We start from the raw sequence: 85,417 nt of genomic DNA on the forward strand, positions 1-85,417 counted from the left end.
CGGCCGGGTCGCCGCCGTCGGCGGCGGGTGGGCTGCCCACCAGCACGCGGACCGCCGCGGCCGGGTCCCAGCCGAGCGCGGCCGCCCGCGAGACCAGGGCGTCGTCGGCGTCGCCGCGGACCACGCCGTCGACGACGAGCGCCTCCTGCCGCGCGTCCCACGCCCCACGGGTCTCCGCGGCGTTGGCGTAGACGGTGGCGGCGGCGAAGGCGATCTCGCGGCCGAAACGGAGCACGGCCTCGACGAGGATCCGGTACTCGGTCTCGTCGGCGGCCAGCGGCGGCAGCCGCTCCTCGAACACGTCGGTGGCGATCCGCACCAGATCGACGGTCTGGCGCAGCGAGAGCCGCCGGGCGAGGTCGCGCGGGGCGATCCGGAAGGCCTCGGCGGTGAGCCGGATCGTCTCGTCCGGCTCGCCGAGCCAGGCGACGAAGTTGCTGACCCCGGTCTGCGTGACGAGCAGGACGCCGGCGCGCTGGTCGGCCGGCAGGCGGGCGAACCACGGCTGGCCGTCCTCCATCGCGGACAGACAGGCCGCGGCGAGGTCGCCCGTGGCGAGCTCGAGGCGGCGCAGGGTGGCCGCGGAGACCGCCCGCACGTCGGACAGGGTCACATGGGGAAGCATGGCACGCCGGCGCGGGTCGGACGCGCCGGGAGGAGGACCCCGTGAGCAGCGGCGTGACCGGTGGGGACGGGCGGGTGGAGCTGCGCCGCGGCGCGGACCGGGCGCGGACGGTGCACGCGGGCTGCGAGGCCCGGCACGGCTTCTCCTTCGGCGCCCACTACGACCCCGCGAACACGTTCTTCGGGGCCCTGCTGGCCCACAACGACGAGCGGGTCGCGCCGGGCGCCGGCTACGACACCCACGCGCACGACGAGGTCGACCTGGTGACCTGGGTGGTGGCCGGCGAGCTCGCGCACACGGACTCGCTGGGGAACGAGGTCCGGGTACGCCCGGGGACGGTGCAGGTGCTCTCCACGGGCACCGGCGTGGAGCACGCCGAGCGGTGCGGCGGCCCCGGCCCGGTGCGGTTCGTGCAGGCCTGGCTCGTCCCGGACGGGCCGCTGCGCGCGCCGGCGCTCACCCGCCGGGACGTGGGGGACGAGCTGGCGGCGGGCCGACCGTTCCTCGTGGCGTCCGGCCGGCCCGGCGACGGCCCGCTGCCGCTCCCGTTGCGCCGCGCCGACGGCGAGCTGTACGCCGCCCGGCTCCCCGCCGGCGCGGCCTGGTCGCTCCCCGAGGCTCCCTACCTGCACGTCTTCCTGGTGGCGGGCAGCACGGACACCCCCGCCGGAGAGCTGGGCGAGGGTGACGAGCTGCGGGTGACCGCGCCGCCGGCCGGCTCCGCGAGCGCGGCGTCCGCGGGCAGCACGACGCTCACCGCGGGCCCGGAGGGCGCCGAGGTGCTGGTCTGGTCGATGGGGAGCGACCTGCGACCGGGATGAGCTCAGGACCGACCGGCCCCGGACGTCGACGACCGGGGTGACCGTAGGAGGTCACCCCGGCCTCGACGACGTACGGATCGTTCGCTGACACGTGCCGTGCGGGGCTCGCGCCGAGACGGGCGAGGAAAGCGGAACGGATTGTGCGCCGGTTGGTGGGTGGCGCCCCGACCGGACGGACGGGACGGGTGGATCAGCCGATCGGCGTCACCTGCGTGGCCTGCGGCCCCTTCTGGCCCTGCTCGATGTCGAAGGACACGCGCTGTCCCTCGTCGAGGCTCTTGTAGCCGTTGACCTGGATCGCGGAGTAGTGCACGAACACGTCCGCGCCACCACCGTCGGGAGCGAGGAAGCCGTAGCCCTTCTCGCTGTTGAACCACTTGACGGTGCCCTCTGCCATTCTTGCTCTCCTCGTACGTGCTCGAGGCTCTCGCCCCGGGAAACGCCGGCCGGCCGCTACTGTCCGCGCCCTGGTCGGGACCCCGATCCACCATCGGAGGGTCGGCGTCGGGCGGAGCCTAGCGTGATTCTCGTCGCTTGCCGAGGGGTCGTGAGCTGTGTATTCGTCCCGGAACGGGACCGAAACACGGCAACGGGCACCTGATCGTCCGGAGGGGGCCGTCCGGGCGAGGTGCCCGCGGCCCCCTCCACCGATCAGGCGACGCCGGAGTCCGACGTCTGCGGGCCGGCGGCCTGCGGGTCGTCGATCCGGTACTTCGCGGCGGCCTCGCCGGGTGCACCCTTCTCGACCTCGCCCCGCGCGGCCAGTGACTGCAGCGCCCCGACCACGATGGACTCGGCGTCGACCGCGAAGTGCCGGCGCGCCGCGGGCCGGGTGTCGGAGAGACCGAAGCCGTCCGTGCCGAGGACGACGAACGGCGCCGGCACCCACTGCCGGATCTGGTCCGGGACCGCCCGCATCCAGTCCGAGGACGCGATCACCGGCGTGTCCGTGCCGCCCAGTGCCCGGGTCACGTACGGGACCCGCGGCTCGGCGTCGGGGTGGAGGAGGTTGTGGTGCTCGGCCTCGACGCCGTCGCGGCGCAGCTCGCCCCACGACGTCACCGACCACACCTCGGCGCCGACACCCCACTGCTCGGCCAGCAGCTCGCGCGCCCGGATCGCCCACGGCAGTGCGACGCCCGAGGAGATCAGCCGGACCTGCGGCCCGTCCTCGGAGTTCGTGCCCAGGTAGCGGTAGATGCCCTTGAGCACGCCCTCGGTGTCGAGGCCCTCCGGCTCGGCCGGCTGCGGGTACGGCTCGTTGTAGACCGTCAGGTAGTAGATGACGTTCTCCGGGTCGTCGCCGACCATGCGGCGCAGCCCGTCCTTGACGATGTGGGCGATCTCGAAGCCGAACGCCGGGTCGTACGACACGATCGCCGGGTTCGTCGCCGCCAGCAGCAGCGAGTGCCCGTCGTTGTGCTGCAGGCCCTCGCCGGTCAGCGTGGTGCGGCCCGCCGTGGCGCCGACGAGGAAGCCGCGCGCCATCTGGTCCGACGCCGCCCAGATCGAGTCGCCGGTCCGCTGGAACCCGAACATCGAGTAGAAGACGTAGACCGGGATCATCGGCTCGTCGTGGGTGGCGTACGAGGTGCCCGCCGCGGTGAACGACCCGACCGACCCGGCCTCGTTGATGCCCTCGTGCAGCAGCTGGCCCTGCTCGGACTCCTTGTAGGCCAGCATCAGCGACGCGTCGACGGACGTGTAGTGCTGCCCGTGCGGGTTGTAGATCTTCTGCGTCGGGAACATGGAGTCCATGCCGAACGTGCGGGCCTCGTCCGGGATGATCGGCACGAAGCGGCCGCCGATCTCCTTGTCCTTCACCAGCTCGCGCAGCAGTCGGACGAACGCCATCGTGGTGGCGACCTCCTGCTTGCCGGAGCCCTTCCGGACCGCCTCGTAGACCTTGTCGCCCGGCAGCACGAGCGGCTTCGAGGTGGTGCGCCGCGAGGGCAGCGCCCCGCCGAGCAGGCGGCGACGCTCCTTCATGTACTGGATCTCCGGCGAGTCGTCGCCCGGGTGGTAGTACGGCGGCAGGTACGGGTCCTGCTCGAGCTGGGCGTCGGAGATCGGGATGCGCTGCTCGTCCCGGAACTGCTTGAGGTCGTCCAGGGAGAGCTTCTTCATCTGGTGGGTCGCGTTGCGGCCGGCGAAGTGCGAGCCCAGGCCGTAGCCCTTGATCGTCTTCGCCAGGATCACGGTCGGCTGGCCGTGGTGCTCGGTCGCGGCCTTGTACGCCGCGTGGACCTTGCGGTAGTCGTGGCCGCCGCGCTTGAGGCCCCAGATCTGGTCGTCCGTGAGCGGCTCGACCATGGCCTTGGTGCGCGGGTCCCGGCCGAAGAAGTGGTCGCGGACGTACGCCCCGTCGTTGGCCTTGTAGGTCTGGTAGTCGCCGTCGGGGGTGACGTTCATCAGGTTGATCAGGGCGCCGTCGCGGTCCTGGTGGAGCAGGGCGTCCCACTCGCGGCCCCAGATGACCTTGATGACGTTCCAGCCGGCGCCGCGGAAGAAGGACTCCAGCTCCTGGATGATCTTTCCGTTGCCGCGCACCGGGCCGTCGAGCCGCTGCAGGTTGCAGTTGATGACGAAGGTCAGGTTGTCGAGCTGGTCGGTCGCGGCCACCTGGAGCAGGCCGCGCGACTCGGGCTCGTCCATCTCGCCGTCGCCGAGGAAGGCCCAGACGTGCTGCTGGGTGGTGTCCTTGATGCCGCGGTCGTTGAGGTAGCGGTTGAACCGCGCCTGCATGATCGCGTTCATCGGGCCGATGCCCATGGAGACCGTGGGGAACTCCCAGAAGTCCGGCATCAGCCGCGGGTGCGGGTAGCTCGGCAGCCCGTGGCCGGGCCCGCCGTGGCTGACCTCCTGGCGGAAGCCGTCGAGGCGGTCCTCGGTCAGCCGGCCCTCGAGGTACGCGCGGGCGTAGATGCCGGGGGAGGCGTGGCCCTGGATGTAGACCTGGTCGCCGCCACCGGGGTGGTCCTTGCCACGGAAGAAGTGGTTGAAGCCGACCTCGTAGAGCGTGGCCGACGACGCATAGGACGAGATGTGCCCCCCGACGCCGATCCCCGGCCGCTGCGCGCGGTGCACCGTCATCGCCGCGTTCCACCGGATCCAGCGGCGGTAGGCGCGCTCGGCGTCCTCGTCGCCCGGGAACCACGGCTCGCGATCGGTGGGGATGGTGTTGACGTAGTCCGTGCTGGTCAGCGCCGGGACGCCGACGTGGCGCTCACGGGCGCGCTGGAGCAGCCTGAGCATCAGGTAGCGGGCGCGCTGCTGGCCCGCGTTGTCCAGCGCGGCGTCGAACGAGTCCAGCCACTCGGCGGTCTCCTCGGGATCGATGTCCGGGAGGTGGGCCGCGAGGCCGTCACGGATGACGTGGACGCGCCGCGGGCCGTCGCTGCCGTCGCGGGCCGGGTTGTCGCCGCCGGTGGTGCTCTGGCCGGTCAAGGGGTCTCCCTGGGTGGCTCGTACAGGTGTTCGTGCAGTGTGTCGCGTTCCCCGGGGTCGTGCCGTGCGGTGCCCCCGAGCGGTGCCCCCTATCGTGCCCCTCGCCGCATGATCACGGAACGGCGGTTGCGCGGGGCCGCATGGTCGTGTTCGGATTCCGCATCCGAACCGACTCTCGGTGGCCGCATCGGCGTGCCGCCGTACTCGAGGAAAGAGGTGTACGCGTGGTCGCCGCGGAAGATGCCGGACGATCGTCCGACATCGCGGGCAAGCTCGGCATCGAGCCGGGCATGGTCGTCCAGGAACTGGGTTATGACTCCGACGTCGACGAGGCGGTCCGCGAGGCCGTCGAGGACGTCACCGGCGAGGAGCTCCTGGACGAGGACGCCCAGGAGGTCATCGACGTCGTGCTCCTGTGGTTCCGGGAGGGCGACGGCGATCTCGTCGACACCCTCGTGGACGCCAGGGGCATGATCGCCGAGAACGGCATGATCTGGGTGCTCACCCCGAAGACGGGGCGGAGCGGTCATCTCGAGCCCAGCGAGATCGCGGAGGCCGCGCCCACCGCGGGCCTGGCGCAGACGTCGAACATCAGTGTCGGCGAGGACTGGGCCGGGGCCCGGCTGATGTCCCCGAAGGCGGGCAAGAAGCGCACCTAGGACGTCGTCGGGTCGAGGCGGGCCTCGGCCTGCCTCGGCGCGAACAGGTCGACCGGGTTGCCCGACGGGTCCTCGACGAGCACCTGGTCGCCGCCGACCCCCTCCACCAGGCCGCTGCGGAAGGTCACCCCGGCCGCGCGCAGCTGTTCGGCGACGGTCGGCAGGTCGGTGACCTCGAGCGCGAAGCGGTTCCAGCCGCCCGGCTCGGGGACCCGGCCGTCGGCGGTCGTACTGCCTCCGCCCCCGGGTGCGCTGAGGGCCAGTCGCAGGTCCCGCGGCCCGGCATGGCGAAGGTCGGGGCCGGGTGCATGATCTCGGCGAACCCGAGGTGATGGGTGGAGAAGTCGATCGCGGCCTCGACGTCGTGGACGATGTCCCGGACGCCGACGGTGGCCATGGCGCACCCCCGGTTGCTCCGCGGCCAGGGACCCGGCGTCCCGCCCGCGCCCGCCACCGTAGGCCCCCTAGTAGGCTCGCCTCGACGTCTGCCCGCGCCGCGGGCATCCGCATGCCTTCGAGGAGAACGACGCATGGCACCCGAGGTGGGCAGCAAGGCCCCGGACTTCACGCTCAAGGACCAGGACAAGCAGGAGGTCTCGCTGTCGTCCTTCCAGGGCGACAAGGCCGTCCTGGTGGTCTTCTACCCGTTCGCGTTCTCGGGGATCTGCACCGGCGAGCTCTGCACGGTGCGCGACGACCTCTCGTCCTTCCAGAACGACGACGTGCAGATCCTCGCGATCTCCACCGACCCCACCTTCTCGCTCAAGGCGTGGGCCACCGCGGAGAACTACACGTTCCCGCTGCTGTCGGACTTCTGGCCGCACGGCGAGGTCGCCAAGGCCTACGGGGTCTTCAACGACGGCGCGGGCATGGCCGTCCGCGGCACCTTCCTCGTCGACAAGGAGGGTGTCGTCCGCTTCGCCGAGGTCAACCAGCCCGGCGAGGCCCGCGACCAGGAGGGCTGGAAGAAGGCCCTCGCGGCGCTGTAGTCACTTCCCGGGCCGCCCGCCGGCCCGGGACCGGGGCGCGTAGCTCAGCGGGAGAGCACTCGGTTTACACCCGAGCGGTCGCAGGTTCGATCCCTGCCGCGCCCACCCTCCCTGACCAGGTCAGGAGCCTCTGCGACACGCTCAGCGGTCGCGTGTCGCGACATCAAACGTGACATCAACGCTCCTAGCGTCGGTCCCATGGCGAGCAGGAAGGCCGGTCGGACACGGCCCCGCGGGAGTTCGACGAGCTGCCCAGCGGCGGCCTCCGCGTGCGCGTGTACGCGGGCTGGGACACCGTCACCGGCCGTCGCCACTACCTGACGGAGATCACCAAGCCCGGTCCTCGAGCCCGCGCTCAGGCTGAGGCGGCGCGCACCCGGATGCTCAACGAAGTCGACGAGCGGCGGAGCCCGCGGACGTCGGCCACGGTCAACCAGCTGCTCGACCGGTACCTTGAGATGATCGACGTCAGCTCCAGCACGCCTGTCATGTACACGCGGTACCTCGAGAACCACGTCCGCCCGTTCATCGGCGAGCTGAAGGCCGGCGCCGTCGACCCCGACGCACTCGACTCGCTCTACGCGGAGCTACGTCGCTGCCGCATCCACTGCCGGCCGCGAAGCCGGCAGATCGACCACCGCACGCCGCGGCCGCACGAGTGCGACGAGCGCTGCGGGCCGCACGTCTGCAAGCCGCTGTCGAACACCACGATCCGCCACATCCACCACCTGCTGAGCGGCGCCTACAAGCGCGCTGTGCGCTGGCGGTGGGTGGCGACGAGTCCAGTCGCGCAAGCGGAGGCGCCGGCCCCCAAGCCGCCGGACCCGCGGCCTCCGACTCCCGCGGAGGCGGCGAAGCTGATCGAGGAGGCCTCGCTGGACCCCGACTGGGGCGCCTTGGTGTGGTTCACCATGACGACCGGCGCTCGTCGCGGCGAGGTTTGCGCACTACGCTGGCGGAACGTCGATCTTGAGCAGGGCCTGGTGGAGATCCGCCGCGCCCTCGCCACCGACGGCCATCGCAACCTGGTGGAGAAGGACACGAAGACCCACCAGCAGCGCCGCGTGACGATCGACGACGAGACGCGGGCGGTCCTGACCGAGCATCGGGCCCGCGCAGAGGAGGCCGCGGCGCAGGTCGGCAAGCTGCTGACCGGGCAGGCGTACGTCTTCTCGCAGGCACCGGATAGCAGCGAGTCACTGGTGCCGTCGTCGGTAGGGCAGCGCTACACGCGCATGGCGAAGCGCCTCGGGATCGAGACGCACTTTCACGCGCTTCGGCACTACTCGGCGACGGAGTTGATCGCCGCCGGCATGGACGTCCGGACTGTCGCCCGGGCGGCTGGGACACAGCGGCGGCCGCATCACCACGTTGTGGGTCTACAGCGCATGGCTGGCAGAGGCCGACCAGCGCGCCGCCGCCGGGATCGCGGCGCGACTGCCGGAGCGACCGAAGATGGCGGCATCCGCGAGCGAGCGCGCGAAGACGGCGCCACGCCTCCCGTTCGAGAAGGTCGCGTCACCGTCTACAAAGCGCTGCACCTTCTCGAGGAGTGGGGCCTGGTTCTACTGAAGAGCGGAGGCCGCCCGATCGTCCTCGAGACCGCGGAGATCGACGACTCGGAGACGCCGACCCCTCATCGGCCATCCCAGTTGCGCAGGAGCCCGAGCCGGAGATCGCCGAGTTCGAGCCGGCGCAGCCTGCCCCACCCGCTCCTGCTTCGGCGAGGCTCCTCGACTTCGTGGTCCGCCGCCGCGGTTATGTCATCGCCGACTTCTCGGCCGAGGCCGACCCGAACAATGCCGCCCAGCTGCGTCAGCTGCTCGTCGACGCCGTCCGCCGTGACGGCCGCGACCCGAGCGACCTTGGTGACTTCACCATGGAGGTCGCCGATCCCGAGCTGAAGGAGCGCATCCGCACTTTCGTCGCGCCGAGCAGTCCTTCCTGACGCTGCCCGATCTTGCGCGTTGTGGAGTGGCGTGCCGCGGCTGGAGACGACAGCGGTGGCGCGGAGCCGTACGATTCGAACATGCGTTCGAGTAGGAGGCGGTGCCCATGCGCAGGATGGCCAAGCCCGTCTACGTCGACCTGCGGTGCATCTACGGCCCGCAGGAACGACGAAACATCGACATCAGCAAGCCCGGAGTGCTCGACGTCGCCGGCGTCGCGAACGGCGAGCTCCACTCGTGGTTCCGCGGGCTCGACGCGCGCTGGTACGGGCTTGTCACATTCCCCATCATGTGGGCGACGCGGAACCCCTCGTCGGGCCTGACTCTCGCTGACCAGCTCGTACCGGCCGAGGCGTTGAAGCTCCGCCGCTACAACGGCCAGACCTACCGGAGCTGACCGATAAGCCCCGAAGAGGTGAGCCAGCCGACGGCATCCGCCGACGTACCGAAGAAGTTGATCCTGACGTGAGCGACGCAGAGCAGGCTGAGGAGATCCCGACGGTCCGGACCCGCCTCGAGGCGATGCTGTCGGAAGACCGGATCGCCGCCCATCTCGAGCGGAAGGTGATCAAGCTCGACGGGATGGTCGTCGACGACCTGGACACTCCGGCCCCGACGGGAACAAGGATCGTCTTCGGCGGGTCCTGACCGCAACTGAACCGAGCTCTGCGCGGCAGCTGCGGAGTGCCCCTCCGCGCGGCGACACGGTCGGCAAACTCCGGCGCTGGTCCGACGTGCGCGGACCAGCGCTCGGGAGTGGCTGAGACCTTCAGACAATTGCGCTGCTTGATCAGCCGAGCAAGCCGTTGAAGAAGACGGGCTCGTTCAGTTCGGCGGCCACGGCGATCTGCAGTGAGCCCTTGGTGCCCTTGGGCGTCTTGAACTGGAACGGCACGGCGAGGGACTGGCCGGGCGCGATCTGCTGGGTCGGCAGCCCGTTGCCGTCGCCCCAGTACTGCTGGGTGGGTGCGCCGTTGGCGGTAGCGCTCATCGTCACGAGCGACGCGCCGATGGGCTTGGTGCTGCCGTTGGTGATGGTGACTGTGGACTCCCAGCCCTGCTCGTTCTTGGCCACGATGAACTGGTTCTTCGGGTTGTGCGGCTTGGGGGCGCTGGCCGACAGGGCGATGCCGGAGGCGTAGGTGTAGGTCTCGCCCAGGTTCACGGTGCCGCCCTGGCGAGCGTCGTCGACAGCCTTGACCGCGCCACCGACGAGAGCGGTGCAGCCGGCGAAGCCGAGGATCGGAATCAGAATGAGGGCGCCGATGATCCACGGCCATTTCTTCCGCTTCTTCGGCGGCGTCGGCTCGGCGCGGCGCTGCGTGGGGATCTGCGGCGGCTGCTGGTGGCTGCCGGTGAAGCCGAACTGTTGCGGTCGTGGTTGCTGCGGCGGCGCCCACTGCTGGCCGTACGGCTGCGGCATCGGCTGCGGCTGCCGAGGTGGGGGCGGGTAGGGACCGGGCCGACCGTTCTGGGGGCCGTAGTACGGCTGACCAGGACGTGGCGGATGAGGCTGAGACATGGGGGAGCGTCTCCGTTCGTGCATTTCGTCCCCCGACGTCACTTCACGGATCGCAGTGCGTGGGCGGCTCGTTACCGCTGGCGGATCGCGAGTTGGTAACAGCCGAATTGAGGCGGCAGTTCACGTTTGGCCAGACCTCAAGCACGCCGCCGCGACGAGTACCACGGCCGTGGGCGCGGCCGAAAGTCCGACGGCGACGACACGCGTGCCGTGCAGTTTCGAGCCAAGTGCAGACGACCGGCCTCTCGGCCCGGGCTGCGTCTTCGGTGGTGGGCCGCTTACTCCGCCCGGTCTCACGGGCAAGGGTGCTGCGCATCGGCTTCGCCGACGACCTGACGGTCGCCCCTGCCCGCGAGCCTCGCCAGGCGGAGTCGGGCGCGGACGGCAAGGGCGGGCGCTTCGCACCGCGCCCCGCAGCCAGCCCCACCACAACTAGAAGAACTGACCTGCTGCTCGGGCTGGTTGCCGAATCTCCAGGAGGCCGCCATGTCCCAGACCCTCGACCACAAGGAGACGCCCCACGACGACACCCTTCGCCGGGTGCTCGGGCTCCGCCCGGTCCGCACGGTGGTGTTCGACGGTGAGGGCTTCCTCGACCCGTGCCCCACCTGTGGGCACCGCGCCCCGGCCGACCCCCTGCCCGAGCTTCCGCCGGGCGACCCGGTCACCGACGTCCCGCTCGACCGCGCCGCGATCTTGCAAGCGCACCGGACGGTAGCGATGCTGGTGGAGGTGCTCGACCAGCGCCGTCCGGCCAAGCAGCTAACCGACCTGGTCGCCCCGCGGGTGCTGCGCTACCTGCGCGCAATGCCGGTCGAGACCAGCGGGCTGCGCGGCGGAGCCCGGCTGCTGAGTTTCCCACCCGTCCCAGCCGCACGAGGGCGCGGTGGAGGTCTCCGGGGCGATCCGGCTCCGGGGACGGCGCCGGGCGCTGGCCGCGTCGTTCACGCTGGTCGGCGTGGACCGGTGGGTGTGCTCCACGGTTCGGATCCTATGAGGCCCGCGGGGCCGGGCGAGATCTTCTCGCCCGGCCCCGCCAGCCGTCGCGACGTGCTGGCGCGCTGTGCTGGTCGGCCGCGGCGCGCAGTCGAGGCCTTCGGAGATCGCGGCGGGTCAAGCCCGCTGGCGTGGTGTGTGAGACGACTACCGCGTGATCTTCTGTTCTGTGAGAGGTGTCGCCGGATCCTGAAATCTGACCCCCTGGCGTTCCGGGAATCTTGACCCCTCCCAACGCTAGGGAGGTGCTGAACGTGGAGGACTGGGCGGAGATCCGTCGCCTGCATCGGGCTGAGGGTGTGCCGATCAAGGAGATCGCCCGGCGGCTCGGGGTCGCCCGCAACACGGTGCGGGCGGCGTTGCGCTCGGATGGCCCGCCGAAGTATGAGCGGGTGTCGCGGGGTTCGGTCGCCGACGCCTACGAGCCGCAGGTGCGGGCGCTGCTAATGGAGTGGCCGCGGATGCCCGGGCCGGTGATCGCGCAGCGGATCGGCTGGCCCTACTCCGAAGGCCCGCTCAAGAAGCTGCTGGCGCGGATCCGACCTGAGTACGTGGGGATCGACCCGGCCGACAGGGTCGTCTATGAGCCCGGCGAGATCGCCCAGTGCGACCTGTGGTTCCCCGAGACTCCGGTGCCGGTCGCGGAGCGGCAGGCCCGGATCGTGCCAGTGCTGGTGGTGACGTTGGCGTTCTCCCGGTTCCTGTCCGCGACGATGATCCCGTCACGGCAGGCCGGGGACATCCTGGCCGGGATGTGGCTGCTGATTTCCCAGCTCGGGCGGGTGCCCAAGACGCTGGTGTGGGACCGAGAGTCCGCGATCGGCGGCACCGGGCGGGTGTCGGTCCCGGCCGCCGCGTTCGCCGGCACGTTGGCCACCAGGATCCGACTCGCGCCGCCGCGGGACCCGGAGTTCAAGGGCATGGTCGAGCGCAACAACGGGTTCTTCGAGACCTCGTTCCTGCCCGGCCGCGCGTTCGCCGATCCGCAGGACTTCAACGACCAGCTCGGGGCCTGGCTGCCCCGGGCGAACTCCCGCATCATCCGGGCGTTGCAGGCACGGCCGGTGGACCTGCTCGAGACCGACCGCCAAGCGATGACCCCGCTGCCACCAGAGCCTCCCGCGGTCGGGCTGACCCACCGGATCCGGCTCGCCCGCGACTACTACGTCCGCGTCGACACCTGCGACTACTCCGTCGACCCGCGAGCGATCGGGCGGTTCGTCGACATCGTCGCCTCCCCGACGCGGGTGCTGGTGTTCTGCGACGGCGCACCGGTCGCCGAGCACGAGCGCAACTGGGCCAAACACGCCGTGATCACCGACCCCGGCCACGTCGCCACCGCCCACCAGATGCGCCTGGCGTTGGCCGAGCAGCGCCGCGCCCAGCAGCAGGCTCAACAGAGCGGGACACGCCGCCACAGCGACGGCCACGCGGTCGCGATCCGCGCCCTGCCCGACTACGACGCCCTGTTCGGCGTCGACTTCAACCCCACCAGCCCCACCAGCCCCACCGCCCCAACGGACCCGACAGCCGCCCCGGCGGCGGAAGCGAGCAACCCATGACCGCGACGACCACCAACTCGACGGCACCGGCGGACGGGCTCCCGTCGATGCTGGCCTACCTGGCTCGAGTGTTGAAGACCCCGACGATCGGGCGCTGCTGGGAAGAGCTCGCCGCCCAGGCCCGCGACGAGAACTGGTCGCACGAGGAGTATCTGGCCGCGGTCCTGCAGCGCCAGGTCGCCGAACGCGAGTCCGCCGGCACGATGATGCGCATCCGCACCGCGCACTTCCCGGCGGTCAAGACCATCGAGGACTTCAACCTCGACCACCTGCCCTCGCTGCGCCGGGATGTGTTGGCGCACTTGGCCACCGGACTGTTCGTCGCGAAGGCGGAGAACGTGATCCTGCTCGGCCCACCCGGGCTCGGGAAGACCCACCTGGCGATCGGGCTCGGGGTCAAAGCCGCCCACGCCGGCTACTCGGTCTTGTTCGACACCGCGAACAACTGGATCACCCGCCTCGCCGACGCCCACCAGGCCGGACGCCTCGAGGCCGAGCTGAAGAAGATCCGCCGCTACAAACTGATCATCATCGATGAGGTCGGCTACATCCCCTTCGACCAGGACGCGGCGAACCTGTTCTTCCAGCTCATCGCCTCCCGCTACGAGGTCGGCTCGGTCATGGTCACCTCGAACCTGCCCTTCGGGCGCTGGGGCGAGACCTTCTCCGACGACGTCGTCGCCGCGGCCATGATCGACCGCCTCGTCCACCACGCCGAGGTCCTCACCCTCACCGGCGACTCCTACCGCACCCGCCAACGCCGCGAACTCCTCGCCAAACAGAACCGCGCTGACCGAGACTGACAACCACCGAGGGGTCAAGATTCAGAGTCCCCAGAGGGGTCAGTTTTCAAGATCCGTTGACAAGAGGCGGCTGAGCGCCTGGAGGATGTCGGTGGAGGTCACCTCCTCGCTGTGTGCGGTGCTGTCCGGGACGGCGCTGACGCGGGCTCGGGCGAGGGCGTCGAGGCCGGGGTGCGGCGTCCTTCGGACCATAGGTCGTGCGGGCCTTAGCGTGTGCCACCGAGGGCCTCCGGTGTTTCGAGGTGCGTGCGTCAGACACACCCACTTCGCCCGGAGGTCCTTTCTTCGATCAACCCGACACGCCTGCAGCCCTGTCAACAACATCCCTGGTCGCCACAGCTCGCTGGGACGTAGTTGAGAAGTCGTGGCGACGACGAGCGGTGACCATGCCTATTATTATTATGTCTCCTTGGTACGCGGCGTATGACGGACGGAGCCTGTGGTGTCAGGTGTTGTTGTTGTGATCGGCCTGGGCGGAATCGGAATCGCAACCGCGCGTCGGCTCGGCGCGGGGCGCCATCTGGTCCTCGCCGACAACTCTTCGGCACGACACGACCAGGTCGCGCAGATGCTCGCTGACGAGGGCCACGATGTAGATGTCGCGACGCTGGACATCACCGACCGTTCGGCAGTCGGATCGCTGGCTCACCATGCGAGCGGTGTCGGGCCGATCGCGGCCGTCGTACACACGGCGGGCATCTCGGCGACGATGGCCAACAGCCGCGACATCTATCGGGTCGATCTCGTCGGTGCGGCGCACGTCATCGAGGAGTTCTGCGCTGTCGCCGTTGCCGGGACGAGCATGACCTGCATCGCCAGCCGGTTTGGCTATCGCCACCCCGTCGACACGGCCCTAGAGGACCTGCTCGCGATGACGCCAGCAGATCGACTGCTGCTTCTTCCCGAGCTCGACGTCGACGGCAACGACCTTCGGAAGGCCTATCACCTCGCCAAGCGGGGCGTTCAGCTCCGGGTGCGCGCAGCTGCGTCCGCTTGGGGCAAGGTCGGAGCCAGGATCAACTCGGTGAGCCCCGGCATCACCTTGACTCCGATGAGCAGGCAGGAGCTCGAGGGGCCGAGCGGCGCTCGCATGCGAGCGAGCCTTGAGTCCGCACCGGTGCCGCGAGCCGGCACGCCGGATGAGATCGCTGCGGCTGTCGCCTTCTTGAGTGGTCCTGAGGCGGCATTCATCACCGGCACAGACCTCCTCGTCGACGGCGGCGGCTCGGTGCTGGACCGCTGGGCGCTCTAGATGTCGACCCGGCCGCTGTCTACGCGGATCGTGGCGCCCGTGACGTCGGCGGAGGCATCGCTCGCGAGGTACAGCGCGGCAGGCAGGAGTTCGGCCCCGCGGTTGAGGCGGCCCAGCGGGGTTCGGTCGGATGCTGCTCTGCTTGCGGCGTTGCCTGGCGGCCTCCCATGCCCTCTTCCATCGAGCGCTGCAAGGGTGTTGGCGCACACCTTCCTGGCCCAGCCCTTCGCCAGCGCCATCGTGGCGGCATACAGTGCTATCCCGGTGAAGTGATACAGAGTCGACCCCCCACCGCCTGTCCGTAGGCCGCTTGTCGTTGGTCGTTGGTCGGATGGACGATCTTCTCGCCGTGCCCACCACGAACGCCGGCATGCCAACGTCGACCGAGGCCACGTCGACGGCGGCGAACACGCCCTCGTCCTGGAGGTCTGCGACCAGGTCGATCATCGGCAATACCGTCCCGACCCCCGGCGCGAGGCGGAAGAATGTGTCCCACGTGCGTCTGCCAGCCGATGATGATCGCTCCGAAGGACGTCGGCGCCGGAACTGCCGTGCTGCTCGGCCACCGCGTAGGCAGCGGGTACGACGCTCGAGCCGGCATGCCACGCGTCAGGTGGCAGTCGCCGAACTCCATGCTGTGGCCCGTACGAGCTGTTCACATGCGCCGCCTTGGGTGGCCGAGGTGCGAAGCGCGCTGTCAGCGACCGTCGCGGGACCGGTTGCGCCAAGGTCCTCGGCGAGGAGGCGGGTCGGTCGCGTCTGAACCACGGGTCGATCCCCGCAGCGCGAGGCTCAGCTGATCGACCAGAAGCAATTTGGCGAGTGCGACCACGTCCTCCGGAACCTCGTGCATGGTCACGTTGAGAGCCCAGGCGGCGAGCTCCTGGACCGCGGTCTTACGCGTCTCGACGGAGGAAATACGCAGGAACCCGTGTTCAGTCGCCAAAAATAGTAACTACTATAGTAATGTTCACCTGTTGTGCACGAGGCGAGCGCGCTATTGAGCCCCGCGCCAGGCCACTGCCGTGACATCCTTGAAGGAGAGCGCATGTCCAGTTCAGTCTTCGGCATCACCATCGATGCCCACGACGCCAAGGCGATCGCGACCTTCTGGTCTGCGGCGCTGGGCCGTCCGCTCGCGGAAGGAGCCGATGAGAACGGTGCCGAGATCGAGGCCGATCCGGCCGTTCCCGGGTCGCGGATCGGCTTCAGGAGGGTGCCAGAGGTCAAGACGGTCAAGAACCGCATGCACCTCGATCTCGTCGCTCACGGCGATCTGGACAGCGAGGTCGAGCGGCTGATCGGGCTGGGCGCGACCAAGCTCAACGAGATCAACAACCGCATCCGTTTCGTAACGATGGCCGACATCGAAGGGAACGAGTTCGACGTCGCGGCCGTCTGACCGACGGCGGCTCACTGCTGGTTCTGAATGCCGGCGTGCGGTCCTGCACCTCAGCAGGCCGCACGCGCCGGGCGCCGGACGGGCTTGCGGTAGCGACCGCGAAGCCGGCGACCCACCAAGGGGACGGCCGCGTAGAAGCGCGAGGTCACCTCGTGGCCACCGCCGGAGGCGAAGGCGGAGAACGCCGCGATCCACGTTCGCCCCTCGTGCGAGGAATGTCCACTCTCGGCCTACATCCACTCGTCGGCTCCCGGTTCTTCCCGATCGCGGGAGTGTGGAAAGAAGGCCTCGTGGGTGCGCTCGAGGAACAGCGGTCCGGCTTCCGAGGATCTCGCCCGCCCTTGCATCGATCGCACACCTGGCGCGCGTCAGCCCTGGTCGATCCCGAGGAACTCCCAGGCGTTGGTGGTCTCGACAGCGGCGGCCTCCTGCGAGCTCAGTGCGCCAACGGCCACCGCCTCTTTCGTGATGCCGAGGAGCTCGACGAGCGGGCTGGGGTAGAACGGGTCGTCCGTGCCGAGCAGCAGGTGGTCGGCGCCGAAGGACCGGGCGAGAACGGCGAGGTGGGTCGGCTCGAACACCAGGGTGTCGCACCAGATCCTGCGCAGCAGCGCATCGGCCTGGGCGGTGGCGGCGTCGTCGAGCAGGTAAGTCATCCGCGGGAAGGTCCAGGGCAGGGACCCGCAGCCGTGCGAAAGGGCGACCCGCAGCCTCGGAAACTTCTCCAGCACGCCCCCGAACACCAATGCCGCGCCCACCAGGGCGGTGTCGGTGTGCATTCCGATCCCGAAGGTGTAGGGGGCCCCCCGGCGCCGGATCGCCCCGTCCTGCCCAGTCGGGTGCACGAACAGCGGCAGGTCGTGCTCCTGGGCCGCCGCGAGAACGGGCTCGAGCTCGGGGGCGTCGAACTCCAGCCCGTCGGTGGTCGTTCCGGTCTCGATCCCGACGAGGCCGGGGGTCGCCGCGAGCACCTCGATCTCGGCGACCGCGGCGTCTGTGTCCCACAGCGGAACCGCCCCGAACGCCAGCAACCGCCCGTCGCTGCGGGCGACCTCATCGGCAAGAAGGATGTTCTGTTCGTGCAGGTACCCGGCGTCCTGCACGGTCAGGGTGATCGGCACCGGCGACACCACCTGTACGTCGAGGCCTGCCTCGTCGAGCCGGGCCACGCGGGCCTCGACGTCCCACAACGGGCGGTGCACTCGCCGGAACGTCGAGTCCCCCATCATGATCCGCCCGGTGTCCTCGGTGTCCAGCTCGAGGCGCGGCAACGGGCTCTCGGCGGACGGCTGCAACCCGCGTGGCAGGAAGTGAGCGTGGACGTCGACCCTCTTCTGGTCAGTCGTACTGGACACAGCGCTCCTCGGGATGCTCGATCTGCTGGACGGGTGACGCAGCGGTCCACGGTGGTGCTCGACCCGCGCCCCACCGCTGTCCAGGGGGCGCGGCAAAGTAGGGCACCGCCTGTCGGATGCTGTTCACCCCGGCGACCCTGCAGGCCGGCCAGCAGGTACTCGTTCAGGATGCCAGTGGTGGCGTCGCCTCAGCCGCGATCAGGCTCGCCGTCGCTGCTGACGCAGGGTGTCTGTGACCTCCCGCTCGGAGAGCAGGCGCTCGTCGTCGCCGGCACCACCAGCGGCTACGGTCCTCGGGCCGACGTCGGTCGGGTCCTCTGCCAGCAGCAGCGCCTCCTCCGCTCGACCGGCTGCACGCCGACCGAGTTCCAGACGGCTGACCCGGATGAGGGAGGCGACCGGAGTTCGTCCCGTGGTGGATCGTGCATTACCGCGGCACGGACGCGATGCACCGACCCCGTGACGCTCGCGGGTCCAGCTCGCGTCTGCCGGGGCGCTCAGCTCCGGAGCGCGCAAGGGTCGCCGCCGATGACCAGTTCCCACAGGAGGCGGGCACGCCCGGGCTGGAACCTCACGACCTCAGTGGAGCACCGCCGTCAGCCGCCGCCACGGGTGGTTGAGGAGGAACGAGGTCTCGTCGAGCTCGGACTCCTCGGCCACCACCTCGACTCCTCCGAACCGCGCCGCGAACTCCTCGACGACCACGCGCACGACGGTGCGGGTGAGCACTGCGCCGATGCAGGCGTGCTGGCCGTAGCCGAAGGACATGGCGGGCTTGGCGAACTCACGGTCGACGTCGAACGCGTCGGGGTTCGGGAAGACTTCGGGATCCCGGTTGGCTGCCATGTAGAGGTTGAGCACGCTCTGCCCGCTCCTCATCGGCACCCCGAACATGTCGGTGTCTGCGACGATCGTGCGGCCGAAGGCGCGGATGGGGCTCAGCCAGCGCAGCAGCTCCTCCGCGGCGTTGCGGGCGCGGCCGGGGTCCTCACGCACCCGGGCCAGTTGCTCCGGGTTCTCTGCGAACGCCACCATGGCGCCGTTGATGGTGCTGACCGTGTTGCCGTTGCCCGCGGTCATCACGCCGGTGACGAACATGTGCGCCGTCTCGATCGAGATCCGCCCGTCCTGGACGGCGGCGGCGACCGCACCGATCACGTCGTCCGACGGGTTCGCGAACCGCTCCTCGAGCTTGGCCTGGAAGTAGGCGCCCATGGGGCCGAGATCACCCGCGGCAGCCAGAAGCTCGTCGGCGGAGATCGCTTCCGACATCCGGTTGACCAGCTTGGCCCACTCCGCGACCTTCGCCCGGTCCTCGAACGGCACCCCCAGCAGCGCACAGAACAACTGCACGGTCAGGAACTCGGCGACCCGGCCGGACCAGTCGACCGCGGTCCCGTGCTCGAGCCCGTCCAACACGGCGGCGCAACGGGCCCGGATTTCGTCCTCGATCGTCTTCACCCGGCGGGCGGAGAAGGACGGGACGAGGATCCGCCGCAGGTCGTCGTGCCGCGGCGGGTCGGCGAGGGCGAAGTTCTCGGCGCCCTTGGGGAAGAACTGGGCGGTGATGTTGCCGAAGCGGAAGTCGTTCAGCACCAGACCGTGGGCGTTGGAGAAGATCGCAGGGTTCTTCCCGACCCGCTGAATATGTTCATATTTCGTGAGGATCCACATCGACAGCGGTTCGTAGAAGTACACCGGCAGCTCGGCGTGCAGCCGGGCGATCGTGGCGTACGCGTCGTGGTTGTACCAGGTCGGGTCCTCGATCCGGACCTCGGCGGTGAGGCTGGACGTCATCGCGTCTCCTGTGGTGAGAGGGGACGGAAACCATAACTATGGTTTCGATCATGCGTCAATGCACCCGTTCAGGGACGCAGCAGGAAGCCTCCGTCGACCACGACTTCCTGACCGGTGATGTACGCGGCTTCGTCCGACAGTAGGAACGCCGCGGCCTGGGCCATCTCGATCGGCTCGGCCACCCGCTTCATCGGCACCTCGCCCGCGATCATGTCGGCGGTGGCCCCACCCGCCCGCAGCATAGGAGTGTCGGTGATTCCGGGGGAGACGGCGTTGACCCGGATGTCTCGATCCGCATAGTCCTTCGCCACCGTCTTCGTCAGGCCGATCACGCCGAACTTCGACGACGTGTACGCCGCCCGCCGACCGAGCGGGTTCGTGGCCTGCACCGAGGCGATGTTGACGATCCGACCGGAGCGACCGCCGGCGATCATGGCGCTGATCTCCGCCCGCACCGAGTGGAAGACGCCAAAGAGGTTAACCCGCAGCACCCTGTCCCAGTCCTCGACGGACTGCTCGTGCAGCAGCGACTCGACGCCGGCGATGCCCGCCGCGTTGACGGCGAGGTCGAGGCCGCCGAACTCCGCGACGGTCCGGTCGACGGCCTCCTGCACCTGGGCTGCGTCGGCCACGTCGGCCGTCGCCGCGAGCGCGGTCCCACCGTCCTTGCGGATCCGGTCCACGGTGTCCTGCAGCGGGTCCGTCGGCAGCCCGACGACGGCGACGCGGGCACCCCGCGCCGCCATCAGCTCGGCCACCGCCGCCCCGATCCCGGTGCCTGCACCGGTCACCAGGCACACCTGTCCGTCGAACGGAGGAGTCATCGTCGATTCCCTTCGGGTGGGGCCGTGGCCCCGGATCAGTCGGAGAGGCCGCCGCCGACGCTGACAGCCGTGCCGTTCACGTACTCGCCCGCCTCGCTCGCGAGGAAGGCGACCATGTTGGCGACCTCCTCGGGCAGCGAGAATCGGCCCGCGGTGAGCTTGTCGTAGGAGCTGCCGAGGACCGCGATGGAGGCCTCCGAGCCCTCACCCGAGAAGCGGGCGAGGGCGTGGGGGCCGACCATGACACCCGGGCAGACCGCGACCGCGCCGATGCGGGTCTCCTTGAGCTCGCGCGCCAGGTTGCGGGTGAAGCCGATGGCCGCCGACTTGCAGGAGTTGTAGACGGCGAGGCCGTCGAGGCTGATCTTGCCGCCCTCTGAGGCGATGTTGATGATCCGGCCCCGGTCCTGCGGCAGCATGTGGTCGAGCGCCGCGCGGGTGGAGAACAGCACGCCGAACAGGTTGAGGTCGACGATCCTTCGCATGTCCTCGGGGCGGATGTCTACGAACGGCCCGTGCAGCTTGAGGCCGCCGCCTGCATTATTTACCAGGATGTCGATCCCGCCCATCGACTCGGCGGCCTGGTTGACCGCGGAGTGGACGTCGTTCCAGTCGGTGACGTCGGCCTTGACGGCGAAGACCTGGGCGTCCCAACTCTTGCTCGCCTCGTCCGCGACGCGCTGCGCGGACTCGAGGTCCAGGTCCAGCGCCGCGACATGGGCGCCCAGCGCGGCGAAGCGGTGCACGATGGCCTGGCCGAGATCGGCGCCGCCGCCGCCGGTCACCACGACCCGGGCCCCGCGAAGGCGCATGAGCTCGTCCGGGGCGGTCGCGGCCTGGTGGAAGGGCAGCCGGTCGAGGTGGTAGCGCTCTACCACCTCGGGTGCGATGCCGTCGAGCTTCGACACATCCGTCTCCTCATCGTGACTGGTGCCGCCGGGGGTGCCGAGCACCGAACATGCACATCGTTATCAGGCCCACAGCCGCTGTCAACCTCGCCGGTGACCGGTGAACTCGCCGTGGGCTCTGCGGAGTAATCGCGCAACAAGGCTTGTCAGGGTAATCAGGCTCTCTACACTGTTACGGGTTGTCCACCCGAAGCGCCGACGCACTGGGGGAGGTCCTTCACTATGTCCCAGGTCGACCACCCCCTGGCCTTCGATGGCAGCGCGGCGCCGATCTCGGCCGGGTGGACGGCGCAGAGGAGGTCTGGCCCACCGCGGCGACACGGCGACCCGCGGTGTCGGGGTGCGAGCCACCCCCCGAGAACGCGGCGGCCGCGTCGCTCGGGCAGCTGGTGTCGGCGTGGCCGGCTACCGGGAGATGACCGGGTGAAGAGCATCCAGGCCAGGCTGCGCCCGCAGCGCTGACCTCCGACCCCGCGTGGCGGCCGCGAGGACCGGCCGCCGCCTGGTCGCAGTACCCCCTGCCCGTGACCCGCCAACGAAGAGGAGGTCATCATGGCGACGAGCGCACCGCTGCACTCCCTCCAGGTCGGCGAGACGAAGCTGACCTGGATCCCCGATGGGATCCACCACGTCCGCGCCCTGGAGCACTATCCGAAGAGCACCCCCGAGTTCTGGGAGGTGCACTCGCAGTACATCGACGAGAACGACTGGCTCGTCATGAGCATCGGTGGCCTGCTGGTCCAGACGGGCGGCAGGAACGTCGTCATCGACACCGGTTTCGGGCCGCGTTCGGTCGCCGACATCAGCGTGATGTCTGGCGGCTCGCACCACGGGGACATGTTCGGCGGCGAGCTGCTGCAGGGCCTTGCGTCCGCCGGGGTGCCGGCGAACAACGTAGACATGGTCGTCCTGTCGCACCTCCACCCGGACCACATCGGCTGGACGTCCACCGTGGACGCCGACGGCAACCACACGCCGACGTTCGTCAACGCGGACTATCTCGTCGGCGACGTCGAGTGGGACTACTGGTCCAGTGGGCCGGTCGCGGGCAGGCCCGGGGCGCCCACGAAGCTCGAGCTGGACTCGATCTCCTCGCGGCTGACCCTGCTCGACGGAGCGTCGACGCCCGCGCCGGGCCTGACCGTCATGCCGACCCCGGGCCACACCCCGGGTCACCTGAGCTTCGTCGTCTCCTCAGGCGAGGAGCGCGTGATCGTCCTCGGCGACGCCGTGCACTGCCCCGCTGAGATCAGCGACACCGAGATGGACTTCGTCTTCGACATCGACTACGACTTGGCCCGGCGCAGCAAGGAGGCGCTGATCCGGGAGCTCGAGCAGCCTGGCACGCACATGGCCGGCGGCCACTTCCCGGACGCGGTCTTCGGCCGTCTCCTCGAGGGCACGGTCACCCGCAAGCTGTTCACCTGATCCGCTGCCCGTCCGGCGTCGGGGCCGGGACGAGCAGCGCTCTCAGGCGCTCGACCAGCCGCCGTCGGCAGACACAATCGCGCCGTTGACGTGCGAGGCCTCGTCGCTGCCGAGCCACGAGACGACGGCGGCGATCTCGTCCGCGTGCGCCTTCGGCGCCATCGTGGCCTTGGCCAGGCCGGCGCGCTCGAACGCCCAGCCGCTGCGGTTCGACTTGGTGTGCATCTCGGAGTGCACGCCGCCGGGCAGCACCGCGTTGGAGCGGACCTGCTGGGGGCCGTAGTAGTACGCGATGCTCTTGACCAGGCCGAGGAGGCCGTGCTTGGTGGTGGCGTAGGCCAAACCCGCGGGTCCGGCACCGAGTGAGGCGCGCGAGCCGACGGTGACCATTGCCCCGCCGCCGTTCTGCAGCATCGACGGGAGCACCGCGCGACAGACCCGCATGAGGCCGGTCAGGTTGACGTCGACGACACGGTGCCAGGTGTCGTCGTCGAGATCGCCGAGAGGCAGGTAGTTGTCCATCGCTCCGGCCACGTTGGCCAGCAGGTCGATCCGTGGGCCGGCCTCGGCGACGAGCGTGTCCACCTCCTCCTGGACGGTGATGTCGCAGCGGACGAGCCGCACGTCGAGTTGCTCGGCCGCGAAGAACTCCTCGGCCTTGGCGCGCGAGCCCTCGCTGACGTTGCAGCCGATCACCTTCGCGCCCTCCCGCGCGAGCCGGGCGGCGAGCGCGCGGCCGATCCCGTTGGCCGCTCCCGTGACGACGGCGACCTTGCCGGCGTGCCGTTGGCTGTCCATCAGCGTGGCTCCTGTCCTCTTGGCCTGCGAGCCGCGCACCGCAGGTGGGGGTTCGCGGACGCCCACGTCCCCGGGGCCGGATTCGGGCCGGCGGCGACGGAGACTCTGAGGCTTTCACTGGTTATCGTAGGCAGAGTAACGTCTGCGGCGCCGTAGTCCAGAGTGTCGAGGGCGGCAGTGTGCATCGACGAGGTCTCGAAGAGGAGCGCAACGATGGGCCAGGAGATCGCCAGGGTCGCCGTCGGGACCGGAGGCGGTGGGCTCGACATCGTCGAGCTGCCCCTCCCGGAGATCGGCAAGGACGACGGGCTACTGCTCGTCGAGACCAATGGCGTCTGCGGCTCGGATTGGGAGCTCCTGCACGGCGAGGTCGAGGGATACGAGATGCCCATGGTCCTCGGTCACGAGCCTACCGGGCGAATCTTGAAGGTGGGGCCGGTCGCGGCGCAGCGGTGGGGCATCACGGAAGGCGACCGGGTCGCGGTCAGCTCCCAGCTGCGCTGTGGGACCTGTGAGGGCTGCCGCGGCGGCGGCCGATGCGTCACGTACCCGGGCACCTACGGCACCATGCCCGCCCGGGTCCTCCCCGGACTGTGGGGTGGCTTCGCCACCCACATGTACCTGGCGCCGGCGACGTCGCTCGTGCGGGTCGAGGAGTCGGTGAGCACCGAGGCCCTCGCCTTCCACAACCCGCTGGCCAACGGCTTCCAGTGGGCCGTCGAGGCCGGCGGCGCCTCCCCGGACACCGACGTGCTGATCCTCGGCTCCGGGCCGCGGGGCATCGCCTGCGCCATGGCCGCGCTCTACGTCGGCGCCCGCAGCGTCACCATCACCGGGCTGGCGCACGACCAGTCGCGGCTCGATCTCGCCCAGGCGCTCGGCGTGCACCGGACCGTCGTGGTGAAGACCGCGGAGCCGGACGAGCTGCGGGACGCGGTCGGCTCGCACCAGGTCGTCATCGACACGACCCCGGTGTCCGGGATCGCGACCCGGCAGGGGATCGCCGCGGCCACCACCGGCGCGCGCATCGTGCTGTGCGGCCTCAAGGGCAAGGGCGTGAAGCTCGACGTCGACATCGACGACCTCGTCTACCGTCGTCTGACGATCACGGCGCCCCCGAGCAAGACGCCGGCCTCTTTCCGACGGGCCGTCGAGGCGCTCAACAGCGGCCGGATCTCATTGGGCCCGATGGTCACCGCGAGCTATCCGCTGGCCCGGGCGCTCGACGCGATCGGTACCCTGACCTCGAAGGACCCAGATCGCGCCTTCCACGTCCGAGTGGACCCCCAGACCTGAGGGTGCTCCACTCTGCGGGCGTGGCCGCCGATCCGCCCGCGCACCCGGCCCCTGCCCGCGCGAGATGGTGGACGAGGCTCGCGGGGGTGCCGATGTGGGTGCGGGCGACACTGTTCCCCCCACTGACGCCGGCCTTGCTCCCCGTCGAGCCGACGACGCCACCCGAGTCGGGCGAGCACGCTGCCCTTCGAGCGCGGTCGGGTCCGACCGCACCGCCTGCACCGGTCGACCCGACCGCGCGGTCGGTGCAGTCCGACTCGCCGGCGACGCCCGCGGCTGTCTTCGCCGCCTCGGCCCGTCTCGTCACCCGCCGCCTGCCGGCCGGATCGCTCCGGTGGTGGGGACGGGGGTCGACGTCGCAGCGGCATTCGCGGCGGAGGGCGCGTGCGTGCTGTTCGGAGGTGACGTCGCGGAGCCCCCCCGGGCCGTCATCGACCGCGGCTGTGTCCCTCGACCCCGCCGATCCTGAGACTTGGCGGACGGCGGTGCGTACTTGCGCCGACCGGTTCGGCGCCCCGCCGGACCTCCTCGTCACGGGCACGCCGCCCACGTCCGTGCACGCCTTGACCGCCGAGCAGCTGTGGGCCGCCTACGCCGGGGGAGCCGTCGGTCTCCTGCACGGCATCCAGGCGGTCGCCCCCGGCATGCGCGCCGCGGAGCGCGGCGCCGTCGTCGCGATTACGGCTCCCGCGGGCGGCCCCTGTTCCGCTCGCGTCGCCACCGCCGCGACCGTCGCCCTCGTCAGGTGCGCCGCCCTGGACCTGGGGCGACACCGCATCAGGGTGAACGCCGTCGAGCCGGGCTCGGCGCCGCTCGAGTCCGTCGCGTGTACCGCCTTGTTTCTCGCTTCGGATGAAAGTTCGTGGATCACCGGGACCGCGGTGTCGGCGGGCCGTGCCTTCGCCTGAATCGGACGTCCGATCCGAGGTTCGAAAAGTGTTGTCATGATTGTCAGGGCAACGTAAGTTGTCGGGTGCCGCCGATCACAGCGTCGTCCGTTCGCGGAGGGGCGCGGGGCCGTCGGCCACATCCCGCACCGTCACTCGGGAGTCGACGATGATGAAGAGCCCTTCCGTCGCGCTCGGCGCGATCGGTGCGGTCGTGTCGGACGGGTTCCGCCTCGCGTCGCCGGCTCTCCTCGACCACTCGCTGGCACCTCACCCGCAGGCGCCCACCAACCGCTGAGTTCCGTGCGTCGCGACGTCGTCGTCAGGCGCGGCCGATCTTCCGGAGGCATCGTGACCAGTGTCACCACCCCGTTCGTAGCGATCGAGAACCCGCAGTTCTACCTCGACGACCCCTGGCCCACCTTCGCCTGGATGCGGGAGAACGAGCCGTTCTACTACTACGAGCCGCTCGACACCTTCGTGATCACCCGGCACGCGCACATCAAGGAGATCGCCGCCCGGCCGAGGGAGTTCGTCAGCTCCCGCGGGATCTTTCTGAACGACTGGAAGTACGCCGCCATGCAGGCCGCGAGCGGCGCCGCGGACGACGGCGAGAACCTCACCGACATGTTCTTCCCGAAGGGCGGCGAGCAGGTCGGCACCACCGATCCGCCGCGGCACACCGAGCTGCGCCGGGTCATCGCCCCCGCGTTCGCACCACGGGCACTGCGCCGCATCTCCGACGAGCTCACGTCGTCGATCGACGATCTCCTGGGGCGGATCACCCCCGGCAAGGTCGTCGACTGGATGGAGATCGCCGGCCTGGTGCCGATCAAGGCGGCGACGACCCTGCTCGGGCTGCCGGACACCGACATCAAGAAGGTCGAGTTCTGGAGCGACGAGCTCGAGAAGCTCGGTGGCGACCTCACGATGGAGCAGCTCGAGGCCGCCGCGCGCGAATTCCAGAGCCTGCAGAAGTTCATCATCGAGAAGGCGGCGGAGAAGCGGAAGAACCCGGGCGGGGTGGACCTGTTGTCGGTGTTGCTCGACTCGGAGCTGGACAACGACAGGCTCTCCGAGGCCAATGTCATCATGTTCGCGATGACCGTCATGGCTGCGGGAAGCGACACGACCCGGGCCCTGCTCGCCGGGTTCGCCCACCTCTTCGCCATGCACCCCGATCAGTGGGATCTCCTGCGCGCGGACCGGTCGCTGGTGCCCCTGGCGGTCGAGGAGGTCATGCGCTGGGTCACCCCGGCCCGGGCGTTCGGGCGCACGGCCGTCGTCGACACTGTCGTCGACGGACACGAGATCAAGGCGGGTCAGCGCGCCTACCTGATGTACATGGCCGCGAACCGGGACGAGGCCGTCTTCCCGAACGCCGATCGGTTCGACGTCACCCGCAAGGAGAGCGCGCAGCAGCTGGCGATGGCGACCGGCGCGCACGTCTGTGCGGGCGCCGCGCTCGTCCGCCTCGAGGCCCCAATGCTGCTCAACGCCATGCTGGATCGGTTCTCCGTGATCGAGGCCGCTGGCGAGGCGAAGCCCGTGATCCACGTGATCCGCAACAGCTGGTCGACGATGCCGATGCGGTTCCACGCCTGAGAGGTGCAGCCTTGAGGCGACGCCTGACTGCGAGGTGGCACTCCGACCGGAGTGCCGCCTCGTCGTCGTTCAAGCCTCGCGGGAGGCGGGTAGCCGTCAGTTGAGGCGCGAAGCGTAGCCGGCGGGGAGCTCGGAGGGGGGGACGCTGATCACCGTCTCATCGTCGATGTCCAGCCACTCCATGAAGGTGATTCGCGCGAACTCGGAGACGACGAAAACCGGGTATGTCGGACCGGCGTCGCGCAACGTGCGCATCTCGTCGAGGTGTGCATTCTGGTAGGTGACGGTCTTGTGCGGCGACTCCTGAACCCAACGGGGAAAGAAGATGACGCCGTGGAGCGAGCGTTTGCCTGGTACGACCGTGACGACGACGGATGTGCCCGTGGGCTCGGCCCACGACAGCTTGAAGGTGTCGTCGTCGATGCGGACGATGTCTACGGCCTGGTCTTTGACCCAGCGCCCGCCGACCATCCCTGAGTGGATGCGATAGTCGATGGTTTCGGAGTTCTTGACGTATAAATCGTATTGCCACCCATTGGCGTAGATGTAGATGAGATGGGCGCCGAGTAGGCCGACCAAGTCTTGGTTCGGTGTCGGGTTTTCTGTCGTCAGACTGTCGAGAATGGTCACGTTGGTGTTGCCTCTCAGAGATGTGAGTCGCGGCTACTTCGCCTGAGTCGTCGGCAGTGCGAGGCGAGTGGTCGCGTGATTGATGCGATGGGTGGTGGAGACGAGGGTCGTGCCGGTCGCCGACGGCTCGCCCGAGCCGAGGTTGCGGTCGTACTCGGGGAAAGAGCCTCCGGAGATCTGGAGGCGGATTCGTTCCCCGTGATTGATCTTGCGGGCGACGAAGTCGAGCGTGAGGTCGATGGATCGTTCCGCTCCGGGCTCGTCGACCACCGGCAGTCGGAGCATGGCGTCGGAGAAGTTGGTCGAACGGCCGTTCTGGTCGACGACGCACAGTCGAGCGTGCAGGTCGGCGTGCGCGTTGTTCGAGCTCAGTCCAACGGTCAGCTTCGGGTTGCCATGGATCTCGACCGCTTCCGGCAGGGGGTCAGTGGTGAACACCAGGACGTCGTCGCGCTCCTCGCGGGGGGCGTTGTCCCGGGCGCCGCCGTCCGGCGCGACCCGCCGTCCTCCCACGGTCGGCGTCGGGTCGGCCGGGTCATAGGTGAAGACGCTGGTGCTCTCGTCTCCGGCCTCGCTCAGGGTGCCCGACGCAGTCAGCCGCAGGTCCCACTCATCGTCGGCCTTGGGAAGCTCCGAGAGCTCGCGCCACTCCTCGGCACCGTGGACGTACAGTCGCACCGTTGGGCGTGGCTCTGGTGCGGCGTCGGCACGCAGGTGGCCGTTGAGCCAAGCCTCGGTCTCCTCCACCATGGCCGCGGCGCCGGGTCCGACTACGTCGGTATGCACCCACGGCCCCAGAGTGAGCGCGGATTCGACGCCGCGGGTCTGCAGCGCTTGGAATGCGCCCACCGTCTGCGGAAGGAACGCGTCGTACGTCCCCCCGATGAGCAAGGTCGGCACCGTCAATCGGGCCAGTACCGCGTGGTGGTCGTAGTCGTGCCAGTACGGATCGGTGGGCTCGGGGTGGCTGATCCACTCCGCGTACCACGGTGCCGTGGGGCCGAGGAGCTCGGCGCCCGCGGTCAACGGCAGTCGCTGGGCGGCGTCCGGGGGCAGCGGGTCTTCGTGCCCTGGGGAGCGGCGCCGCACCAGGTCGCTCCAGCTGAGCGTCTCCTCGAGCGTGAAGGCGCCGTTGCGCATGAAGTTGAACTCGTAGGGCGGGACGACCAGAACCGCGGCCTTGACTTCCGCTGGCGGCTCCTCGAGCAACGCGTACACAGAGTGCGCGAGGTAGGACATGCCGACCAGGCCGAGTCGCCCGTCGAACCAGGTCTGGCTTCGCAGCCACTCGACGGTGTCCTGGCCATCATTGGCCTCCTGGACCATCGGCCGCAGCTCGCCCTGAGAGTCGGCGGTGCCGCGGCAGCTCTGCAGCAGAACGTGGTAGCCGGCGCCGGCGAGGACGCGTGCGACGATGAGGTCGTAGGGAAAGCCGCGCCCGTACGGCGAGCGGACGAGGATGGTGGGGGCGGAATCGCCCGTGACTGGCGCATAGTGGTCCGCGGCCAGCCTGATGCCGTCCCGCATGGGTACCTGCACAGGCGTGACGTGTGCTTCGGTGCTGCGCGGAGCGACGCCGAGGGCCGCAAGGACCTGGTCGGGCTTGGAGAAGTCCAGCGACGCGAAGGTCGCGAAGTCGAAGTGTGCCTCGCTCATGAGCTCAATGCCTCCGTGACAGCGCCCCAGATCGGGGCGAGGTTCTCTGCTCTCATCTCGTCACTCCTTTCGTCGTGACGTCAGGTTCGTCGGATCTCGACACGCCGCTGTCGCATCGCTGCCTTGCCGGTCTCAGCTGCGGCCGCGGGTGACGTCGCGGACCGCCTCGAGATCGGTCGTGGGTGATGCCTCGGGTGCGCTGAGGCTGACCTCGCGCGAGGCGGCGTCGAATTCTGCGAGTTCGCGTGCATGCTGCCGGCAGGTGCACCGCGTCGGCGTCGAGCAACAGCTCGAGCGGAAGGTCATCGCGCCCGACGAGACCGCGGACGATCTCCGCCACCCCAGCCGGCTTGTCGACGCGTCGCCAGCGCTCCACGCAGCAAACGAACTGAACGCGCCGGTCATCCCCTGATAGGACTCGCCTGGGCTCCGGATCGCCATCGACGACCCGGCTCAGTCGGTCACCATTCCACCCGGCTCGAGAACTGTCACCTTCGTGCCGAACGAGGCCACCTCTTGCGCGAGGACCGTGCTGAATCACCGCCCACTTCGTCGACTGGTAAGCGCCACGAGATCCGGGTATATCTGCGCCAGATCGTCGACATGCTCAGGCTTGCGGGCCGTAACGATGACACGGTCCCCGGCGGCAAGCGTGCCTTCCGCGAAAGCGCGCCCTAGGCCGCGTGAGCTGCCGGTGATGAACCAGACACGAGTCATGTTTCCTTCGCTAGCAAGGTGGGCCGTTACCACGACTATAACGTACCGTCGGTATCTTAACAAGGCATCGATCGTGTAGAAGCGGCCGACGGGCCGTGTGATGGGGTGGCGCGCTGGGACTCGCCGTCGCTGAGCGAGCCGGTTCCGGCTGGCTAGGGCGTAGAGGTGGACGTCCCCGTCAGCTTTTCGGCGAGGGCCCAAAGTCGGGCGGCGTCGACCTTGGTGGCCCTGCGTGGGAGTCGGGCGTGATGGGTGTCGCCGACGAGGAACCATCGGGGGCCGAAGTAGTGGACGGATCCGCTCGCGGGTTCTGCAGCCGCGTGAAGCAGCGGCTCGGTGCCCTGGGTGACGTCCATCGAGGGGAAGAACCGGTACATGAACGGACGTTCGGTCTTGCTCGAGCCCATGTTGGGGCCCGCGAGCAGCAGGTTCGTGCGCGTGTAGCCGGGGTGGGCCAGGTTGCTGACGAGCCCCCAGCCGTTGGCCTTGGACAAGTCGGCGAGATGGATTCCCATCACCGCGTCGGCGAGCTTTGACTGTCCGTAGGCGCGCAGCGCGTTGTAACCGTGCTCCCAGTTGGGGTCCTCCCAATTGATGCGCCCACCGTTCGCCGCACTGCTTGACATCGTGACGATGCGGGGCGTCCGGCTTTTCAGGATGGTCGGCAGGAGCTGGTTGGTGAGCGCGAACGGGCCGAGGAAGTTGCTGCCGAACTGGAGCTCGAAGCCGTCGGCGGTTACTTCGCGCCGTGGTGGCGCCATGACTCCTGCGTTGTTCACGAGGGTGTCGACCGGTCGACCACCGGAGGTGACTCGAGACACGAAGTCGGAGACACTGGTGAGGTCGGCCAGGTCGAGACGCTCGAGCTCGAGCTCGGCGTTCGGTACCTCGCGCAGGATCTCATCGCGTGCGGCCTCGCCCTTGCTGAGCGTTCGTACGGCCATGACGACTGTCGCGCCGGCGGCGGCGAGGCGCCTGGTGGCCTCCTTCCCGGTGCCGCTGTTTGCTCCCGTGACGATGATGCGTCGGCCGTGTTGATCCGGAACGCTGTACATGAATTTTCCCTTTGGTCAGTTGCGGCGGCGCTGTTGGCCAGGCGAGGAATCCGCCGTCCACGCCAGGTGGGCGCCGATGATGTAGGAGGCGTCGTCGGAGAGCAGGAATGCGGTGGCGGTGGCGATCGCGCGAGGCTGTGCGTACCGGCGGGTGGGGATGAGGAGCTTCGTCTGTTCCATCTCCTGCTCGGAGGTGTCGCCCGGCATGGGCGTGTCGAGGACGCCGGGTTGAAGTTCGTTGATGCGGATTCCGCGAGCCGCCTAGTCGTACGCAGTCGAGCGCACGAGCCCGCGCAGGCCGTGCTTGCTGGCCGTACAGGCGGCGCGCGTGGAGAGGCGGTCGGCGTAGACACCGGAGACCGCGACGGCTGCACAGCCGCCGGCGGCTTGCTTTGCCGGCAGTTGCGCCTTCATGGCGTAGTGGTGCGCATTCAGGTTCACGTCGATCGTCTGTTGCCACACCTCGGCCGGCAGGTCGACGATGTCGTGGCTCTCGCTCGGAACCTCGGCATCGTTGACGGCGTAGTGCAGCGCCCCGAACCGAGCCACCGTGCTGACGACCCGTCGAACTCGTTGTGCCGAGTCATTGCGATCTCCCCTTCGTGTATGCATTCGCCCATCGCGTGGATGACGCGTGTGGCGAGCCCCCGAATGACGTCCCGCGCCGAGTAGCCAGCTGGGGGCACCCTCGCGACGAGCCGTCGCCTGTCGGACATGCACCAGGATAACAGACCAGTGGTCCTTAATCAAGAGACCGGGCGTAGTATTATCGGAGGATGACGGACTTCCAGCGCGCCCGAACGCCTGAGCAGCGGCAAGTGAGGCGCTCGACGATCCTGGCAACCGCTCGCGAGATGTTGAGCGAGATGGGCGTATCGGAGCTCTCGTTCAACAGGCTGAGCGAGCGGGCCGGCCTGGCGAAGTCGAACATCCTTCGCTACTTCGACTCACGCGAAGCGATCCTCCTCGAACTGCTCGACGATGAGCAAAAGGCCTGGCTCGCAGACCTTGGTCCTGTCTTGGCTCAGCGGACAGAACCAAACGCGCCCGTACGAGAACGCGTCGCAGCGCTAGCCGAATCTGTCGCCGAGTCCTTGACCGCCAGGCCCCTGCTGAACGAGCTTGTCAGCGCCCAAGCCAGTGTGCTCGAGCACAACGTGTCGCCGGACGGGGCCGCGCGCTACAAACGAGCGGCGCTCGACAACGTCCGGACCTTCGCGACCCTCATCGGTCGCTCGCTACCGGAACTCCCCGAGTCGGGAGCTGTCGAAGTGGCCGGCGCCCTCGTCATGCTGGCCTCCTCGGCATGGACATATTCGCAACCGTCGGCGGCCATGCGTGCCGCATACGAGGCAGATCCGGACCTCGCCGCACACTGCATCGTGTTCCGCGACGCGATTGAGCACCTCGCAACGCTACTCATCTCCGGCGCGCTGGCGTCCAGAACGCGGTAGGACACCGCAGTGGGCGTCCCTGACTGTGAGCTCGTTTCAGAATGATCTCTGTCTGCCGCAGACCGCTGACGGACTCGGCCAGGCTGCAGTCGTGGTCGAGGATCTTGTTCCGGACTCGTTGTGAGGCCGGGGTCGCGCCGCTGCTGCCCGCGCGGGCGTCGGGGCGGCGCCGGTTTCCCGGGCGGCTGCCGGTGGGCGGCAGGGTCGCGCTGGCCGGGATCGTCTACGTGCTGCGGACCGGGAGCACCTGGAGCCACTTGCCGGCTGCGATGCTCGGCTGTTCCGGGGTCACCTGCTGGCGTCGGGTACGGGACTGGACCGAGGCCGGGGTGCGGACGGCTCTGCACGAGCTGCTGCTCGCCGGGCTGCTCGACCTGGACCGGATGGCGATCGATGCCTCGCACGTGCACGCGGTCAAAGGGGGAACCACGTCGGGCCGTCCCCGGACAATCGCGGCCACCCCGGTTCCAAGCGCCACTGATCGTCGACGGGTACGGCCTCCCCCTCGCCGTCACGCTGACCGGCGGCAACCGCCAGGACGTCACTCAACTGCTGCCCCTGCTCGACGCAATCCCTCCGATCCGGGGCGCACGCAGGGCGCCCCCGGCGCAAGCCTCGAGTGCTCGGCGCCAACCGCGGCTACGACTTCGACAAGTACCGCGGGTTGCTGCGCGAGCGAGATCATCCCGCGGATGGCGCGGCGTGGGGCCGCGCACGGCTCCGGACCAGGCAAGGTCCGCCGGGGCCGTCGAGTGGAGCGTCCCGGCTTCTGTGGAGGCGGGTTCTCCCGAGAATGGTCTTCTTGGGCTGGGTGGCGAGCGTGCTAGTTCTGCTCGTACTCGATGGCGAAGGGCTCTGCGCTCGCACCGCGCACCAGCACCGGCCCGGTCACGCCGGCGCGGCGGGCTGTGGCGAGGGTGTCGGCGAGCAGCTTCACCGCGCTACGCACCGAGTTCATCGCGCCCTTGCACAGTCGGGTCCCGGCGATCAGCGGTGCCGAGCGCGGCGTGGACATGGTCGCCAGGAGCGCGTTGAGCCCGTTCACGTCGGTATAGCCGCGCCCGACGCCTTGCTCGGTGTAGCCCGAGGTTTGGCGCACGGTGTCGTCGAGATCGACGAACGCCACCTGGGGCGCCGCCCAGGACGAGCGTGGTCGTGGCGAGGCGGCAGGACCCTCAGCAAATCCTGTCGCCTCAGATCAGAAGGGCATTCGTGACGCTACGGCCCACCCTCTCCAGCAGCTTCTAGCGATGGATTCAGGCTTAGACCTCGTCCCAGAGCGCGGTCGGCAGGTTCAGGCCCTGCAGGTCGGTTTTGCTCAGCTTCGCGGCGGGCTCGTAGCCCAGGAACGTGACGACGGCCTGGAGCTGGCGGGTGTGCTGGACGATCGAGTAGGCGTTGCTCTCGATGATCTGCGACAGCGGCACGGTGCCGTAGTAGATCTCGACCGGTCGGCTCGCATCCTCGCCGCTTGCGAGCCAGGCGTTGGCGCGGGCTCTGAGATCGCGGCAGCGCTCGGCCACGTCCTCCGGGGTGCGGTTCGGCTCGGGGATGTCCTCGGTCCCGGACTGGTAGCCGGCCTGCGCGTAGTCCTCGACGACCGCCCAGCTCTCACCCGGGTTCTCGCAGACCAGCACGAGCCGGCGCAGGTGGCCGATGACGTGGTTGGCGAGGCCGCCGTAGGTGCGCAGCGGGCGACCGGGCAGGCCGTCCTCGGCGCGCTCCTTCGGGACCTGGAAGCCCAGCTCGACCGCTTTAGTGGCAACCGAGGTGGCCCGCTCCACGAGCTGGGCGACCGTGAGGGCCTGCCGGTGGGTCTTGATGCCGAGGATCTCGTCGACCATGGCGAGGTCCATGCCGAAGACGTACCGGTCACCCCGGGTGAGCACCGGTAGCCCCTTTGCCCCGAGCTTCTCCAGCACCTCGAAGCCCGCAGGGTCTGCCGCGACGTTCACCGGGGTGAATGCAAAGCCATGCTTGCTCACGTACTCCTTGAGCCGGACGCAGTTGGAGCATCCGGGCTTCCAGTAGACGCGGATCTCCTCGTCCTGCACCGCGGTGCTGATCATCCGGCGACTCCCTCTGTCGATCAGGCGGATCAGTCGGGTCGGCGGCGCCCGGGCGGCCGCGCAAACTATAGTTATGATTATAAGGCAGCGATACCTTCGGTCAAGGGTCGAACGCCCCGCCAGAGACTGCTATCCTTCGGAGCTTCGCTGCTGATCCGCCTGCTCCTTTCACGAATATGATCAGATTATCGTGTGGCTCGGTAGGGGTGCTCTACCGACGACGAGGCGCGGAATGACGGTCACCGGCCCACCGAGCCCATCATGGGGCCGGAGCGGATGCGAGGGCGGGCCGAGCGGTTCGGGGGCGGCCCTGCGAGGCGAGGGTGTCACCGCTGACGGGGCGGTCAAGAGGTCTTGGCCGGCTGTACCGACAAGGCAGGTGCCGTCATCCTGGCGATGGGGTCCACGGCGCGCGATCTCGCCGTGCCGGGGGAGCGGAGCTTCTGGGTCGCGGGGTCTCCGCCTGCACGCCACCTGCGACGGGTCCTTCTTCTAGGACCAGGACATAGCGATGGTCGACGGCGGGGGACATCGCGATTGAGGAGACGCTGTTCCTGACCCGGTTCGGGCGAACGGTGACGATCGTGCGCGGCCCGAGGAGTTCCGGCCTCGCGGATCATCCTGAGGAGGGCGAAGGCCGAGTCGAGGATCGTATGTTGCTGAAGTCGACGTCTTCGAGGTACTCGGGGACGACTCCGCGGACGGGCTGCGGGTGTGGGACGTGTGGTCCGGCGAGGAGCGGCCCTCGACGTCAGCAGCGTGTCCGTGGCTTCTCCTTGTTCTGCGGGTCTCACTTGATGTCGTCGTCCTGGCCGCCGCCGATCTCGCTCCACGCTGCGGGAACAGAATTTTCGTCAAAACCCTGGTTTCGATAGTCAGCTTTCTTTAGGGTGACCGCGGGCGTGTGGAGGGCCGACGGGGGCGTTCCGAGATCCGCATGGCCCCCAGGACGGTATCTCGATGAGGAGAACACCAGTGAGACTCAAGCCGATGCGGTGGAGCGGACGGCTGGCCGTCGGTCTCGCCGCGAGCTCAGCGCTGCTGTTGTCGGCGTGCGGCGGTTCGGGCGACTCGTTGGCCCCCGCGATGTCGCCCGAACAGACCCAGGCCTGCATGGCCAAGGCCGCCGCCGGCCTGGCGGACTACGAGAAGTTCCCGACTACGCTGCCCGCCTCGCCACCCGCCCGGTACACCACGCTCAACCAGCGCCCACCAGCGGGCAAGCGCATCATCATGGTCCGGCAGAACTTCCCGGCGACCGCCAACGCCTTCGCTGGGGTCCAGGAGGCCGCGGCCTCGCTCGGGTGGACCGCCGAGGCCATCGTCTACGACACCACGGTTCCCGACTTCGTCGCCAAGATGGACCAGGCGATCGCGAGCAAGCCGGACTTCATCATGGAGACCGGCCTGCCCGTGGGTTCGTTCCAGAAGCAGGTCGACGCGGCCAAGGCCGCTGGCATCACGGTGCTGACGGCGTCGACGTCCGACGCCCCGGTGTCGGTCCCGGGTTACGGCGGTTCCGCCGACGGTGCCGACACAGCCAAGTTGATCGGGCGTGTCCAGGCGTTCAAGGCGATGCAGGACTCCCACTGCACCGGGAACACAGCCGTGTTCAGCATGGACTACCCGGTGCTGAAGCTCTGCGAGGACGCCTACGTCTCGACTGTGGCCGACCTGTGCCCCACCTGCCGGGTGGACGTGCAGAAGTTGCAGGCCAAGGACCTGGGGACGCCCGCGGCGACCGCGCAGATGGTGTCGAAGCTGCAGAGCGACCCGTCGGTCGGCTACGCCTACACGATCATCGGCTCAGGCCTGGCCCAGGCACTCAAGCCCGCCGGCCTCGAGAACGTGAAGATCTTCGGCCAGGTGCCGAACGAGACCTCGATCGCCGACCTGCGCAAGGGGACCAACGCCTGGTGGATCAACCAGTCCTCGACGATCGAGGGCTACGACCTCGTCGACATGGCGGCGCGGATCACCGTGACCGGTCAGCTGCAGAGCGACCCGGGTGGATTCCCGCTCGCGCTGCTCACCCCGCAAAACGTACCGGCGGGCCAAGGTTCCCCGGTCGTCTCGGCCAACATCCTGGACCTGTACAAGGCGACCTGGAAGGTTGGCTCGTCGAGCTGACTCATGCCCGGAACCGGTCCTTCCGCGCACGCCGGGTTCTGGGCCGGAGTCACGTGCCCTCTCGTCGACCAGCGGGGCCCCCCATACCCTCCTCCGATCCCGAGGTGTCTCATGACCTCTGACCCCTATGTCCACGTCTAACCGCATGCTGACCGAGGGCGTCCTTGCTGGTCCCCGCCACGCTGCCGACGAGCCCGCTGTGCCCGCGGGCGCTCCGGTGCTCGAGATCCGGAACCTGTCGAAGACCTTCCCCGGTGTTCGGGCCCTGCTCGACGCGAGCGTGACGATCGCGGCGGGGGAGATCCACTCCCTCGTCGGGCAGAACGGATCGGGCAAGTCGACGCTGATCAAGGTCCTCGCGGGGGTGTACGAGCCGGACGCCGGCGCGACCGCATCGGTGCGCGGCGAGGCGCTGGCCCTCGGAGACGGAAAGGCTGCCCACGACCTGGGCATTCGTTTCGTGCACCAGGACCTCGGCCTGATCGACAATCTGACCGCAGTGGACAACATCGCGCTCGGCTTCGGCTACGACACCGCTGCGGGCGGCCGGATACGGTGGCGGGCCCAGCGTGAGCGAGCAGCCCTGGCACTGAGCCTCGTGGTGGACGACTTCCCGCTGGACCGCCCGGCGGGCACGCTGACGGTCTTCCAGCGGACCGCGCTGGCGATCGCCCGGGCCCTGCAGGACTTCGGCGAGAATGGCTCGCTCCTGGTGCTGGACGAGCCGACGGCGACGATGCCGCGGGACCAGGTGGAGCACCTGTTCACACTCCTGCGGCGGATTCGCGAGCGGGGGACCCCAGTACTGCTGGTGACCCACCACATGGAGGAGGTCTTCGCGGTCTCGGACCGGGTGACCGTGCTGCGGGACGGATCGATCGTCTCCGTCGAGCAGACCGCTGATCTGGACACGCCGCGGCTGGTCTCGCTGATGACCGGCGGCGTGCACCGCAAGCTCGAGCGCGGGGCGGGTCCCGACCTCGAGCAGGTCGCGCTGTCCGTGCGCGGGCTGACCGGTGACACGCTCAAGGGCCTCGACCTGGACGTACACCGCGGCGAGATCGTCGGGGTCGCCGGCCTGGGTGGCTCAGGCCGCGAGGAGATCTGTGCGCTGCTCTTCGGAGCGGAGAAGCGCACCGGCGGCGAGATCGCGGTCGACGGCAAGACCCTGCCTCCGAACGACCCTGGGGAGGCCGTGACACGGCGGATCGGCATGGTCCCCGCCCACCGCCACACCCAGGGGCTGATCCTGAGCGAGTCGGTCCGGCGGAACATGACGCTGGCGACGCTCACGGACTTCGTGAAGGGCGGCCGGGTCCAGCGCAAGCGCGAGGCGGCTGCCGTCGCCGAGCACATCACGGCCTTCGGTGTGAAGACTGCGTCGGCCGAGGTGCCGGTGAACACGCTCTCCGGCGGCAACCAGCAGAAGGTCGTGCTGGCCAAGTGGCTGCGGCTGAAGCCCACGGTCCTGCTGCTCGACGAGCCCACCCAGGGGGTCGACATCGCCGCCCAGGCGGACCTGCACCAACTGATCTTCGAGGCGGCCGCCGCCGGCACCGCGGTGCTGGTCTGCAGCTCCGACGAGATGGAGCTGGCCCGGATCTCCGACCGGGTCCTCGTGGTGCGGGACGGCACCGTGCACGCGGAGCTCGACTCGGGGCGGGCGACTCCGCACAACATCTTCGCCGCCACGCTGGGCACCGCCCCGGACGACGGTGCGGCGGGCCACCTTGACGAGGACCTCGGCTCGGACGACCGGACCGCGGCGTCGCCCACCCTGTCCTCTTCCCCTGTTTCCTCCTCTGATCCTGTGGATGGTGAGTGATGACGGCTCCGGCTACCACGGCTGCCCGGTCGAAGGGATCCGGACCGGCCTCGGGGGTCGCGGGCAAGGCTTCGGCCGGCTCGCGCATCCTCCAGAAGCTGGCGATCGACCGGTTCTCCGGCGTGTACATCATCGTGGTGCTGGTGGTGACGTTCTGTCTGTGGATCCCGCAGACCTTCGCCACGCAGGCCAACCTGCGGGTGCTGCTGGCCAGCCAGGCAATCACCGGAATCATCGCGCTCGCCGCGACGGTGTGTCTGATCTCCGGAGTGTTCGACCTGTCCATCGGCGCGACGATGTCGTTGTCGATCTCTATGGTCGGTGTCCTGCAGGCGACCGGCGGGGTGAACCCGATCGTCGCAGTGTTGATCTCGCTGGCGGCGGGGGCGGCGGTCGGCTGCATCAACGCCCTGGTCGTGACGAGATTCAACATCGATCCCGTCATCGGCACACTCGCCATGTCGGCGGTGTTGGCGGCGGTCTCCTGGTGGGTGGCCAACGGCGAGACCGTCCTCTATGGCCTGTCGCCCACCTTCGTGTCGTTCGGTGACATCGTCCTCGGCGTCCCGGCGCCGATCATCTACCTGGCCGTCATCGCCGTGATCGCCTGGTACGTCCTCGAGCACACCCCGGCGGGCCGGTACCTCTACGCGGCGGGGGCCAACCCGGTCGCGGCGCGGCTGAGCGGCGTCAACGTCACCAAGCTGACCTGGGGTGCGCTCATCTCCTCTGGCGTGCTCGCCTCGGCGGCCGGCGTCGCACTGACCCTGCAGCTGGGCACCGCCCCGTTCGCCGGCGGCGTGTCCTACCTGCTGCCGGCCTATGCCGCGGCGTTCCTGGGCTCGACCCAGATCGAGCCGGGTCGGTTCAACGTGGCGGGCACCGTCGTGTCGATGTTCATCGTTGCCGTCGCCGTGCGCGGCCTGCAGTTGCGGCTGCCGGACGCGCCGTGGATCGCCGACCTGGTCCAGGGCGTCATCCTGCTGCTGGCCGTCGGCTTCGCCGTCTGGGCTCGACGCCGGCGCATCGCCCGAGGTTGACCCCGCTCCCCGGCCACCACCGCCCGGCCCTGTACGACGGGGCCGGGCGGTGGCGTGTCCGCAGTCAGCTTTGCTCGGCGAGGGCCAGCAGTACCGCGACGAGGATTTCGAGCCTTCTGGGGATGCTCGTGCCGCGGAGGATGGGCGTCGCCGCCTTCCGGGGTGCAGCCAGGTCGTGGCGACAGCCTCCCCGTGTAGCGGGGCGGATCGCCTTCAGGTAGCCCTAAACGATGGTTAGTATGTGCATTGGTGATTCGATGAGGAGAAGGGTCGTCACGCCATGACCGCAGGGGACACCGCGCCACGCATCATTTGGCACGCCGGCTTCATCGTCGACGACCTCGGCGCCGCCATGGACGAGCTGACCGCGGGCCTCGGTGTCGGCTGGGCGAACCCGCACAGCATCGCGGGCCAGAAGCTCCAGGGGCCGAAGGACCAGTCCTGGACCCTCGGCGGTCGGGTCGTGTTCTCCACCGACCTCCCGCTGGCCCTGGAGCTCATCGAGCCCACCCCGGGCACCCCGAACACCAGGATCGGGGAGTCGGCCTTCCACCACCTCGGTTACTGGGACACCGACCTGATCGCCGAGGAGGAGCGGCTCGCCGACCTCGGCTACGGCTGCGTGATGGTCCGGGAGGACCCGGAGACCGCGCTGCGCCGCGTCATGGTCAACGAGGGTCCGTTCGGCATCCTGCTGGAGGCCACCAACGCGTTGACCTCCCGTCCGGGCCTGGAGGGCTTCTACCCCGAAGGACTCCGCTAGAACGACGGACGCCGCGTCGCACGGAAGGTGCGACGCGGCGTCCGGGCTCGTGCGGGGCCGATCAGCCAGACTGGCGCGGGATGTTGAGCTCCTTATAGGCGGCCTCGACGAACGAGTTGTCGAACAGCGAGATGACCTGGGGCGACCGCTGCTGCTCGGGGGACAGGTCGGTGTTCTTGAGTGTGTCCGCGATCGCCTTCGCGCTGTAGGTGCCGTCGGTGTTCGCGAAGGCCGGCTGGCACAGCGCCCACTCGTCGGCGAACTGGACGTCGTTCGGGTGGGCCTTCTGGTACTCCGGCGACATCAGGGCGTAGGCGGCGTTCGGGTCGGTCACGTTCTTGACCTTGTTGAGGCCCGCGATAAACGCGGTGATGACGGCCTGGGTGAACTCCGGGTACTGCGCGCGGAACTCGTCGGTCACCACGATCGAGTTGCCCAGGATGGTGCCGCTGACCGGCTCGAAGAGCGCCGCGTCGTTCGTGTTCATCACGACGTAGCCGTTGCCGTTCGCGACGGTCTTGGCCGCCGACGTCGGGTCCATGGCGGCGATGTCGACGCGGCCGGTCTGCAGGGCGGGTTCGGAGGCGGCGATCGAGCCGAGCGCGATGCCCTTCTGGTCGGTCCACTTCAGTCCGGCGTGCTCGGCGATGGCGACGGTGCCGACCATGCTGGATGATCCCTCGGCGGTGTAGCCCCACGTTCCGCCGCCGTACTTGGCGACGTCAGCGCCGCGCTCGGCCTCGTACTTCTTGGCCCCGACGAGGACGAACCCGCCGCCGGTGAACATGTTGGCCGCGGCGACCAGCGGCTGCGCCTTGGCGGCGGCTTCAGCGGTGTCCGACGAGCTGGTGCCCGCGTTGACCTGGGCCGATCCGCCGAGCAGGGCGGTCTGCGCGTCCCCGCCCTTGCCGAAGGGAGTGAAGCTGATCGTGGTGCCGTACTCCTGGGCCACCTTGTCCAGCTCGGGCTGCGCGGCCCAAAGCGGCGCGAAGATCGTGATGAACGTGCCGGAGGTCGCGATGGCAACCGACGGCGGCGCCTTGGGCCGGGAGGTGGAGTCCCCGGCTCCGGACGACCCGCCGCCGCACCCGGCGAGCGCGACGGCACCGACGGCGATCGAGGCGAGGATCTTGATGATGGACGACTTGCGGTACACGGCGGCTCCTGAGGCCTTCGACGGTGAAGGGATGGACGGTCGGTCCGTGACGTAACCCCGACGGCGAGCTGTGTCGTAGCTGAAGGGCTGACAGCCCCGATGATCAGGTGGAACCCCGGTGTCCTTCGATGCAGTGCGCAGGAAGGCACGCGCAGGGATGACCCAGCGCAGCATCTCCTCCACTGTGTTGGGGACCAGCGAGCGGTCGTGACGCGGGAGGTCCTACTGGTCGGGGTTGCGGGCGAGCTCGATGACCATCCCGGCGAGCAGCGAGCGGGTGGTGCCCCGCCCGCGGCGAGCATCGTCATCGCAACATGATGATGTCGGCCTCGGAGACGGGGTTGCCGTCCAGCTCCTCCTGCAGCAGGGAGGTGGTCAGGTCGGTGTCGCCCGGGACGCCGCGCTTCTCGGCGATGATCTCCCGCATGTAGGCCTGCAGGGACGAGAACTCCTTCGCCGCGGCCCGCAGCTCCCCGAAGGTGAGGTCGCCGCCCAGCTTCTCCAGTTCGTCGCTCCAGGAGTGGACGTGGTCCTCGTCCACCGAGCGCAGGCCGATCAGGCCGCTCGTGGCCTTGATCGGAACGAGGGTGGCGTACCGGATCCAGTCGACGGTCTCGCCGGGGACGATCTCGTCGAGCAGGGTCGCGGTGTCCTCGGCGAGCGGGCCCTCGAGCTTGCGGATGGTCGCGGTGTTGGAGGCGGGCGCGAGCACCCGGCGCAGCTCGGGGTGGCGCAGCTCGGGGTGGCGCGGCGCGTCCGTGGTGCCGACCTGTTCCCCGCCGGGCGGAAAGAAGCTGTCGGTCATCGAGGTGTCGCCCCGCAAGGTCGGCGTAGTTGACGTCGTTGAGGAACAGCCCGCGCGAGCTGACGAAGTCCGCACGCCTGCTGGTGATCTCGCTGATGTGGGAGTAGCGCGTGACCAGGGACGTGTCCAGCGGAGCGTAGTGGTGGAAGGGGTCCGGCCGACGCAGTCGGGCAAAGGTCGGCCAGGGGGCGTCGAGGTAGAACCGGGGGTCCTCGATCGGAACGAGCTCCGCGGCGGTGGTCAAGCAGCCCCTCCTCATTAAGGTGCATACGCTGATCACCTTTAGGGCTGAACGGTAATCACGGTCACAGCCCACGTCAACGGCCGTACGGGCGCCGCGCGAGGGATCGCGATAAGAGCTCCTCGTGCGCCAGAATCCACCACGCACGGCCTCGATGCGTACCCGGCCCGTCCCTTGTACTCTGATCATGGTTTGGGTCGTCGTCGACCGTCGAAGGAGATCGAGGTAATGCGTTTCGAGGGAAGGACAGTGCTGGTGACCGGGGGTGCCCGGGGGATCGGGCTCGCCGTCGTGGAGCGGCTGCGGGCGGAGGGCGCCGAGGTTCACGTCGCGGACCTACTGTCGTGTTCACCCCTCGACGTGACCGACGCCGCGGCGGTCGCCGAGTTCGTCGATTCGCTGCCGACCTGCCCCTACCTGGCGGTCAATGCGGTCGGCAACGCCAACCTGCAGCTGATCCTGGAGCAGGATGTCGAGCAGTTCCGGCGCATCCTCGACATCGAGCTGGCCGGGGCCTACAACGTGCTGCAGGCCGCCGCGCGCCGGATGGTGAGTGAGTCGGTGGCCGGGTGCATCGTGAACATCTCCTCGGAGAACGAGGAGTACCCGAGCCGCGGGCTGTCGGGGCACTGCGCCGCCAAGGCCGGCCTGGCGATGTTGACCAAGGTCGCGGCCGTCGAGCTCGGGGTGCACGGGATCCGGGTCAACGCTGTTGCGCCCGGCTGCACGGCCACGCCGCTGACCGCGGCGTTCACGGAGGTGCCCAGTTACGTCGAGGGCGTCCGGGTGACCACCCCGCTCGGCGGCCGGATGGGCGAGCCGGCGGAGATCGCGGCGGCCGTCGCGTTCCTCGGCTCAGAGGACGCCCGTTGGATCACAGGCCGGTCGCTGCGGGTCGACGGCGGGCAGAGCCTGGTCTACGTCCCGGACCCGCTCGACGCCGTCGCGGCCGCGGGCGAGACCTTCTCGTCCCAGGTCGTCAACGGATGACGGGCGTGAGCGGCCGGCTCGACGTGGCCCCGGCGCCCGTCGTCCGCACCACCGGGGGCGCCGTCCGCGGCCGGCGTCTCGGTGCGGGCTACCTCTACGCCGGGATTCCGTTCGCGACGCCGCCGGTCGGGGCGCGACGGTTCCTGCCGCCCGCGCCGCCGGAGCCGTGGGAGGGTGTGCGGGAGGTGACGGTCCCGGGCAACGCGTGCCCTCAGCCGCAGACGGGCGGGGAGGCGTTCCCGCACTGGGCCCGCCCCGCGGCCCTGCAGGCGCCGACGGACGAGGACTGCCTGTACCTCAACGTCGTGACGCCGGGGGTCGGGGCGGAGGGACGCCCGTCATGGTGTGGCTGCACGGCGGCGGGCTGCAGACCGGCCCGGCGACGGCTGGCCGTTCCTGGAGGGCACCTTCCTGCCCGACGACGTCCTGCTGGTCACCGTGAACTACCGGCTCAACGTCTTCGGCTTCCTCCACCTCGACGGGACTTCGACGGGGTCGAGGGCAGTGGCAGCCTCGGGCACCTCGACCAGGTCGCCGCCCTGGAGTGGGTCGCGGCGAACATCGCGGCGTTCGGCGGCGATCCCGCCGAGGTCACGGTGTTCGGCGAGTCCGCGGGCGGCTGGAGCGTCGGCCACCTGCTCGCCATGCCGGCCGCGCGGGGGCTGTTCCGCTCCGCGATCGTGCAGTCCGGCGGGGTGGACATGATCGCGGATGTCGAGACTGCGCGGCGGACCGCACACGGCGTGCTCCGCGCCCTCGAGGTGAAGCCGGGGGACTGGGACGCGCTGCGCGCGGCACAGACCGAGCGGCTCCTGGCACAGAGCGCGCCGGGCGCGCACCCGGGGGAGCCGCGCGGTTTCTCCGCGTTCCGCACCACTGTCGGCAACGGCGTGAACCCGGCCGATCCCCTCGCCGAGCTGGCGGACGGGGCCGCGGCGGGGGTCTGCGTGATCGTCGGAGCCACCCGGGACGAGTGGACCGACATGCGGGTTGCCCTGCCCCCGAGGCAGGTGCCCCGGCCGGACTACGCGACCGCCGCCCGTCAGGCGGGCACGGGGCCCCGGTCGGCTGGGCGCGTTCCACGCGCGCGACCTTCCGTTCGTGTTCCTGACCCCCGACGCCCCGTCGATGGTCGGCGACGAGCCGCCGCACGCCCTCGCGGTGGCAGTGCACGCCGCGTGGGCGGAGCTGGCCCGCACCGGCGAGGTCACCCGGCACGGGTCGGTGCCGTGGAAGCGCTACGCCACGGCGACCCGTACGGTGCTGGCGATCGACCGCGAGCCCGTGGTCCTGCGGGACCCCGACGCCGAGCTCGCCGAGGCCTGGGGCCGGGTGCTGCGGTACCGCTGAGCGTTGCCGGACAACGCTGACCATAGTAGGAAGTGTCAATACCTCGCTGACCAACGGAGGTCCTCCATGCTTGAGTCCGCCCGCACCGGGCCGATCGTTTCGCGGTGGCTTGCCGAGCGAGCGCTGGACCTGCGCTACTCCGACATCCCTGCGGACGTCGTCGACCTGGCGAAGACACTGCTGGTCGACCAGCTGGGCCTGCAGGTCAAGGGGGCCACGCTGGCGAACACCCGGCCGGAGCGGCTGCTCGTCGAGCAGATGGGGGCGCGGCCGGAGGCGACCGTCACGAACACCGCACTGCGGTCGACGGCGGCGCAGGCCGCCTACCTCAACGGCACGTTCGGCCACAGCATGGAGTACGACGACTGCCACACCGCCAACTGGCACGCGGGCTCCGTCGTGGTGCCCGCGGCCGTCGCCATCGCGGAGCGGGACGGCCGCTCCGGCCGGGACCTGCTGGCAGCGGTCGTCGCGGGCCACCAGGTGATGTCCGTGCTGGGCGCGGACCGGGTGGACACGATGACAGCGCGCGGCTGGCACGGGCCGAAGTTCCTCGGCGTCTTCGCCGCGGCGGCGGTCGCGGCCCGGCTCACGGGCTCGTCGGTGGAGACGCTGCAGAACGCGTTCGGCATCGCGGGCAGCGAGGCGTCCGGGATCATGGAGTACGACCAGAGCGGCGGCGAGGTGAAGCGCCTGCACGCCGGGTCCGGGGCCCGCTCGGGGATCGAGGCGCTCGAGCTCGCTCGCTTTGGCCTCACCGGCCCGACCACGGTGTTCGAGGGGAAGCGCGGCGTCCTGCAGATACTCGGCGGGCACGCCGATCTCGCGCGGTTCGAGGAGCTCTGGGGGATCTGGCACCTGCGGGACGTCATGTTCCGGCTCACCCCGGGGGTCGGCACGATCCTCGCCGCGGTCGACATCGTCGGCGACCTGCAGACCGAGCACGGGCTGGACTGGCGGGACATCACGGCGGTGAACGTGGGCCTACGGCCCTTCGCCGTGGGCCACGGCGGCGAGATCACCCATCCCACGGACGCGGTGACCGCGCATTTCAGCCTGGCTTTCTCGGTGGCGCTGCGGCTGACCACCGGCGCCTCGGCACCTGAGCACTACATCGACCCGGCGATGTGGGCGGACCCAGACGTGCTGGCGGCCACCGAGCTCGTCAAGGCCTACCCGCACGAGTTCGGCGACCACGTCCCGCTGCTGGGCGCCAAGGTCGACATCGAGATGAACGACGGCCGGGTCCTCTCCGGGGAGCAGGACGGCTTTCGGGGATCCCCGCAGGTACCGGCCTCACCCGAGCGGATCGTCGGGAAGTTCCGGGCCAACGTGGCCGGTCAGCTGTCGGACGTCGACGCGAACGCGCTGCTGGACATCATCGGTCGGCTGGAGACCGTCGAGCACATCGGCGACCTCACCCGGCTGCTGGTCGCGGCAGCCGACGCCGAGGGGTAGTCAGCGCGGCCGGGCGAGCACGTCCGCCGCGAGCACCGCGACGAGGTCCTCGACCGTCGCCGTGAAATCCAACTTGAGAAACGTGAGGTCGGGGTGCTGCTCGTAGGCGGTGAGCATCGCGGCCGACGGGTGGGCGTGGTTCCACACGGCTCCGGCGGTGAGCATGATCGCTGCGCTGAGCCGCTGGGCGTCGGCCTCGCCGAGCTCCGGGAGGTGCCGCAGCAGGACGGCGGACAGCCCGCCCAGGTCCTCCTCTGCGGTGCGCTTGAAGCGGGCCGCGACCTCCGGGGAGACGTTGCGCTCGAGCACCCCGGCCTGCGCGCTGAGCAGATCGCACAGCGTGGGTCGCGCTGTCAGCGTGGTGGCCAGCACGTGCGCCAGCACGCTCGCGCGTCGGGCGACGTCCGCCCCCGGGGGCTCGGTCGGTTCCGGCAGGTTCGCGACCCAGTCCGCCCACTTGCGGTGCAGCAGTTCGAGGAGGATCGCCTCGCGGGAGTCGAAATAGCGGAGCACGTTGGACTTCGCGAGTCCGACGCGCCTGCTCAGCTCGTTGAGCGACACCTGGGAGACCGGGCTCTCCGCCAGCATCGCGTCCGCGGTGTCGAGGATTGCCTGACGGCGGAGTTCGCGCTGCTCCTCGTTGCGCGCGTGCTGGAAGGTCGTCACGGTCGAAGATTACAGACCGACGGTGTGTTGACAAGGGACCGCTGGTCTCTTACTGTGAGAGGACACAGCAGACCGAGGGTCTTTTATATGGGAGTGCGTGATGGCGAAGGTGTGGTTCGTGACCGGCAGCTCGCGAGGGCTGGGACGGGCGATCGTCGAGGGCGCGCTGGAGGCCGGTGACCAGGTGGTCGCCACGGCCCGGCGACCCGAGCAGTTGAAGGACCTGGGGGAGAAGTACGGCGACGCGCTGTACCCGCTCGCCCTGGACGTGACGGACGCGGCGGCCGTCGAGGCGACCGTCGCGAAGGCGGTCGAGCATTTCGGCCGGCTGGACGTGGTGGTGAACAACGCCGGCTACGGCGACCTGGCGTCGGTGGAGGACGTGTCCCTGGAGGACTTCCGTGCGCAGATCGACACCAACTTCTACGGAGTGGTGTACGTGAGCAAGGCCGTCACCCCGATCATGCGGCGGCAGGGCTCCGGGCACATCTTCCAGGTGTCCTCGATCGGTGGGCGGATCGGCTCGGTTGGCCTGACCGCCTACCAGGCCGCCAAGTGGGCCGTCGGCGGGTTCTCCGTGGGGCTGGCACAGGAGGTTGCTCCGTTCGGGGTGCAGGTCACGGTGCTGGAGCCGGGCGGCATGGCCACCGACTGGGCCGGGTCCTCGATGACGATCCCGCCGATCAGTGAGCCCTACGAGCAGACCGTCGGGGAGTTCGCGAAGATGCTCCGCGCCGCGTCGGGCGGTGAGCCGTCGAAGACCCCGCGGGTCGCGAAGGTCATACGGGACCTGGCCAACCGGCCGGACGCCCCGGTCCGGCTGCTGATCGGCAAGGACGCGGTGCAGTACGCCGCCGCCGGCGCCGCCGTCCAGGCCGAGTCGGACGAGAAGTGGCGGAGCGTCTCGGAGTCCACCGCGGACTGACGCCCGGTTCGTCGGGTGGGCTCCGTGCGAACTCCGGGGCCCGTCCGGCTCCACAACCCAGCACCCGCCCCGCTCTCCGGGGCGGGTGCCGCGGCTTCAGCCGAGCTCGGTGCGGATGCCGCGCGTTCGGTGATCTCCTCGTCCGCCTCAACCGAGGTCCCTTGGCCGTGATCGGGCGCAGGGCGGGATCGAGTAACCGACCTTCGGTGTAGCTCAACGGAGTTGCAGAACCCGATGAACCACATCTCATTATTGCTATATTCTTTCGCGCAAGGGGCGAACGCCCGGCCCCGAGAGGGGACCGGGCGTTCAGGCCGGGGAGCGGGGGGCTCTAGCTCGCGGGTAGTGGCCGGTTCGCCAGGCTCGAGTCGGCCAATCGGACGAGCAGGGTGAGCGCGTCCGCCAGCGTCTGGCGCTCCTCGGCCGTGAATTCCTCCGCGAGGACGGTGACGATCCACTGGTCCCGCGTCCTGCGGTCCTCGACCAACTCCTGATGACCGAGCCCCGTGAGGCAGGCTCGGACGCGCCTGCGATCGCTGGCGTCCCGTTCCCGGACGACGAGTCCGCGCTGCTCCATGGTCTCAAGGCTGGCCCACACGGTCTGCACCCGAAGGCCCTGGTCGTCCGCGAGCTCACTCGCAGTCGCCCTGCCCCGCCGGAACAGCTCGCTCAGCAGCGCGCTCTGTGACCACGTGAGCGGACTCCCGCTCTCGTAGCGGACCCGCCGAATGACCATGCCCGCCGCCTCTCGCACCGCGGCGGCGAGGGCGGGCAGGTCGTCCGAGTCGCTCATGGGATCCCACGATGCCGGCTCGCCCGGGAGGAACATCGACGACGTGCCTCCCGGACGGGCCCGGCGGGCCGTGGTCACCAGTTGAGGGATTCGAGGACCAGCCGGCGCAGGGTGCGCGGGTTGTGGTCGATCTGGCCGGTGCGGGCGTGCTGGACGGCCCAGTTGTTGAACAGCACCAGGTCGTCGTTGGCGTAGTGGTGGGTGTAGATGTTGTCCTCGGCGTAGGCGTAGGAGAACAGGGTCTGGATGAGCTCCTCGCCGCGCTGCGAGTCCACGCCGTACTCCACGATGTGGCTGGTGTTGAACTCGTTGACGAACAGCGCCTTCTCACCGGTGTGCGGCACGGTGATCACCAACGGGTGCTCGTAGGACTGGATGCCGGACAGGTCGGCACCCTCGGGGTAGTCCGCCAGGCGCACCCGCTTCTGCTCGGCCTCGGTCTCGTACATGTCGAAGGCGTTGCAGGCGTGCAGGTTCTCGATCTCGTCCTTGATCTCCTGCGGCAGGTTCTTGTAGGCGCGCACGGTGTTGGCGAACGCGGTCGGCGGCGAGGTCGGCGAGACGTCCTGGGCGTAGAGACAGGTACCGGAGGCCACCTTCTCCCGGTACGCACCGTCGTTGTGGAACAACAGCCGCCGCGACCCGGCCAGCGACGGGTTGTCCTTGATCACGTTCGACAGGTACTCCACCTGCGTGCCCCAGCGGAAGGTGTGCAGGTTGCCCAAGGTCTTCACGAACCGGTCCTGGTCCTCGTCGCGCAGCTTCTGCCCACGCACCAGCACCACACCGCCCCGGTCGAACGCCTCCCGCAGCACCTCGACCTCGTCGTCGTCGAACGGCTTCGACATGTCCAGATCCTGCAACTCGACGCCGAGGCTGTCGGTGATGGGAACCGCCTTCATTGGAATCTCCCGTCCTGGGGCCCGGCCGCTGCGCCGGACCGTCCTGAGTGCTGAGGTTCAGTGTCTCTGACGTTCAGTACTACTGAACGATGGAGCGACCGTAGCGCAACGGAGTGGTTGGCGCAAGCATCACAGGAGGGCTGTGTAGGGCGGCTGTGTAGAGGTCGGGGAGAGTTGGGCGGGCCATTGCCCGTGCCCCCAACCGTAGTTAGTATGCGCAGATATTCGATCCCATTCCGGTGGGTGTCGATGGCCGATGAAGCCCAGAAGGAGTCCAGATGCTGTCTGCCACCGAGACGGCGGACCTCGTAGCCATGGTCACGAGCTTCGCCCAGGACGTCGTGGCACCTCGAGTGGCCGAGTACGACGCCGCCGAGCACCTTCCGAAGGACCTCCTCGAGCAGATGCGCGATCTGGGGCTGTTCGGCGGGACGGTGCCGGAGGACCTGGGCGGTGCGGGCCTCGACCACGTGACCTACGCGGCGATCATCGAGGCGATGTCCACGGTCGACCACTGTCTGGGCGTGCTGATGAGCATGCCGTCGGCTCTGGTCGGGTCGGGGCTGCTCGCCTACGGCACCCCGGAGCAGCAGAAGACCTGGCTGGCGCCGTTGGCGGCGGGTGAGATCTTCGGCGCGGCCGGAGTCACCGAGCCGCAGTCCGGAAGCAACGTCGCCGCGATGGAGACGACCTACCGCCGCGACGGCGAGGGTTTCGTGATCAACGGGGCGAAGACCTGGATCACCAACATCGACATCGCGAGCTTCGTCATCACCTTCGCCACCTCGGACCGGTCGCTCGGCCGGAAGGGCGTGAGTGCCTTCGTCATCCCGATCGACACCCCGGGCCTCACCACCGCTCCCTTCAAGAACAAGCTGGGTTTCCGTCCCCTGTGCAGCGGCGAGGTGTCGCTGAATGAGGTGCGGCTCGGTCCGGAGGCCTTGCTGGGCACGGAGGGGGACGGGTACCGGATCGCGATGGGCGCTGTGGAGCGGGGCCGGCTCTCGGTCGCCTCCCGCGCGGTCGGCCTCGCGCAGGGCTGCCTGGACGACTGCGTGCGCTACGCGCAGGAGCGGGTCATCGGCGGCACCGCGATTGCCGACCACCAGATGACGCAGGCCAAGCTTGCACAGATGGCCGTCGAGATTCATGCGGCCCGACTGCTCGTGCGGGACTGCGCTCGGGCGATGGACGGCGGCTCGCGAGCCCGCACCGAGGCGAGCATGGCCAAGATGTATGCCGCCGACGTCGCCCAGCGTGTCGCGACCGAGGCGGTGCAGATCCATGGGGCCTACGGTGTGTCCCCGGAGTTCCGGGTCGGCCGCGCCTACCGGGATGCCAAGGTCTTCCAACTCGTGGAGGGCACGAACGAGATCCACCGCTTGCTGATCGCCCGTTCCCTGCTCCACCCCCGTCGCTGACGTCTGCGCTCGATCCACGGGCCGACGCCGGCCCGCGGCAACGGAAGGAACTCGTTATGGCACCACGCGACACAGTTTGGCTCGACCTGCTCGACCAGCCCTTCGAGCAGAAGTTCTACGACGTCAGCGGCGTCCGCACCCGCAGCATCGAGGCGGGCGAGGGGCCGGCCATCGTCTTCCTGCACGGCGGCGGCGGGCACGCGGAGACCTGGGTGCGCAATCTGGGCCCGCACGCCCCCTACCGCCGGTCGTACGCGATCGACATGCTCGGGCACGGCTTCACCGACGCACCCGAGAACCTCGGCTACACGACCGACGACATCATCGATCACGTCGTCCGCTTCCTCGACGCCGCAGGCATCGACAAGGCGGACTTCTGCGGCGAGAGCTTCGGCGGTCGCGTCTCGGGCTGGATGGCCATCCGCTACCCGGACCGGGTGAACAAGCTCATCCTCAACACCTCCGGCGGGCTGCCCGCGACCGGCGACCGCCACCAGGGCGACGTCAAGGACCTGCTGGCCCGTACCACCGCCTCGCTGCGCACCGGCGAGTACGAGGCCGTGAAGTCCCGGATGGGGTGGCTGTTCGCGGACCCGACCCAGGTGCCCGAGGAGTTCATCCACATCCGCCAGGCCATCTACAAGCGCCCCGGCATCCAGAACTCGCTGACCAAGCTGTTCAGCCAGCTCTTCGACCCGGAGGAGGCCAAGAAGTACTGGCTGACCCCGGAGCGCCTCGCCGGTATCAAGGCGCCGTCGCTGGTGATCTGGAGCGACCACAACCCGATCCACTCGTGGCAGGACGCGCGCGAGGGCTTCTCGCACATCCCGGACGTGAGGTTCCACCTGATCAAGGATGCGGCGCACTGGCCCCAGTTCGAGCAGCCTGAGGAGTACAACAAGGTGCAGGTCGACTTCCTCAACGGGATCGACAGCACCGTCGATCCGGGGCTGGGTGCCTGATGGCCGAGATCTTCCGCCACGTCGCGCTCCAGAAGTACAAGGCGCCGGTCGACGACGTCACGGCCAAGCGCATCAAGGAGGTCCATGACGACCTCGGTGCGCAGGCCCCGACCGTGCGGGCGATCAGCCACGGCCCGGACCTCGGTGTTCGGCCGAACGGCTACGACTACGGCCTCGTCGCGGACTTCGACGACGCCGAGGGCTGGAAGGCCTACAGCGCACACCCCGCACACGATGTCGTCCGCTCGGTCATGAAGGACATCGTCGAGAGCGCGGTCGTCTGCCAGTTCACCGTGACCGTCCCGGACGTCGATGAGTCGGGCAGGGGCGCATGAGCCCGGTCGACCGAGCCGGGCAGCAGTTCATCGGCGGGGCCTGGGTCCCCTCGACCTCGTCGGAGACCCTCCCGGTCGAGAACCCGACCACCACGGAGGTACTGGCGCGGGTCGCGCGGGGCACCAAGGAGGACGCCGACGCCGCGGTGGCTGCCGCGGCCGAGGCCTTCGAGGGCTGGTCGACCACCCCGATGGCCGAGCGGGTCGCCGTGCTCCGGCGCGCCGCGGAGCTGCTGAAGGAGCGGGCGGACGACCTCGCCCGCACCATCACCGAAGAGGTCGGCATGCCGCTGGCCATGTCGAAGGCGGTGCAGGTCGGCCGCCCGATCGAGGTACTGACCTCGCTGTGCGACGCGGCCGAGGCGCTGCCGTGGGTCGAGCAGGTCGACTCCACGCTGGTCGTGCGCGAGCCGCTCGGCGTCGTCGTCGCGATCACCCCGTGGAACGTCCCGCTGCACCAGACCATCGCGAAGGTCGGCGCGGCGCTGCTCGCCGGCTGCGCGGTCGTGCACAAGCCGTCCGAGGTCGCACCGCTGAGCGCCTACGCCTTGGCGGGCGTCTTCGCCGAGGCGGGCCTGCCCGCGGGCGTGTACAACGTCGTCACCGGGGTGGGGGAGACCGTCGGGGAGGCCTTGATCGGGCACTCGAAGGTCGACGGCATCTCGTTCACCGGCTCCACCGCCGTCGGGCGGCACATCGGCGCGGTGGCGGCGCAGACGGTCAAGAAGGTCGCGCTGGAGCTGGGCGGCAAGGGCCCTGCCGTGGTCCTGCGCGGCGGGGACGTCGCGAAGGCTGCCGCCGCGGCCGCGGCGCGCTGCTTCACCAACTCCGGGCAGGTCTGCGCGGCGCTCTCGCGGCTGATCGTGCCGCGCGAGGAGCTGGCGACGGCCGAGAAGGCGCTGGTCGACTACGTGAACGAGCAGGTCCTGGGCGACCCGCTCGACGAGGCCACCACCCTGGGCCCGCTCGTGTCCGAGACCCAGCGCAGCCGCGTGCTGAGGCTGGTCGAAGCCGGGGCGGCCGAGGGGGCGCGGGTCGTCGTCGGTGGGCCTGGAGCCGCGGCGCCGGACAAGGGCTACTTCGTGGCGCCGACGGTCTTCTCGGACGTCGAGACCTCGATGACGATTGCGCAGACCGAGGTCTTCGGGCCCGTGCTCTGCATCCTCCCGTACGACACCGAGGAGGAGGCCGTCGCCATCGCCAACGACAGCGAGTACGGCCTGGTCGGAGCGGTCTTCGGGCCGGACGACGAGCAGTCGACCAAGGTCGCGTCGAAGCTGCGCGTGGGCATGGTCGGCGTCAACGGCGGCCGGATCAACGTCCGCGCGCCGTTCGGCGGGTACCGCCAGTCGGGCAACGGCCGGGAGTTCGGTGTGCTGGGCATCGAGGAGTTCCTCGAGGTCAAGTCCATGAACTTCCCGGGCGTCGACCGGATCGTCCGTCCCGCTGTCTGACATCTCCTCACAGGAAGGGCGAGACGACTCATGACCTCACCGGAAAAGTCGCCCCGGATCATCTGGCACGCGGGCTTCATCGTGGACGACCTCGAGAAGGCCATGTCGGAGCTCTCCGCGGGGCTGGGCCTGACCTGGGCGCCGATCCACGACATCCGCGGCGCTACGCTCGACGGCCCGGAGGGCAAGAGCTGGACCCTGAACTCCCGGGTCTGCTTCTCCACAGACCTCCCGCTGTCGCTCGAGCTGATCGAGCAGGACCCGGGCACCCCGAATGTCCGCCGCGGCGAGACGGCGTTCCACCACCTCGGGTACTGGGACGAGGACCTCTTCGCCGAGGAAGAGCGCCTCGCCAACCTGGGCTACGGCTGCGTGATGTTCCGCAACGACCCGGATATGGACCTGCGCCGGATCCTGGTGACCGAGGGGCCGTACGACATCCTGCTCGAGGCCACCAGTGCGCTGGTCCCGCGCGTCGGCCTCGAGCCGTTCTACCCGAAGAAGGGGAACTGATGATCTGGCACATCGCCTTCGCGGTCCCGAACCTCGAGGAGGGGATGGAGAAGTTCGGCCAGGCGCTGAACCTCGACTGGAACCCGATCAAGGAGTTCGAGGGGGAGAACGCCCACGCGGGCGGCAAGCCCTTCACGCTCAAGACCCGGCTCGTGTTCGCAACGGCCGGGCCGTGCGCGCTGGAGCTGTTCGAGTCGGTCCCGGGCACCCCGAACGAGCCCGCCAAGGGCACGGTCTTCCACCACATGGGGTACTGGACCGACAACGTCGTGACCGAGCAGCAGCGGCTCGAACAGTGCGGGTGGTTCCACGCCGGTGGCCCCGTCACCGACGACTCGCGGGCGGCGTTCTTCTCGAGCAGTCTCGGGATCTTCTTCGAGGCGTGCAACGCCTCGGCCCAGCGCAAGGGTCTGGAGAAGTACTACCCGGGTGTCGCACCGGGAATGAAGCAGCCCGACATGCTGGGCTGATCCTGCTCCCGGTAGCGGGCCAGGGACGTCGCGCCACGAAGCCCTCGGGGTCCGCGGCGCGGCGTCGCCGTTTGGGTGGCGGGGCCATTGACCTCGGTCAATACTATGATTATGGTACACATCACTGAAGTGACGGGTTGTCCGAGTAGCTCTGCCGATCGCGTTCGTCTCACCTCAAGGAAGAGGTCGCGAGCATGTCCCGTTCCCGTCTCACCCGCTGGTCCGCCGCCTCCGTGGCGGCGGCCGCCCTGCTCGTGCTCGCCGGCTGCGGTGGCTCGTCCGCGGGCGATGCGGCAGCGCCCGCCACCTCCGACGCCGACCGTGCGGCCTGCGTCGACGCTGCCAACCAGTTCCTCACGCACTGGAACACGCTGCCCACCACGCTGCCCGCCTCCCCACCCGCGCGCTACGCGAACGTCACCGTGCCGGTACCGCCCGGAAAGAAGATCGCCTATCTCGCGCAGGGCTACCCCGCGGACAAGACCGTGTCCGAGGCCGTCGCCGCCGCGGTGGCGAAGGTGGGGTGGACCTCGCAGACCTACATCTACGACTCCACTGTCCCGGACCTGCAGGCCAAGTTCCAGACGGCGATCGAGGCCAAGCCGGACTACATCGGGCTCTCCGGCTTCCCGGCTGCGGCCATCCAGAAGCAGATCGACGCGGCCAAGGAGGCCGGCATCGGCGTCATCCTCGCGTCCGTCACCGACCACCCAACCGGCCCTACCGGCCTCGCCGCGACCGTCAACGGGACCGACACGGCCCAGCTGATCGGGCGGATCCACGCGAACAAGGTCCTGTCGGACTCCGGGTGCAACGCCAAGGTCGCGCTGTTCACGATGGACTACCCGATCCTCAAGGTCACCGATGACGCGTTCCGGACCGCGATCAGCGAGAAGTGCCCGGACTGCACGGTCAAGATCACCGCGCTGCAGCCGCAGGACCTCGGGACCCCGAGAGTGGCCGCCCAGATGGTCGCCCAACTCGAGTCCGACCCGTCGATCAAGTACGCCTACACCGAGATCGGCAACATCGCGAACGGCCTGGCTCAGGCCGTGAAGACGGCGGGTCTGGAGGACGTCCGGATCTTCGGTGAGGTCCCGGACGAGGCGAGCTACGCCGCGCTGCGCAACCGCACCAACGCCTGGTGGGTCGACCAGTCTTCGCTGACCCAGGGCTACGAGATCACCGACGCAGCCATCCGCATCGCCACGACAGGGCAGCCGCAGGCCGACATCGGTGGCTACCCGCTGGCCCTGCTCACCCCGGAGAACGTCCCCGGGGGCACCGGCATCCCGACGATCCCCACGAACCTGCTCGACCTCTACGCCGCCACTTGGCGCCCCTCCTCGTGACCGTCCTCCACCTCACCCGACACCGTCCGGAGGCATAACCGTGACCGACGCAGCCAGCCTCTCCTCGCCGATCTTCACCGGTCCCGACCGGCTCAAGCTCGGGGTCTTTCACATGAACTGCACCGGCGGCGCCACGCCGTCGACCGCCGAGGGCGGGATCAACCCGCTCGAGTGGAGCCAGCAGGTCCGGATCGCGCAGCTCGCCGACCGGGCCGGCTTCGACGCGTTCATCCCGATCGCGCGCTGGCGCGGCTACGGTGGCCCGTCGAAGTTCAACGACGAGCAGTACGAGGCGATCCCGTGGGCCGCGGCGATCAGCGCCCTGACCGAGCGGATCGCGGTGTTCGCCACCGCGCACGTCCCGCTGATCCACCCGGTCCGGCTCGCCAAGGAGGTCGCGACGCTCGACCACATCTCGGGCGGCCGCTTCTGCCTCAACGTGGTGGCCGGCTGGAACCAGCGTGAGCTGGACATGTTCGGCGTCGACCTCATCCCGCACGACGAGCGCTACACCGTGGCGGGGGAGTGGATCCGGTTCCTGGAGAAGCTCTGGGTCGAGACCGAGGAGTTCGACTTCGACGGCACGTACTTCCGGTCGAAGGGCGCGCTGAGCGACCCGAAGCCGATCCAGCGCCCTCGAGTGCCGATCATGAGCGCCGGGTCTAGCCCGGCCGGTGTCGCGTTCGCGGCGGAGTACGCGGACATCTGCTTCGCGGTGGCGGACTCGCCGGAGACCCTGCAGCCGCTGGTCGCGCGGATCAAGGACGCCGCCGCCGAGCGCGGGCGGACCGTCGAGGTGTGGACCCAGGTCGGCGTGATCTGCGGCGACACCGAGGACGACGTCTCCCGCCAGTACAACCACATCGTCCGCGAGCACGGCGACGTCGAGGCCGTCACCAACCAGATGACCATGCTGATGGGCGGTGGTGGGAAGACGCTGGATTTCAAGCTCGACCCCGCCATGCTCGAGCGCATGATGGCGATGCAGCACTCCTATCAGCTGTTCGGCACGCCGGAACAGATCGTCAAGAAGATGCAGCAGCTGGCGGACCTCGGCGTCGACGGCATGAGCATGATCTGGCCGGACTACGAGACGGGCATCGCGAGGTTCCGCGACGCGGTGATCCCGCTGGCCGTGCAGGCCGGCCTGCGCTCCGCGGGCTGACGGCTCCCCCACCGAAAGGCAGTGCGATGACGCAGAACCCCACCGAGATCGTCGAGGGCTTCTTCGCCGACGTGAACGCCGGCGAGTTCGAGTCCGCGTTCGGCCGGATGGCCGACGACGCGGAGTTCTGGATCGCCGGCCGCGAATGGTCGGTCGGCGGCACCTACGACCGCGACGGCGTCATGGCGGTGACCGCCGAGAAGATCGTTCCGGCGCTGGCGGGCCCGCTGAAGATCGCCGTCCTGGGCATCACGGCCCAGGGCGAGCGGGTCGCCGTCGAGACCGAGACAACGGCACCGACGAAGTCCGGCGTGCCGTACCAGAACCAGTACCACTTCCTGTTCGTGGTGCGGGACGGCGCGATCGTGCAGGTCAAGGAGTACCAGGACACGTTGCACGCCAGCCGCGTCATCGGTCCCTGACCCGCTCGGGAGGACCACTTCCCGCGGTGCTCGGCGTCTTCATCCCCTCGGCTGACCCGGCCCCGGCGGTTCGGGATCACCACCGTCACCGGCTGGCAGGGGCCGCGTTCGAGCAGACGGGCGTCTCCCCAAGGGAGTAGCACGACCGGGACCAAGGATGTCCTGGGCCTGCCAGCAAGGCCGCCAACACCTACCTCGCCAGGGCGCTGTCCAGCGAGCCGACGGAGCGGGATCCGGTTCTGCGACATCGCCCCGCGCCCGGTCGACACGGCGCAGCCACGCAGCGCGATGCTGCGGGTGTTGACGCGGAGGGGGCGCTCGCCGCGGCGGTCGGGCGCAGCCAACTGATCGGACGGATGGCGGATCCCGACGAGATCGCTGCGGCGATCTCCTCCCGCTCGGCGACCACGTGTCGGTCGGCACCCGGACGACGTTGGCGGTCGCCGGCGGGGGGCACTGTGCCGGGGTGAGAACGCGGGATAGTCGTGGCTGACGAAGGTTCCGGTGATCGAGAAGGAGGTGCAGGGTGGCGAACGAGGCGAAGAGCCTCTACGGGCCGGGTGAAGCGGCCGACGACGTCGACTTCAACGAGGAGGTGATCCGGCTGCGCCGCGCCCGCGCGGAACGGGACCGCTTCGGGTTCGGCGAGCGACCGGTCGTCGTGGTCATCGACTACCAGGTCGCGTTCACCGAGCCTTCCGGCGCGCGCGTCGAACCGGCCCTGGCCGCGACGAGAAGGTTGATCGAGGTTGCCCGGGACCGGGCCATCCCGGTCATCTACACGGCCCAGGGATGGGACTCGCTAGAGTCGGCCAGCCCCCGCTGGCAGGCCACCCAGGACCTGAACGGGTTCGTGGGGGATTCCCCGCTGGTGGCGGTCGACGATCGGATTGCACCCCTGGCGGGTGAACGCCTGATCGTCAAGCCGCACGCGTCCGCGTTCTTCGGAACCGATGTCCACGAGCATCTCTCGGAGCTGGGCGTCGACACCGTCCTGCTGGCGGGTACCTCGACCAGCGGGTGCGTGCGGGCGACAGCGGTCGACGCCGCGGCCCTCGGCTACCGCGCCGTGCTCGTCGAAGAGTGCACCTACGATCCCCGCACCTTCTCGCGGGAGGCCGCCCTGTGGGACCTGGCTGACCGCTACGCCGATGTCGTCGCGCTGGCGGAGGCACTCGCGTACCTGAGCGAACTGCAGTCCCGTCCGTCGAGGACCTGACCTCCGGCACACTTCTTGCTGAAAGGTGAGACGAGATGGATCTCGGTGTCTTCCTGCCCGTTGCCAACAACGGCTGGCTGGTGTCGGAGACAGCGCCGCAGTACTTGCCGACCTATGAGCTGAACCGCGAGATCGTTCAGCTCGCCGAGCGGCATCGGCTCGACTTCGCCCTCTCCATGGTGAAGTACCGCGGATACGGAGGCCCGACGAAGTACTGGGACCACTCGCTGGAGTCGTTCGCCCTCAACGCCGCCCTCGCGGCGGTGACGGACCGCATCAGGCTCTACGCCTCGGCCCCGATCCTCGCGATCCCCCCGGCGGTCACGGCTCGGCTGGCCACGACGATCGACTCGGTGGCGCCCGGCCGTTTCGGGATCAACATCGTGACGGGGTGGCAGGCGGCCGAGTACGAGCAGATGGGCCTGTGGCCCGGTGACGACCACTACCGGCGGCGCTACGACCACGCAGGTGAGTACGTGAGCATCCTCAGGGAGCTCTTCGAGAGGGGGGTGTCGTCCTTCCGGGGCGACTTCTACTCCTACGACGACTGCCGGTTGCTTCCCCGACCCAGCGCGGCTGTTCCCGTCGTCGGCGCGGGCCAGAGCGAGCGCGGCATCCGGTTCTGTGCCGAGCACTGCGACTTCAACTTCATCGCGAGCACCGGGCGCAACGATCCGATGTCCCCGGCGGGCCAGGTCGCCGCGTTGCGGTCCGCCGCGGAGCGAAGCGGTCGCGACGTCGGTGCCTACGCGCTCGTGATGGTCATCGCCGCGGAGACGGACGACGAGGCGTGGGCGCGCTGGCGGCACTACGAGGAGGGCGTCGACGTCGAAGCCCTGACCTGGCTGACCTCGCAGTCCTCCCTCGATCAGATCCACAAGGTGGCGAACGGGTCCTCGGTGGACCTGATGAACCGGGCCGCCGCGACGAAGGCGGTCAACCAGGGCCTGGGCGCTCTGATCGGCTCCTACGAGAACGTAGCCGGGATGCTCGACCAGCTGGCCGCAGTGGAGGGGATCTCGGGGATCATGCTGGTCTTCGACGATTTCATCCGGGGGCTCGGCGACTTCGGCGAGCGGATCCAGCCCCTGCTGGACTGCCGCAAGGACCGGGTTCCCGCGACCCCGGACACCGGGCAGCGGTAGTGCGCGGCGGAGCCGCATCTGTGCCCCGGTGCCCCGCGGAGCGGGTGGACCGCTTGCGACTGCCGCAGCTGACCGCGGAGCGAAATCAAGGTGTGGCCCCGCGACGCCGAGGCAAGGCTGGGGCTTCGGTCACCCGCCCTCTGGCCGGTCGCGCAAGTCCGCTTCCGCGACGCGGCCAACACCATCCTGCGCGAGGCCGCGATGTGGTGGACCTACACCTCACGCTCACCGGAACTCCTCGACGAAGACCTTCCCCGGGAGCGAGCCGCCAGTGCCCTCGACGAGGCCGTTCACGATGCCCTACCGGGGATCCACCGTCACGTTCGACGACGTCGGAGCTGGTAGAGCCCGTTGGCGCGCAACTCGTCCGCCCGCGCGGCCAGCCCCTCGAGGTCCTCGTCCGCGTCGATCCAGAGCCCGGTGAGCGCGTCCCCGCGGCCCCCGGCCAGGAAAAGCGTGGCCTCGACGGCCCGTTCCGGCGTTCTCGCCTGCATCGCTGCGACCTCGTCCCCCATGTATCTCTGGGTCGCAGGCGAGGCGCTGAACCGGGCCACCATGTCGGTGGCGATCGTGCCCGGGCGCAACGCGAAGACCGCGATCCCGTGCTCGCCGACCTCCGCCGCCAGCGAGTCCGACAGCCGGACGACCGCGGCCTTGGCGCTCGCATAGGCGCTGTTGTACGGGGTCGCGCGCCCCGCGGTGCCGGAGACCATCGAGATGATGCGCCCGCGGCCGCGGGCGATCATCGAAGGTAGGACGGCGGCCGAGCAGACGGCCACACCCAGGACGTTCACGCTGACGTCTCGCCACCACCCGCCGAGGTCGCAATCGTGCAGCGGGCCCTGCGACGTGTTCAGGCCGGCGTTGTTGACCAGCACGTCCACCGGGCCGAGCCGCGCCTCGAGGGCTGCGACGGCCGCGCGCACCGCGGCCTCGTCGACCACGTCCGCCGCGACCCCGGCGACCTGCCCGGCGTCGATCAGCAGCTTCTCAACCTCGACCACTGCAGTGGCGTCCCGGCCGAGGAACGACACGCGGGCCCCACGCCTGACGGCGCCGTCCACGATGGCCCGTCCGATGCCGCGCGTTCCGCCGGTGACCAGGATGTGTCGACCGGCCAGAGGGTCCTGCTCCGGCACCTCAGGACTCGCCGAGCACATCGTCCGTGTGCTGGCCGAGGGTGGGGGCCGGGGAGGGGTCGGGAAGTGTGTGCCCGTCGAACAGGAACGGAGCGCGCACGCGGCGGACCCGGCCCTCGGTCGGGTGGTCCTCGATCACGATGCTGCCCGACTTCTGCAGGTGCGGGTCCTCGAGCAGGTCGTGGAACGAGTGCACCCGGCTGGCCGGGACGTCCAGCTCCTCCATGATCTCGAGCCACTCGTCGGTGGTCCGGGCCTTGAGCTGCTCGGTGAGGAAGTCGTAGACCTCGTCGATGCGCAGCGACCGTCCGGAGACGGTGGTGTACATCGGGTCGGCGGCGAGATCGTCTCGCCCCAGCCACTTCAGGAACGAGATCCAGTGCCTGTCCGTGTACAGCATCACGCCGATGTAGCCGTCGGCAGTGGGGTAGGGCCGCCGCGACGGCGACATGGTGCGGGGATACAGTGGCGGCCCCTCCGGCGGGTCGAAGGTCAAGCCGCCCAGCTGCTCCACCATGGTGTAGGCGACCATCGTCTCGAACATCGGGATGCGGACCGCGCGGGTCTTCTGCCCGTTCGTGCGGCCGAGTAGCGCGGCGCAGATCGCCACCGCGGCGTACAGGCCGGCGGTCTTGTCCGCGACGGCGGCGCGGACGTACTCCGGCTGCTCGCCGCGACCCTGCACCCATGCCATGCCGGAGATCGACTGGGTGGTGTCGTCGTAGGCAGGGCGGTCCTCGTAGGGGCCTGGCCCGTAGCCCACGATCTCGCAGAGCAGCGCGGAGGACCCGGCCGCGGTCAGGCCCTCCTCGGTGAGCCCGATGCGGCCCGCGGCAGCGGGCCGCATGTTGTGCACGACGGCGTCGTAACGGGGGAGGAGGTCGGTGAACCGCTTCCGGTCCTCCGCGTCCTTGAGGTTCAGCAGCACACTGCGCTTGCCGACGTTCAAGCCCAGGAAGATCGGCGTCATGCCTTCGTTGCGGCCGCGCATCAGCGAGCGCGTGATGTCGCCCGCGGGGGGCTCCACCTTGTCGACCGTGGCACCTAGCTGCGCCAGCAGGAGCGTGCAGTACGGGCCCGACATGGTGCCGGTGAGGTCAAGGATGCGCAGCCCCGTGAGGGGCCCGGAGGCGGTGTCACTCATCAGTTCCTGCTCAGTTCGAGATCTGGGGCCGTCCTCAGTAGTCGGCCGGGGGCTGCCAGACGTCCTTGGCCTGCAGGACGCGCGCGAAGCGGCCGGGCTTGTGGTCGGGCTCGACGATGGCGTGGCCGTGGCAGAACTCGATGCCCAGGCCTTCGGGCAGCCCGTGGAAGTAGAAGCCGATGGATCCGGACGGTGCGTGCTTGAGCAGGTCGTCTCGCAGTTCGAAGCCCGATCGTTGGATGATGGCGCGGGCGCGCATGACGTCGTCGAAGGTCTCGGTCTGGAAGCAGAGGTGGTCGACGCGGGGCGGGCCGGGGCGCTGTTGCAGGACCAGGGAGTGGTGATAGCGGTCGGTGGCGTGGAGGAACACGGAGGTCTCCTCGATCCAGTCCGACTCCCGCAGGCCGAGGACTGCGGTGTAGAAGTGCAGTGACTTCTTGAAGTCGCCGACCGCGATGGCGGTATGCAGGATGCGCTCCAGCTGGACCCATCTCGGCGCGTTCGGCCACGGAGCGGACAGCATGCCGCGGAACAGCTCGATGGTGGTGCCGTCAGGGTCGGCCAGGCGCAGCAGCTCTCCGACGCGGTCTTTCGCGACCGGGTCGGTGCTGCGTTCGTGGGGGATGCCGGCCTCGTCGAGCACGGCCTCGGCCTGCTCGAACGACACGGACCCGTCGAGCTCGAAACCGATGGTCCGCAGGCCGCGGGGCACGCCCTCGTCGGAGCGGAGCACGACCCAGTGGTGGTCGTTGCCGCTGCCGAGGTAGACGGCCTCGTCGGTCTTCTCGTTGACCTGGAGCTGGACCTCGTGGACGAACATGTCGGTGGCGACCTGGAGGTCGTCCACCTGCAGGACCACGTAGCCGAGGCGGTGTGCCAACCTCGGGGTGGTCTCGGTGAAGTCGGGCATGGCCGGTCCTCGTTCCGTGTCACGCCGGGCCGGTGGTGGGCCGCCCCGGTGAGTCGTTGTCAGATGCGTGCGAAGTAGTCGTCGATTGGGAGGTCGTCCCAGAGCAGGCCCTGGGAGCTCATGTAGCGCCGGAGTGCGGTGAGCGTGGGGAGGTTGGCCTCGACGCCGTAGGGCCAGGGGTCGCCGCCGAACATCGCGATCTGCTCCTCGGCTGCGGCGGCCGTCCACGGCAACGTGACGTACGAGACGGCAGGCTGCAGCAGCTTCTCCACCGCGGTCTGCTTGGCCTTCTGCAGCGCCGTGTACAGCAGCGCGACGTCCTCCGGGCGGGACTCGACGAACTCCCGCCGCAGGACGAAGACGTGCATGATCGGGAAGATCCCGGTGCGCTGGTAGTAGTCCTTCTCGACGGCCACGTGGTCGGTGAACAACCTGCGTATGCCGGGCGGCCGCGGGACCAGGCCCGCCGAGGTGATCACCGCGTCGAGGTCGCCGGTGGGCAGCTGCGAGAGCAGGGGCCGCGAGCGGTCCGCCTTGGTGATCTCGACGCCCTCGGGCAGCCGGACCATGTCCTTGCTCAGCGACGCGGGGTCCCGGCCGGTGAACCAGCGGATGTCCGAGGCCTTGAGCCCGGCCTCGTCCTCGAAGGTCCCGCGAAGCCAGACGGCCTGGGTCATGCCGTACTCGGCCAACCCGACACGCGTGCCCGCCAGGTCCGACACGGTGTGCAGGTCGGAGTCCTCGGCCACCCAGACGTTGCCTTGTCGGAAGGATCGTGAGATCCAGACCGGGAGCGCGACGAGGTCGCTGCGGTCTTTGAGCTGCGAGCGGCGGGTCATGTAGAAGGAGAACGACATCTCCCCGCCGTCGGCGGCCGAGTCGTGCGACAGGGCCTCGAACGCCGCCTTGGGTCCGTCCAGGTACTGGAGGGCGATCTCGAGCCCGACCTCGCGGCCGGCTGCCGGGAGGGAGAGCACGCGGTCGTACTGACCGCCGAACAGCAGCTTCACCGGTCGAGCCGTCATCGGATCTCGATTCCCTTTACTCTTGCAACGATGAAGAGAGAACAGGGGCGCGCCGACCTGCGGAGCGCTCCTGAGCGCACCTCACTCTAGCACTAACTATGCACAGGCTTAGGGGTTACGGGCGGCAACCGGCATGACCACGTCGTAACGGTCGTGGCGACGGCCGCCCTCCGGGCCGCCCTCGTGCTGCTCACCATCCGGATCCGGCCGGACGCCGGCGGTGAGCAGGAAGCGCAGGAGCTTCACCAGCAGTCCCTGGGCGTCCTCGTCCCCCTGGTCCCACAACAGCAGCGGGCGGCCGAGGCAGACGTGCGCGCCGCTGCCCAGACCGATGCCGAAGGGCTGCACCGAGGGGTCCAGCGGCTGACGGAACGGGTCGAACTCGTCCGCGTCGTCGCCGAAGATCGTGGTGTCCCGGTTGGCGGCCTGCAGCCACAGGGACACCCAGGTCCCCTGCGGCACCTCGCGGCCGCTGGACTCGAGAACGGTGTCCTTCACCGCGATGCGCACGACGTGCGGGCGTGAGGACCGGTGCAGGCGCATGGTCTCCTTGACCATGCGGCCGAGGAACTCCTTGTCGGTCACCTTCGCTCGGTACTCGGGGTGCTCGTCCAGCCACGGCGTCGCGTCGTCCAGCGCCCACGCCATCTGTGAGACGGGGTTGTTCACCGCGGCAGCCAGCAGGGCGATCATCTCGCGGAAGATGAGCTCGAGGTCCGGCTCGTCGCTCTGCGAGAGCATGCTGGTGATGAGGTCGCCGGGAAGATCCTCGGCCTTCGCCTCGCCCCGTCTCACCTTCTCGACGAGCACCTGACGGCGGGCAAGGCTGGGGTCGAACATCTCCTCGCGGATCAGCGCCCGGTTCTTGCGGGCGGCGACCAGGATCGCCTCGTGTCGCTCCTCCGGCTGGTACTCGAGCGTGAGGCCTTCGAGCACGGGCTCGACGAGTCCCATGAAGCGCTCGACCTGCGCCGGGTCGTCGATGTTGTCGAGGCCGACGAAGGCCGCAGTGAGCCGCCAGATGATCCGGCGGCCGACCGGAATGAGGTCGAAGCGAACATGCCCGTCCCTCGGCTCGACGGCCGCGACGACCTCGGCGAGGTAACGGGCGAAGATGTCGTCGATCAGCGTGCCCTCGGCGCCCCACGGCTGGTCGGAGCTGATCATCTTCATCAAGGCGCGGCGGCGGCCCATGTGCTCGCGGCCGTCGAGGGCGACGAGGGTGCCGTGGACGAACTCGTCCGACCCCGCCTTGGTGCCGCTGATCACGAAGTCGCGGCTGCGGCGAAAGACTTCCTCCACCTCCCGGTATCCGGTGAGGTGGACAAACGTGTCGCGGTCCCAGGCGGTGCTCTGCGTCATGGCTGATCCCATCGTGTCGACAGTGTCGGGTGTACGCCGTGGCTAGTGGGCGGCACCAGCTCCTCCGTCCACCCACAGAGTCGATCCGGTGATGTAGGCGGCACCGTCGCTCAGCAGGAAGCGGATCGACTCGGCGATCTCCTCCGGCTGCGCGATCCGTTCGATGAGCTGGGAGGCGCGCACGGCCTCGGCGAGGATCTGCTCGCTCTCCGGACCCGGGGGCAGCAGCGAGCGGGGCATGGCGGTGTCGACCGCGCCCGGTGCGACGGCGACGACGCGAATGCCGCGCGGCGCGAGCTCCTGAGCGAGCGCGCGGGTCAGGTACACCAGCGCGGCCTTGCTGGACCCGTAGAGGCCCATGCCGGGAGTGACCTGGTTCGCGCTGCTGGAGCTGATGTTGACGACGACACCGCCGCGTCCCAGGTGGGGGAGCACTGCACGGGTCATCATCAGCCCGGCGCCCACGTTGACGCGGAAGATCTGGTCGACGTCGGCCATCTCGGTCTCGGCCAACGGCTTGCCGAGCATCACCCCCGCGACGTTGGCCAGGCCGTCGAACGGACCTTGCAGCATTCGGGCGCCGCGGGTGACGACCTCCGCCGCGGCCTCGCCGTCCGTCGAGTCGAGGGCCTCGCAGACCACCTTCGTGTCGTCCGGCGCCTTGGCTGCGAGGACCTCGGCCGTCTCCTTGAGGCCCTCCGCGACGACGTCGGTGCACAGCACCGACGCCCCTTCCAGGGTGAGCGCCAGCGCGGTCGCGCGGCCGATCCCCCCGCCGGCACCGGTGACGACGTATCTCCTGCCGGTCAACGATGAGCCGGGCATGGGGCGCCTCCTGGGAGCGAGCGGACTTGTCAGAGGTCGAGCACGAGTTTGGGTGTGCAGGAGCGGCCGACGCAGATGAGCATGGTGCCGTCCTCGTCGTGTTCCTCAGGGGTCATCATGGTTCCGCGGTGGTCGGGTTGTCCTTCGAGGACCCGGCTCTCGCAGGAGCCGCAGTAGCCCTCCTGACAGGAGAAGTCGATGTCGGGACGGACGCTGCGGACGACTTCGAGCAGGGTTTGGTCGGCGGCGACGGTGAGGGTGATGTTGGACTGGCGGAGTTCGACTTCGAAGGGCTTCTCGCCGTCTTCGGGCGGGGGCGGGGCCTCGCCGGCGGCGAAACGTTCGATGTGGAGGCGATCGGAGATGCCGACGGCCTCGCACGCCTTCGTCGTGGCGTCGAGCAGGCCTTCGGGGCCGCAGCAGTACACGAGGGTGTCGTCGGCGAGCTCGGCGACGGCGACGACGACGTCGATCAGGCCCTCGACGTCCTGGGGGATGAGCTGCACCCTCTCGGGGTGACGCTGTCCGAGTTCCGGGCCGTAGACCATGGAGCTGGCGGTGCGGCCGCCGTAGAGCAGCGACCACTCGGCGCCCTGGCGCTCAGCTTCGTCGATCATCGCCTTGATGGGTGTGATGCCGATGCCACCCGCGAGGAAGAGGTAGCTGGGCGCGGGGTGCAAGGCGAAGTGGTTGCGCGGGCCGACGATCTCGAGCTCGCTGCCAGCCTTGATGGTGTCGTGGATCTCGGCGGAGCCGCCGCGGCCGTTCGGCTCGCGGAGCACACAGATGGTGTAGCTGGTGGTGTCCGTCGCGTCGCCGCACAGCGAGTACTGCCGGGACAGCCCCGACGGCAGGTGGAGGTCGACGTGCGCACCGGCCTCCCAGTCGGGGAGTTTGTCGCTGTCGACCGGAGTGAGGACGAGCCGCATCACGTCAGCAGTGACGTGCTCGGCCTCGGCTACACGAACGGTCGTGCGGCGGAAGTCGTTCTGCTCCATACGGGCTCCTTCGACCGGGTGTCGTGATCAGCGGCCCGAACTGCCCAGGCAGCGGCATGAGCCTGTTTACCATGATGAGAGTTTGCGTCCGGCAACACAAGTGTTCGCGGAACGTCAATCCTCATGGAGTGAGAGGACGCCCGCGGGGCAGGCGTCGACGGCCTCCTCGACCACCGTGCGGTCGGCCTCGTCGACGGACTCCTGCAGGATCTCCACGACCGCCGGGTCGTCCCCGAGCGTGAAGTACTTGTCGCTGATGAACACGCACATGCCGGACCCGACGCAGGCGGCGCGGTTCGCGTGCACCCTCGTCATGTCGTGGTCACCTCCGCCGGAACCGTCGCCTCGAGCGGGACGACGACCCAGTCCCCGTCTCGCCGGGTGGGGACCTCGAAGCCCGCCTTTGCCGAGATCTCGGCGACGTGTGTGACGATCTCCACCGAGGTGGGATCGTCCGCGGGCAGCGGCGCGGGCTGCCCCTTCGTGTTGATCAAGCAGGGGAGGTAGCCGACCTCGGTGACCCGGCCGTCCTCGATGCGCGCGCGGGCGACCACGGTGCGCCGCGCGATCGGGTGGAACGGGTAGGTCGGGTAGTCCGGGTCGTTGCCGATGGCGTAGCCGTCGAAGAGCGCGTTCATCTCCTGGATGCCAGGACTGCTCAGGTTCGGCGGAGTCGGGACGTCGATGACGAAGTTGCCCAGACCGTGGAAGATCGCCCTGCCCTTGTACAGCTGGATCGGCTTGACGACGTGCTGGTGGCAGCCGAGGACGAGGTCGGCGCCCGCGTCGATCGCGGCGTAGGCGACCTCGGTTTCGTACTCCGCGATCGTGGCGGGCACGAAGTGCAGGCCCCAGTGCGGGGTGAGTACGACGACGTCTGCGATCTCCTTCGCGGCCCGCACATCCGCCACCATCGCCGCCAGGTCCTCCGGGAACACGGTGGTGTGGATGTGGGCCGGGGAGCCGGGCTGCTCCGGCTCGGCCTGCTCGTAGGTCGTGGTGACGCGCAGGGGGGCCGCGCCCGGGCTGTCCGCCGTGGCGTCGTAACCAGGCCAGAGGATCGACGAGTAGGCGAGGAACGCGATGCGGGTGCCGTTCGACTCCACGATCGCGGGCCTGCGGGACTCGGTGAGGTTCGCTCCGGCGCCGCAGCTCGCGACGCCGAGCTTCTCGAGGACGTCGAGCGTGTCGAAGAAGGCCTCCTCGCCGGCGTCGAGATGGTGGTTGTTGGCGAACGACATCACGTCGAAGCCCGCCCGCGGGTAGGCCTCGGCGTTGCGCGGGTGCGCGCGAACCATGCCGCGTGAGAGGGGGTTCGGCTCGCCACGCTCGGAGTAGACCGACTCGCAGTTGCCGTAGGTGATGTCGCCCGCGCGCAGCTCGTCGGCCACCAGAACGAACGCCGAGTCCGGCTCGGCGCGGTTCACGGCGACGTCCCCCACGGCGCGCAGCTCGACGACGCGGGTGGGGGTGGCGGACTCCGGCACTGGAGACTCCTCACGGTGGTGGTGTGCGCCTCTCCGAGCCTCACGGGCGCGCCCTGGTCGTCGAGGCAAAACAGGATAACCATAACTATATTAATAGGCAGTCACAAGGTCTCGCAGTGGGTGCCGATCCGGGCCGTGACCTGCGCCGAGAACGACAGCGAGCCGGGGACGGAGGCCCGTCCCCGGCTCAAGTGTGCGGGGGTTCCTGCTGCGGTCATTGTCCGTTGGTGGGCATCCAGCGGAGGAGTTTGCGGTCGGCGGTGGTGACGAGTGTGTCGAGGGCCCAGGCGATGAGGATGACGGTGATGAGGGCGGCCCAGATTTCGTTGACGTTGAGGGATTCCTGGCCGAGGACGGTGAGGTAGCCAAGGCCGACGGAGGCGCCGACGAATTCGGCGGCGATGGCGGCTTGGAAGGCGTAGCCGATGGTGACGCGGGCGGTGGAGATCACCCAGATGGCGAGGGAGGGGGCGTAGACGTCGCGGATGAGTTGGGGGGTGCGGGCGCCGAAGAGGGTGACGTTGTCGATGAGGTTGAGGTCGACCTCGCGGAAGCCGGAGGACACGGTGAGGATCACCGGGACGGAGATGACGAGGGCGACCATCACGACTTTGGAGGTGAGGTCGAAGCCGAGCCAGATGGCGAGGAAGGGATAGAGGATCAGCCGTGGCATGCCGTTGAAGAAGGCGAGGTAGGGGCCGGCGACGCGGTTGGCGAAGGTGGACAGGCCCAAGATGGTGCCGACGAGGATGCCGGCGAGCATGCCGATGATCCAGCCGATGACCAGGACCTGCAGGGTGGACAGGGCGGACTCGAGCAGGGTGCCGTCGGTGAGCCAGGTCCAGAGTTGTTCGCCGGTGTCGGCGGGGGAGCCGAAGGAGAAGTCGTCGAGCCAGCCGGCGGCCGAGCCCCAGGCCCAGATCGCGACGAGGGCGACGACGAGGCCGAGCTGGGCGGCGGGCATGCGGAGGGTGCTCAGAACACGCGCCATTGGGTGTACCTCCTTTCGACCAGCACGAGGAGGCGGTCGACGATGACGGCGAGGACGGCGACGGCGATGATCCCGGCGATCACCGCGGACGGGTCGAGGGTTTGTTGGGCCAGGGCGATGCGGTAGCCGACGCCGGCGTTGGAGCCGAGGTACTCGGAGACGACGGCACCGGTGAGCGCCCAGGCCGAGGACAGACGCAGGCTGGAGATGAGCCAGCCGACGATCGAGGGCAGGTAGACGTCGGTGATGATCTTGCCTCGGGTGGCGCCGAGCACGCGGGCGTTGTCGAGCAGGACGTGGTCGATGGAGCGGACGCCGGAGTAGACGCCGTAGAAGATCAGGAAGAAGATCCCGGCGGCGACGAAGAGGACCTTGGAGGTGATGGAGAAGCCGAGCCAGAGGATGAACAGCGGCGCCAGCACGATCTTGGGCAGGGCGTTGGCCATCGCGATGAACGGGGCGAAGAACCGGTCCAGGGCGTTGACCGGGACGATGATCGCGACCAGGACGATGGCGATCAGGACGCCGAGGCCGTAGCCGAGGACCGCTTCGAGGGCGGTGAGGCCGATGTCGGACCAGAACTCGGGGTCGGCAAACCATTCCCCCAACTGGGTGGTGACGCCGGTGGGGGAGCCGACGAGGTTGATCCAGACCTCGTCGGTGGCCAGGTAGGCCCAGCCGCCGAGCAGAGCGGCGAGGAGGGCGAGTTGGGTGACCACGACGGCGGTGGTACTGCGGCGTTTCGTGCGTTTCCGCTGGTCGACACGTGCCGCCGCGGCAGACGGTGGTGCCTCCCCCGGGCCGCCGGGGCCGAGAGTGGCGGGGGTGGTGGTGAGGTCAGTCGACACGGGCGGACACCACCTCGGTGCGCAGCTGTTCCCAGATGCGTTCGTGGGTCTGGGTGAACGTCGGGTCGAACTTGATCTCCAGGAGGTCCCGGGGCCGGTCGAGCGGGACGGGGTGGTCGCCGACGACGTGGCCGGGGGAGGCGGACATGACCACGACCCGGTCGGAGAGCCCGACAGCCTCTTCGAGGTCGTGGGTGATGAACAGGACCGCGGGCCGGTAGGTGGCCCACAGCTTGAGCAGGTCGTCCTCCATCAGGGTGCGGGTCTGCACGTCGAGGGCGGAGAACGGTTCGTCCATCAGGATGATGCGGGGCTGGTAGGCCAGGGTGGCGGCGATCGCGACCCGTTTGCGCATGCCGCCGGAGAGCTGGTGGGGGTAGGAGTCGGCGAACTTGGCCAGCCCGACCCGGCTCAGCCACTCTCGGGCCACGTCCTGGGCGGCGGCCTTGGTCTGGCCGCGGTAGCGCAGCGGTAGCGCGACGTTCTGCAGCGCGGTGCGCCAGGGGAGCAGGGCGTCACGTTGGAAGATGAACCCGACGTCCTTGTTCACCCCCTTGACCGGCTGCCCGAACGTGCGCACCGTGCCGGCGTCGGGCTTGGCCAGCCCGGCGAGCAGGTTGAGCATGGTGGACTTGCCGCACCCGGACGGGCCGACCACTGACAAGAACTCGCCCTGAGCCACGGACAGGTTCACATCCCGGATCGCGGTGAACGCCACCCCGCCCCGGGTGAACACCCGATCCACCCCCACGATCTCGATCGCCGGCACATCCGACGCGGCCGACGAGGCGGGACGGTCTTCGCTGTTACTGCGGACATCGGCGGTGGCAGATGCCATGAACTTCTCCTGTCCAGAGAACGGATCGGCGGTCACGTGCGGGGCTACCCGTTGGAGGCGGCGGTCGCGAGGACCGACAGTCTCGTCAGTGGCGTGTGCGCTCAGCGGAATCGGCGGCGCAGGGCGGACCGCGAGTGGCGGTGCGGCGAGTCGTCGTTGGAACATGAGCCCCCCATTGGGCCTGTGCCGGAGTGCCGGTGCTGATCGACTTCGTTCGGGAACCGAACCAGGCGAACGTCGGGCGTTCGATGAAGTATGCACATTGTTGTTAGGTCACCTGCCGTAGTCAAGGGGTGTATCGCGATTCCCTGGACGGGTACCGACCGGTACCTCGCCGAGACAGCCTCCGAACTCGCGAGTCTTGTGAGGGCACCCGGAGAGGCTGCGTGACTGCTTCGTCTCAGTCCCGGGGCTCGGACGGCGCAACCACTAGCCTGATAAGCATTAATACGGATCCGCCTGCCCGCTTCGCCTGGTCTGCCCCACAGGCGGCGCGGGGCGGGTCCGGCCGCGTCGGCGGAGCCGCCGACCCTCGACGACCTCGCCCGACCACGGCATCGTCGTAGAACCAGGAGGTGGAGAGATGACGCAGTCGACGACGACACAGGGTTCGCAGACGCTGATCGAGCTCACGGACTACCGGGAGCTGGAGGAGGCCCTGAAGCGGGGCCGCGAGCTCGTCCTCGAGGGCACCAAGGCGGAGTCGGACGAGTTCGTCCACGGCACCCTGATCGCGGTCGACGGCCGCGAGCACCTGAATCGGCGCCGCGCGCTGATGCGCATGATCAACCCCAGCCAGCCATGGGGGGCCGAGGGCAAGCTCATCGACGAGGTCTTCGCCGACAACCTCGAGCGGATCCTGGGGATGGTGGAGCCGGTCGACGGCGTCCGCCACTTCGACCTCGTGGACTTCCTGCGCCGCATCATCTGGCGCTTCACCGCGAAGTTCGTGGGCATCGACGGCATCGACGACGACGAGCAGACCGGCCGCTTCGTGAAGCTCGCAGTGCCGGTCGTGTCCGGCCTGTCCATCGAGTACCTCCCCGAGGACAAGCGCGCCGAGGTGCTGGAGAACGCGCGCAACGCCCGCAAGGCCATCCGCGAGGAGCTGTTCAACTCCAGCCTCGAGCGGCGCCGCGCGCTGATCGCCGCGGGCGCGGGGGAGGACGAGCTGCCCGCCGACCTGCTGACCAGCCTGCTTCAGGCGGACACCCCGAGCAGCGACGACATGATCTTCAAGGAGGCCATCCAGCTGTTGGCCGCCTCGGTGAACAACCCCGTCCTGCAACTCACCCTGGCGCTGGACGACGTGACCACCTGGCTGGACGAGCACCCCGAGGACCGCGCCAAGATCAGCGACCGCGAGTTCGTCAACGCCGCGGTGAAGGAGACTCTCCGGCTGCACCGGGCGTCGCGGCCCTACCTCGTGCGGCGCGCGCTCAAGGAGGTCACGCTGGAGACCACCGGGCGCGTCATCCCCGAGGGTGCTTGGGTCGCCGGGTACCTCATGGAGGCCGACCACGACGAGTCGGTGTTCGGCGAGAACCCCGCGGTCTACGACCCGTACCGGGTGCTGAACGACCCGAACGTCCCACACTTCGGGCTGGCCTTCGGTGCCGGTCCGCACGTCTGCATCGGCCGCCCCATGCTGCTCTGGGAGCAGGGCAACCCGGAGAGTCAGGGCGTGCAGACGAAGGTGCTGCGCTTCCTGCTCGAGAACGGCGTCCGTCGAGACCCCGACGGCGTGCAGTCGCTGGAGAGCGAGCGCGGCAGCCACCGCTTCACCCACTACGACGTGATCATGCCGGAGAAGACCTCCTGACCCTTCGCCGTGCCGCCGAACGGCCCGTCCGCGTACCCCGCGGGCGGGCCGTCCGTCGTTGCGTGACCAGACCCTGAGCAGGCTTCGGGCGGGCAACCTGACCTCGTTGATCCCGCTTCGGCCTGCTCGGGAACCTTCTCAGGCCTTCGCAGACGCTGTCGAGCCCGGGCCCGGGAGTTTGCTCGGGCCGCCTCTGGTTTTGATGAGCAGGCTTCTTTAGTGTGGCCGCCGAGCGCGCGGGATCCCGCCCGGCGGGACGTTCCGCGACGACCACCAGCTCTCCCCACGCGATGTCCCTTCGCAGCAAGGTCTCTCAGCGAGGAGTGCCTCCATGACAGGGAGATGGCGACCGACGGGTGGGCGGATCGCGCTCGGCCGCGGTGAGTGGCACCCTGGTGCTCTCCGCGTGCTCGTCGGGCCCGTCGACGGACTCGTCCTCGGCGACGACCCCGGAGCAGACGCGGGCGTGCGTCGTCAAGGCGAACGCCTTCCTCGCCGACTGGAAGACCTTCCCGACGACCTTGCCCCAGTCGCCGCCGGCCCGCTACACCAAGCTCGACCAGAAGCCGCCGACCGGGAAGCGCGCCGTCTACGTGCGGCAGAACTTCCCGGCGGCCCAGTCCACCAGCGACGGCGCCCATGCCGCGGCCGAGGCGCTCGGGTGGAACTACCAAGCCGTCATCTACGACAACTCGGTTCCGGACTTCATCGCCAAGCTGGACTCGGTCATCGCGACCAAGCCGGACTTCATCATGACCAACGGTCTGCCCGCGGCGTCGTTCCAGAAGCAGATCGATGATGCGAAGGCCGCGGGGATTACCTTCGTGCTGACGTCGGTGTCCGACCCGCCGGTCTCCGTTCCGGGTCTGGGCGGGGTCGGCAACGCGACCGAGACCGCCAAGGTCATCTCGCGGATCCACGCGAACATGGCCCTCTCGACCTCGGGCCGCACGGCGAAGACCGTGATCTTCAGCCTCGACTACCCGATCCTCGATGTCAGTGAGGACGAGTACGCGAAGGTCATGTCCGAGGCGTGCCCGGCCTGCACCACCGAGGTCGTGAAGATCCAGCCGAAGGACATCGGCACCCCGGCTGCGACCTCGCAGATGGTGTCGAAGCTGGAGGCGGACCCGTCGACCAAGTACGCCTACACGATGATCGGCGACATCGCCTCCGGTCTCGCGCAGGCACTCAAGCCCGCGGGCCTCGATGACGTCCGGATCTTCGGGCAGGTGCCGAACGAGTCGAGCATCGCGGCGCTGCGCGACGGCACCAACGCCTGGTGGGTCAACCAGTCGTCGAGGATCAACGGGTACGACATGATGGACATGGCGGCCCGGATCAGCGTGACCGGTCGGGTCCAGAGCGACCCGGGCGGCTACCCGCTCGCCCTACTGACGAAGGACAACGTGCCCCCGGGCACGGCCGCGCCGGTGATCCCGGAGAACGTCCTCGACCTGTACGAGCAGACCTGGGGTGTGGGCTCCACCTCCTGATCATCCTTGGAGACGAGGGATCCTCTCGGCCCGACGGGCCGGGAGGATCCTGTGCGGACCAGCGTCAGTCGCGGAGCTCGCCCAGGGCGGCGGCGGTGACGGGGAGCGTGAAGCCGGCCTGCTCGGCCAGGGCCAGTGCGGCGACCAGGTCCTTGCGCGCCAGCGCGCGGCGGCGCGGGTCGCCGGGCTCGGTGTAGAGCGAGGCCCGGGTGGTCCAGGTCGCCAGGGCGTGGCTGTTGCCGCTGCCTTGCGCCGCGAGCTCCCGCATCCGGTCGGTGGGGATGTCGTAGGCCTGGGCGAGCCGGAAGGCCTCGGCGAGGATCGCCGTGTTGGCCAGCGACATCACGTTGTTCGCGATCTTGGCGACCTGCCCGGCGCCGACAGCTCCGACCTCGGCGACCTGATGGCAGTAGGTGAGCAGGACAGCGCGCAGCTCGTCGTCGAGCGGGGCCTCGGTGCCGAGGAAGGCCATGAAGGTCGGAGGGTCCGAGCGGCGGACCGACACCGGCGCGTCGACGAAGGTCACCCCGCTGGGGCGCTCCTTGCCGATCGCGATGGAGGTGGCCGGGTCGATCGTGGCGTGCAGGACGACCGTGCCCTGCACCATCGTCGTGAACACGCCCTCGGGACCCGATATGGCGGCGGTGGACTGGTCCGCGGTGGCGACCGTGACGATCACGAGGTCGCAGGCGGCGCCGAGGGCGGCGGGGGAGTCCGCGGGCTCGATGCCCAGGTCCGTCATGCGCTCGACTGCGGCGGGGTGCGGGTCGTAGCCGATCGCCTGCCGCCCGTCGCCCAGGAGGGCGTTCGCGACGACGGTACCCAGCTCGCCGACGCCGACGATGCCGATGGGGCGGGAGGTGCTCATGAAGGGTGCTCCGGTTCTGCAGAGGTGTCGCGGTCAGCGGTCGAGCAAGGCCAGGAGCTCGGCGTTGACCAGCTCCGGGGCCTCCTCGGGGACGTAGTGCCCGCAGTCGGCCTGTACGGCCCGGAGGTCGGGGAAGTAGCGGACGTACTGGTCGACGAAGGGGTGGCCGCTGGGCTTCGGTAGGCCGGCCAGCTCTGGGAACCGCGCGACCTGCTGGTTGCCGAAGACGAACAGGGCCGGGCGATCGTAGATCTTCTGCCGGTCCTCGGGGCCGATGTCGTGCGCCTCGGCGGCCAACGGATGCTGTTCGAAGCCCTCCGGGTGCAGCCACATCGATGCGATCTCGCGCTCGGACAGCGGCACGTAGCGCTCGCCGCTCGGCGTCGCCGGGTCGGCGATGACCCGGTGGATCGGCATGGCGTAGCGGTAGTACTGGATCGCGGCCTGCTGGGACGCCTCGTCGAAGGAGTCCGCGTAGTGGGCGAGGTCCGCCTCGGTGAGGTGGGCGGGCAGCGGCCGGGTCCCGGTCTTGACCGCCCAGGGGTTGCCGGGCCGTCCGCCGAGGACTGTGCCGTCCTTGCCGCCGAGGCGGACCTCGATCATGTCGCGGGCGTGCGCGGCGAGGAACGCCTCGGGCAGTGGTTCCACCTTGAACCAGTACGGGTGGGGGATGTCGGTGGTGATCACCGTGGTGTTGCTGTCCAGCAGGGCGAGCCGGGTGAAGAGGTCGGGGTGGTCGATCGCCGCCTTGAAGGCGATCAGGCCGCCCCAGTCGTGTCCGACGAGCAGCACGTCGCGCAGGTCGAGGGCCGCGCAGAACGCGACCACGTCCGCCGCGAGCATCGCCCGGCTCACCCGGGTGCCCGGCTTGTCCGTGCGGCCGAACCCTCGGGTGTCCACGGCGTAGGCGGGGTGGCCCGCCGCGGCCAGGGCCGGTAGCTGGTGGCGGAAGCAGTGCGAGGTCTGCGGGAAGCCGTGGACCAGGACGATAGGCGTCCCCGGTTGCTCGGTCCCGGCGGCCAGCGCGTGGATGCGCAGGCCCGGGGCGTCGACGAAGACGGACTCGATGGACGGGGTCGTCGTGCTCACTGCTGCCTCTCGCGGTGGGGTCGGCCCAGGATCGGGCCGGTGTTCATGCCGCCGTCGATCACGAACTTGGTGCCGGTCACCCAGTTGCTTTCCTGGCTTGTGAAGTACGGCGAGGCGTGGTCGATGTCGGCTGCTGCGGCGGCTTTGCTCGCACAGCACCACGATGCTGCCGGATCGGTTGGCGCGCGCATGCCTGGGGTGACGGCTTGGCTGCCGTCGGCGACGCCGTGGGCGTTGACGTCGTGGGCGAGGCGCGTGTCGTCGTCGGCGGCGGATTCGGTGGCCTCGTCGACCATCACGTCTGCGGCGTTGACCAGGACGTCCGGCGGCGCGCCGAAGCGGTTGCGGCACAGGTTGGTGGCGGCGGCCCAGTCGTCGGTGCTGCGTACGTCGAGTGCTGCGTACTCGGCGGCGACGTCGAGGCTGTCGGAGGTTTCCTTGGCGTTGGACTCTGCCGCGTCGGCGACGAGCACGAACGCATCCTCGGCCGCGAAGAGTTGGGCGATGGCGCGGCCGCAGCCGCCGCCCCCGCCGGTGACCAGCGCGATCCGGCCCGCTAGCCGTCCCGCGGCCCTCGACGGACCGAGCGGGGCGGTGGTGCTCATACCGCCCTCCTCATTAAGGTGAATATGGTCATCAGCGTAAATCTGAACCTAACGGCGCCCTGCAGTGCACGTCAACGGCCGGACTGCCGCAGCGAGGAGGGCGTGGTTCCGACAAGGACGGCCTCTGCGGCCACACTCCAGGCCGCCCGGCTGATCCTGACCTCCTCATCGGTTTCGAGGGTGGGTGACCGAGAACATCACGGCGTTCGGCGGCGACCTGGCCCGGGTCACTGTCTTCGGGGAGACCGCGGGCGGGTGGAGCGTCGCGCGCCTGCGCTGTCGCGGGGCTCTTCCGCTCTGCGGTGGTGCAGTCGGGTGGCGCGGACTTCGCCGTGGACCTCGCGACGGCCCGGCGCGGAGCGTGCTGTCAGCGTTGGACGTCAAGCCCGGGGCTGGGGCGCCCTGCGCGAGGTCCCGATGGAGCCGCTCCTGGCACAGACCGCGCTCGGCGCGCACCCGCGGCTCCTGCAGTCTCGCCCTTGGTCGGACAAGTGGCGGCACGCTGGGATCGCCAACGTGATCATTTGCTCGAACCTCTCGGTGCAACATGGTGGCTCCTCGTTCCCAACTGCCTACTCGGTGCGGCGCGGTCAGCAGGCTCCCTGGTTAGCTTGCCTGTACAGCTGGCCTGAAGTTAGCATTGTCCAATGCCATCGACGCCCCGCACCGATGCCTCTGCTTCGCCGTCCAGCTCGGCCTCGCGATGACACGCTGGAGTCCCGCCTGCGGCTTGAGCAGGTATCGGTGACCACGGGGCAGGCAATGTCACAGCCGTCGGTGCTCGGCCGAATCGGCGGCAGCTGTCCGATCACGGCTCGCGAACTTGCCCGAGCGGAGCATGCCAGGGCCCGATCGATCGCCGAGACCGTGACAATGCTGAAGAAGCAGGGCCTCATCGATGCCCATCCGGATCCGACCGATGGCCGCAAGTCACTTCTGTCAGTCACAACTGCTGGACAGCGGCTTATCGACTCCGTCGTCGACCGGCGTGGTGCATGGCTGGCCTGGGCGATAGGGCAGCACGTCATCCCAGGGGAGCGCGAGATGCTCGCCGACGCTGCTCAGATCATCGCGAAGATGGCGGACTGCCGAGTCGACACCGCGCCCGACGAAGCGTTGCGGGTGTGACGGCGGGAAGCCGCGACTCCGCGGCCATCACGCAGAGGGCGTTCAGCTGGCAGTTCTCCCTGACTCTGGTCCTCGCGGCCACGTTCAACCCGGTCAACAGTTCCATTGTGGCCACCGCGCTCGTGCCCATCGGGGAGGCCCTCGGCCTACCAGTCGGCCGGGTCGCAGTGCTGGTGACCAGCCTCTATATCGCTAGCGCGGTGGCTCAGCCCGCTATGGGGCGGTTCGCCCAGCGGTTCGGGCCGCGGCGGGTCTTCCTGGCGGGCGCGTGCCTCGTCGCCGCGGGCGGGATCGTGGGCGCGGCCGCCCAGGACCTCGTCACGTTGGCGGTGGCCCGGGTCCTGCTAGGGATCGGAACCTCGGCCGGTTTTCCGAGCGCGATGCTGATGATCCGACGCCGCGCGGAAGATACAGGCGCGCACCCGGGCGGGGTTATGGGGGCGCTCGTCGCCGCGAGCCAGGTGACGGTGCTGCTCGGGCTGCCTCTTGGAGGGCTGTTGGTCTCGGCCGTCGGCTGGCGGGCCACCTTCTGGATCAACATCCCGCTTGCTGTGGCGCTGCTGGTGATGGCCTACGTCTGGCTGCCCGCGGACGGCCGGCCGTCCTCGCTGGGCGGGGTACGCCGGCTCGTCGGCGAGTTGGATCTGCTCGGCGTCTCGTTGTTCGGTGCGGCCCTCACGCTGCTCGTGTCGTTCCTGGTGTCGCTGCCCGCAGCGCACTGGGTGCTGCTCGGCGGCGCGCTCGTGGCCGTCGCTCTGCTGGTGGGGTGGGAGCTGCGGGCCTCCAACCCACTGGTGGACATCCGCGCCCTGCTGGACAACCGGGCATTGACCACGACCTACCTGCGTACCGGTGGCGGGATGCTGATGGCGTACGCGGTCATGTACGGACTGACACAGTGGTTGCAGGAGACCCGCCAGCTCTCGGCCACTACTGCGGGCCTGCTCATCGTGCCGATGAGCGCCGCCGGCGCGCTTGTGACCCGGCCGGTCGCCCGGCGGGGCCTGGTGAAAGCGCCGCTGGTCGCCTCCGCGGCCCTCGCGGTGGTGATGGCGGTAGCGCTCGTCCTGCTCACCAGCACGACCCCGCTCGTGCTGGTCATCGCGATAACTGCAGTGGTCGGAGTGTCGGTGGGGCTCGCTACCGTCGGTAATCAGGCGGCGGTATTCACCCAGGCTGACCCGGAGGACACCGGTATCGCTGCAGGCCTTATGCGAACCTCGGGCTACATCGGCGCGATCGCCTCGGGCAGCATCATCAGCGTCGTGTTCCGGGAGGGGCCGAGCGACGCCGGCCTGCACGGCATCGCTGACATCCTCATCCCCGTAACAGTGCTGGTGCTGCTGCTGACGGTGTTCGACAAGCGGTTGCCCCGCCGGTTGGACACTCCGCGCGCGCTCGTGAACGAGGGAATCGCGCCGCCCGGGGCGACCGAAATCGTCACCGGCACGAACGGCCGGCCTCGGAACCGTCAAGCAGACGACCAGTGACCACCAGGCGGCGCGGGGCCCGTCATCCAGTGGTTGTGTGGCTGCTCGACGTCGTGCGGCAGACCGGCTCTGGCGTCGACTGCCCCCTACTCGACGACGCATTCCTCACAGTCGGTGGTGTGGTCGTCGCCGTGGAGTACCGGCTCGGCGTCCTCTGCTTGTTGCATCTGGACGAGGACTTCGACGGGATCGAAGGCACGTGTGCGCTCGGGCAAAGGGACCAGCTCGCCGCCGTGGAGTGGGTCGGGGAGCACATCGAGGCCTTCGAGGACGAACCACGAGAAGCCACTGGGGCCGGGGACGAGGCGGGCGCTGGAGCGTTGAGCAGCTGCTTGCGATCGGGCCGGCGCTGCAACTTGTTCGCGCCGCTGTCGTGCAGTCGGGACGTGCGGAGGCGACTGCCGACCGCGATTCGGCGCGACATAGGGCTGCCCGCGTACTCGCGAAGGCGGGCGTGGGCTCGGGCGCCTGGGAGGCGTTGAGCGTGGTGTCGTCGAGGCGAAGGACACAGCTGCGCCGTCGCGCGCAGCACGCCCCCGATGAACTCGGCCCGCCGGTCTTCCGCACGGTCCCGTCGAGTCTCGGCCGTCGGCCCGGAACCGGCCGTTGTACAGCGTTCGGACCGACCTGCGAACGGGTCGTGGTGGCGCGACCTGCGCTTCCGGTGAGGTGTCCGGGCCTCCGGGCCCGGGGAAGGAGAGTAGAACGTGAAGACCGGAGTTATCCTGCTGCCGGGCACGGACCTTCTGCATTTCGCCGAGCGGGTCCGCACGGCAGACCGACTCGGCGTCGACATGGTCGGAGTCGGGGACGTTCCGGGCGAGCACGGTGAGCTCGTCGTGGGGCTGACGATCGCCGCCGGGGCCGCCGAGCGGGCCGCGATAGGTCCGATGGTCGTCAACACCGTGACTCGCCACCCTGGAGTAATTGCAGCGGCGATTCGCAGCATCTCGCTGCTTGCCCCGGGTGGTGCGTTCCTCGGCGTCGGCCGTGGAGGGAGCCCGGTTCGGGGCCTGGGGCTGGAGCCGCCAACCACGGCTCGACTGGCTGCGGCTGTCGCGACGATCCGCCACACTCTACGCGAAGACGGCGGGCCGCGCGTGCCGGTGATGCTCTCCGCGTATGGCCCGCGCACCGCCCGGGCAGCCGGTCAGTGCGCAGACGGAATCCTGGTCGCCGCAGGCGCGGACCCGGAGCTGGTCGGCGGACTGGTCGCGCAAGCGCGCGCAGGGGCCGTCGAGGCAGGTCGGCAGGAGCCACCCGATGTCTGGCTGATGACCCGGGTCGCCATCGGCGAGGACCGGACCGAGGCCGTGCGTACCATCCGCGCAAACCTGGCCAGCGCGGGCGCGAACAACTTGCGCTCACCCGCCCAGTTGGGCAGCCTCCCCCCGGACGTGCAAGAGCGGTTGGCTGAGCTGCGCGCGCGGTACCAGGCAGCCGAGCACGTGGAATGGGACGGGGCGAACGCCCGGCTGGTCGATGAGCTCGACCTCACCGACTTCCTAGCCGACCGATTCGCAATAGTCGGGTCGGAGCAGGAGGTCGCCGAGCACATGCGTGCCGTGTCCGAGGCTGGGGTCACCGGCGTGATCGCTCCCTCGCCCGATCAAGGTGTTGACGAGTTCCTCGGCCGTTTCGCCGCTGCAGCCGGCTCCCTCGGACGCTCGCATGGCTAACGGGTGCAATAGCTAAGCGGAGGCGAGCAGAAGCATTCTGTTGTAGTAGCCGTTGACCGTGTCGGCGAGGGCGTTGATGCTCCTATGACCGTCAAGCCGCTGAATACAGGTTCTCTGCTTTATGCGGAGAAACGAGAATTTGGTAGATCTCGCGGATGAGGTGGCGCTTGAGGCAGCGCAGGATCTCCATCGTCGTGCGGCCTTCGCGGCTGCGAACGCTCGACGTAGGCGATCGTGGGCTGGTGGAAGCGCATGCGGACGAAGAGGATCCGGTGCAACGCAGCGTCGGCCTGGCGATGCCCGCCGCGGTTGAGCCGGTGTCGGGTGGTTCTGCCGGAGCTGGCGGGGATGGGGCAGGCGCCGCAGAGCTCGGCCAGGGCGGTTTCGCTGTGGATGCGTTCGGGTGAGCTTTCCCCGCTTTGCCGGAGTGTCTGAAGACTGGTTCCCTCGGGGGAGCCAGGAAGGAAGGCACTGGTGGCTGCACCGAAGAAGTACCCCGATGAGCTGCGTGAACGCGCTGTTCGGCTGTATCGGGAGTCCGACCCTCGTCCGACGTTCCGGATGCTCGCCGAGCAGCTCGGGGTGCATCACGAGGCCCTGCGCAACTGGGTGCGACAGGCCGAGGCCGACAAGGGCGAGCGGCATGATCGGCCGACGACCGACATGCTCGCCGAGAACCGCCGGCTCGTGAAGGAGAACGCGGAGCTGCGGCGGGTCAACGAGGTCCTGCGCGCGGCGAGCGCCTATTTCGCCAGCGAGATCGGCCCGACCCGGAGGTGGTCATGAGCTTCGTCGACCACGTGCGCGACGCCCATGACTTCCCCGCCGGTCTCGTACTACGGGTCCTGGGCATCCCCGCCTCGACCTACTACTACTGGCGCGCCCGCCAGGCGAACCCGTCGCAGCGTGAGCTCGACGATGCCGTCCTGCTCGAGCAGATCGTGAAGATCCGGTCGGTGAGCGAGTTCGCCGCCGCCTACGGATCGCCGCGGGTGTGGCTGGAGCTGCGCCGCCAGGGTGTCCACGTGGGTCGCAAGCGGGTCGAGCGGATCATGCGCGAGCACGGCCTGCAGGGCGCGCACCTGCGCCGCGGGTGGAAGCACGGCTCGACCCGGCAGAACCCCGCGCACCGCCCGGCGCCGACTTGCTCGAACGCGACTTCACCGCCTCCGCCCCGAACCGTGTCTGGGTGGCGGATCTGACCAGGATCGTCACCGGCGAGGGAGTCCTGTGGCTGGCCTCGGTGCGCGACGCCTTCTCCAACCGGGTCGTCGGCTGGGCCACCGACCCGCGCGCCACGACGGCGTTGGTGCTCACCGCGCTCAACCACGCCCTTCGCTCGCGGGCCCTGCGCCCCGGACAGTTGATCTTTCACAGCGATAAGGGAGCCCAGTACACGGCGCTGCGGTTCACCCAGCGCCTGGTCGACGCGGGTGTCGCCCCGTCGACCGGGTCCACAGGGGACAGCTATGACAATGCCCTCGCCGAGAACCTGTGGTCCACGATCAAGATCGAGCTTCTCCACTGGCCCGGCACCACGTTCGCGACTCGCCGCGAGGCCGAGCACGCCCTGATCCGCTACCTCGATGGCTGGTACAACCCGCGCCGGATCCAGGCCCGCCTCGGAGGGCTCTCGCCCGACGAGTACGAAGACAACTATCGTCACGCTCAGCCCGACGCAGACAGGTAACTCGCACTCCGGGAAACTGGGGGAAGCTCAGCGAGTGGCCAAGCCGCGCCGCTGCTTGACGGTGCAGAACCCGCGCTCGACGACGTTGCGGTGGCGATAGTCCACGCATCGACGCGGCGGGCGGCCGCCGCCGGAGCCGCGGCGATTGTGTGTCCTGCTTGTCACGAGGCTCAGGAATGACCGCGACAAACCGCCGGGACCGGGTGACTGCGGATCGCCCCGCGACGACTACGCCTTGTCGGCGCGCACGCGTTCCGGCCGGGTTCGTCCATCAGGACGATGCGGGGCTGGTAGGCCAGGGGTGGGACGCGCTGGCCCATCTCGAGCCATCGTGGGTGCCTGAGACGACCGCGGCCCCCGTTCACTGTTGTGAACGGGGGCCGCGGACCCTTCGGGGCAGGGTCAGGACGCGGTCTGCACGGCCGGCCGCGGAATGCGCAGCTGCTCATAGGCCTTGTCCACCATGGAGTTGTCGAGGAACGTGCCCGCCTCGGGCTTCGCGAGGTCGGCCTCGCTGAAGTCGCCGCCTCCGGTGGTGTCCTTGACGGCCTGCTCGGTCGTCGAGCCGTCTGTCGAGAGGAAGCCGGGCTGGGTGAAGGCCCACTCCGCCGCGAACAGCTGCGGGTCCGAGCGGGCGTCCCTGAAGCCCTGTGGCATGAGCTGCATGACCGCAGCCGGGTCGGTGACCGTGCGGACCCGGTTCAGCCCGGCGACGACTGCGTTCACCAGGTCCTGGGACAGCTCCGGGTACTTCTGGCGGAACTTCTCCGGCATGACCAGCCCGTTGCCGATCAGCGTGCCGCCGATCGGGCCGAAGACGCTCAGGTCGTTGGTGTTGAGGACCGGGTAGCCGATCCCGTCCTTCACGGCCTGTGCCGCGGAGGCGACGTCCATCATCGCGATGTCGATGCGCCCGGTCTGCAGGGCGGGGGCGAAGGCATTCATCGCACCCAGCGCGATGCCTTTCTGGTTCGCCCAGTCCAGTCCCGAGTGCTCGGCGGCCTCTTTGAGGCTGACCTGGCTGATGGAGCCCTCAGAGGTGTAACCCCAGTTCCCGCCGTCGAACTTGGCCAGGTCGGTACCGCGCTCGGCCTCGTACCTCTTGGCCGCGATCGCGACGGTGCCGGCGCCCTTGTTCATGTTCACGACGTAGTGCAGCTCGTCGGAGGCCAGCGCGGCCTTCAGCGCAGTGTTGAAGCTGCAGTTGCAGATCTGCGCGGAGCCGCCGAGCATCGCGGTCAGTGCGTCGTTGCCCTTGCCGAAGCCGGGGTACGAGATCTTCGTGTTGTACTTCTTCTCGATCGCGGCCATCTCCGGCGCGGCGGCCCAGAGCGGGGCGAACGTAGTGATCCATGTGCCGCTGGTCGAGATGGCCAGCTCCGACGGGGCGCCGGCACCGCCCTGTGCGGCGGTATCGGAGCTCCCACCACCACAGGCGGACAGGGCCAGAACGGAGGCCGTACACAGTGCGGCCAGAGCGGCGAAGCGTCGTCGCTTGAGCATGAGCCCTCCATTGGGCTGGCGCCGGGGCGCCGGTCACGCGTACAGGGGTAACGGGCGCGGCGCCGGGCGCCGCTGCCGATTAAGTATGACTATTATTGATAGAGACAAAGATCGAGTCAAGATGCTGGCGCCGTCGTGCTCAGATCGAGACCGCGCTGCCGTCGTCCGCAGGCGGGCCGCCGTGACGAACGACGACGCGTCGCCGGCGAGGTGGTGCATCGTCAGTGCCGGGAATTCGGCAGACACCCCGGTCGGGTCGCCGCCCGCCTCGCGCATGTGCTCGACGATCGCGCCGACCCTCTACTTGGAGCTGGCGACGACGAGCTTCGGTCACAGACGACTCCAGCGATGGCGGACCCCAGTCCGCCGGTGCCGCCGGTGAGGAGGATGGTCCGGTTGGTGATGTCGAACTGTGGGCGGGGGTCTGGTGGGTCAGGCACGGGTGCACTCGGGGTGTATGCCGGTCTCGCGG

General features: G+C 69.4%; 85 protein-coding genes, 1 tRNA gene and 3 pseudogenes (1 of these 89 running past the window's edge). 50 read left to right on the forward strand and 39 right to left on the reverse strand.

Annotation, left to right across the window (positions count from 1 at the left end):
* On the reverse strand, nucleotides 1-613 hold the 5' portion of the coding sequence (locus tag LWC35_RS11295; RefSeq protein WP_443690203.1) for a PucR family transcriptional regulator. It extends 617 nt beyond the left edge of the window; 613 of the gene's 1,230 nt are visible here — the first part of the coding sequence; its start codon is at nucleotides 611-613; its stop codon lies off the left edge, out of view.
* 53 nt (nucleotides 614-666) lie between these two features.
* Between LWC35_RS11295 and LWC35_RS11300 the strand changes: the two genes are divergently transcribed.
* Nucleotides 667-1,446, forward strand: coding sequence for a pirin family protein (locus LWC35_RS11300; protein WP_232870014.1), 780 nt, complete (start codon nucleotides 667-669; stop codon nucleotides 1,444-1,446).
* A gap of 190 nt (nucleotides 1,447-1,636) precedes the next feature.
* Here the strand turns inward: LWC35_RS11300 and LWC35_RS11305 are convergent, their stop codons facing one another.
* Together LWC35_RS11305 and aceE are read right to left on the reverse strand one after the other, a co-directional pair.
* Nucleotides 1,637-1,843 carry a cold-shock protein gene (locus tag LWC35_RS11305; protein WP_037052393.1) on the reverse strand — a complete coding sequence of 69 codons (207 nt, stop codon included), beginning with the start codon at nucleotides 1,841-1,843 and terminating at the stop codon, nucleotides 1,637-1,639.
* A gap of 254 nt (nucleotides 1,844-2,097) precedes the next feature.
* Nucleotides 2,098-4,893, reverse strand: coding sequence for a pyruvate dehydrogenase (acetyl-transferring), homodimeric type (gene aceE / locus LWC35_RS11310; protein WP_269803948.1), 2,796 nt, complete (start codon nucleotides 4,891-4,893; stop codon nucleotides 2,098-2,100).
* 224 nt (nucleotides 4,894-5,117) lie between these two features.
* Here aceE and LWC35_RS11315 point away from each other — a divergent pair, with 224 nt between their 5' ends.
* Nucleotides 5,118-5,552: a DUF3052 domain-containing protein gene (locus LWC35_RS11315; RefSeq protein ID WP_232870015.1), complete on the forward strand. Its 435-nt coding sequence runs from the start codon at nucleotides 5,118-5,120 to the stop codon at nucleotides 5,550-5,552.
* Here the strand turns inward: LWC35_RS11315 and LWC35_RS40890 are convergent.
* A complete protein-coding gene (locus LWC35_RS40890) occupies nucleotides 5,549-5,956 on the reverse strand; it encodes a VOC family protein (RefSeq protein WP_372463032.1) in 408 nt (135 codons plus the stop codon). The two genes, LWC35_RS11315 and LWC35_RS40890, sit on opposite strands and share 4 nt — an antisense overlap.
* 126 nt (nucleotides 5,957-6,082) lie before the next feature.
* Here LWC35_RS40890 and LWC35_RS11320 point away from each other — a divergent pair, with 126 nt between their 5' ends.
* The 5 genes from LWC35_RS11320 to LWC35_RS11340 all read left to right on the forward strand — a co-directional run bounded on the left by LWC35_RS11320 (nucleotide 6,083) and on the right by LWC35_RS11340 (nucleotide 9,138).
* The gene (locus LWC35_RS11320) at nucleotides 6,083-6,541 is read left to right on the forward strand and encodes a peroxiredoxin (RefSeq protein WP_232870016.1); all 459 of its coding nucleotides are present in this window, start codon (nucleotides 6,083-6,085) and stop codon (nucleotides 6,539-6,541) included.
* Between the two features lie 33 nt (nucleotides 6,542-6,574).
* Nucleotides 6,575-6,646 (forward strand) — tRNA-Val (locus tag LWC35_RS11325).
* Nucleotides 6,647-6,810: 164 nt separating this feature from the next.
* Nucleotides 6,811-8,445 carry a tyrosine-type recombinase/integrase gene (locus tag LWC35_RS11330; RefSeq protein WP_232870017.1) on the forward strand — a complete coding sequence of 545 codons (1,635 nt, stop codon included), beginning with the start codon at nucleotides 6,811-6,813 and terminating at the stop codon, nucleotides 8,443-8,445.
* 151 nt (nucleotides 8,446-8,596) lie between these two features.
* Nucleotides 8,597-8,887: a hypothetical protein gene (locus tag LWC35_RS11335; protein WP_232870018.1), complete on the forward strand. Its 291-nt coding sequence runs from the start codon at nucleotides 8,597-8,599 to the stop codon at nucleotides 8,885-8,887.
* Between the two features lie 68 nt (nucleotides 8,888-8,955).
* Nucleotides 8,956-9,138, forward strand: a complete 183-nt coding sequence (locus LWC35_RS11340; RefSeq protein WP_232870019.1) for a hypothetical protein — start codon at nucleotides 8,956-8,958, stop codon at nucleotides 9,136-9,138.
* 142 nt (nucleotides 9,139-9,280) lie between these two features.
* On the opposite strand, the gene LWC35_RS11345 is transcribed toward LWC35_RS11340, so the two are convergent.
* The gene (locus LWC35_RS11345) at nucleotides 9,281-9,913 is read right to left on the reverse strand and encodes a hypothetical protein (protein WP_232870020.1); all 633 of its coding nucleotides are present in this window, start codon (nucleotides 9,911-9,913) and stop codon (nucleotides 9,281-9,283) included.
* Nucleotides 9,914-10,498: 585 nt separating this feature from the next.
* Between LWC35_RS11345 and LWC35_RS11350 the strand changes: the two genes are divergently transcribed.
* From LWC35_RS11350 to LWC35_RS11365, 4 genes are all read left to right on the forward strand, one after another.
* Nucleotides 10,499-11,233, forward strand: a complete 735-nt coding sequence (locus LWC35_RS11350) for a hypothetical protein (protein WP_232870021.1) — start codon at nucleotides 10,499-10,501, stop codon at nucleotides 11,231-11,233.
* A gap of 20 nt (nucleotides 11,234-11,253) precedes the next feature.
* Nucleotides 11,254-12,570: an IS21 family transposase gene (gene istA / locus LWC35_RS11355; RefSeq protein WP_232870022.1), complete on the forward strand. Its 1,317-nt coding sequence runs from the start codon at nucleotides 11,254-11,256 to the stop codon at nucleotides 12,568-12,570.
* On the forward strand, nucleotides 12,567-13,373 hold the full coding sequence (istB, locus tag LWC35_RS11360) for an IS21-like element helper ATPase IstB (RefSeq protein ID WP_232870023.1): 807 nt from the start codon (nucleotides 12,567-12,569) through the stop codon (nucleotides 13,371-13,373). Before istA ends, istB begins: the two co-directional genes overlap by 4 nt.
* Nucleotides 13,374-13,833: 460 nt before the next feature.
* Entirely contained in the window at nucleotides 13,834-14,625 is a 792-nt protein-coding gene (locus LWC35_RS11365; RefSeq protein ID WP_232870024.1) for an SDR family oxidoreductase, read from the forward strand.
* On the opposite strand, the gene LWC35_RS39125 is transcribed toward LWC35_RS11365, so the two are convergent.
* Nucleotides 14,622-15,002 carry an SDR family oxidoreductase gene (locus LWC35_RS39125; protein ID WP_269803950.1) on the reverse strand — a complete coding sequence of 127 codons (381 nt, stop codon included), beginning with the start codon at nucleotides 15,000-15,002 and terminating at the stop codon, nucleotides 14,622-14,624. The genes LWC35_RS11365 and LWC35_RS39125 overlap by 4 nt on opposite strands.
* A 671-nt stretch (nucleotides 15,003-15,673) precedes the next feature.
* Here LWC35_RS39125 and LWC35_RS11375 point away from each other — a divergent pair.
* Nucleotides 15,674-16,027, forward strand: a complete 354-nt coding sequence (locus tag LWC35_RS11375) for a VOC family protein (protein WP_232870026.1) — start codon at nucleotides 15,674-15,676, stop codon at nucleotides 16,025-16,027.
* 368 nt (nucleotides 16,028-16,395) lie between these two features.
* On the opposite strand, the gene LWC35_RS11380 is transcribed toward LWC35_RS11375, so the two are convergent.
* The 4 genes from LWC35_RS11380 to LWC35_RS11395 all read right to left on the reverse strand — a co-directional run bounded on the left by LWC35_RS11380 (nucleotide 16,396) and on the right by LWC35_RS11395 (nucleotide 20,911).
* The gene (locus LWC35_RS11380; RefSeq protein WP_232870027.1) at nucleotides 16,396-17,382 is read right to left on the reverse strand and encodes an amidohydrolase family protein; all 987 of its coding nucleotides are present in this window, start codon (nucleotides 17,380-17,382) and stop codon (nucleotides 16,396-16,398) included.
* 579 nt (nucleotides 17,383-17,961) lie between these two features.
* A complete protein-coding gene (locus LWC35_RS11385) occupies nucleotides 17,962-19,179 on the reverse strand; it encodes a cytochrome P450 (RefSeq protein WP_232870028.1) in 1,218 nt (405 codons plus the stop codon).
* Nucleotides 19,180-19,247: 68 nt separating this feature from the next.
* Nucleotides 19,248-20,003 carry an SDR family NAD(P)-dependent oxidoreductase gene (locus tag LWC35_RS11390; RefSeq protein WP_232870029.1) on the reverse strand — a complete coding sequence of 252 codons (756 nt, stop codon included), beginning with the start codon at nucleotides 20,001-20,003 and terminating at the stop codon, nucleotides 19,248-19,250.
* A gap of 35 nt (nucleotides 20,004-20,038) precedes the next feature.
* Nucleotides 20,039-20,911, reverse strand: coding sequence for an SDR family NAD(P)-dependent oxidoreductase (locus tag LWC35_RS11395; RefSeq protein WP_232870030.1), 873 nt, complete (start codon nucleotides 20,909-20,911; stop codon nucleotides 20,039-20,041).
* Nucleotides 20,912-21,463: 552 nt separating this feature from the next.
* On the opposite strand from LWC35_RS11395, the gene LWC35_RS11400 reads away from it, so the two are divergent.
* Nucleotides 21,464-22,339 carry an MBL fold metallo-hydrolase gene (locus tag LWC35_RS11400; RefSeq protein ID WP_232870031.1) on the forward strand — a complete coding sequence of 292 codons (876 nt, stop codon included), beginning with the start codon at nucleotides 21,464-21,466 and terminating at the stop codon, nucleotides 22,337-22,339.
* Nucleotides 22,340-22,381: 42 nt separating this feature from the next.
* Here the strand turns inward: LWC35_RS11400 and LWC35_RS11405 are convergent, their stop codons facing one another.
* A complete protein-coding gene (locus tag LWC35_RS11405) occupies nucleotides 22,382-23,137 on the reverse strand; it encodes an SDR family NAD(P)-dependent oxidoreductase (protein ID WP_232870032.1) in 756 nt (251 codons plus the stop codon).
* Between the two features lie 213 nt (nucleotides 23,138-23,350).
* Here LWC35_RS11405 and LWC35_RS11410 point away from each other — a divergent pair, with 213 nt between their 5' ends.
* From LWC35_RS11410 to LWC35_RS40215, 4 genes are all read left to right on the forward strand, one after another.
* The gene (locus tag LWC35_RS11410; RefSeq protein ID WP_232870033.1) at nucleotides 23,351-24,433 is read left to right on the forward strand and encodes a zinc-dependent alcohol dehydrogenase; all 1,083 of its coding nucleotides are present in this window, start codon (nucleotides 23,351-23,353) and stop codon (nucleotides 24,431-24,433) included.
* A 92-nt stretch (nucleotides 24,434-24,525) separates the two neighbouring features.
* On the forward strand, nucleotides 24,526-25,341 hold the full coding sequence (locus tag LWC35_RS11415; protein WP_232870096.1) for an SDR family oxidoreductase: 816 nt from the start codon (nucleotides 24,526-24,528) through the stop codon (nucleotides 25,339-25,341).
* A 148-nt stretch (nucleotides 25,342-25,489) separates the two neighbouring features.
* Nucleotides 25,490-25,618 (forward strand): hypothetical protein, encoded by a 129-nt coding sequence (locus tag LWC35_RS39130; protein WP_269803952.1) that lies wholly within the window; start codon nucleotides 25,490-25,492, stop codon nucleotides 25,616-25,618.
* Nucleotides 25,619-25,671: 53 nt separating this feature from the next.
* Nucleotides 25,672-26,925 carry a cytochrome P450 gene (locus LWC35_RS40215; RefSeq protein ID WP_232870034.1) on the forward strand — a complete coding sequence of 418 codons (1,254 nt, stop codon included), beginning with the start codon at nucleotides 25,672-25,674 and terminating at the stop codon, nucleotides 26,923-26,925.
* Between the two features lie 96 nt (nucleotides 26,926-27,021).
* On the opposite strand, the gene LWC35_RS11425 is transcribed toward LWC35_RS40215, so the two are convergent.
* On the reverse strand, nucleotides 27,022-27,555 hold the full coding sequence (locus LWC35_RS11425; protein WP_232870035.1) for a phenolic acid decarboxylase: 534 nt from the start codon (nucleotides 27,553-27,555) through the stop codon (nucleotides 27,022-27,024).
* A gap of 33 nt (nucleotides 27,556-27,588) precedes the next feature.
* A complete protein-coding gene (locus LWC35_RS11430) occupies nucleotides 27,589-29,211 on the reverse strand; it encodes a CocE/NonD family hydrolase (RefSeq protein ID WP_232870036.1) in 1,623 nt (540 codons plus the stop codon).
* A gap of 262 nt (nucleotides 29,212-29,473) precedes the next feature.
* On the opposite strand from LWC35_RS11430, the gene LWC35_RS11435 reads away from it, so the two are divergent.
* The gene (locus tag LWC35_RS11435) at nucleotides 29,474-29,623 is read left to right on the forward strand and encodes a hypothetical protein (protein ID WP_232870037.1); all 150 of its coding nucleotides are present in this window, start codon (nucleotides 29,474-29,476) and stop codon (nucleotides 29,621-29,623) included.
* Nucleotides 29,624-30,080: 457 nt separating this feature from the next.
* On the opposite strand, the gene LWC35_RS11440 is transcribed toward LWC35_RS11435, so the two are convergent.
* Both LWC35_RS11440 and LWC35_RS11445 read right to left on the reverse strand, forming a co-directional pair.
* Nucleotides 30,081-30,983 carry an SDR family oxidoreductase gene (locus tag LWC35_RS11440; RefSeq protein WP_232870038.1) on the reverse strand — a complete coding sequence of 301 codons (903 nt, stop codon included), beginning with the start codon at nucleotides 30,981-30,983 and terminating at the stop codon, nucleotides 30,081-30,083.
* A gap of 15 nt (nucleotides 30,984-30,998) precedes the next feature.
* Nucleotides 30,999-31,703: pseudogene (locus LWC35_RS11445) on the reverse strand (SDR family NAD(P)-dependent oxidoreductase).
* A 56-nt stretch (nucleotides 31,704-31,759) separates the two neighbouring features.
* Here LWC35_RS11445 and LWC35_RS11450 point away from each other — a divergent pair.
* Both LWC35_RS11450 and LWC35_RS11455 read left to right on the forward strand, forming a co-directional pair.
* Nucleotides 31,760-32,437 (forward strand): TetR/AcrR family transcriptional regulator, encoded by a 678-nt coding sequence (locus tag LWC35_RS11450; RefSeq protein ID WP_232870039.1) that lies wholly within the window; start codon nucleotides 31,760-31,762, stop codon nucleotides 32,435-32,437.
* Nucleotides 32,438-32,528: 91 nt separating this feature from the next.
* A pseudogene (locus LWC35_RS11455) lies at nucleotides 32,529-33,177 on the forward strand (IS5 family transposase); the annotation flags it as partial.
* 83 nt (nucleotides 33,178-33,260) lie between these two features.
* Here LWC35_RS11455 and LWC35_RS11460 read toward each other — a convergent pair.
* Both LWC35_RS11460 and LWC35_RS11465 read right to left on the reverse strand, forming a co-directional pair.
* Nucleotides 33,261-33,563 (reverse strand): hypothetical protein, encoded by a 303-nt coding sequence (locus LWC35_RS11460; protein WP_232870040.1) that lies wholly within the window; start codon nucleotides 33,561-33,563, stop codon nucleotides 33,261-33,263.
* A gap of 136 nt (nucleotides 33,564-33,699) precedes the next feature.
* Nucleotides 33,700-34,506 carry a glutaredoxin family protein gene (locus LWC35_RS11465; RefSeq protein WP_232870041.1) on the reverse strand — a complete coding sequence of 269 codons (807 nt, stop codon included), beginning with the start codon at nucleotides 34,504-34,506 and terminating at the stop codon, nucleotides 33,700-33,702.
* Between the two features lie 975 nt (nucleotides 34,507-35,481).
* Here LWC35_RS11465 and LWC35_RS11470 point away from each other — a divergent pair.
* The 4 genes from LWC35_RS11470 to LWC35_RS11485 all read left to right on the forward strand — a co-directional run bounded on the left by LWC35_RS11470 (nucleotide 35,482) and on the right by LWC35_RS11485 (nucleotide 40,264).
* Nucleotides 35,482-36,636, forward strand: a complete 1,155-nt coding sequence (locus LWC35_RS11470; protein WP_232870042.1) for a sugar ABC transporter substrate-binding protein — start codon at nucleotides 35,482-35,484, stop codon at nucleotides 36,634-36,636.
* A gap of 199 nt (nucleotides 36,637-36,835) precedes the next feature.
* On the forward strand, nucleotides 36,836-38,461 hold the full coding sequence (locus tag LWC35_RS11475; protein WP_232870043.1) for a sugar ABC transporter ATP-binding protein: 1,626 nt from the start codon (nucleotides 36,836-36,838) through the stop codon (nucleotides 38,459-38,461).
* On the forward strand, nucleotides 38,461-39,501 hold the full coding sequence (locus LWC35_RS11480; RefSeq protein WP_232870044.1) for an ABC transporter permease: 1,041 nt from the start codon (nucleotides 38,461-38,463) through the stop codon (nucleotides 39,499-39,501). Before LWC35_RS11475 ends, LWC35_RS11480 begins: the two co-directional genes overlap by 1 nt.
* 280 nt (nucleotides 39,502-39,781) lie before the next feature.
* Nucleotides 39,782-40,264 (forward strand): VOC family protein, encoded by a 483-nt coding sequence (locus LWC35_RS11485; RefSeq protein ID WP_232870045.1) that lies wholly within the window; start codon nucleotides 39,782-39,784, stop codon nucleotides 40,262-40,264.
* Between the two features lie 61 nt (nucleotides 40,265-40,325).
* Here LWC35_RS11485 and LWC35_RS11490 read toward each other — a convergent pair whose 3' ends face one another.
* Both LWC35_RS11490 and LWC35_RS11495 read right to left on the reverse strand, forming a co-directional pair.
* The gene (locus LWC35_RS11490) at nucleotides 40,326-41,420 is read right to left on the reverse strand and encodes an ABC transporter substrate-binding protein (protein WP_232870046.1); all 1,095 of its coding nucleotides are present in this window, start codon (nucleotides 41,418-41,420) and stop codon (nucleotides 40,326-40,328) included.
* 304 nt (nucleotides 41,421-41,724) lie between these two features.
* Nucleotides 41,725-42,225 carry a cytochrome P450 family protein gene (locus LWC35_RS11495; RefSeq protein ID WP_232870047.1) on the reverse strand — a complete coding sequence of 167 codons (501 nt, stop codon included), beginning with the start codon at nucleotides 42,223-42,225 and terminating at the stop codon, nucleotides 41,725-41,727.
* A 496-nt stretch (nucleotides 42,226-42,721) separates the two neighbouring features.
* Here LWC35_RS11495 and LWC35_RS11500 point away from each other — a divergent pair, with 496 nt between their 5' ends.
* From LWC35_RS11500 to LWC35_RS11510, 4 genes and pseudogenes are all read left to right on the forward strand, one after another.
* A complete protein-coding gene (locus LWC35_RS11500) occupies nucleotides 42,722-43,456 on the forward strand; it encodes an SDR family NAD(P)-dependent oxidoreductase (protein WP_232870048.1) in 735 nt (244 codons plus the stop codon).
* Nucleotides 43,453-44,439 (forward strand): annotated as a pseudogene (locus LWC35_RS40895) (carboxylesterase family protein); the annotation flags it as partial. The gene LWC35_RS11500 and the pseudogene LWC35_RS40895, both read left to right, overlap by 4 nt.
* 118 nt (nucleotides 44,440-44,557) lie before the next feature.
* Nucleotides 44,558-44,806: a hypothetical protein gene (locus LWC35_RS11505; protein ID WP_232870049.1), complete on the forward strand. Its 249-nt coding sequence runs from the start codon at nucleotides 44,558-44,560 to the stop codon at nucleotides 44,804-44,806.
* A 66-nt stretch (nucleotides 44,807-44,872) separates the two neighbouring features.
* A complete protein-coding gene (locus LWC35_RS11510; RefSeq protein ID WP_232870050.1) occupies nucleotides 44,873-46,264 on the forward strand; it encodes an MmgE/PrpD family protein in 1,392 nt (463 codons plus the stop codon).
* Here LWC35_RS11510 and LWC35_RS11515 read toward each other — a convergent pair whose 3' ends face one another.
* On the reverse strand, nucleotides 46,265-46,930 hold the full coding sequence (locus LWC35_RS11515) for a TetR/AcrR family transcriptional regulator (protein ID WP_232870051.1): 666 nt from the start codon (nucleotides 46,928-46,930) through the stop codon (nucleotides 46,265-46,267).
* 100 nt (nucleotides 46,931-47,030) lie between these two features.
* Here LWC35_RS11515 and LWC35_RS11520 point away from each other — a divergent pair, with 100 nt between their 5' ends.
* Nucleotides 47,031-47,855 (forward strand): SDR family NAD(P)-dependent oxidoreductase, encoded by an 825-nt coding sequence (locus tag LWC35_RS11520; RefSeq protein WP_232870052.1) that lies wholly within the window; start codon nucleotides 47,031-47,033, stop codon nucleotides 47,853-47,855.
* A 331-nt stretch (nucleotides 47,856-48,186) separates the two neighbouring features.
* Here LWC35_RS11520 and LWC35_RS11525 read toward each other — a convergent pair whose 3' ends face one another.
* The gene (locus LWC35_RS11525; protein WP_232870053.1) at nucleotides 48,187-48,648 is read right to left on the reverse strand and encodes a MarR family winged helix-turn-helix transcriptional regulator; all 462 of its coding nucleotides are present in this window, start codon (nucleotides 48,646-48,648) and stop codon (nucleotides 48,187-48,189) included.
* Nucleotides 48,649-48,722: 74 nt separating this feature from the next.
* Entirely contained in the window at nucleotides 48,723-49,550 is an 828-nt protein-coding gene (locus LWC35_RS11530) for a TauD/TfdA dioxygenase family protein (protein ID WP_232870054.1), read from the reverse strand.
* A 278-nt stretch (nucleotides 49,551-49,828) separates the two neighbouring features.
* On the opposite strand from LWC35_RS11530, the gene LWC35_RS11535 reads away from it, so the two are divergent.
* The 11 genes from LWC35_RS11535 to rutA all read left to right on the forward strand — a co-directional run bounded on the left by LWC35_RS11535 (nucleotide 49,829) and on the right by rutA (nucleotide 60,008).
* Nucleotides 49,829-50,971, forward strand: a complete 1,143-nt coding sequence (locus LWC35_RS11535; RefSeq protein ID WP_232870055.1) for an acyl-CoA dehydrogenase family protein — start codon at nucleotides 49,829-49,831, stop codon at nucleotides 50,969-50,971.
* 56 nt (nucleotides 50,972-51,027) lie between these two features.
* Nucleotides 51,028-51,933, forward strand: coding sequence for an alpha/beta fold hydrolase (locus tag LWC35_RS11540; RefSeq protein ID WP_232870056.1), 906 nt, complete (start codon nucleotides 51,028-51,030; stop codon nucleotides 51,931-51,933).
* A complete protein-coding gene (locus LWC35_RS11545; RefSeq protein WP_232870057.1) occupies nucleotides 51,933-52,268 on the forward strand; it encodes a Dabb family protein in 336 nt (111 codons plus the stop codon). Before LWC35_RS11540 ends, LWC35_RS11545 begins: the two co-directional genes overlap by 1 nt.
* Nucleotides 52,265-53,722: an aldehyde dehydrogenase family protein gene (locus LWC35_RS11550; protein ID WP_232870058.1), complete on the forward strand. Its 1,458-nt coding sequence runs from the start codon at nucleotides 52,265-52,267 to the stop codon at nucleotides 53,720-53,722. The genes LWC35_RS11545 and LWC35_RS11550 overlap by 4 nt, the downstream gene beginning before the upstream one ends.
* 30 nt (nucleotides 53,723-53,752) lie before the next feature.
* Nucleotides 53,753-54,235, forward strand: a complete 483-nt coding sequence (locus tag LWC35_RS11555) for a VOC family protein (protein ID WP_232870059.1) — start codon at nucleotides 53,753-53,755, stop codon at nucleotides 54,233-54,235.
* Complete coding sequence (locus tag LWC35_RS11560; RefSeq protein ID WP_232870060.1) at nucleotides 54,235-54,705, forward strand: VOC family protein; 471 nt, start codon at nucleotides 54,235-54,237, stop codon at nucleotides 54,703-54,705. Before LWC35_RS11555 ends, LWC35_RS11560 begins: the two co-directional genes overlap by 1 nt.
* A gap of 194 nt (nucleotides 54,706-54,899) precedes the next feature.
* On the forward strand, nucleotides 54,900-56,057 hold the full coding sequence (locus LWC35_RS11565; protein ID WP_232870061.1) for a substrate-binding domain-containing protein: 1,158 nt from the start codon (nucleotides 54,900-54,902) through the stop codon (nucleotides 56,055-56,057).
* Nucleotides 56,058-56,097: 40 nt separating this feature from the next.
* Nucleotides 56,098-57,222 (forward strand): LLM class flavin-dependent oxidoreductase, encoded by a 1,125-nt coding sequence (locus LWC35_RS11570; RefSeq protein ID WP_232870062.1) that lies wholly within the window; start codon nucleotides 56,098-56,100, stop codon nucleotides 57,220-57,222.
* A gap of 26 nt (nucleotides 57,223-57,248) precedes the next feature.
* Complete coding sequence (locus LWC35_RS11575) at nucleotides 57,249-57,644, forward strand: nuclear transport factor 2 family protein (RefSeq protein WP_232870063.1); 396 nt, start codon at nucleotides 57,249-57,251, stop codon at nucleotides 57,642-57,644.
* A 526-nt stretch (nucleotides 57,645-58,170) separates the two neighbouring features.
* Nucleotides 58,171-58,863, forward strand: coding sequence for an isochorismatase family protein (locus LWC35_RS11580; protein WP_232870064.1), 693 nt, complete (start codon nucleotides 58,171-58,173; stop codon nucleotides 58,861-58,863).
* 35 nt (nucleotides 58,864-58,898) lie between these two features.
* Complete coding sequence (rutA, locus tag LWC35_RS11585) at nucleotides 58,899-60,008, forward strand: pyrimidine utilization protein A (RefSeq protein WP_232870065.1); 1,110 nt, start codon at nucleotides 58,899-58,901, stop codon at nucleotides 60,006-60,008.
* A 317-nt stretch (nucleotides 60,009-60,325) separates the two neighbouring features.
* Here the strand turns inward: rutA and LWC35_RS11590 are convergent, their stop codons facing one another.
* From LWC35_RS11590 to LWC35_RS11645, 12 genes are all read right to left on the reverse strand, one after another.
* Nucleotides 60,326-61,168, reverse strand: coding sequence for an SDR family NAD(P)-dependent oxidoreductase (locus tag LWC35_RS11590; protein WP_232870066.1), 843 nt, complete (start codon nucleotides 61,166-61,168; stop codon nucleotides 60,326-60,328).
* Nucleotides 61,149-62,291: a CaiB/BaiF CoA transferase family protein gene (locus tag LWC35_RS11595; protein WP_232870067.1), complete on the reverse strand. Its 1,143-nt coding sequence runs from the start codon at nucleotides 62,289-62,291 to the stop codon at nucleotides 61,149-61,151. Before LWC35_RS11595 ends, LWC35_RS11590 begins: the two co-directional genes overlap by 20 nt.
* 34 nt (nucleotides 62,292-62,325) lie before the next feature.
* On the reverse strand, nucleotides 62,326-63,201 hold the full coding sequence (locus tag LWC35_RS11600) for a VOC family protein (protein WP_232870068.1): 876 nt from the start codon (nucleotides 63,199-63,201) through the stop codon (nucleotides 62,326-62,328).
* A 59-nt stretch (nucleotides 63,202-63,260) separates the two neighbouring features.
* Nucleotides 63,261-64,226 carry a substrate-binding domain-containing protein gene (locus LWC35_RS11605; RefSeq protein ID WP_232870069.1) on the reverse strand — a complete coding sequence of 322 codons (966 nt, stop codon included), beginning with the start codon at nucleotides 64,224-64,226 and terminating at the stop codon, nucleotides 63,261-63,263.
* Between the two features lie 108 nt (nucleotides 64,227-64,334).
* Nucleotides 64,335-65,588 (reverse strand): cytochrome P450, encoded by a 1,254-nt coding sequence (locus tag LWC35_RS11610; protein ID WP_232870070.1) that lies wholly within the window; start codon nucleotides 65,586-65,588, stop codon nucleotides 64,335-64,337.
* A 42-nt stretch (nucleotides 65,589-65,630) separates the two neighbouring features.
* A complete protein-coding gene (locus LWC35_RS11615; RefSeq protein WP_232870071.1) occupies nucleotides 65,631-66,413 on the reverse strand; it encodes an SDR family NAD(P)-dependent oxidoreductase in 783 nt (260 codons plus the stop codon).
* Nucleotides 66,414-66,442: 29 nt separating this feature from the next.
* A complete protein-coding gene (locus LWC35_RS11620; RefSeq protein WP_232870072.1) occupies nucleotides 66,443-67,411 on the reverse strand; it encodes a PDR/VanB family oxidoreductase in 969 nt (322 codons plus the stop codon).
* Between the two features lie 114 nt (nucleotides 67,412-67,525).
* Nucleotides 67,526-67,726 carry a ferredoxin gene (locus tag LWC35_RS11625; protein WP_232870073.1) on the reverse strand — a complete coding sequence of 67 codons (201 nt, stop codon included), beginning with the start codon at nucleotides 67,724-67,726 and terminating at the stop codon, nucleotides 67,526-67,528.
* Nucleotides 67,723-68,898: a CapA family protein gene (locus LWC35_RS11630; protein ID WP_232870074.1), complete on the reverse strand. Its 1,176-nt coding sequence runs from the start codon at nucleotides 68,896-68,898 to the stop codon at nucleotides 67,723-67,725. Before LWC35_RS11630 ends, LWC35_RS11625 begins: the two co-directional genes overlap by 4 nt.
* A gap of 214 nt (nucleotides 68,899-69,112) precedes the next feature.
* The gene (locus LWC35_RS11635; RefSeq protein WP_232870075.1) at nucleotides 69,113-69,889 is read right to left on the reverse strand and encodes an ABC transporter permease; all 777 of its coding nucleotides are present in this window, start codon (nucleotides 69,887-69,889) and stop codon (nucleotides 69,113-69,115) included.
* On the reverse strand, nucleotides 69,874-70,608 hold the full coding sequence (locus LWC35_RS11640) for an ABC transporter permease (protein ID WP_232870076.1): 735 nt from the start codon (nucleotides 70,606-70,608) through the stop codon (nucleotides 69,874-69,876). Before LWC35_RS11640 ends, LWC35_RS11635 begins: the two co-directional genes overlap by 16 nt.
* 118 nt (nucleotides 70,609-70,726) lie before the next feature.
* Complete coding sequence (locus LWC35_RS11645) at nucleotides 70,727-71,575, reverse strand: ABC transporter ATP-binding protein (protein WP_232870077.1); 849 nt, start codon at nucleotides 71,573-71,575, stop codon at nucleotides 70,727-70,729.
* A 583-nt stretch (nucleotides 71,576-72,158) separates the two neighbouring features.
* Between LWC35_RS11645 and LWC35_RS11650 the strand changes: the two genes are divergently transcribed.
* Nucleotides 72,159-73,397, forward strand: a complete 1,239-nt coding sequence (locus tag LWC35_RS11650; RefSeq protein ID WP_232870078.1) for a cytochrome P450 — start codon at nucleotides 72,159-72,161, stop codon at nucleotides 73,395-73,397.
* 380 nt (nucleotides 73,398-73,777) lie between these two features.
* Nucleotides 73,778-74,893, forward strand: a complete 1,116-nt coding sequence (locus tag LWC35_RS11655; RefSeq protein WP_232870079.1) for a sugar ABC transporter substrate-binding protein — start codon at nucleotides 73,778-73,780, stop codon at nucleotides 74,891-74,893.
* Between the two features lie 64 nt (nucleotides 74,894-74,957).
* On the opposite strand, the gene LWC35_RS11660 is transcribed toward LWC35_RS11655, so the two are convergent.
* Genes LWC35_RS11660 through LWC35_RS11670 form a run of 3 tightly spaced genes read right to left on the reverse strand, consistent with a single transcriptional unit; the run spans nucleotide 74,958 to nucleotide 77,455 of the window.
* Nucleotides 74,958-75,761, reverse strand: coding sequence for an NAD(P)-dependent oxidoreductase (locus LWC35_RS11660; RefSeq protein WP_232870080.1), 804 nt, complete (start codon nucleotides 75,759-75,761; stop codon nucleotides 74,958-74,960).
* A gap of 33 nt (nucleotides 75,762-75,794) precedes the next feature.
* Complete coding sequence (locus LWC35_RS11665) at nucleotides 75,795-76,850, reverse strand: alpha/beta fold hydrolase (RefSeq protein ID WP_232870081.1); 1,056 nt, start codon at nucleotides 76,848-76,850, stop codon at nucleotides 75,795-75,797.
* Nucleotides 76,847-77,455: an SDR family NAD(P)-dependent oxidoreductase gene (locus LWC35_RS11670; protein WP_232870082.1), complete on the reverse strand. Its 609-nt coding sequence runs from the start codon at nucleotides 77,453-77,455 to the stop codon at nucleotides 76,847-76,849. The genes LWC35_RS11665 and LWC35_RS11670 overlap by 4 nt, the downstream gene beginning before the upstream one ends.
* A 184-nt stretch (nucleotides 77,456-77,639) precedes the next feature.
* Between LWC35_RS11670 and LWC35_RS11675 the strand changes: the two genes are divergently transcribed.
* From LWC35_RS11675 to LWC35_RS11695, 5 genes are all read left to right on the forward strand, one after another.
* The gene (locus tag LWC35_RS11675) at nucleotides 77,640-77,975 is read left to right on the forward strand and encodes a carboxylesterase family protein (protein WP_232870083.1); all 336 of its coding nucleotides are present in this window, start codon (nucleotides 77,640-77,642) and stop codon (nucleotides 77,973-77,975) included.
* Nucleotides 77,976-78,199: 224 nt separating this feature from the next.
* Nucleotides 78,200-78,583, forward strand: a complete 384-nt coding sequence (locus LWC35_RS40220; RefSeq protein WP_232870084.1) for a MarR family winged helix-turn-helix transcriptional regulator — start codon at nucleotides 78,200-78,202, stop codon at nucleotides 78,581-78,583.
* Nucleotides 78,580-80,073, forward strand: a complete 1,494-nt coding sequence (locus LWC35_RS11685; RefSeq protein ID WP_232870085.1) for an MFS transporter — start codon at nucleotides 78,580-78,582, stop codon at nucleotides 80,071-80,073. Before LWC35_RS40220 ends, LWC35_RS11685 begins: the two co-directional genes overlap by 4 nt.
* Nucleotides 80,070-80,555: a carboxylesterase family protein gene (locus tag LWC35_RS11690; RefSeq protein WP_372463033.1), complete on the forward strand. Its 486-nt coding sequence runs from the start codon at nucleotides 80,070-80,072 to the stop codon at nucleotides 80,553-80,555. The genes LWC35_RS11685 and LWC35_RS11690 overlap by 4 nt, the downstream gene beginning before the upstream one ends.
* A 225-nt stretch (nucleotides 80,556-80,780) precedes the next feature.
* The gene (locus LWC35_RS11695; protein WP_232870087.1) at nucleotides 80,781-81,752 is read left to right on the forward strand and encodes an LLM class flavin-dependent oxidoreductase; all 972 of its coding nucleotides are present in this window, start codon (nucleotides 80,781-80,783) and stop codon (nucleotides 81,750-81,752) included.
* A 119-nt stretch (nucleotides 81,753-81,871) separates the two neighbouring features.
* Here the strand turns inward: LWC35_RS11695 and LWC35_RS40900 are convergent, their stop codons facing one another.
* Complete coding sequence (locus LWC35_RS40900) at nucleotides 81,872-82,315, reverse strand: transposase (protein ID WP_372463034.1); 444 nt, start codon at nucleotides 82,313-82,315, stop codon at nucleotides 81,872-81,874.
* Here LWC35_RS40900 and LWC35_RS11700 point away from each other — a divergent pair.
* The 3 genes from LWC35_RS11700 to LWC35_RS11710 are packed head-to-tail and all read left to right on the forward strand — an operon-like array spanning nucleotide 82,227 to nucleotide 83,442.
* A complete protein-coding gene (locus LWC35_RS11700; RefSeq protein ID WP_232870088.1) occupies nucleotides 82,227-82,538 on the forward strand; it encodes a transposase in 312 nt (103 codons plus the stop codon). The genes LWC35_RS40900 and LWC35_RS11700 overlap by 89 nt on opposite strands.
* Nucleotides 82,535-82,954: an IS3 family transposase gene (locus LWC35_RS11705; protein WP_232870089.1), complete on the forward strand. Its 420-nt coding sequence runs from the start codon at nucleotides 82,535-82,537 to the stop codon at nucleotides 82,952-82,954. The genes LWC35_RS11700 and LWC35_RS11705 overlap by 4 nt, the downstream gene beginning before the upstream one ends.
* Nucleotides 82,846-83,442: an IS3 family transposase gene (locus tag LWC35_RS11710; RefSeq protein WP_232870090.1), complete on the forward strand. Its 597-nt coding sequence runs from the start codon at nucleotides 82,846-82,848 to the stop codon at nucleotides 83,440-83,442. Before LWC35_RS11705 ends, LWC35_RS11710 begins: the two co-directional genes overlap by 109 nt.
* Nucleotides 83,443-83,844: 402 nt before the next feature.
* On the opposite strand, the gene LWC35_RS11715 is transcribed toward LWC35_RS11710, so the two are convergent.
* Nucleotides 83,845-84,945 (reverse strand): ABC transporter substrate-binding protein, encoded by a 1,101-nt coding sequence (locus tag LWC35_RS11715; RefSeq protein ID WP_232870091.1) that lies wholly within the window; start codon nucleotides 84,943-84,945, stop codon nucleotides 83,845-83,847.
* Between the last annotated feature and the right edge of the window lie 472 nt (nucleotides 84,946-85,417).

Source organism: Pseudonocardia kujensis (genome assembly GCF_021283305.1).
Lineage (GTDB): Bacteria > Actinomycetota > Actinomycetes > Mycobacteriales > Pseudonocardiaceae > Pseudonocardia > Pseudonocardia kujensis.

Coding starts and splice junctions, on each gene's coding strand:
- LWC35_RS11305 (WP_037052393.1), bottom strand. CDS start 1,843: ATGGCAGAGGGCACCGTCAAGTGGTTCAACAGCGAGAAGGGCTACGGC.
- LWC35_RS11320 (WP_232870016.1), top strand. CDS start 6,083: ATGGCACCCGAGGTGGGCAGCAAGGCCCCGGACTTCACGCTCAAGGAC.
- LWC35_RS11335 (WP_232870018.1), top strand. CDS start 8,597: ATGCGCAGGATGGCCAAGCCCGTCTACGTCGACCTGCGGTGCATCTAC.
- LWC35_RS11345 (WP_232870020.1), bottom strand. CDS start 9,913: ATGCCGCAGCCGTACGGCCAGCAGTGGGCGCCGCCGCAGCAACCACGA.
- LWC35_RS11350 (WP_232870021.1), top strand. CDS start 10,499: ATGTCCCAGACCCTCGACCACAAGGAGACGCCCCACGACGACACCCTT.
- istB (WP_232870023.1), top strand. CDS start 12,567: ATGACCGCGACGACCACCAACTCGACGGCACCGGCGGACGGGCTCCCG.
- LWC35_RS11375 (WP_232870026.1), top strand. CDS start 15,674: ATGTCCAGTTCAGTCTTCGGCATCACCATCGATGCCCACGACGCCAAG.
- LWC35_RS11385 (WP_232870028.1), bottom strand. CDS start 19,179: ATGACGTCCAGCCTCACCGCCGAGGTCCGGATCGAGGACCCGACCTGG.
- LWC35_RS11390 (WP_232870029.1), bottom strand. CDS start 20,003: ATGACTCCTCCGTTCGACGGACAGGTGTGCCTGGTGACCGGTGCAGGC.
- LWC35_RS11400 (WP_232870031.1), top strand. CDS start 21,464: ATGGCGACGAGCGCACCGCTGCACTCCCTCCAGGTCGGCGAGACGAAG.
- LWC35_RS11405 (WP_232870032.1), bottom strand. CDS start 23,137: ATGGACAGCCAACGGCACGCCGGCAAGGTCGCCGTCGTCACGGGAGCG.
- LWC35_RS11410 (WP_232870033.1), top strand. CDS start 23,351: ATGGGCCAGGAGATCGCCAGGGTCGCCGTCGGGACCGGAGGCGGTGGG.
- LWC35_RS11415 (WP_232870096.1), top strand. CDS start 24,526: ATGTGGGTGCGGGCGACACTGTTCCCCCCACTGACGCCGGCCTTGCTC.
- LWC35_RS39130 (WP_269803952.1), top strand. CDS start 25,490: ATGATGAAGAGCCCTTCCGTCGCGCTCGGCGCGATCGGTGCGGTCGTG.
- LWC35_RS11430 (WP_232870036.1), bottom strand. CDS start 29,211: ATGAGCGAGGCACACTTCGACTTCGCGACCTTCGCGTCGCTGGACTTC.
- LWC35_RS11440 (WP_232870038.1), bottom strand. CDS start 30,983: ATGTACAGCGTTCCGGATCAACACGGCCGACGCATCATCGTCACGGGA.
- LWC35_RS11450 (WP_232870039.1), top strand. CDS start 31,760: ATGACGGACTTCCAGCGCGCCCGAACGCCTGAGCAGCGGCAAGTGAGG.
- LWC35_RS11465 (WP_232870041.1), bottom strand. CDS start 34,506: ATGATCAGCACCGCGGTGCAGGACGAGGAGATCCGCGTCTACTGGAAG.
- LWC35_RS11480 (WP_232870044.1), top strand. CDS start 38,461: ATGACGGCTCCGGCTACCACGGCTGCCCGGTCGAAGGGATCCGGACCG.
- LWC35_RS11485 (WP_232870045.1), top strand. CDS start 39,782: ATGACCGCAGGGGACACCGCGCCACGCATCATTTGGCACGCCGGCTTC.
- LWC35_RS11495 (WP_232870047.1), bottom strand. CDS start 42,225: ATGACCGACAGCTTCTTTCCGCCCGGCGGGGAACAGGTCGGCACCACG.
- LWC35_RS11510 (WP_232870050.1), top strand. CDS start 44,873: ATGCTTGAGTCCGCCCGCACCGGGCCGATCGTTTCGCGGTGGCTTGCC.
- LWC35_RS11520 (WP_232870052.1), top strand. CDS start 47,031: ATGGCGAAGGTGTGGTTCGTGACCGGCAGCTCGCGAGGGCTGGGACGG.
- LWC35_RS11525 (WP_232870053.1), bottom strand. CDS start 48,648: ATGAGCGACTCGGACGACCTGCCCGCCCTCGCCGCCGCGGTGCGAGAG.
- LWC35_RS11530 (WP_232870054.1), bottom strand. CDS start 49,550: ATGAAGGCGGTTCCCATCACCGACAGCCTCGGCGTCGAGTTGCAGGAT.
- LWC35_RS11535 (WP_232870055.1), top strand. CDS start 49,829: ATGCTGTCTGCCACCGAGACGGCGGACCTCGTAGCCATGGTCACGAGC.
- LWC35_RS11540 (WP_232870056.1), top strand. CDS start 51,028: ATGGCACCACGCGACACAGTTTGGCTCGACCTGCTCGACCAGCCCTTC.
- LWC35_RS11545 (WP_232870057.1), top strand. CDS start 51,933: ATGGCCGAGATCTTCCGCCACGTCGCGCTCCAGAAGTACAAGGCGCCG.
- LWC35_RS11550 (WP_232870058.1), top strand. CDS start 52,265: ATGAGCCCGGTCGACCGAGCCGGGCAGCAGTTCATCGGCGGGGCCTGG.
- LWC35_RS11555 (WP_232870059.1), top strand. CDS start 53,753: ATGACCTCACCGGAAAAGTCGCCCCGGATCATCTGGCACGCGGGCTTC.
- LWC35_RS11560 (WP_232870060.1), top strand. CDS start 54,235: ATGATCTGGCACATCGCCTTCGCGGTCCCGAACCTCGAGGAGGGGATG.
- LWC35_RS11565 (WP_232870061.1), top strand. CDS start 54,900: ATGTCCCGTTCCCGTCTCACCCGCTGGTCCGCCGCCTCCGTGGCGGCG.
- LWC35_RS11575 (WP_232870063.1), top strand. CDS start 57,249: ATGACGCAGAACCCCACCGAGATCGTCGAGGGCTTCTTCGCCGACGTG.
- rutA (WP_232870065.1), top strand. CDS start 58,899: ATGGATCTCGGTGTCTTCCTGCCCGTTGCCAACAACGGCTGGCTGGTG.
- LWC35_RS11590 (WP_232870066.1), bottom strand. CDS start 61,168: ATGTGCTCGGCGAGTCCTGAGGTGCCGGAGCAGGACCCTCTGGCCGGT.
- LWC35_RS11595 (WP_232870067.1), bottom strand. CDS start 62,291: ATGAGTGACACCGCCTCCGGGCCCCTCACGGGGCTGCGCATCCTTGAC.
- LWC35_RS11600 (WP_232870068.1), bottom strand. CDS start 63,201: ATGCCCGACTTCACCGAGACCACCCCGAGGTTGGCACACCGCCTCGGC.
- LWC35_RS11605 (WP_232870069.1), bottom strand. CDS start 64,226: ATGACGGCTCGACCGGTGAAGCTGCTGTTCGGCGGTCAGTACGACCGC.
- LWC35_RS11610 (WP_232870070.1), bottom strand. CDS start 65,588: ATGACGCAGAGCACCGCCTGGGACCGCGACACGTTTGTCCACCTCACC.
- LWC35_RS11615 (WP_232870071.1), bottom strand. CDS start 66,413: ATGCCCGGCTCATCGTTGACCGGCAGGAGATACGTCGTCACCGGTGCC.
- LWC35_RS11620 (WP_232870072.1), bottom strand. CDS start 67,411: ATGGAGCAGAACGACTTCCGCCGCACGACCGTTCGTGTAGCCGAGGCC.
- LWC35_RS11625 (WP_232870073.1), bottom strand. CDS start 67,726: ATGACGAGGGTGCACGCGAACCGCGCCGCCTGCGTCGGGTCCGGCATG.
- LWC35_RS11635 (WP_232870075.1), bottom strand. CDS start 69,889: ATGGCGCGTGTTCTGAGCACCCTCCGCATGCCCGCCGCCCAGCTCGGC.
- LWC35_RS11645 (WP_232870077.1), bottom strand. CDS start 71,575: ATGGCATCTGCCACCGCCGATGTCCGCAGTAACAGCGAAGACCGTCCC.
- LWC35_RS11650 (WP_232870078.1), top strand. CDS start 72,159: ATGACGCAGTCGACGACGACACAGGGTTCGCAGACGCTGATCGAGCTC.
- LWC35_RS11660 (WP_232870080.1), bottom strand. CDS start 75,761: ATGAGCACCTCCCGCCCCATCGGCATCGTCGGCGTCGGCGAGCTGGGT.
- LWC35_RS11670 (WP_232870082.1), bottom strand. CDS start 77,455: ATGAGCACCACCGCCCCGCTCGGTCCGTCGAGGGCCGCGGGACGGCTA.
- LWC35_RS11705 (WP_232870089.1), top strand. CDS start 82,535: ATGAGCTTCGTCGACCACGTGCGCGACGCCCATGACTTCCCCGCCGGT.
- LWC35_RS11715 (WP_232870091.1), bottom strand. CDS start 84,945: ATGCTCAAGCGACGACGCTTCGCCGCTCTGGCCGCACTGTGTACGGCC.